At 69.4% G+C, this 114161-nt stretch carries 109 protein-coding genes (1 of these 109 running past the window's edge); 40 read left to right on the top strand and 69 right to left on the bottom strand.

The features are described from left to right. Both sufB and H7J89_RS24265 read right to left on the bottom strand, forming a co-directional pair. Positions 1 to 969: the 5' portion of a Fe-S cluster assembly protein SufB gene (gene sufB / locus H7J89_RS24270; protein ID WP_264047449.1), read on the bottom strand. The gene continues 480 nt to the left of window position 1, outside the view; 969 of the gene's 1449 nt are visible here — the first part of the coding sequence; its start codon is at positions 967 to 969; the stop codon falls past the left edge of the window. Next, entirely contained in the window at positions 966 to 1754 is a 789-nt protein-coding gene (locus tag H7J89_RS24265) for a helix-turn-helix transcriptional regulator (RefSeq protein ID WP_264047447.1), read from the bottom strand. The genes sufB and H7J89_RS24265 overlap by 4 nt, the downstream gene beginning before the upstream one ends. Before the next feature lie 126 nt (positions 1755 to 1880). Between H7J89_RS24265 and H7J89_RS24260 the strand changes: the two genes are divergently transcribed. After that, positions 1881 to 2171, top strand: coding sequence for a hypothetical protein (locus H7J89_RS24260; RefSeq protein ID WP_264047445.1), 291 nt, complete (start codon positions 1881 to 1883; stop codon positions 2169 to 2171). 43 nt (positions 2172 to 2214) lie between these two features. On the opposite strand, the gene H7J89_RS24255 is transcribed toward H7J89_RS24260, so the two are convergent. After that, positions 2215 to 3045 carry a HugZ family pyridoxamine 5'-phosphate oxidase gene (locus H7J89_RS24255; protein ID WP_264047443.1) on the bottom strand — a complete coding sequence of 277 codons (831 nt, stop codon included), beginning with the start codon at positions 3043 to 3045 and terminating at the stop codon, positions 2215 to 2217. A 160-nt stretch (positions 3046 to 3205) separates the two neighbouring features. Here H7J89_RS24255 and mptB point away from each other — a divergent pair, with 160 nt between their 5' ends. The 4 genes from mptB (at position 3206) to H7J89_RS24235 (ending at position 7711) form a co-directional block, all read left to right on the top strand. Further along, entirely contained in the window at positions 3206 to 4927 is a 1722-nt protein-coding gene (mptB, locus tag H7J89_RS24250; protein ID WP_264047441.1) for a polyprenol phosphomannose-dependent alpha 1,6 mannosyltransferase MptB, read from the top strand. Continuing rightward, positions 4924 to 5859, top strand: a complete 936-nt coding sequence (locus tag H7J89_RS24245; protein WP_264047439.1) for an ABC transporter ATP-binding protein — start codon at positions 4924 to 4926, stop codon at positions 5857 to 5859. The genes mptB and H7J89_RS24245 overlap by 4 nt, the downstream gene beginning before the upstream one ends. Then, positions 5856 to 6635 carry an ABC transporter permease gene (locus tag H7J89_RS24240; RefSeq protein WP_372513835.1) on the top strand — a complete coding sequence of 260 codons (780 nt, stop codon included), beginning with the start codon at positions 5856 to 5858 and terminating at the stop codon, positions 6633 to 6635. Before H7J89_RS24245 ends, H7J89_RS24240 begins: the two co-directional genes overlap by 4 nt. A gap of 140 nt (positions 6636 to 6775) precedes the next feature. Further along, positions 6776 to 7711 carry a COX15/CtaA family protein gene (locus tag H7J89_RS24235; protein WP_264047560.1) on the top strand — a complete coding sequence of 312 codons (936 nt, stop codon included), beginning with the start codon at positions 6776 to 6778 and terminating at the stop codon, positions 7709 to 7711. Here the strand turns inward: H7J89_RS24235 and H7J89_RS24230 are convergent. Beyond that, positions 7661 to 8323 carry a DcsG N-terminal domain-containing protein gene (locus H7J89_RS24230; protein ID WP_264047435.1) on the bottom strand — a complete coding sequence of 221 codons (663 nt, stop codon included), beginning with the start codon at positions 8321 to 8323 and terminating at the stop codon, positions 7661 to 7663. The two genes, H7J89_RS24235 and H7J89_RS24230, sit on opposite strands and share 51 nt — an antisense overlap. Before the next feature lie 19 nt (positions 8324 to 8342). Between H7J89_RS24230 and H7J89_RS24225 the strand changes: the two genes are divergently transcribed. Next, positions 8343 to 9317: a quinone oxidoreductase family protein gene (locus H7J89_RS24225; protein WP_264047433.1), complete on the top strand. Its 975-nt coding sequence runs from the start codon at positions 8343 to 8345 to the stop codon at positions 9315 to 9317. A gap of 9 nt (positions 9318 to 9326) precedes the next feature. On the opposite strand, the gene H7J89_RS24220 is transcribed toward H7J89_RS24225, so the two are convergent. Beyond that, positions 9327 to 10253, bottom strand: a complete 927-nt coding sequence (locus H7J89_RS24220; RefSeq protein ID WP_264047431.1) for a heme o synthase — start codon at positions 10251 to 10253, stop codon at positions 9327 to 9329. A gap of 256 nt (positions 10254 to 10509) precedes the next feature. On the opposite strand from H7J89_RS24220, the gene tkt reads away from it, so the two are divergent. Genes tkt through H7J89_RS24190 form a run of 6 tightly spaced genes read left to right on the top strand, consistent with a single transcriptional unit; the run spans position 10510 to position 17352 of the window. Beyond that, entirely contained in the window at positions 10510 to 12600 is a 2091-nt protein-coding gene (gene tkt / locus H7J89_RS24215; RefSeq protein WP_264047429.1) for a transketolase, read from the top strand. A gap of 15 nt (positions 12601 to 12615) precedes the next feature. Beyond that, complete coding sequence (gene tal, locus H7J89_RS24210) at positions 12616 to 13734, top strand: transaldolase (protein WP_264047427.1); 1119 nt, start codon at positions 12616 to 12618, stop codon at positions 13732 to 13734. Further along, positions 13731 to 15275: a glucose-6-phosphate dehydrogenase gene (zwf, locus tag H7J89_RS24205; protein WP_264047425.1), complete on the top strand. Its 1545-nt coding sequence runs from the start codon at positions 13731 to 13733 to the stop codon at positions 15273 to 15275. The genes tal and zwf overlap by 4 nt, the downstream gene beginning before the upstream one ends. Continuing rightward, positions 15272 to 16183, top strand: a complete 912-nt coding sequence (gene opcA / locus H7J89_RS24200; protein WP_264047559.1) for a glucose-6-phosphate dehydrogenase assembly protein OpcA — start codon at positions 15272 to 15274, stop codon at positions 16181 to 16183. Before zwf ends, opcA begins: the two co-directional genes overlap by 4 nt. Then, positions 16180 to 16935, top strand: coding sequence for a 6-phosphogluconolactonase (gene pgl, locus H7J89_RS24195; protein WP_264047423.1), 756 nt, complete (start codon positions 16180 to 16182; stop codon positions 16933 to 16935). Before opcA ends, pgl begins: the two co-directional genes overlap by 4 nt. Before the next feature lie 27 nt (positions 16936 to 16962). Next, positions 16963 to 17352, top strand: coding sequence for an ATPase (locus H7J89_RS24190; protein WP_264047421.1), 390 nt, complete (start codon positions 16963 to 16965; stop codon positions 17350 to 17352). A 12-nt stretch (positions 17353 to 17364) separates the two neighbouring features. Here H7J89_RS24190 and H7J89_RS24185 read toward each other — a convergent pair whose 3' ends face one another. The 9 genes from H7J89_RS24185 to H7J89_RS24145 all read right to left on the bottom strand — a co-directional run bounded on the left by H7J89_RS24185 (position 17365) and on the right by H7J89_RS24145 (position 28287). Then, the gene (locus H7J89_RS24185; RefSeq protein ID WP_264047419.1) at positions 17365 to 18177 is read right to left on the bottom strand and encodes a DUF1206 domain-containing protein; all 813 of its coding nucleotides are present in this window, start codon (positions 18175 to 18177) and stop codon (positions 17365 to 17367) included. 17 nt (positions 18178 to 18194) lie between these two features. Then, positions 18195 to 21002, bottom strand: coding sequence for a phosphoenolpyruvate carboxylase (gene ppc / locus H7J89_RS24180; protein ID WP_264047417.1), 2808 nt, complete (start codon positions 21000 to 21002; stop codon positions 18195 to 18197). A 45-nt stretch (positions 21003 to 21047) separates the two neighbouring features. Continuing rightward, a complete protein-coding gene (secG, locus tag H7J89_RS24175; protein WP_040624202.1) occupies positions 21048 to 21281 on the bottom strand; it encodes a preprotein translocase subunit SecG in 234 nt (77 codons plus the stop codon). 31 nt (positions 21282 to 21312) lie between these two features. After that, positions 21313 to 22098: a triose-phosphate isomerase gene (tpiA, locus tag H7J89_RS24170; protein WP_264047415.1), complete on the bottom strand. Its 786-nt coding sequence runs from the start codon at positions 22096 to 22098 to the stop codon at positions 21313 to 21315. Continuing rightward, complete coding sequence (locus H7J89_RS24165; protein ID WP_264047413.1) at positions 22095 to 23333, bottom strand: phosphoglycerate kinase; 1239 nt, start codon at positions 23331 to 23333, stop codon at positions 22095 to 22097. The genes tpiA and H7J89_RS24165 overlap by 4 nt, the downstream gene beginning before the upstream one ends. 2 nt (positions 23334 to 23335) lie before the next feature. After that, positions 23336 to 24355: a type I glyceraldehyde-3-phosphate dehydrogenase gene (gene gap, locus H7J89_RS24160; RefSeq protein WP_264047410.1), complete on the bottom strand. Its 1020-nt coding sequence runs from the start codon at positions 24353 to 24355 to the stop codon at positions 23336 to 23338. A 116-nt stretch (positions 24356 to 24471) separates the two neighbouring features. Next, positions 24472 to 25899, bottom strand: a complete 1428-nt coding sequence (locus H7J89_RS24155) for a phytoene desaturase family protein (protein WP_264047408.1) — start codon at positions 25897 to 25899, stop codon at positions 24472 to 24474. Then, positions 25896 to 27668, bottom strand: a complete 1773-nt coding sequence (locus H7J89_RS24150) for a DUF3556 domain-containing protein (RefSeq protein WP_264047406.1) — start codon at positions 27666 to 27668, stop codon at positions 25896 to 25898. Before H7J89_RS24150 ends, H7J89_RS24155 begins: the two co-directional genes overlap by 4 nt. Before the next feature lie 142 nt (positions 27669 to 27810). Further along, the gene (locus H7J89_RS24145; RefSeq protein ID WP_264047404.1) at positions 27811 to 28287 is read right to left on the bottom strand and encodes a hypothetical protein; all 477 of its coding nucleotides are present in this window, start codon (positions 28285 to 28287) and stop codon (positions 27811 to 27813) included. Positions 28288 to 28547: 260 nt separating this feature from the next. Between H7J89_RS24145 and H7J89_RS24140 the strand changes: the two genes are divergently transcribed. The 3 genes from H7J89_RS24140 to H7J89_RS24130 are packed head-to-tail and all read left to right on the top strand — an operon-like array spanning position 28548 to position 32173. After that, on the top strand, positions 28548 to 29288 hold the full coding sequence (locus H7J89_RS24140; RefSeq protein WP_264047558.1) for a lysophospholipid acyltransferase family protein: 741 nt from the start codon (positions 28548 to 28550) through the stop codon (positions 29286 to 29288). Positions 29289 to 29303: 15 nt separating this feature from the next. Beyond that, positions 29304 to 30911, top strand: coding sequence for an acyl-CoA ligase FadD12 (gene fadD12, locus H7J89_RS24135; RefSeq protein WP_264047557.1), 1608 nt, complete (start codon positions 29304 to 29306; stop codon positions 30909 to 30911). Further along, positions 30911 to 32173, top strand: a complete 1263-nt coding sequence (locus H7J89_RS24130; RefSeq protein ID WP_264047402.1) for an alpha/beta hydrolase — start codon at positions 30911 to 30913, stop codon at positions 32171 to 32173. Before fadD12 ends, H7J89_RS24130 begins: the two co-directional genes overlap by 1 nt. 31 nt (positions 32174 to 32204) lie before the next feature. Here the strand turns inward: H7J89_RS24130 and H7J89_RS24125 are convergent, their stop codons facing one another. From H7J89_RS24125 to uvrC, 5 genes are read right to left on the bottom strand one after another with little or no spacing between them, the layout of a single operon-like run. After that, entirely contained in the window at positions 32205 to 33596 is a 1392-nt protein-coding gene (locus H7J89_RS24125) for a WS/DGAT/MGAT family O-acyltransferase (protein WP_264047400.1), read from the bottom strand. 53 nt (positions 33597 to 33649) lie between these two features. Further along, positions 33650 to 34627 carry a DNA-binding protein WhiA gene (gene whiA, locus H7J89_RS24120; protein WP_040624208.1) on the bottom strand — a complete coding sequence of 326 codons (978 nt, stop codon included), beginning with the start codon at positions 34625 to 34627 and terminating at the stop codon, positions 33650 to 33652. Beyond that, positions 34624 to 35700 (bottom strand): uridine diphosphate-N-acetylglucosamine-binding protein YvcK, encoded by a 1077-nt coding sequence (gene yvcK, locus H7J89_RS24115; RefSeq protein WP_264047398.1) that lies wholly within the window; start codon positions 35698 to 35700, stop codon positions 34624 to 34626. Before yvcK ends, whiA begins: the two co-directional genes overlap by 4 nt. Beyond that, positions 35697 to 36611 (bottom strand): RNase adapter RapZ, encoded by a 915-nt coding sequence (gene rapZ / locus H7J89_RS24110; RefSeq protein ID WP_067207440.1) that lies wholly within the window; start codon positions 36609 to 36611, stop codon positions 35697 to 35699. Before rapZ ends, yvcK begins: the two co-directional genes overlap by 4 nt. Continuing rightward, entirely contained in the window at positions 36608 to 38551 is a 1944-nt protein-coding gene (gene uvrC / locus H7J89_RS24105) for an excinuclease ABC subunit UvrC (protein WP_264047397.1), read from the bottom strand. Before uvrC ends, rapZ begins: the two co-directional genes overlap by 4 nt. A 293-nt stretch (positions 38552 to 38844) precedes the next feature. Between uvrC and H7J89_RS24100 the strand changes: the two genes are divergently transcribed. Further along, on the top strand, positions 38845 to 39183 hold the full coding sequence (locus H7J89_RS24100) for a hemophore-related protein (RefSeq protein WP_066945085.1): 339 nt from the start codon (positions 38845 to 38847) through the stop codon (positions 39181 to 39183). A 44-nt stretch (positions 39184 to 39227) separates the two neighbouring features. Here the strand turns inward: H7J89_RS24100 and H7J89_RS24095 are convergent, their stop codons facing one another. The 3 genes from H7J89_RS24095 to H7J89_RS24085 are packed head-to-tail and all read right to left on the bottom strand — an operon-like array spanning position 39228 to position 41489. Next, positions 39228 to 39638: a PH domain-containing protein gene (locus H7J89_RS24095; protein ID WP_264047556.1), complete on the bottom strand. Its 411-nt coding sequence runs from the start codon at positions 39636 to 39638 to the stop codon at positions 39228 to 39230. A gap of 47 nt (positions 39639 to 39685) precedes the next feature. Beyond that, positions 39686 to 40165, bottom strand: a complete 480-nt coding sequence (gene ribH, locus H7J89_RS24090; RefSeq protein ID WP_264047396.1) for a 6,7-dimethyl-8-ribityllumazine synthase — start codon at positions 40163 to 40165, stop codon at positions 39686 to 39688. A gap of 46 nt (positions 40166 to 40211) precedes the next feature. Beyond that, positions 40212 to 41489, bottom strand: coding sequence for a bifunctional 3,4-dihydroxy-2-butanone-4-phosphate synthase/GTP cyclohydrolase II (locus tag H7J89_RS24085; RefSeq protein ID WP_067207427.1), 1278 nt, complete (start codon positions 41487 to 41489; stop codon positions 40212 to 40214). 237 nt (positions 41490 to 41726) lie between these two features. Between H7J89_RS24085 and H7J89_RS24080 the strand changes: the two genes are divergently transcribed. Further along, the gene (locus H7J89_RS24080; RefSeq protein ID WP_264047395.1) at positions 41727 to 42002 is read left to right on the top strand and encodes a hypothetical protein; all 276 of its coding nucleotides are present in this window, start codon (positions 41727 to 41729) and stop codon (positions 42000 to 42002) included. A 36-nt stretch (positions 42003 to 42038) separates the two neighbouring features. On the opposite strand, the gene H7J89_RS24075 is transcribed toward H7J89_RS24080, so the two are convergent. Beyond that, the gene (locus H7J89_RS24075) at positions 42039 to 42641 is read right to left on the bottom strand and encodes a riboflavin synthase (RefSeq protein WP_264047394.1); all 603 of its coding nucleotides are present in this window, start codon (positions 42639 to 42641) and stop codon (positions 42039 to 42041) included. A 129-nt stretch (positions 42642 to 42770) separates the two neighbouring features. Here H7J89_RS24075 and H7J89_RS24070 point away from each other — a divergent pair, with 129 nt between their 5' ends. From H7J89_RS24070 to H7J89_RS24060, 3 genes are read left to right on the top strand one after another with little or no spacing between them, the layout of a single operon-like run. Further along, positions 42771 to 43478, top strand: coding sequence for an LppX_LprAFG lipoprotein (locus H7J89_RS24070; protein ID WP_264047393.1), 708 nt, complete (start codon positions 42771 to 42773; stop codon positions 43476 to 43478). Further along, on the top strand, positions 43475 to 45031 hold the full coding sequence (locus tag H7J89_RS24065) for an MFS transporter (RefSeq protein ID WP_264047391.1): 1557 nt from the start codon (positions 43475 to 43477) through the stop codon (positions 45029 to 45031). Before H7J89_RS24070 ends, H7J89_RS24065 begins: the two co-directional genes overlap by 4 nt. A gap of 51 nt (positions 45032 to 45082) precedes the next feature. Next, entirely contained in the window at positions 45083 to 46069 is a 987-nt protein-coding gene (locus tag H7J89_RS24060) for a GGDEF domain-containing protein (protein WP_264047389.1), read from the top strand. Here H7J89_RS24060 and ribD read toward each other — a convergent pair. The 4 genes from ribD to fmt all read right to left on the bottom strand — a co-directional run bounded on the left by ribD (position 46066) and on the right by fmt (position 50158). Beyond that, positions 46066 to 47088 (bottom strand): bifunctional diaminohydroxyphosphoribosylaminopyrimidine deaminase/5-amino-6-(5-phosphoribosylamino)uracil reductase RibD, encoded by a 1023-nt coding sequence (gene ribD / locus H7J89_RS24055; protein ID WP_264047387.1) that lies wholly within the window; start codon positions 47086 to 47088, stop codon positions 46066 to 46068. The genes H7J89_RS24060 and ribD overlap by 4 nt on opposite strands. Further along, on the bottom strand, positions 47085 to 47774 hold the full coding sequence (gene rpe / locus H7J89_RS24050; RefSeq protein ID WP_276042531.1) for a ribulose-phosphate 3-epimerase: 690 nt from the start codon (positions 47772 to 47774) through the stop codon (positions 47085 to 47087). The genes ribD and rpe overlap by 4 nt, the downstream gene beginning before the upstream one ends. 66 nt (positions 47775 to 47840) lie before the next feature. After that, entirely contained in the window at positions 47841 to 49229 is a 1389-nt protein-coding gene (locus H7J89_RS24045) for an RsmB/NOP family class I SAM-dependent RNA methyltransferase (protein WP_264047383.1), read from the bottom strand. Next, a complete protein-coding gene (gene fmt, locus H7J89_RS24040) occupies positions 49226 to 50158 on the bottom strand; it encodes a methionyl-tRNA formyltransferase (RefSeq protein WP_264047381.1) in 933 nt (310 codons plus the stop codon). Before fmt ends, H7J89_RS24045 begins: the two co-directional genes overlap by 4 nt. Before the next feature lie 165 nt (positions 50159 to 50323). Between fmt and H7J89_RS24035 the strand changes: the two genes are divergently transcribed. Continuing rightward, the gene (locus H7J89_RS24035) at positions 50324 to 51136 is read left to right on the top strand and encodes a class I SAM-dependent methyltransferase (RefSeq protein WP_264047380.1); all 813 of its coding nucleotides are present in this window, start codon (positions 50324 to 50326) and stop codon (positions 51134 to 51136) included. On the opposite strand, the gene H7J89_RS24030 is transcribed toward H7J89_RS24035, so the two are convergent. The 3 genes from H7J89_RS24030 to H7J89_RS24020 form a co-directional block, all read right to left on the bottom strand. Beyond that, a complete protein-coding gene (locus H7J89_RS24030) occupies positions 51133 to 51621 on the bottom strand; it encodes a MarR family winged helix-turn-helix transcriptional regulator (protein WP_067207397.1) in 489 nt (162 codons plus the stop codon). The two genes, H7J89_RS24035 and H7J89_RS24030, sit on opposite strands and share 4 nt — an antisense overlap. A 128-nt stretch (positions 51622 to 51749) precedes the next feature. Further along, the gene (locus H7J89_RS24025) at positions 51750 to 53693 is read right to left on the bottom strand and encodes a primosomal protein N' (protein WP_276042548.1); all 1944 of its coding nucleotides are present in this window, start codon (positions 53691 to 53693) and stop codon (positions 51750 to 51752) included. A gap of 109 nt (positions 53694 to 53802) precedes the next feature. Continuing rightward, positions 53803 to 54537 carry a lysoplasmalogenase gene (locus H7J89_RS24020; protein WP_264047374.1) on the bottom strand — a complete coding sequence of 245 codons (735 nt, stop codon included), beginning with the start codon at positions 54535 to 54537 and terminating at the stop codon, positions 53803 to 53805. Between H7J89_RS24020 and lipI the strand changes: the two genes are divergently transcribed. The 3 genes from lipI to H7J89_RS24005 are packed head-to-tail and all read left to right on the top strand — an operon-like array spanning position 54536 to position 57993. Then, positions 54536 to 55510, top strand: coding sequence for an esterase LipI (gene lipI / locus H7J89_RS24015; RefSeq protein ID WP_264047372.1), 975 nt, complete (start codon positions 54536 to 54538; stop codon positions 55508 to 55510). The two genes, H7J89_RS24020 and lipI, sit on opposite strands and share 2 nt — an antisense overlap. A gap of 22 nt (positions 55511 to 55532) precedes the next feature. Then, positions 55533 to 56498 (top strand): alpha/beta hydrolase, encoded by a 966-nt coding sequence (locus tag H7J89_RS24010; protein ID WP_264047370.1) that lies wholly within the window; start codon positions 55533 to 55535, stop codon positions 56496 to 56498. A 10-nt stretch (positions 56499 to 56508) separates the two neighbouring features. Further along, entirely contained in the window at positions 56509 to 57993 is a 1485-nt protein-coding gene (locus tag H7J89_RS24005; protein WP_264047368.1) for a flavin-containing monooxygenase, read from the top strand. Positions 57994 to 58072: 79 nt separating this feature from the next. On the opposite strand, the gene metK is transcribed toward H7J89_RS24005, so the two are convergent. From metK to mihF, 5 genes are all read right to left on the bottom strand, one after another. Beyond that, positions 58073 to 59284: a methionine adenosyltransferase gene (metK, locus tag H7J89_RS24000; RefSeq protein ID WP_264047365.1), complete on the bottom strand. Its 1212-nt coding sequence runs from the start codon at positions 59282 to 59284 to the stop codon at positions 58073 to 58075. Between the two features lie 96 nt (positions 59285 to 59380). After that, complete coding sequence (coaBC, locus tag H7J89_RS23995) at positions 59381 to 60619, bottom strand: bifunctional phosphopantothenoylcysteine decarboxylase/phosphopantothenate--cysteine ligase CoaBC (protein ID WP_264047363.1); 1239 nt, start codon at positions 60617 to 60619, stop codon at positions 59381 to 59383. A 22-nt stretch (positions 60620 to 60641) separates the two neighbouring features. Then, complete coding sequence (gene rpoZ, locus H7J89_RS23990) at positions 60642 to 60968, bottom strand: DNA-directed RNA polymerase subunit omega (RefSeq protein WP_055403752.1); 327 nt, start codon at positions 60966 to 60968, stop codon at positions 60642 to 60644. 73 nt (positions 60969 to 61041) lie between these two features. Next, complete coding sequence (gmk, locus tag H7J89_RS23985) at positions 61042 to 61710, bottom strand: guanylate kinase (protein WP_264047360.1); 669 nt, start codon at positions 61708 to 61710, stop codon at positions 61042 to 61044. A gap of 49 nt (positions 61711 to 61759) precedes the next feature. Beyond that, the gene (mihF, locus tag H7J89_RS23980; protein ID WP_007171927.1) at positions 61760 to 62074 is read right to left on the bottom strand and encodes an integration host factor, actinobacterial type; all 315 of its coding nucleotides are present in this window, start codon (positions 62072 to 62074) and stop codon (positions 61760 to 61762) included. A gap of 467 nt (positions 62075 to 62541) precedes the next feature. On the opposite strand from mihF, the gene H7J89_RS23975 reads away from it, so the two are divergent. Beyond that, complete coding sequence (locus H7J89_RS23975) at positions 62542 to 62964, top strand: TOBE domain-containing protein (protein ID WP_066945151.1); 423 nt, start codon at positions 62542 to 62544, stop codon at positions 62962 to 62964. Positions 62965 to 63041: 77 nt separating this feature from the next. Here the strand turns inward: H7J89_RS23975 and pyrF are convergent, their stop codons facing one another. The 8 genes from pyrF to H7J89_RS23935 all read right to left on the bottom strand — a co-directional run bounded on the left by pyrF (position 63042) and on the right by H7J89_RS23935 (position 72338). Beyond that, a complete protein-coding gene (gene pyrF / locus H7J89_RS23970; protein WP_264047356.1) occupies positions 63042 to 63869 on the bottom strand; it encodes an orotidine-5'-phosphate decarboxylase in 828 nt (275 codons plus the stop codon). After that, positions 63866 to 67231 (bottom strand): carbamoyl-phosphate synthase large subunit, encoded by a 3366-nt coding sequence (gene carB / locus H7J89_RS23965; protein WP_264047353.1) that lies wholly within the window; start codon positions 67229 to 67231, stop codon positions 63866 to 63868. The genes pyrF and carB overlap by 4 nt, the downstream gene beginning before the upstream one ends. Further along, a complete protein-coding gene (carA, locus tag H7J89_RS23960) occupies positions 67231 to 68367 on the bottom strand; it encodes a glutamine-hydrolyzing carbamoyl-phosphate synthase small subunit (RefSeq protein WP_264047351.1) in 1137 nt (378 codons plus the stop codon). Before carA ends, carB begins: the two co-directional genes overlap by 1 nt. Beyond that, entirely contained in the window at positions 68364 to 68864 is a 501-nt protein-coding gene (locus tag H7J89_RS23955; RefSeq protein WP_264047349.1) for a PH-like domain-containing protein, read from the bottom strand. Before H7J89_RS23955 ends, carA begins: the two co-directional genes overlap by 4 nt. Then, a complete protein-coding gene (locus H7J89_RS23950; protein ID WP_264047347.1) occupies positions 68861 to 70153 on the bottom strand; it encodes a dihydroorotase in 1293 nt (430 codons plus the stop codon). The genes H7J89_RS23955 and H7J89_RS23950 overlap by 4 nt, the downstream gene beginning before the upstream one ends. Further along, on the bottom strand, positions 70150 to 71109 hold the full coding sequence (locus H7J89_RS23945; protein ID WP_264047345.1) for an aspartate carbamoyltransferase catalytic subunit: 960 nt from the start codon (positions 71107 to 71109) through the stop codon (positions 70150 to 70152). Before H7J89_RS23945 ends, H7J89_RS23950 begins: the two co-directional genes overlap by 4 nt. Then, positions 71106 to 71678, bottom strand: coding sequence for a bifunctional pyr operon transcriptional regulator/uracil phosphoribosyltransferase PyrR (gene pyrR / locus H7J89_RS23940; RefSeq protein ID WP_264047342.1), 573 nt, complete (start codon positions 71676 to 71678; stop codon positions 71106 to 71108). Before pyrR ends, H7J89_RS23945 begins: the two co-directional genes overlap by 4 nt. Before the next feature lie 231 nt (positions 71679 to 71909). After that, the gene (locus H7J89_RS23935) at positions 71910 to 72338 is read right to left on the bottom strand and encodes a cellulose-binding domain-containing protein (protein WP_264047340.1); all 429 of its coding nucleotides are present in this window, start codon (positions 72336 to 72338) and stop codon (positions 71910 to 71912) included. Positions 72339 to 72516: 178 nt separating this feature from the next. Here H7J89_RS23935 and H7J89_RS23930 point away from each other — a divergent pair, with 178 nt between their 5' ends. From H7J89_RS23930 to H7J89_RS23915, 4 genes are all read left to right on the top strand, one after another. After that, a complete protein-coding gene (locus tag H7J89_RS23930; protein ID WP_264047555.1) occupies positions 72517 to 73149 on the top strand; it encodes a class I SAM-dependent methyltransferase in 633 nt (210 codons plus the stop codon). A 68-nt stretch (positions 73150 to 73217) separates the two neighbouring features. Beyond that, the gene (locus H7J89_RS23925) at positions 73218 to 73586 is read left to right on the top strand and encodes an STAS domain-containing protein (RefSeq protein WP_264047338.1); all 369 of its coding nucleotides are present in this window, start codon (positions 73218 to 73220) and stop codon (positions 73584 to 73586) included. Between the two features lie 5 nt (positions 73587 to 73591). Next, a complete protein-coding gene (locus H7J89_RS23920) occupies positions 73592 to 74797 on the top strand; it encodes a serine hydrolase domain-containing protein (protein ID WP_264047336.1) in 1206 nt (401 codons plus the stop codon). A 4-nt stretch (positions 74798 to 74801) separates the two neighbouring features. After that, entirely contained in the window at positions 74802 to 75341 is a 540-nt protein-coding gene (locus tag H7J89_RS23915) for a GNAT family N-acetyltransferase (RefSeq protein WP_264047334.1), read from the top strand. 88 nt (positions 75342 to 75429) lie between these two features. On the opposite strand, the gene H7J89_RS23910 is transcribed toward H7J89_RS23915, so the two are convergent. Next, complete coding sequence (locus H7J89_RS23910; protein ID WP_264047332.1) at positions 75430 to 76695, bottom strand: MFS transporter; 1266 nt, start codon at positions 76693 to 76695, stop codon at positions 75430 to 75432. 287 nt (positions 76696 to 76982) lie between these two features. On the opposite strand from H7J89_RS23910, the gene H7J89_RS23905 reads away from it, so the two are divergent. Together H7J89_RS23905 and H7J89_RS23900 are read left to right on the top strand one after the other, a co-directional pair. Continuing rightward, a complete protein-coding gene (locus H7J89_RS23905) occupies positions 76983 to 77759 on the top strand; it encodes a COG4705 family protein (RefSeq protein WP_264047329.1) in 777 nt (258 codons plus the stop codon). Positions 77760 to 77763: 4 nt separating this feature from the next. After that, on the top strand, positions 77764 to 77892 hold the full coding sequence (locus tag H7J89_RS23900; protein ID WP_264047327.1) for a hypothetical protein: 129 nt from the start codon (positions 77764 to 77766) through the stop codon (positions 77890 to 77892). A 2-nt stretch (positions 77893 to 77894) separates the two neighbouring features. Here H7J89_RS23900 and H7J89_RS23895 read toward each other — a convergent pair whose 3' ends face one another. From H7J89_RS23895 to H7J89_RS23870, 6 genes are all read right to left on the bottom strand, one after another. Next, positions 77895 to 80747, bottom strand: a complete 2853-nt coding sequence (locus H7J89_RS23895) for an aminotransferase class I/II-fold pyridoxal phosphate-dependent enzyme (RefSeq protein WP_264047325.1) — start codon at positions 80745 to 80747, stop codon at positions 77895 to 77897. 78 nt (positions 80748 to 80825) lie between these two features. Beyond that, positions 80826 to 81224, bottom strand: coding sequence for an antitermination protein NusB (locus H7J89_RS23890; RefSeq protein ID WP_264047323.1), 399 nt, complete (start codon positions 81222 to 81224; stop codon positions 80826 to 80828). After that, complete coding sequence (gene nusB, locus H7J89_RS23885; RefSeq protein ID WP_264047321.1) at positions 81221 to 81718, bottom strand: transcription antitermination factor NusB; 498 nt, start codon at positions 81716 to 81718, stop codon at positions 81221 to 81223. The genes H7J89_RS23890 and nusB overlap by 4 nt, the downstream gene beginning before the upstream one ends. Beyond that, positions 81715 to 82278: an elongation factor P gene (efp, locus tag H7J89_RS23880; RefSeq protein ID WP_066945215.1), complete on the bottom strand. Its 564-nt coding sequence runs from the start codon at positions 82276 to 82278 to the stop codon at positions 81715 to 81717. The genes nusB and efp overlap by 4 nt, the downstream gene beginning before the upstream one ends. Positions 82279 to 82398: 120 nt before the next feature. Continuing rightward, positions 82399 to 82620, bottom strand: a complete 222-nt coding sequence (locus tag H7J89_RS23875; RefSeq protein ID WP_264047317.1) for a hypothetical protein — start codon at positions 82618 to 82620, stop codon at positions 82399 to 82401. Positions 82621 to 82668: 48 nt separating this feature from the next. Beyond that, positions 82669 to 83787: a M24 family metallopeptidase gene (locus H7J89_RS23870; protein ID WP_264047314.1), complete on the bottom strand. Its 1119-nt coding sequence runs from the start codon at positions 83785 to 83787 to the stop codon at positions 82669 to 82671. A gap of 33 nt (positions 83788 to 83820) precedes the next feature. Between H7J89_RS23870 and H7J89_RS23865 the strand changes: the two genes are divergently transcribed. Next, positions 83821 to 84552, top strand: a complete 732-nt coding sequence (locus H7J89_RS23865; protein ID WP_264047313.1) for a B-4DMT family transporter — start codon at positions 83821 to 83823, stop codon at positions 84550 to 84552. Here the strand turns inward: H7J89_RS23865 and aroQ are convergent. From aroQ to H7J89_RS23815, 10 genes are all read right to left on the bottom strand, one after another. After that, on the bottom strand, positions 84549 to 84989 hold the full coding sequence (aroQ, locus tag H7J89_RS23860; protein ID WP_264047311.1) for a type II 3-dehydroquinate dehydratase: 441 nt from the start codon (positions 84987 to 84989) through the stop codon (positions 84549 to 84551). The two genes, H7J89_RS23865 and aroQ, sit on opposite strands and share 4 nt — an antisense overlap. Next, positions 84989 to 86071 (bottom strand): 3-dehydroquinate synthase, encoded by a 1083-nt coding sequence (gene aroB, locus H7J89_RS23855; protein ID WP_264047309.1) that lies wholly within the window; start codon positions 86069 to 86071, stop codon positions 84989 to 84991. The genes aroQ and aroB overlap by 1 nt, the downstream gene beginning before the upstream one ends. Continuing rightward, complete coding sequence (locus H7J89_RS23850) at positions 86068 to 86604, bottom strand: shikimate kinase (RefSeq protein WP_264047307.1); 537 nt, start codon at positions 86602 to 86604, stop codon at positions 86068 to 86070. Before H7J89_RS23850 ends, aroB begins: the two co-directional genes overlap by 4 nt. Beyond that, positions 86604 to 87818: a chorismate synthase gene (gene aroC / locus H7J89_RS23845; protein ID WP_264047305.1), complete on the bottom strand. Its 1215-nt coding sequence runs from the start codon at positions 87816 to 87818 to the stop codon at positions 86604 to 86606. The genes H7J89_RS23850 and aroC overlap by 1 nt, the downstream gene beginning before the upstream one ends. A gap of 57 nt (positions 87819 to 87875) precedes the next feature. Next, a complete protein-coding gene (locus H7J89_RS23840) occupies positions 87876 to 88310 on the bottom strand; it encodes a prepilin peptidase (RefSeq protein WP_264047303.1) in 435 nt (144 codons plus the stop codon). Positions 88311 to 88321: 11 nt separating this feature from the next. Further along, the gene (locus tag H7J89_RS23835; RefSeq protein ID WP_264047301.1) at positions 88322 to 89140 is read right to left on the bottom strand and encodes a shikimate dehydrogenase; all 819 of its coding nucleotides are present in this window, start codon (positions 89138 to 89140) and stop codon (positions 88322 to 88324) included. Continuing rightward, positions 89118 to 90359 (bottom strand): endolytic transglycosylase MltG, encoded by a 1242-nt coding sequence (gene mltG / locus H7J89_RS23830; RefSeq protein ID WP_264047299.1) that lies wholly within the window; start codon positions 90357 to 90359, stop codon positions 89118 to 89120. The genes H7J89_RS23835 and mltG overlap by 23 nt, the downstream gene beginning before the upstream one ends. Continuing rightward, positions 90352 to 90861, bottom strand: coding sequence for a Holliday junction resolvase RuvX (gene ruvX / locus H7J89_RS23825; RefSeq protein WP_264047297.1), 510 nt, complete (start codon positions 90859 to 90861; stop codon positions 90352 to 90354). The genes mltG and ruvX overlap by 8 nt, the downstream gene beginning before the upstream one ends. Then, positions 90862 to 93555: an alanine--tRNA ligase gene (gene alaS, locus H7J89_RS23820; RefSeq protein WP_264047295.1), complete on the bottom strand. Its 2694-nt coding sequence runs from the start codon at positions 93553 to 93555 to the stop codon at positions 90862 to 90864. It abuts the gene before it with no gap. 83 nt (positions 93556 to 93638) lie between these two features. Continuing rightward, positions 93639 to 94028 carry a secondary thiamine-phosphate synthase enzyme YjbQ gene (locus H7J89_RS23815; RefSeq protein WP_264047554.1) on the bottom strand — a complete coding sequence of 130 codons (390 nt, stop codon included), beginning with the start codon at positions 94026 to 94028 and terminating at the stop codon, positions 93639 to 93641. Between the two features lie 169 nt (positions 94029 to 94197). Between H7J89_RS23815 and H7J89_RS23810 the strand changes: the two genes are divergently transcribed. Beyond that, positions 94198 to 94821, top strand: a complete 624-nt coding sequence (locus H7J89_RS23810) for a hypothetical protein (RefSeq protein WP_264047293.1) — start codon at positions 94198 to 94200, stop codon at positions 94819 to 94821. A 73-nt stretch (positions 94822 to 94894) separates the two neighbouring features. Here H7J89_RS23810 and H7J89_RS23805 read toward each other — a convergent pair whose 3' ends face one another. Next, entirely contained in the window at positions 94895 to 95230 is a 336-nt protein-coding gene (locus H7J89_RS23805; protein WP_264047291.1) for a hypothetical protein, read from the bottom strand. Further along, a complete protein-coding gene (locus H7J89_RS23800; protein ID WP_264047289.1) occupies positions 95230 to 96591 on the bottom strand; it encodes a replication-associated recombination protein A in 1362 nt (453 codons plus the stop codon). Before H7J89_RS23800 ends, H7J89_RS23805 begins: the two co-directional genes overlap by 1 nt. A 91-nt stretch (positions 96592 to 96682) precedes the next feature. Here H7J89_RS23800 and H7J89_RS23795 point away from each other — a divergent pair, with 91 nt between their 5' ends. The 3 genes from H7J89_RS23795 (at position 96683) to H7J89_RS23785 (ending at position 103756) form a co-directional block, all read left to right on the top strand. Next, positions 96683 to 97660 carry a hypothetical protein gene (locus tag H7J89_RS23795; RefSeq protein ID WP_264047287.1) on the top strand — a complete coding sequence of 326 codons (978 nt, stop codon included), beginning with the start codon at positions 96683 to 96685 and terminating at the stop codon, positions 97658 to 97660. Between the two features lie 100 nt (positions 97661 to 97760). Then, positions 97761 to 101093, top strand: a complete 3333-nt coding sequence (locus H7J89_RS23790) for a transglutaminase family protein (protein ID WP_264047286.1) — start codon at positions 97761 to 97763, stop codon at positions 101091 to 101093. Continuing rightward, positions 101093 to 103756, top strand: coding sequence for a circularly permuted type 2 ATP-grasp protein (locus tag H7J89_RS23785; protein WP_264047284.1), 2664 nt, complete (start codon positions 101093 to 101095; stop codon positions 103754 to 103756). Before H7J89_RS23790 ends, H7J89_RS23785 begins: the two co-directional genes overlap by 1 nt. A gap of 22 nt (positions 103757 to 103778) precedes the next feature. Here the strand turns inward: H7J89_RS23785 and H7J89_RS23780 are convergent, their stop codons facing one another. From H7J89_RS23780 to H7J89_RS23765, 4 genes are all read right to left on the bottom strand, one after another. After that, positions 103779 to 105143 carry an HNH endonuclease signature motif containing protein gene (locus tag H7J89_RS23780; RefSeq protein ID WP_264047282.1) on the bottom strand — a complete coding sequence of 455 codons (1365 nt, stop codon included), beginning with the start codon at positions 105141 to 105143 and terminating at the stop codon, positions 103779 to 103781. Between the two features lie 90 nt (positions 105144 to 105233). Beyond that, the gene (locus tag H7J89_RS23775; RefSeq protein ID WP_264047280.1) at positions 105234 to 105911 is read right to left on the bottom strand and encodes a DUF6629 family protein; all 678 of its coding nucleotides are present in this window, start codon (positions 105909 to 105911) and stop codon (positions 105234 to 105236) included. Between the two features lie 11 nt (positions 105912 to 105922). Beyond that, complete coding sequence (locus H7J89_RS23770) at positions 105923 to 106978, bottom strand: zinc-binding metallopeptidase family protein (RefSeq protein ID WP_264047279.1); 1056 nt, start codon at positions 106976 to 106978, stop codon at positions 105923 to 105925. After that, on the bottom strand, positions 106971 to 107912 hold the full coding sequence (locus H7J89_RS23765) for a transglutaminase family protein (RefSeq protein ID WP_264047277.1): 942 nt from the start codon (positions 107910 to 107912) through the stop codon (positions 106971 to 106973). Before H7J89_RS23765 ends, H7J89_RS23770 begins: the two co-directional genes overlap by 8 nt. Positions 107913 to 108001: 89 nt before the next feature. Here H7J89_RS23765 and H7J89_RS23760 point away from each other — a divergent pair, with 89 nt between their 5' ends. Beyond that, positions 108002 to 108391: an MmcQ/YjbR family DNA-binding protein gene (locus H7J89_RS23760; RefSeq protein ID WP_264047276.1), complete on the top strand. Its 390-nt coding sequence runs from the start codon at positions 108002 to 108004 to the stop codon at positions 108389 to 108391. Between the two features lie 3 nt (positions 108392 to 108394). Here H7J89_RS23760 and H7J89_RS23755 read toward each other — a convergent pair whose 3' ends face one another. The 3 genes from H7J89_RS23755 to aspS are packed head-to-tail and all read right to left on the bottom strand — an operon-like array spanning position 108395 to position 111676. Beyond that, positions 108395 to 109462 carry an FUSC family protein gene (locus H7J89_RS23755; RefSeq protein ID WP_264047274.1) on the bottom strand — a complete coding sequence of 356 codons (1068 nt, stop codon included), beginning with the start codon at positions 109460 to 109462 and terminating at the stop codon, positions 108395 to 108397. Between the two features lie 4 nt (positions 109463 to 109466). Next, complete coding sequence (locus H7J89_RS23750) at positions 109467 to 109898, bottom strand: nitroreductase family deazaflavin-dependent oxidoreductase (RefSeq protein ID WP_264047271.1); 432 nt, start codon at positions 109896 to 109898, stop codon at positions 109467 to 109469. Beyond that, a complete protein-coding gene (gene aspS / locus H7J89_RS23745) occupies positions 109895 to 111676 on the bottom strand; it encodes an aspartate--tRNA ligase (protein WP_264047269.1) in 1782 nt (593 codons plus the stop codon). The genes H7J89_RS23750 and aspS overlap by 4 nt, the downstream gene beginning before the upstream one ends. Before the next feature lie 57 nt (positions 111677 to 111733). Here aspS and H7J89_RS23740 point away from each other — a divergent pair, with 57 nt between their 5' ends. The 3 genes from H7J89_RS23740 to ypfJ are packed head-to-tail and all read left to right on the top strand — an operon-like array spanning position 111734 to position 114019. Then, on the top strand, positions 111734 to 112621 hold the full coding sequence (locus tag H7J89_RS23740) for an oxidoreductase (RefSeq protein WP_264047553.1): 888 nt from the start codon (positions 111734 to 111736) through the stop codon (positions 112619 to 112621). Between the two features lie 9 nt (positions 112622 to 112630). After that, positions 112631 to 113134 carry an SRPBCC family protein gene (locus tag H7J89_RS23735; protein ID WP_264047267.1) on the top strand — a complete coding sequence of 168 codons (504 nt, stop codon included), beginning with the start codon at positions 112631 to 112633 and terminating at the stop codon, positions 113132 to 113134. Positions 113135 to 113143: 9 nt separating this feature from the next. Beyond that, positions 113144 to 114019 (top strand): KPN_02809 family neutral zinc metallopeptidase, encoded by an 876-nt coding sequence (gene ypfJ / locus H7J89_RS23730; protein WP_067209729.1) that lies wholly within the window; start codon positions 113144 to 113146, stop codon positions 114017 to 114019. Positions 114020 to 114161 lie beyond the last annotated feature (142 nt).

The following is a 114161-nucleotide window of genomic DNA, read 5'->3' as shown; positions in this document are numbered from 1 at the left end:
CCCGGTCATCCACACCGCCGGGTATTTCATGGTCACCTTGGACCCGATGTTGCCGTCGACCCACTCCATGGTGGCGCCGGCCTCCGCGCGGGCGCGCTTGGTGACCAGGTTGTAGACGTTGTTCGACCAGTTCTGGATGGTGGTGTAACGGCAACGGCCACCGGGCTTCACGATGATTTCCACCACCGCGGAGTGCAGCGAGTCCGACGTGTAGATGGGCGCGGTGCAGCCCTCCACGTAATGCACGTAAGCGTTTTCGTCGACGATGATGAGCGTCCGCTCGAACTGGCCCATGTTCTCGGTGTTGATCCGGAAGTAGGCCTGCAGCGGGATGTCGACGTGCACGCCGGGCGGGACGTAGATGAATGATCCGCCGCTCCACACCGCGGCGTTGAGCGCGGAGAACTTGTTGTCCCCCGCCGGGATCACGGTGCCGAAGTACTGCTGGAACAGCTCGGGGTGTTCCCGCAGCCCGGTGTCGGTGTCGAGGAAGATGACGCCCTGGGCCTCCAGGTCCTCGCGGATCTGGTGGTAGACCACCTCGGACTCGTACTGGGCGGCCACACCGGCGACCAGGCGCTGCTTCTCGGCCTCCGGGATGCCCAGCCGGTCGTAGGTGTTCCGGATGTCCTCGGGCAGGTCATCCCAAGAGGCGGCCTGCTTTTCGGTGGAGCGCACGAAGTACTTGATGTTGTCGAAGTCGATGCCCCCGAGGTTCGAACCCCACGTCGGCATCGGCTTGCGCTCGAAGATGCGCAACGCCTTCAGCCGCGTCTGCAGCATCCATTCGGGCTCGTTCTTCTTCGACGAGATGTCGCGGACCACCGCCTCGGACAGCCCGCGCTGGGCGCTGGCCCCCGCGACGTCGGTGTCCGCCCAGCCGTAGCCGTAGCGGCCCAGCGAGGCGATCGCCTGCTCCTGGGTCAACGGCTCAGCAGTGACCTTTTGGGCCTCTGGCGTGAGGGTCATAACGACGCTCCTTCGATGCTCGTGGTGTCGCGACGCGGGCTGGGCGCCGGGGTCAGTGGTACGTGGGTGGTGCAGGCGCAGTCCCCGTTGACGATGGTCGCCAACCGCTGCACGTGGGTCCCGAGCACCTCGGCCATGGCCTGCTGCTCGGCCTCGCACAGCTCCGGGAATTCCTCGGCAACGTGGGACACCGGGCAGTGGTGCTGGCAGATCTGCACGCCGTGGATCGGGCCGCCGACCCGCGTCGTGGTGGCGACGTAGCCGGCCTTGGTCAGCGCGCCGGCCACCCGCTCGGCGGCCGCCTCGACTTCGGCGTCGTCGTCACTGCCCGCCGCGGGGACACCGGCCAGGATCGCGTCGATGCGGCGCCGGGCGAACGTGCGGACGGCGTCCTCCCCGCCGATCTCGCGCAGCTGCCGCATAGCGGCCGACGCGAGATCGTCGTAGGCGTGTTCGAGCTTGGCGCGGCCCGCCGCGGTGAGCCGGAAACGCTTGGCGGGGCGCCCGCGACCCGCCTGCTGCCAGGACGCGGCGGGCACCGCCTCGGCGTCGCCCGCCTCGATCAGGGCGTCGAGATGGCGTCGGACGCCGGCGGCCGTCAGCCCGAGCCGGTCGCCGATCTCGCCGGCGGTGATCGATCCGGACTCCACCAGCAGGCGCACGATGGCGCGCCGGGTGTGGCCGTCCCGCACCGCGGCGGCCGCTGCGCCCACGGCAGCGTCGTCGAGGTCGGTTCGGATTTTCACAACACCAGTGTGACGCAATTCCGGGGATCGGTCTACCAAGGGTGCCCTGAGCGGGCGTTGCGCTGGTCACACCCCGCCCATTTGGGACCTTCGCCCATAGTGGCCGGCCCGCCGCGCCGAATAGCGTCGGCGGTGGTATTGAAAACTCCAAAAGAAAGAATTGACATGTCTCAGACGACTGAATCGAAGTCCGTCGCATCGTATTCGACCGACCTGCTCGACGAGGTACGCGAATCGGCCAAAGCCGGCCAGCACGCCGCGGCGGAGGCGCTTCGGGCGTTCCACAAGACCCTCGACGAGGCGATCCCGGAGGCCGTGCAACCGCTGCGCACCAAGATTGTCGACGCCGCTATCGAACTGGCCGACAAGCTCGTCGCCGCCCAGTATCAGTTCAACCGCAGGCTGGTCTCGACCGCGGACCGGGCGCTGAGCAAGGCTGACGGCGAACGGAAGTAGCCGGGGCCGGGGGCTTTCACCGGCCCGTCATCAGCGATGCGCATCAACCGCCTTCGTGCGGGCCGTGTTCGTCGATAGCCGGGTCCGCGGCACGGGCTAATGCCGCTGTGGCCGAACGCAATTCGTTGGCGGATTCCAGCCTTGCGGGAAACCCGACCCGGGCGTAGGCCACGCCGCGGGGGGTGTGCACCCGCAGGTCCAGGCCGTAGCGGTCGACGCCGGTACACAGCGCGGTGTCGGTGTCGGGGTAGCCGCCGAAGATGCGGGCCATGGCCGCCAGGGAGTCGGCGTGGTCGGCGTTGAGATGCGCGAGGGCTCGGGCGGCCGCGGGCGCAACCGGATCCGGGGAGGCGGCGGCGTACTGATCGCCGGTGGCCGAGTCCATTCGACCGTATCCACCTACCCAGCGCACCCGCTGAACCCGTAGCACCCACAGGCTGAAGTCGCTGAAGTCCAGGTAGTGCCGCGCCGCGGGGACCGCCTCGAGGTATGCCGCCCGGGCGTCGCCGCGCTCGGAGCCGGTGGGCTTCGCGACCATCCCGGCCAGGGTGATTCGGCTGCCCGCCAGCGGGTCGATGTCGCCGCTCGCCGCCACGATCGACAGGCTGGCCCTTGGGTCTCGCGCGAGGTTGTGGCCGTGCTCGGCCAGGCTCGAGACGCACAGCACGGGCATCCCGTCCAGCAGTCCATAGGCCACCAACGACGCCCACGGGTCGCCGTCAGCGGTCAACGTGGCCAGCGTGCCGACGTTGGTGGCGGCGGCGATGCTGCGGGCCTGCTCCGCCGCGGACAGGCGGGCGTCGTTGGTCGGCGAGCGCAGGGGTGGCGGCACGGAGGGTGCATCCCCGGGGTCGCCATGGTCGCGAATCGCCACGAAGGCGAGGCTAGCGCGAAGGGCCTTGTCAACCGATGCAGTGCCGCGCCGCCGCGCCGATCTCCGTGACTCGGCTCAGCCGATCGGCCGCCGCGCAACGATTACCGCGTCCCGGTGGCGAGCCAACGGGCGCGGAGCCCCCGCCAGCTACGCTGCTCTGATGGCAGCCCGCCACCACGTGCTGAGCTCGTCGATCGCCAGCTTGCATGGCGACGAGCAGGCGGTGGGCACGCCGCTGAACGCTACCGAGCTCACCGCGCTGCAGCGCACCCGCCTGTTCGGGGCCACCGGCACCGTCCTGATGGCGATCGGCGCGCTGGGCGCCGGGGCGCGGCCCGTCGTGCAGGACCCCACCTTCGGGGTGCGGCTGCTCAACCTGCCGTCGCGGATCCAGACGGTGTCGTTGACGATGACGACGACGGGCGCGGTCATGATGGCGCTGGCCTGGCTGATGCTCGGCCGGTTCGCGTTGGGCAGCAGGCGCATGTCGCGTGGCGACCTGGACCGCACCCTGCTGCTGTGGACGCTGCCGCTGCTGATCGCGCCGCCCATGTACAGCAAGGACGTCTACTCCTATCTGGCCCAGAGCCAAATCTCCCTGGAAGGACTCGATCCCTACCGGGTGGGGCCGGCGTCCGGACTCGGCCTGTCCCACGTCTTCACGCTGTCGGTGCCCACGCTGTGGCGGGAGACGCCGGCGCCCTACGGCCCGCTCTTCCTGTGGATCGGGCGCGGCATCTCGGCGGTCACCGGGGAGAACATCGTCGCCGCCGTGCTGTGTCACCGGCTGGTGGAGCTGATCGGCGTGGGGTTGATCGTGTGGGCGACCCCGCGGCTGGCCCGGCGCTGCGGCGTCGCCGAGGTCAGCGCGCTGTGGCTGGGCGCGGCCAATCCGCTGCTGATCATGCATCTGGTCGCCGGCGTGCACAACGAGGCGCTGATGCTCGGGCTGATGCTGGCTGGGGCCGAGTTCGCGCTGCGGGGCCTGGACTCAACGCGCTCTCCGCGACTGTTGCCGGCCTCCTGGCGGCCCGGCCCCGATTGGGAACCGCTGGGCATGCTGGTGGCCGGCGCCGTCCTGATCACGCTGTCGTCGCAGGTGAAACTGCCGTCGCTGCTGGCGCTCGGGTTCGTCACGATGGCGCTGGCCTACCGCTGCGGGGGCAACCTGCGGGCGCTGCTGCTGGCCGGCGGCGCGATGACCACGCTGTCGCTGGCCGTGATGGCGGCGGTCGGCTGGGCCAGCGGCCTCGGGTTCGGCTGGATCTACACGCTCGGCACCGCCAACGTCGTCCGCAGCTGGATGTCGCCACCCACCCTGCTCGCCCTGGGCACCGGGCAGGTGGGGATCCTGCTGGGATTCGGCGATCACACCACCGCGGTGCTGGGGCTCACCCGCGCCATCGGCGTGCTGATCATCACGGTGATGGTGGGCTGGTTGCTGGTGGCCGTCTTCCGCGGCCGGTTGCACCCGATCGGCGGCCTGGGCGTCGCGCTGGGCGTCACCGTGCTGCTGTTTCCCGTCGTCCAGCCCTGGTACCTGCTGTGGGCGATCATTCCGCTGGCCGCCTGGGCGACCCGCAGCGGATTCCGGGCGGCGGTCATCGTCATCACCCTCGTCGTCGGCATCTTCGGCCCGACGGCCAACGGGGACCGCTTCGCGCTGTTCCAGATCGTGGACGCCACCTTGGCCAGCACCATCATCGTCGCGGGGCTCATCGCGCTGACGTACACCCGCTTGCCGTGGCGGCGGCTCCCACCCGAGGGCGCCGAAGCGGCGGAGGCGGCCGCCGAAACCGCGCCCGCGCCCGAGAACGCTCAGGCCCCCCTGGCCACCCCTCGTTCCCAGGCGGTGCCCGACGCCTACGCTGATTCCACGTGAGCTCGGACGTTCCTGAAACAGTCGTGCGACTGAGCGGGGTGAGCAAGCACTACGGATCCACCACGGCCGTCGCCGATCTCGACCTCGAGGTGCACGCCGCCGAAGTGCTCGCCCTGCTTGGCCCCAACGGCGCCGGCAAGACCACGACGGTCGAAATGTGCGAGGGCTTCGTGCGCCCGGATGCCGGCACCATCGAGGTGCTCGGGCTGGACCCGATCGCCGACAACGCCCGCCTGCGCACCCGCATCGGGGTGATGTTGCAGGGCGGTGGCGGCTATCCCAGCGCCCGCGCGGGCGAGATGCTCAACCTGGTCGCCTCCTACGCCGCCGACCCGCTGGACCCGGCGTGGCTGCTGGACACCCTGGGCCTCACCGATGCCGCCCGCACCACCTACCGACGGCTCTCCGGCGGGCAGCAGCAGCGGCTCGCGCTCGCGTGCGCGCTGGTCGGCCGCCCCGAACTGGTCTTCCTCGACGAACCCACCGCGGGCATGGATGCGCACGCCCGGCTCCTGGTGTGGGAACTGATCGACGCGCTGCGTCGCGACGGTGTGACGGTGCTGTTGACCACCCACCAGCTCAAGGAGGCCGAGGAGCTCGCCGATCGGCTGGTCATCATCGACCACGGGAAGACGGTGGCCGCCGGAACACCGGCGGAGCTGATGCGTACCGGCGCCAAGGACGAGCTGCGGTTCACCGCGCCGCCGCGGCTCGACCTGTCGCTGCTGACCGCCGCCCTGCCGGAGGACTACCGCGCCAGCGAGGTGACGCCGGGCGAGTATCTGGTCGAGGGCCCGGTCGACCCGCAGGTGCTGGCCACCGTGACGGCGTGGTGCGCGCGGATCGACGTGCTCGCCACCGACATGCGCGTCGAGCAGCGCAGCCTCGAGGACGTGTTCCTCGACCTCACCGGCAGGAAGTTGCGGCAGTGACCAACTCGAACGTCTTTCCCGCGGGCACCTTCACCCCCGACCCCCGGCCCAACGCCGTGCCCCGGATGCTGGCCGCGCAGTTCGGCCTCGAGCTCAAGCTGCTGCTGCGCAACGGCGAGCAGCTCCTGCTGACCATGTTCATCCCGATCACGCTTTTGATCGGCCTCACGTTGCTGCCGTTCGGCTCCTTCGGGCACAACCGCGCCGCGACCTTCGTGCCGGCCATCATGGCCCTCGCGGTCATCTCGACCGCCTTCACCGGGCAGGCCATCGCGATCGCCTTCGACCGCCGCTACGGCGCGCTCAAGCGGTTGGGCGCGACCCCGCTGCCGGTCTGGGGCATCATCGCCGGCAAGTCGCTGGCCGTGGTCACCGTGGTGTTCCTGCAGGCAATCCTGTTGGGCGCCATCGGGTTTGTGCTGGGCTGGCGGCCCGCCCTGGCCGCGTTGGCACTGGGTGCGGCGGTCATCGCCCTGGGCACCGCCGGCTTCACCGCCCTCGGGCTGTTGCTCGGGGGGACGCTGCGGGCCGAGATCGTGCTTGCGGTCGCCAACCTGCTGTGGTTCGTCTTCGCCGGGCTCGGCGCGCTGACGGTGGAATCCGGGATGATCCCGACGGGCGTCAAGTGGGCGGCCCGGCTCACCCCGTCGGGCGCGCTGACCGAGGCCCTGTCGCGGGCGATGGTCCTGTCGGTGGACTGGTTCGGCGTCGTCGTCCTGGCGGTGTGGGGGGCGCTGGCGGCGCTGGCCGCGCTGCGCTGGTTCCGGTTCACCTAGACGGGGCGTCGAGATTGCCGCCATGGTCGTGGTCGGCACGCCAGAACAGCCGTCACGGCAATCTCGATCGCGCGAGGGCTTACTACAGGACGTAGTTTTCGTTGGCCTACCATCGGGCCATGCCCGTGGGACGAACGCTGATGCGGTTGGTGGACCTCCTCCCCAACCCGAGCGTGCGTGTCCAGCGCCTCATCGCCGCGGCCGTCATCCTCACCCAGGGGGGCATCGCCGTCACCGGAGCGATCGTCCGGGTCACCGCGTCGGGGCTGGGTTGTCCCACCTGGCCGCAGTGCTTTCCGGGCAGCTTCGTCCCGGTCGCGCACGCCGAGGTGCCGCGCGTCCACCAGGCGGTCGAGTTCGGCAATCGCATGATCACCTTCGCGGTGGTCGTCGCGGCGGCGCTGGCCGTGCTGGCCGTGACCCGGGCCCGCCGACGCCGGGAAGTCCTCGTGTACGCGTGGCTGATGCCGGTGTCGACGGTGGTGCAGGCGGTCATCGGCGGCGTCACCGTGCGCACCGGGCTGCTGTGGTGGACGGTGGCCATCCACCTGCTCACCTCGATGACCATGGTGTGGCTGTCGGTGTTGCTCTACGTCAAGATCGGCGAGCCCGACGACGGAGTGGTGCACCGGCGCGTGGCCCGGCCGTTGCGCGCCCTGACGGCGCTGATCGGCCTGGACCTAGCCGTGGTGCTGGTCACCGGCACGCTGGTGACGGCCGCCGGCCCGCACGCGGGTGACCGCAGCCCCACCCGCACGGTGCCGCGGCTCGAGGTCGCCGTCGACACCCTGGTCCACGCCCACTCCTCGCTGCTGGTCGCCTACCTCGCCCTGCTGGTCGGGCTGGGCTTCGGCCTGCTGGCGGTCCGCGCTGCGCGGCCCATCCTGCGGCGCCTGATCGTGCTGCTCGCCCTGGTGTGCGCGCAGGCCGCGGTCGGGACCGCCCAGTACTTCACCGGGGTGCCCGCCGCGCTGGTCGCCCTGCACGTGGCCGGGGCCGCGGCGTGCACCGCGGCGACCGCGGCGCTATGGGCGTCGATGCGAGAACGGGCCGAGCCCGAGCCGCTCGCAGCCTGATTCCACGGCCAGCGCGAACTCGCGCTGGGCGCGCTCGCGGGTGGCGGCGTCCAAGTGCCGCCAACCCAGCGAGGGCGCGACGAGGTCGAGCCGCACCAGCCGGTCCCCGCTCACGTCGGCCCGCGCATACAGCAACTCGCGCGCGGCGATGCCCACGCGGTCGGCGGCCGCCGCGAGCGCGGCGTAGCCGAGGTCCCACGCTTCGAACTCCGGCTCGTCCGGCCAGGCGTGCGATTGCTTGCCGCCGAGAAAGATCAACGCCGACCGCGCCGTCGCGCCCGCGAGCGTCGGCACCCCGTCGTTCTCCAGATCGCGCAGATACCGCGCATCGAGGTTCCAAGCGACCGCGCCGGGCGGGTTGAGCAGGTGGCGCACCCGCCGCGTCCAGGCCAAGAATTCGTCGCGTCGGTCCGGATCGTCCGCGGTCGCACGCAGGATGACCAGGTCAGCGCGCGCGGTCTCCGGGTCGTCCCAGGACCGCCAGCGGGCGTGTAGTCCGCGAGTTCGCAACGCGGGCACCAGCCCGGTGTCGTCAGGGTCGCCGCCCATGCGCCCGGAAGGACCCGCCAGCACGATGCGGGGATGGAAGATGTCCGGACGGGCGAGTTTCATGCCCGGGCATGATAAGCACATGCACGCAATCGAAGTCAGCGAAACCGGCGGCCCCGAGGTGCTGCGCTACATCGACGCGCCCCAACCCACGCCGGGATCCGGCGAGGTGTTGATCAAGGCCGAGGCGATCGGCGTCAACTACATCGACACCTACTTCCGCTCGGGCCAGTACCCGCGCGAGCTGCCATTCATCCTCGGTTCCGAACTGTGCGGCACCGTCGCCGCGGCGGGTGACGGCGTCGACGGTTTCCGTGTCGGCGACCGGGTGGTCAGCGCGTCGGCGTCGGGCGGCTACGCCGAGTACGCCACCGCCCCAGCGACTTTGACGGCACACGTGCCGGACGGCGTGAGTTCCGACGTGGCGGCGTCCGTGCTGCTGAAAGGCCTGACCGCGCACTACCTGCTCAAGTCGGTGTACCCGGTGCAGGCCGGCGACACCATCCTGGTACACGCCGGCGCGGGCGGGGTCGGGCTGATCCTGACGCAGTGGGCTCATCTGCTCGGCGCCCGGGTCATCACCACTGTCTCCACGCCGGAGAAGGCCCGGCTGTCCAGGCAGGCCGGCGCCGACGAGGTGCTGTCCTACCCCGACGACGCGGACGAGTTCGGCCGGCAGATTCGCGGGCTCACCGACGGCGCCGGCGTCGAGGCCGTGTACGACGGCGTGGGCGCCACGACGTTCGACGCCAGCCTGGCCAGCCTGGCCGTGCGGGGGACCCTGGCGCTGTTCGGTGCGGCCAGCGGACCCGTTCCGCTGTTCGACCCGCAGCGCCTCAACGCCGCCGGCTCGGTGTTCCTGACCCGGCCGTCGCTGGCGCACTTCATCCGCACCGGCCAGGAATTCAGCTGGCGGGCCGAGGAACTGTTCGACGCGATCGCCGGCGGGGCCATCACCGTCGAAGTCGGTGGGCGCTATCCGCTCCCGGAAGCCACACGCGCGCATCAGGACCTGCAGGGCCGCAAGACCGCCGGTTCCATCGTGCTGCTGCCCTGAGGCGCGGCGTCAGAACAAATGCGGCAGTGCGATCACCGAGTCGACCGCCAATGCGCAGAACACCACCGCGAGGTAGTTGTTCGATTGCAGGAACAACCGCAGCGGCTTGACGGGCTCGCCGGCGCGAACCCCCGCGTACAGCTGGTGGGCCATCGCCAGGAACCACACCCCGGCGACCACGGCGACCGCCGCGTAGAGCCAGCCGGTGGCCAACGCCAGCGCCAGCGTCGCCGCCACCGTCAGCCAGGTGTAGATCAGGATCTGCTTGGTGACCTGACGCTCGGTCGCCACGGCGGGCAGCATCGGGACGCCGGCCGCTTTGTAGTCGTCCTTGTAACGCATCGCCAGCGCCCAGGTGTGCGGCGGCGTCCAGAAGAAGATGATCGCGAACATCACCAGCGCCGGCCAGCCGATGGTGCCGGTGACGGCCGACCAGCCGATCATCACCGGCATGCAGCCGGCGGCGCCGCCCCACACGACGTTCTGCGACGTGCGCCGCTTGAGCAGCAGCGTGTAAACCAGCACGTAGAAGGCGATGGTGGCGCCGGCCAGATGTGCCGACAGCATGTTCGTCGTCCACCACAGCCAGAAGAACGACCCCACCGACAGCGCCAACCCGAACACCAGCGCGTGGCTGCGCGGGACCGCGGCCCTGGCCAGCGGCCGGCGCGCCGTGCGCTTCATCACCTTGTCGATGTCGGCGTCGGCCACGCAGTTGAGCGTGTTGGCTCCCCCGGCGGCCAGCATTCCACCGACCAACGTGTTGAGGATCAGCAGCGGGTCCACGGTGCCCCGGTGGGCGAGCAGCATGGCCGGAATGGTGGTGACGAGCAGTAGCTCGACGACCCGCGGCTTGGTCAGTGCCAGATACGCAAGCACCGTGCCAAGCGCTCGGCTCGGTACTCGGCTTGGGGCGACGCGCCCGCGAACGCTCACGCAATAACTCCTTGGGGTCGCAGCAGCGCGCAGCATCTACTACACACGATGGTAGACCGCGGGCCGCTAACAACCTGCCCGCAGGGTCCGTTCACCCAGACTTCTCCCAGATTTCCGAACTGAATGTTACGGGTCGACGGCCACCGCGTAATTTTCACACCAGCCGGCTGCGGGTACCCAAAACCTGCACTGCAAGAGCCGGCCCTCCCGCACTAGGGTGGGATTGATCAGCTTGATGACCCCAAGGACTGAGTCTGTGACCACACTCGAAGAGATCTCGACGCTGACCCAACCGCACCTCCCCGACGACTGGTCCGAGCTCGACTCGGCCGCCGTCGACACCATTCGGGTGCTGGCCGCCGACGCGGTCCAAAAGGTCGGCAACGGACATCCCGGAACGGCCATGAGCCTGGCTCCCCTGGCCTACACCCTGTTCCAGCGCACGATGAAACACGATCCCAGCGACACCTACTGGCTGGGTCGGGACCGGTTCGTGTTGTCCTGCGGGCACAGCAGCCTGACGCTGTACATCCAGCTCTACCTGGGTGGGTTCGGCCTGGAGCTGTCTGACATCGAGTCGTTGCGCACCTGGGGATCCAAGACGCCCGGGCACCCGGAGTTCCGGCACACCAAGGGCGTTGAGATCACCACCGGTCCGCTCGGCCAGGGCCTGGCCTCGGCGGTGGGCATGGCGATGGCGTCGCGCTACGAGCGCGGGCTGTTCGACCCCGACGCCGCCCCGGGCACCAGCCCGTTCGATCACTTCATCTACGTGATCGCCTCCGACGGCGACATCGAGGAAGGCGTCACCTCCGAAGCCTCGTCGCTGGCCGCGGTGCAGCAGCTGGGCAACCTCATCGTGTTCTACGACCACAACGAGATCTCGATCGAGGACGACACCGACATCGCGCTGTGCGAGGACACGGCCGCGCGCTACCGCGCCTACGGCTGGCACGTGCAAGAGATCGAGGGCGGCGAGAACGTCGTCGCGATCGAGGAGGCCATCGCCAACGCCAAGGCGACCACCGACCGGCCGTCGTTCATCTCGCTGCGCACCATCATCGGCTTCCCGGCACCGAAGTTGATGAACACCGGCAAGGCGCACGGTGCGGCGCTGGGCGACGAGGAAGTCGCAGCCGTCAAGGAGATCCTGGGCTTCGATCCCGAGAAGAAATTCGAGGTGCGCGACGAGGTCATCGCCCACACCCGCAGGCTGGTGGACCGGGGCAAGGAAGCACACGAGAAGTGGCAGGCGGACTTCGACGCCTGGGCGGAGCGCGAACCCGAGCGCAAGGCACTGCTGGACCGGCTGACCGCCGAGCAATTGCCCGACGGCTGGGACGCCGACATCCCGCGCTGGGAACCCGGCGACAAGGCGCTGGCGACCCGCGCGGCGTCCGGCAAGGTGCTCAATGCGGTGGGTCCGAAGCTTCCCGAATTGTGGGGCGGCTCGGCCGACCTGGCGGGCAGCAACAACACCACCATGGACAACGTCAAATCCTTTGGTCCGCCGTCGATTTCGACCAAGGACTACACGGCGGACTGGTACGGGCGCACGCTGCACTTCGGTGTGCGCGAGCATGCGATGGGCGCCATCCTGTCCGGCATCGTGCTGCACGGGCCGACGAGGGCCTACGGGGGCACCTTCCTGCAGTTCTCGGACTACATGCGCCCGGCGGTGCGGCTGGCCGCGCTGATGGACATCGACACCGTCTACGTGTGGACGCACGACTCGATCGGGCTCGGCGAGGACGGCCCGACCCACCAGCCGATCGAGCACCTCGCGGCGCTGCGCGCCATCCCCAAGCTGTCGGTGGTGCGTCCGGCCGACGCCAACGAGACGGCATACGCCTGGCGCACAATCCTGGCCCGCGGCAACGGCAGCGGTCCGGTCGGGCTGATCCTGACCCGCCAGGGCGTGCCGATACTGGAAGGCACCAACGTCGAGGGCGTGGCCAAGGGCGGGTACGTCCTCGGCGATCCCGGCGGCGACGAGCCGGACGTCGTCTTGATCGCGACCGGCTCGGAGGTTCAGCTCGCGGTCGAGGCCCAGAAGCTGTTGGCGGACAAGGACATTGTCGCGCAGGTGGTGTCCATGCCGTGCGTGGAATGGTTCGAATCTCAGCCCGAGGACTACCGCGACAGCGTGCTGCCCCCGTCGGTGTCGGCCCGGGTGGCCGTCGAGGCGGGCGTCGCGCAGTCCTGGCACAAGCTCGTCGGCGACACGGGCAAGATCGTGTCGATCGAGCACTACGGCGAATCCGCCGACTACGAGACTTTGTTCCGTGAATTCGGTTTCACCGCAGAAGCCGTCGCGGCCGCCGCGGAACAGGTAGTGGATAACTGAGAAAGGGTGATTCACATGACTCAGAACCCAAACCTTGCGGCGCTGTCCGCCGCGGGCGTATCCGTTTGGCTGGATGACCTGTCGCGCCAGCGGCTGCAGTCGGGCAATCTGCAGGAGCTTATCGACACCAAAAGCGTTGTCGGAGTGACCACGAACCCGTCGATCTTCCAGAAGGCGTTCGCCGAGGGCGACACTTACGACGATCAGATCGGCGAGCTCGCCGAGCGTGGCGCCGACGTCGACGCCACTGTCCGCACCGTCACCACCGACGACGTGCGCAGCGCGTGCGACGTGCTGCGGCCGCAGTGGGAAGCCTCCGACGGCGTCGACGGCCGGGTATCCATCGAGGTCGACCCGCGCCTGGCGGCCGAGACCGACAAGACCATCGCGCAGGCCGTCGAGCTGTGGAAGATCGTCGACCGGCCAAACGCTTACATCAAGATCCCGGCGACCAAGGCCGGCATTCCGGCCATCACCGCCGTACTGGCGGAAGGCATTTCGGTCAACGTCACGCTCATCTTCTCGGTCGAGCGGCACCGTCAGGTGATGGACGCCTACCTGGCCGGTCTGGAGAAGGCCCGCGAGGCGGGACACGACGTGTCCAAGATCCACTCCGTGGCATCGTTTTTCGTGTCGCGGGTGGACACGGAGGTCGACAAGCGGCTGGAGAAGATCGGTTCCGAGGAGGCGCTCGCGTTGCGCGGCCAGGCCGGGGTCGCCAACGCCCGGCTGGCCTACGCCGCCTACCAGGAGGTGTTCGAGGGCGGCGATCGCTACGAGGCGCTCAAGGGCGACGGCGCCCGCGTGCAGCGCCCGCTGTGGGCATCCACCGGGGTCAAGAACCCCGACTACTCCGACACCCTTTACGTCACCGAGCTGGTCGCGCCGAACACGGTGAACACCATGCCGGAGAAGACAATTGACGCCGTGGCCGACCACGGCGAGATAAAGGGTGACACCGTCACCGGCACCGCTTCCGCCGCCCAGGAGGTGTTCGACAAGCTGGCCGGGGTCGGGATCGACTTGACCGACGTGTTCGTGGTGCTGGAAAACGAGGGTGTGGAGAAGTTCGTGGACTCGTGGACCGAGCTGCTGGAGGAGACGCAGAAGCAGCTGGATTCCGCCTCGAAATGAGCCCGGCTCGCACCGCTGCACAATGGCATAACCCGTTACGGGACAAGCGCGACAAGCGGCTGCCGAGGATCGCCGGCCCCTGCGGCATGGTGATCTTCGGCGTCACCGGCGACCTCGCCCGCAAGAAGGTGATGCCGGCCATCTACGACCTGGCCAACCGCGGGCTGCTGCCGCCGAGCTTCTCCCTGGTGGGCTTCGCCCGCCGGGACTGGGAGACCCAGGATTTCCGCAAGGTGGTCTACCAGGCCGTCAAGGATCACTGCCGGACGCCCTTCCGAGAGGAGAACTGGGAGCGGCTGGCCGAGGGATTTCGTTTTGTGCCAGGTTCTTTCGATGACGACGCGTCGTTCGGCCGACTGGCCGAGACCCTGGACAAGCTCGACGCCGAGCGCGGCACCGGCGGCAACCACGCCTTCTACCTCGCCATCCCGCCGAAGTCCTTCCCGGTGGTGTGCGAACAGCTGCACAAGTCCGGATTGGCCCGCCCACAGGGTGATCGCTGGAGCCGGGTGGTCATCGAGAAGCCGTTCGGGCACGACCTGGAGAGCGCGCAGGCCCTCAACCATGCGGTCAACGCCGTCTTCCCCGAGGAGGCGGTGTTCCGCATCGACCACTATCTGGGCAAGGAGACGGTCCGCAACATCTTGGCGTTGCGGTTCGCCAATCAGTTGTTCGACCCGATCTGGAACGCGCACTACGTCGATCACGTGCAGATCACCATGGCCGAAGACATCGGATTAGGTGGGCGCGCAGGCTATTACGACGGTATCGGTGCTGCCCGCGATGTCATCCAGAACCATCTGATGCAGCTGCTGGCGCTCACCGCGATGGAAGAGCCGGTCAGCTTCAATCCCGCGGCATTGCAGACCGAGAAGATCAAGGTGCTCTCGGCGACCCAGCTGGCCGAGCCGCTCGACGAGACCACCAGCCGCGGCCAGTACACCGCCGGCTGGCAGGGCGGCGAGAAGGTCGTCGGGCTGCTCGACGAGGAAGGGTTCGCCCAGGACTCCACCACCGAGACGTTCGCCGCCATCACACTGGAGGTCGACACCCGCCGCTGGGCCGGTGTGCCGTTCTATCTGCGGACCGGAAAACGCCTGGGCCGCAGGGTGACCGAGATCGCGCTCGTCTTCAAACGCGCGCCGCATCTGCCGTTCGACGCCACCATGACCGACGAGCTGGGCGCCAACGCCATGGTCATCCGGGTGCAGCCCGACGAGGGCATCACGCTGCGGTTCGGCTCCAAAGTGCCGGGAACCGCGATGGAGGTCCGCGATGTCAACATGGACTTCTCCTACGGCTCGGCGTTCGCCGAGGAGTCGCCGGAAGCCTACGAACAGCTGATCCTCGACGTGCTGCTGGGCGAGCCGTCCCTGTTTCCAGTCAACGAAGAGGTCGAATTGGCTTGGCAGATATTGGATCCCGTCCTGGATAACTGGGCGGCCAACGGCAAACCGGAGCCGTACGAGGCGGGCACCTGGGGTCCGGAGTCGGCGTTCGAGATGCTGCGCCGGACCGGCCGGGAATGGCGGCGGCCGTGATCATCGACATGCCGGACACCACCACCACCGCGGTCAACAAGAAGCTCGAGGAACTGCGGGAGAAGGTCGGCGCCGTGACGATGGGCCGGGTGCTGACGCTTCTGATCGCGCCCGACAGCGACGCCATCCTCGAAGAGTCGCTCGAGGCGGCCAACAACGCCAGCCACGAGCACCCCAGCCGGGTCATCGTCACGATGCGGGGTGACCCGTACGCCGACGAGCCACGCCTGGACGCGCAGCTGCGTGCGGGCGGAGACACCGGGGCCACCGAGGTGGTGATCCTGAATCTGTCCGGGGCGCTCGCCGGGCACGCCGCCAGCGTGGTCACCCCGTTCCTGCTCCCCGACATCCCCGTGGTCGCGTGGTGGCCCGACGTCGCGCCGGCCGTTCCGGCGCAGGATCCGTTGGGCAAGTTGGCGATCAGACGCATCACCGACGCCACCAACGGGACCGATCCGCTGTCGGCCATCAAGAGTCGACTGCCCGGGTACACGGCCGGCGACACCGATCTGGCCTGGGCCCGCATCACCTACTGGCGGGCACTGTTGACCTCCGCGGTCGACCTGGCGCCCCACGAACCGATCGAGTCGGCCCTGGTGTCCGGTTTGAAAACCGAGCCGGCGCTTGACATCCTCGCGGGCTGGCTGGCCAGTTGCATCGATGGCCCGGTGCGCCGCGCGGTCGGCGAACTCAAAGTGGAACTCGTACGCAAGAGCGAGACGATCGTCCTGAGCCGGCCCCAGGAGGGCAGGACGGCGACACTGAGTCGCACCGCCAAGCCGGAGGCTCTGCTTCCCTTGGCCCGCAGGGAAACCGGCGAGTGCCTCGCCGAAGACCTGCGGCGGCTCGACCCCGATGAGATTTACCAGTTAGCGCTAGAGGGCATTGAGAAAGTGCAGTACGTGTGAGCACCGTCATCGAAGTTTTCCCGGAAGGTCAGGCGCTGGTCGAGGCCGCGGCCAACCGATTGGCCGATAACATCCGCAAGGCCGTGGCGGCCCGGGACCGAGCGCTCGTCGTCCTGACCGGCGGTGGGAACGGCATCGGGTTGCTCAAGTCCCTCGCGGGGCACGAGATCGCCTGGCCCAAGGTGCACCTGTTCTGGGGCGACGAGCGCTACGTCCCCGAGAACGACGACGAGCGCAACGACAAGCAGGCGCGGGAGGCGTTGCTGGACCGGATCGACATTCCGTCCAGCCATGTGCACACGATGCCGGCCAGCGACGGCGAATTCGGCACCGACCTCGCCGCCGCCGCGCTGGCCTACGAACAGCTGCTGGCGGCCAACGCCGAACCCGGCCGGCCCATTCCGAATTTCGACGTGCACCTGTTGGGCATGGGGCCGGAGGGCCATATCAACTCGCTGTTCCCCGACACCCCCGCCGTGCTGGAAACGAGCCACATGGTGGTCCCGGTGGAGGACTCCCCCAAGCCGCCTCCCCAACGAATCACCCTGACGCTGCCCGCGATCCAGCGTTCGCGCGAGGTCTGGCTGATGGTGTCCGGGGCGTCCAAGGCCGACGCGGTGGCCGCGGCCATCGGCGGCGCCCCGCCGGTATCGGTGCCGGCCGCCGGGGCGATCGGGCAGGAGACCACGCTGTGGCTGCTCGACGAGGAGGCCGCAGCCAAACTGCCCGCTCGTCCGGGTCAGCCAAGCTAGCCCCCGCCCGGTTTGATCCGGGTGATAATGACGGTCATGGCAGACAGAACCGTGCGCGGTGGGCAAGAGCGAAGCCGGATTAAGACCCTCACCCAGGCTGCGTTGAACGCCGACAAGACGGTGGAGCAGGTCGAAGACGTCCTCGACGGCCTGAGTACGACCATGAAAGAGCTCAACACCTCCCTTTCCAACCTCAACGCCACGGTCGAGCGCATGGAAAGCGGCCTGGACCACCTGGACGGCACCCTGTCACGGCTGGACGATCTGGCCAGGCGACTAATCGTTTTGGTCGAGCCCGTGGAGGCGATCGTCGGGCGGATCGACGGCATGGTGAAAGTGGGCGAGACGGTGATGACGCCGCTCGCGATGACGGAGCATGCCGTGCGCGGGGCTCTGGACCGACTGCGGAACCGCTGAGACCTCGCAGGCCTACATCTTCGTCGACCGGGCCATCACGAAGCTGTACAGCCCGTAGGTGATGAGTCCGAGGCCGGCGGCGATCAACAGCGCCGCCCCATAGTGCTGAGCGCCGAGTGCCTTCAGGGCCCCGTCGAGCCCCGTGGCCTTCTTCGGTTCCGAGCGACACGCGGCGATGATCACCAGCGCGCCCGTCAGGGTGATCACGGCGCCCTTGCCGATGTACCCGGCCACGCCGAGCCGGCGCACCCAGTCACCCGACTTGCCCCGCAGGTCGTCGACGAAGTTGCGGCTGGCGCCCTTGTAGATGTGGTAACACCCGACCACGACGATGACCAGCCCGCCCGCGACCAGCGCGATGGTGCCGCCGGTCGTTTCCATGAGGCGCGCGCTGATGCTCGAATTCTGTTGATCCGCCGCCCTTCCGGCGCCCCGGGCGAACCCGAATGCGGAGTAGGCAAAAGCGAGGTAGACCGCCGCCAGCCCAAGGGCCTTCGCCCGCGAGGACGCATCCGACGACGGGCCCTCCGACTTCCGGTCGCACGATCGGCCGAGGGCGGTTTCGACGAGCCGCCACAGGCCCATCGCCAGCAGGGCGGCCGTGGCGATCCAGAGTGCGAGCGGGCCACCCGGCTTGGCCGCCAGCGTCGCCAGGGCGCCGGTTTGGTCAGCGGTTCCGCCGTCGCCAAGCGCAACCCGGATCGCGAGATAGCCGACGATCAGGTGCAGCACCCCGTTGACGACGAACCCGACGCGCGCCAGTCGTTCGAAGACGGTGTTCTGGGCCAGCTCAGCCGCGGTGACCGGCGACGCGATGTCAGACATGGCTTAACGAATGCCCATCACCCGCTGTTACGTAACGCGCTGGCCAATCCGTTCATCGTCAGCAGGATGCCGCGCTGCACCAGTTCGTCGTCATCACCGGAGCGGTAGCGGCGCAGCAACTCCACCTGCAGGTGGTTCAGCGGCTCCAGGTAGGGGAAGCGGTTGAACACCGAGCGGGCCAGCGCGGGGTTGTCGGCGAGCAGGTCGTCGTGACCGGTGATCAGCTTGTGCATCGCGATGGTCCGCCGGTGCTCGTCCACGATCTTGTCGAACACCCGGTCCCGCAGTTCCTCGTCCTCGACCAGCTCCGAGTAGTGCGCCGCCAGGCCGAGGTCGCTCTTGGCGAGCACCTGGGCCATGTTGGAGAGCGCGCCGCGGAAGAACGGCCACCGCTCGTACAGCTCGTGCAGGATCGCCACCCGCTCGGTCTCGCTTTCGGGCCCGGCCGCGATCCACTGCTCGAACGCCGACCCGGTGCCGTACCAGCCCGGAAGCATCACCCGGGACTGGCTCCACGCCAGCACCCAGGGGATGGCGCGCAGGTCCGATATCGACGACGTGGGTTTGCGTGATGTCGGGCGGCTGCCGATGTTCAGCGAACCGATCTCGCTGACCGGCGTCGAGGCCATGAAGTAGTCGACGAAACCCGGTGTTTCATGCACCAATTCGGCATAGGCGCGGTGCGCAAGGGTGGCCACTTCGTCGAGCACCGCGTAGGCCGGCTCCGCGGCATCGCCCAGGCCCTCGACGTCGAGCAGCGTCGACTCCAGCGTCGCCGCCACCAAGCTCTCCAGGTTGCGCCGAGCCGCCTGCGGTTCGGCGTACTTGGCGGCGATCACCTCGCCTTGCTCGGTGAGCCGCAGCGAGCCGTTCACCGCGCCCGGGGGTTGCGCCAGGATGGCCTGATAGCTCGGCCCACCCCCGCGGCCGACGGTACCGCCGCGACCGTGGAAGAGCCGCAAGCGAATTCCGGCGTTGCGGGCCACCTCGACCAGCGCCAGCTCGGCTCGGTAGACCGCCCAGCTGGAGGCGAGGTAACCGCCGTCCTTATTCGAGTCGGAGTAGCCGAGCATCACCTCCTGACGCCCACCCTGCGCGTCGACGACCGCCCGGTACAGCGGAAGCTCCAGCATCGCGTCCAGAATGGCCGCGCCGTTGTGCAGATCGTCGATCGTCTCGAACAGCGGAGAGATGGCAACCGGGCAATACGGTTCCGGCCTCGAGGCATCCAGCAGCCCGCCCTCTTTCAGCAGGATCGCCACCTCCAAGACGTCGGAGACCGAGCGGCACATGGAGATGACGTAGGTGGGTACCGCGGCCGGGCCGTAGCGCCCGACGGCATACGCCGCCGCGCCGATGACGTCGAGTTCCTTGCGGGCCAGGTCGGACAGGCCCCCGCGGTCGCCGACCAGCGGGCGGCGGGTGCCCAGCTCGCCGGCGAGCAGCTCGACCCGCTCGTCCTCGGGCAGCGAAGCGTAGTCCGGGTGCACCCCGGCCCACGCCAACAGCTCCCCCACCACCTCTTCGTGGACGTCGGAGTTTTGCCGCATGTCCAGCCCGGACAAGTGAAACCCGAAGACGCTCACGCCTTCTCGTAGCAGGGCGAGGCGGTCGTCGGCCAGCAGCGCACCGCCGTGTGCACGCAGCGACTCGTCGATGGTGTCCAAGTCCGCCTGCAGCTCGGCCGGGGCGGAATACGGTGTCAGGCTGAGGTCCAGCTCGTGCTGCGGTCGGCTGTCCAGGATCTCGGCGCCCGTCGCGGTGAGCCGGGCGCGGATCACCCGCACCGCCCGCCGGTACGGCTCGTCGGCGCGGGCCTTCTCCCCGCAGCCCTCCGCCAGTTCCGCCAGCCCCGGGGTGACGGGGACGAGTCGCGCCGACATCGACAGATCCTGCTCGAGGGCGGTGAGCTCGGCCAGGTAATGCGACAGCGCGGTGAACGCCGCGCTGCCGGTGGCCTGGCGTACCACGTCGCCTGTCACGTTCGGATTGCCGTCGCGGTCGCCGCCGATCCAGGAGCCGGGCCGCAGGATCGGCGCGGCGAGCAGGTCGGTGTCGGGCCACCGCGCCCGCAACGCGTCCCGGACCTCGGCGTTGACCTGCGGAATGACCTGGAAGAAGGCCGCGGCGTAATAGCGCAGCCCGACCTCGATCTCGTCGGTGATCTGCAAGCGGGACAACCGGATCAGCGCGGTCTGCCACAGCGTGAGGACCTGGCGGCGCAACTCGCGCTCGATGTTGCGTCCGTCATCGGTTTCGGTGTGCCCCTCGGCGTGCAACCGCATCAGCTGGGTGATCCGGTGCTGGGTGACGAAGACGGTGCGCCGCCGGGTCTCGGTGGGGTGGGCGGTGATCACCGGGGAGATCAGGGCGCCTCGTAGCGCGTCGGTCACCGTAGCCGAATCAAGTTCGGCCCCATCGAGTTTCGCGTAGGTCGCGGCTAGGCTGCTATCCTGCGGCGGCTCGCCGGCGGACACGTGGATGGCGCGGCGACGCTCCCGGTGGATGTCCTCGGCCACGTTGGCCAGCAGCGCGAAGTGGCTGAACGCCCGGATGACCGGGATCGCCCGGTGAATGTCGATGCCGTCGAACATGCGCGCCAGGTCGACCCGCTCGATCTCGGAGCGGCGCACCCGAAACGACTCCACCCGGGCGCGCTCCACGAGGTCGAAAACCTCATCCCCGCTCTGCTCGCGCACGGTGTCGCCGAGGATGGCGCCCAGCAGCCGGATGTCGGCGCGCATCGGCTCTGTCGCCTCGCGACCGACGAGCGTGCGTTGCACGGCGCCGATGGGTTCGAGCGCGATGTCGGAAACGTCAACCATGCGTCCCAGTATCGGTGCGGATCACGCGCTCCGCCCGCCGACGGGTCACCGGTACTTGATCAGCAGGGCCACCCCGATGATGGAGACCAGCCAGATGCCGGTGATGAACAGCGTCAACCGGTCCAGGTTCTTCTCCACCACCGTCGAACCGGACAGGCTGGACTGCACACCGCCGCCGAACAGCGTCGACAGGCCGCCACCCTTGGCGCGGTGCAGCAGCACCAGCAACACCACGAGCACGCTTGTCACCACCAGGGTGATCTGCAGGGCCAGCTCCATGACGCTGAATCCTACCGGCGGGGCCGCGGCGTCACGGCAGGGGCCCGCCGGCGGCGATCGCCGCCAGCGTCGCGAACTGCTCACCGTCCAGGGACGCGCCGCCGACCAGGGCCCCGTCGATGTCGTCGCGGGAGATGATGTCACCGATGTTCTTGGCGTTCACCGAGCCGCCGTAGAGCACCCGAACGGTGTCGGCGACCTTGGACGAGGCGAGGGTCGCCAACGTCGCCCGGATCGCGGCGCACACCTCCTGGGCGTCGGCGGCGCTGGCCACCCGTCCGGTACCGATGGCCCACACCGGCTCGTAGGCGACCACGACCTTGTCGATCTGCTCGGCGGACAGCCCGGCCAGCGAGCCGCGCAGCTGCTCCTCGCAGTGGCTGACGTGCCCACCGGCCTCGCGGACGTCGAGGTGCTCACCGATGCACACGATCGGGGTCAGCTCGTGTTTGAGGGCCGCGGCGGCCTTGGCGGCCACCAGCGCGTCGTCCTCGTTGTGGTACGTACGCCGTTCGGAGTGGCCGACCACGACGAAGCTGCAGCCCAGCTTGGCCAGGAAGGCCCCGCTGATGTCACCGGTGTAGGCGCCCGAGTCGTGCTGAGACAGATCCTGGCCGCCGTAGGTCAGCCGCAGCTTGTCGCCGTCGACCAGGGTTTGCACGCTGCGCAGGTCGGTGAACGGCGGCAAGACCGTGACGTCGACCTTGTCGTAGTACTTGTCCGGGAGCGCGAACGCGATCTTTTGCACCAGCGCGATCGCCTCGAAGTGGTTGAGATTCATCTTCCAGTTGCCGGCGATCAGCGGCTTGCGGCTCACGCGTCTCCTCCACTTGGTTGCGGCTGCCCGAGAACCTCGATGCCCGGCAGCGTCTTGCCCTCAAGGTATTCCAGCGACGCGCCACCGCCGGTGGAAATGTGCGAGAAGTCGCCCTCCGGGATGCCCAGGGCGCGCACCGCGGCCGCGGAGTCACCGCCGCCCACCACACTGAACGCGCCCTTGCCGGTCGCCGCGGCGATGGCCTCGGCCACGCCCCTGGTGCCCGTGGCGAACGCCGGGAACTCGAACACCCCCATGGGGCCGTTCCAGAAGACCGTCCGGGCGTTGGACAGCAGGGCCGCAAAGCGCTTCACCGATTCCGGGCCGATGTCCAGCCCGATCTTGTCGTCCGGGATGGCGTCGGCGGCCACCGTCTGCGGCGGCGAGTCGGCGGCGAACTGCTCGGCCACCACGACGTCCCTGGGCAGCCGCAGCACGTCGACGTAGGTGTCCAGCAGCCGGCGGCAGGTGTCGATCATCTCCTCTTCCAGCAGCGACTTTCCCACCGGAAAGCCTTGTGCGGCAAGGAAGGTGAAGCACATCCCGCCGCCGATCACGATGCTGTCGGCCTTGGTCGCCAGCGACTCGATGACGCCGAGCTTGTCGGACACCTTCGACCCGCCGAGCACCACCGCGTAGGGCCGGGTGGTCGAGCTGGTCAACTGCTCCAGCACCCGGATCTCGTCGGCCACCAGCGTGCCGGCGTAGTGCGGCAGCAGCGTGGCCACGTCGTACACGGAGGCCTGCTTGCGGTGCACCACACCGAATCCGTCGGAGACGAAAGCCCCTCCGGGCGAGACTAATTCGGCGAGTTCGCGGGCGAGCGCGAGCCGCTCGCCGTCGTCCTTGCTGGTTTCGCGGGGATCGAAGCGGACGTTCTCCAGCAGCAGGACGTCGCCGTCCGTGAGCCCCTCGGCCCGGGCCAGCGCGTCCCCGCCGACGACGTCACCGGCCAACTGCACGTGCCGGCCGAGGTGCTCGCCGAGCGCCGCTGCCACCGGCGCCAGCGACAACTTCGGGTCGGGTCCGTTTTTCGGCCGACCCAGGTGCGCGGTGACCACCACCTTGGCGCCGGCGTCGACGAGCGCCTGCAACGTCGGCACCGATGCGGTGATCCGGCCCGGGTCGGTGATGGCGCCTTCGTCGTCGAGCGGGACGTTCAGGTCGGAACGCACCAGCACGCCCCGACCCGAAACACCTTCGGCCAGTAGGTCTTCGAGTGTCGGAACGGCCATGCTTACAGCGACTTGCCGACCAGTGCGACCAGGTCGATGAGGCGGTTGGAGTAGCCCCACTCGTTGTCGTACCAGGACACCACCTTGGCTTGGTTGCCGATCACCTTGGTCAGGCCGGAGTCGAAGATCGAGCTGTGCGGGTCGGTGACGATGTCGCTGGAGACGATCGGGGCGTCGTAGTACTTCAGGATGCCCTTCAGCTTGCCCTCCGCTGCGGCCTTGAAGGCGGCGTTGATGTCTTCGGCGCTGGCGGATTTGGACAGTTCGGCGGTGAGGTCGGTCACCGAGCCGGTGGGGATGGGCACCCGCAACGCGTAACCGTCGAGCTTGCCCTTCAGCTCCGGCAGCACCAGGCCGATGGCCTTGGCCGCGCCGGTGGAGGTCGGCACGATGTTCAGCGCCGCGGCGCGCGCCCGGCGCAGGTCCTTGTGCGGCCCGTCCTGCAGGTTCTGGTCCTGGGTGTAGGCGTGGATGGTGGTCATCAGCCCCTTGACGATGCCGAACTCGTCGTTGAGGACCTTGGCCAGCGGCCCGAGGCAGTTCGTGGTGCACGACGCGTTGGAGATGATGTTCTGGCTGCCGTCGTACTTGTCGTCGTTGACGCCCAGGACGATGGTGATGTCCTCGTCGGTGGCGGGCGCCGAGATGATCACCTTCTTGGCGCCGGCGTCCAGATGCCCCTTGGCCTTGGCGGCGTTGGTGAACAGGCCGGTGGATTCCACGACGACGTCGACGCCCAGGTCGCCCCACGGCAACGCTGCCGGACCCTCCCTGACCTCGAGTGCCTTGATCTTGTGCGGACCCACCACGATGGTGTCCTGGCCTTCCAGGCTGACGTCGTAGGGCAGCCGGCCCAGGATCGAGTCGAATTTGAGCAGATGCGCCAGTGTGTGGTTGTCGGTGATGTCGTTGACCGCCACCACCTCGATGTCGGCGGTGCCCTGCTCCTGCTGGGCCAGCAGGGCCCGGTAGAAATTGCGTCCGATTCGACCGAAGCCGTTGATGCCTACTCGGACCGTCACTTGATCTCTCCCTGTCTTGGCGATGTCTTTACTGAGTCCGCTGAATACGCGCTCGTGGTCAGCCTAGATGAGCAACATGCGCGGTTGCCGCCCCGGTTCCCGGGGACGATGTGACCTCAGTCGCGGCGGGTCTTCTTCAGCCACTTCAGCGCCGACTCGGCGGCGTGGTAACCGCACAGCCCATGGATGCCGGCCCCCGGAGGCGTGGACTGTGAACACAGGTAGACGCCGGGCACGCCGGTGGCGTAGGGATCGACGGCGATGCGGGGGCGGAAGATCACCTGCAGCCCGTCGTTGGCGCCGCCGATGATGTCGCCGCCGATGAAGTTCGCGTTGTAGGCCTGTAGTTCCGCCGGCCCCTTGCTGACCGTCGCCAGGACGCGGTCGGAGAAACCCGGCGCGAACCGCTCGATCTGGCCGACGACGGCGGCCGTGGCGTCGCCGTCGTACCCGAACGGCACGTGCGCGTACGCCCAGATCGGATTGACGTTGCCCGCCGAGCGGGACGGGTCGCTCAGGTACTGCTGCCCGAGGAGCACAAACGGCCGGTCGGCCATCTTTCCCTGCGCGCGTTGACGTTCGGTGTCCGCCATCTCGGCGAACGTGCCGCCCAGGTGCACGGTGCCGGCCCGGGCGCAGTCGGGATTGGTCCACGGGATGTCGCCCTCGATGGCGAAGTCGACCTTGAACGCCGACGAGCCCTCGCGATAACGCCGGTAGGACCGCCTGATCCGGTCCGGCATTGCGTCGCCGTAGACGGCGAGCGCCGCGGCCGGGCTGAGGTCGAGCATGACGATGTCTGCGTCCGGGATGTCTTTGCGACTGCTGACGGTCACCCCGGTCGCCACCGAGCCGCCGTACTCCTGCAGGGCCGCGGAAAGCGCCCGGCTGATCGACCCGGACCCCCCCTGCGCGACGGGCCAGCCGTAGCGGTGCCCGCTGGCCAGGATCATCAACCCCAGAGACGCGGTGAGCGGCCGGTCGAGCCGGGTGTAGACGTGCGCGGCCGCGCCGCCGAACAGCGCGCGCGCCTGCTCGGTGCGAAACCAGCGGGCCATGGTGGTGGCCGGCAGCAGCGCCCGCGGGCCGAAGCCGGCCAGCCGGAGCGGGTGACGCGGGACGCCTAGCACCGGGCCCATGAGATCCTCGGCCAGCTCATCGAACCCCGCAGCCAGGTCCCCTATCGCCCGCCGCCACCGGGCGCCGTCGGCCCCCATCCGGGCCACCGTCTCATCGAGCGACTGGTAGAGCACGCCGGCGGTGCCGTCGTCGAGCGGGTGCGCGCAGTCGACCTCCGGCCACTTCCACCGCAGCCCGTAGCGCTGCAGGTCGATCTCCTTCCAGAACGGCGAGCCGAAGCCCACCGGGTGGAACGCCGAGCAGTGGTCGTGGATGACGCCGGGCATCGTCAGTTCGCCGGAGCGGGCTCCCCCGCCGACGGTGTCGCACGCCTCGAGCACCTGGACTTCGACGCCGTGACGGGCGAGGTGGATCGCCGCGGCCAGGCCGTTGGGGCCCGCGCCGACCACCACCGCCCTGGTCATCGAGCGCCGCGCCGCGTCGTCCGCGGCGGCTCGGCGCCGGTGATGACATGCACGGGCAACTCGTCACCGGGCTCCGGCCACGGCTGGCGGGCGAGCATGTCCTCGACGTTGACATAGCCTTCCTCGATCAGTCCGGCCTTGGCGTCGAGGATGCGGTACCACTGCTTCTGGATGTGGATGGGCTGTCCCTCGAGGACGATCACCCGCACGTCGCCGTCCTCGAAGTGGCAACGGCGCTGCACGGCTTGGAGCAGCTGCTCGTTGTGCAGGTGGCCCTCGCCGAAGTTCCAGCCGACGAGCGGCCCGGCGACGATTTCGCCCTCGCGGATCTTGTAGTTGGCTTCGTCGTCGATGGCGCGAGGCACCAGGGCGTTGAGCGCGCGGCCGTGCACATGCATGGCCCGGAAGGCCGCGGTCTTGTCCGCCATGATCTCCGCGGTCTCGGGGTCGTAAAGCCGGGCCAGCTGGTTGATGACCAGGGCGGAGCTCTTGACGATCTCGGCGTCGATCTTTTCCTCGGCGCCGGCGCGGAAGCACCACACGCTCGACGCCCAGTTGCCGGCGTAATACCTCATCGCGGGGAGGAACGAAATCTTCTCAGGGAACATGTTTCCCGCGATCACGATTGCCACCGTGGCGATGACGAGGACCCACAGCAGCGGCGAACGCAGGTCGGTGGCCTGGATCGAGGCGTAGTGCCCGAACAGATAGAACAGCGAGAAGATGAAGAAGACGTTCCACTCCAACGGAACTCCCATCGGGAGGTTGGAAATGATGTTGAGGTGGAAGATCACCATGAATCCGATCAGGAACCACCGCCACGGGTGATCGCCGGCGAAAAAGACCAGCACCGTCGGAACCACGAATTCGGCTGTGGTGCCGCCGACGTGGGCCATCATCTTCGGCAACCAGGTGGGACGCAGATCGTTGATGCGGTCGCGGTAGAGCATGTGCTTGATCGGGGTGAACAATTTGGGCCGCAGCAGCGCGTTGTTGCTCGTCATCACCGACACCACATACGGGAAGTGGTGGTTGAGCTTGGATGTTGCGGCGCCCCACCACAACAACAGCATGATGAGCTTGTATGCCGCGATCTGATCGGTGAACGGGAAGAAGAACACGAACAGCTTGAGCCAATAGTGCTCGCCGCGCGCGGCCAGGAAAATGGTCTTGTCGCGCAGGCCCAGTACCGCCAGCGCGACGATCGTCGGGATGACGCGGACGGGGTCGATCAGGCCGACGTCGCCGACCGCGGTGACCGGCCCGCCGTGGCCGGGCGACAGCAGCGCCCACACCCCGCCGGCCAAAACGATCGCGTACAGCGCGACGTCGACGACGGTGCGGCGGTCACCGGCGGTGAACGGCACCTTTCCAGGCCACGCCGGCAGCCGAATCGTGTTGGGCCGCAGCCAGTACAAGATTCCGCCGATGGGCGGCATGAACCGTCCGGTCAGCGGGCCGGACCCACAACCCAGGCCCATCACCTCGAACAGCAGCGTGAAGACGATGACTTTCTGGTAGACGATCGGCTGCGTCCACCAGTCGACGATGCGGCCAAGCCCGCCGAGGCCCGGGGTCAGCGAGATGATCGCGGCGGGAACGGCGATGTACAAGGCGATCTTGATCAGGTACAGCAGATACACGGCATAGGGTGTCCCGAAGCCGTGTTCCGCCCAGTGCCGCGTCACGACCTGCAGCCGGGTGGCCCGGGGCAGTGTGGGCCAGGTCTTGCGATCGACGTCGGGAAGGTCCGGGGTCATGAATCCCATGGGCGGCCTCGTTCGGTGTCGGAAGAAACCAGCTGGCCCGTCAAATGTATCGGCACCGCGATGCGGGCGTGGCCGATTGGGGCCGCCGCATCCCTACGCCGGTCGCCCGAGCAACGAAAATCGCTGCGCGATAGGCGAATTGCTACCGGACCGCGGAGCGTGTGCGCGCGGGGAGGGCTTGCGGGTCTCCCGGCGTGCGGCGGGCGAATCTGCGGCGCAACTTCTCGAGCATGCCGTCGAGATTGTCCCGGTCCTGTTCCTCGATCCGCGCCATGCGGCGAAGGTTGCAGACGGCGTCGACGTCACCGTTGGCTTGCGCGGCGACGATCGCCTTCTGATAGTCGTCGAGCCGGTGTTCGATAAGCCTGCGGTTCTGCGAGAGCAGTCGCACGAAGTAGTCGGCCTGGCTGTGGTCCGCCGCGTCCGGGGTGGGCGGATCGATGTCACCGGCCGGGCGCTCAATGGCCGGTGCGGACGGCGAGGACCCCTGACTGCGACGGGCCGGTTCGGTGCGGACGACGCTGGCGTGGGGGCGCCGGGAGCGCCGGTCGTTGGGGCTACTCCTGCGCGCGCCACCCGAGCGGGCGTTGCGCTCGGGCGACAAACCGGCAACGTCCATCGGGTCCCGTTTCTGCGAGATTTCACTGAGGGCGTCGTAACAATAGCGCCGGGAACCGGCGGGCACCATATCCACAGACGCGGAAAGAGATAAACACCATGACGGCCGCCGCGCCCCGGTCGCTACCATCGAGGAACTCGACGCGGCCCCTCATACCTAGAGCGGCCTCGCGGGAGCGTCAAGGGAGGAACGTGACCGACAACGATCACTCCGATGTCGGCGACATCGGCAAATTCGACCCCGTCCTGACCCAGCGCCTGATGAGCGTGATGCGCCCGGCCCTCAAGACATACTTCCGCTCGGAGGTGCACGGCCTGGGTTCGTTCCCGCCCGGCGGGGCGCTGGTCGTCGGCAACCACTCCGGCGGCATGTTCCCGATGGACGTCCCCATCTTCAGCATCCACTTCTACGAGAAGTTCGGCTACGACCGGCCGATCTACACCCTGAGCCACGACATCCTCATGACAGGCCCCACGGGCGAGTTCTTCCGCCGCACCGGATACATCCGGGCCAACCGGGAGAACGCGGCCAAGGCCCTGCGGTCCGGCGGGGTGGTCATCGTCTTCCCCGGCGGTGACTACGACGCATACCGGCCCACGCTCTCGGAGAACGTCATCGACTTCGACGGCCGCAAGGGATACGTCAGGACGGCCATCGAGGCCGGGGTCCCCATCGTGCCCGCGGTGTCCATCGGCGGACAGGAGACGCAGCTCTACCTGTCGCGCGGCACCTGGCTGGCCGAGCGGTTGGGGGTTAAGCGCTTGCTGCGCAGCGCCATCCTGCCGCTGTCGTTCGGCTTCCCCTTCGGCTTCAGCGCGGTGATCCCGCCCAACCTGCCGCTGCCGACCAAGATCGTCACACAGGTGCTGAAGCCGATCGACATCACCGCGCAATTCGGCGACGACCCGGACGTCGACGAGGTAGACGAGCATGTGCGGTCGGTGATGCAGCAGGCCCTCAAGGACCTGGCCGCCAAGCGACGTTTCCCGATCCTGGGCTGAACCGTGGCCTCTCCGATCAATCAAGCCCTCGGGCTCATCACCACGCTGCGGCGCGCCGGCATGATCGCGCCGATGCGGCCCGACCGCTACCTGAAGATCGCCGCCGCCATGCGCCGCGAGGGCATGGGGATGACCGTGGGCTTCGCCGGCGCGGCGCAACGCTGCCCGGACCGGCCGGGCCTGGTCGACGAGCTCGGTACGCTGACCTGGCGCCAGCTCGACGAGCGGATCAACGCGCTCGGCGCGGCGCTGCAGGGCCTGCCCTCAGGGCAACCCAAGGTCGTCGGGATCATGTGCCGCAACCATCGCGGCTTCGTCGAGGCGGTGGTGGCCGCCAACCGGATCGGCGCCGACGTCGTGTTGCTCAACACGTCGTTCGCCGGACCGGCGCTCGCCGAGGTGGTCAACCGCGAAGGCGTCGACGCCGTCATCTACGACGAGGAGTTCACCGAAACGGTGGACCGCGCGGTGGCCGACAAACCGGATGCCACCCGCATCGTGGCCTGGACCGACGGGCACCACGAGCTGACGGTCGAGAAGCTCATCACCGATCACACCGGCCAACAGCCCGAGCGCACCGGCCGCAAGGGCAGGATGATCCTGCTGACCTCCGGCACCACCGGAACTCCCAAGGGCGCCAATCAAACCGGCGGCAATGCCGGCATCGGCACGCTCAAGGCCATCCTGGACCGCACGCCGTGGCGGGCCGAGGAGACGGTCGTGGTCGTGGCGCCGATGTTCCACGCGTGGGGCTTTTCGCAGTTGATCTTCGCGGCGTCGATGGCATGCACGGTGGTCACCCGGCGCAAGTTCGACCCGGAGGCGACGCTGGACCTCATCGACCGGCACAAGGCGACCGGCCTGGCGGTGGTGCCGGTGATGTTCGACCGCATCATGGAGCTGCCGCCCGAGGTGCGAAAGCGGTACAGCTGCAAGTCATTGCGCTTCGCGGCGGCATCCGGCTCGCGGATGCGGCCCGATGTCGTGACCGCGTTCATGGACGAGTTCGGCGACGTGATCTACAACAACTACAACGCCACCGAAGCGGGCATGATCGCCACCGCCACCCCGCAGGACCTGCGGGCGGCACCCGACACCGCGGGCCGGCCGGCGGGCGGGACCGAAATCCGGATCCTGGACAGCGATTTCAACGAACTGCCCACCGGCGAGGTCGGCACCATCTACGTCCGCAACGACACCCAGTTCGAGGGCTACACCTCCGGCGCCACCAAGGATTTTCACGCGGGGTTCATGTCGTCGGGCGACGTCGGCTACCTCGACGAGGCCGGCCGGTTGTTCGTGGTCGGCCGCGACGACGAGATGATCGTCTCCGGCGGCGAGAACGTCTATCCGATCGAGGTGGAGAAGACGCTGGCGGCGCACCCCGACGTGGCCGAGGCCGCGGTCATCGGCGTCGACGACGAACAGTACGGCCAGCGCCTGGCGGCGTTCGTGGTTTTGAGCGCGGGCTCCCAGGCCACGCCCGAGACGCTCAAACAGCATGTCCGGGAAAACCTGGCCAACTACAAAGTCCCCCGCGAGATCGCCGTGCTCGACGAACTCCCGCGCGGCAGCACCGGCAAGATCCAGCGCAACGAACTGCACTCTCGGGTCAACGGCTGATGCGCCGCCTGGTCCGCCCCCGGCCGCTGGCGCGCGCCGCACTGGAACTGGCCAACGCCGCCAACGGATTACGGCCGCTGGCCCGCAAGGGCTACAGCACCGTGCTGGTCTTCTGGTTCGGCTGGCCGACGTCGGAGGTGCCCGGCGTCTATTTCTCCGTCTCGCTGCTCGACGCGCTGCGGCGCGCGCGGCGCGGCCACTTCGCGGGACGGCGCGGCAAGGCTGCGCTGGCGATGACGGCCGCGTCGTGGGCGATCCTGGGGGTGATCCGCTACCGCGCCATCACCACCCCCGGCCCGGTGCTCGAGGCGGGCCTGCGCGAGCAGCTCGGGCACGACTACGACGAGGCGCTGAGCAAGCTGCCACACGCCAAGCCCACGCGCAGCGGGCGGCGCAGCCTGCCGCTGGGCAACACGGTGGCCCGCCGGCGGTACGTCGAGAAGACGAATGTGGTGTCCTACGGCCCGAACGGCCGCGCCAACCTCGCCGACATCTGGCGCCGGCGCGACCTGCCGCGGGACGCCAAGGCGCCCGTGCTGCTGCAAGTGCCCGGCGGGGCCTGGATGATCGGGATGCGCAGGCCGCAGGCCTACCCGCTGATGAGCCACCTGGCCGCCCGCGGCTGGGTGTGTGTCTCGATCGGCTATCGCGTCTCCCCGCGCCACACGTGGCCCGACCACATCGTCGATGTCAAACGGGCGCTGGCGTGGGTCAAGGAGAACATCGCCGACTACGGCGGTGACCCCGACTTCGTCGCGGTCACCGGCGGCTCCGCGGGTGGACACCTGTGCGCACTGGCGGCGCTGACCCCCAACGACCCGCAATTCCAGCCGGGCTTCGAAGACGCCGACACCTCGGTGGCGGCCGCCGTCCCGATCTACGGCCGCTACGACTGGTTTTCCACCGAGGGCGAGGGCCGCCCCGAATTCGTCTCCCTGCTCGAAAAGTTCGTGGTGAAGCGGGAATACGACGCGCACCGCGATGTCTACGTCGACGCCTCGCCGATCCGGCGGCTGCGGGCCGACGCGCCGCCGTTCTTCGTCCTGCACGGCTCCGACGATTCGCTGATCCCCGTCGGGGAGGCCCAGGAATTCATCGAGGAGCTGCGCGCGGTGTCGAAGTCCCCCGTCGCCTACGCCGAATTACCAAGCGCGCAGCACGCTTTCGACATCTTCAGTTCGCCCCGGGCGCATCGATCCGCCGAGGCCGTCGCGCGGTTCCTGTCCTGGGTCTACGCCACGAACCCACCCGATCGCGACTAGCGCCAGCGGCGGCACACCCCACCGCGGCCGCTCACTCCCGCGCGGCCGCCTTCTCCAGCTCGGTGAGCGCCGGCTCGATGCGGTCGGCCATGTCGTCGATGTCGTTGGCCACCTCGGGCGTGGTCACGAAACCGAAGTCCAGATAGTCGGTGTAGGAGAAGCAGGTGATGTTCAGGGCGACGTCCATAACGGGCGGCCCGAGCGGCACCAGCGAATCCAGCCTGGCGCCGGCCATGTACAACGGGAAAGGCGGACCCGGCACATTGGAGACAACGAGGTTGATGGGGGCCAGGTTTCGCGACAGCCCGCTGGCCGTGTAGGCGCGCGCGGCCAACTGCAACAACCCCGGCGGTGTGGTCTCGGTCAGCCCCATGATCTGATGCGCCGACAGCGCCTTGGCCATCAACTTGGCGTTCTGAGTGCTTTCGTGGATGGCCCGCAGCCGCTCGGCGGGATCGTCGACGTCGGTCGCGAGCGAGACGGTCATCGAGCTCACCTTATTGCCGACGTCGTCCTTGTCGTCGTCGGTGCGGGTGGAGACGGGGATCTGCGCGATGAGCGGCTTGGCCGGCAGCTCGCCGCGCTTCTGCAAGTACTCCCGGGCCGCGCCGGCCACCAGCGCCAGCACCACGTCGTTGAGCTTGACGCCGTAGGCGTCTTTGACGGCCTTGGCCCGGGCCAGCTCGACGCGGCACCCGGTGATCCGCCGGTGCGGCGTCACGGGCGCATTGAACCGCGTCTTGGGCGCCTCGAAGTAGCGCGGGGGCCGGCCGCTGCTCACACCCAGCGCGGCGATCTGCTGGCGCACGGTCTGCTCCATCAGCCGGGCGATGCGGAAGGGCGTCTTGACACCGAGGTTGATGAGCGCGCCCACCGCGCGCCGCTCGATGCCCGGAATCCGGTTGCCCACCAGGGATCCCACCGTTTCCTGTTGCGGCGGCCGCGGTTCCGGCGTGACATCCAAAAGAATCTCACCCAGGCCGGCACCCGAGACGCCGTCGACGATGGCGTGGTGCATCTTGGTCAGCGACGCGATCCGGCCGCCCTCGACGCCCTCGATCACCCACATCTCCCACAGCGGCCGGGCGCGGTCCAGCTTGTAGGACATCAACCGGCCCACCAGCTCCTCGAGCTCGCGACGGCCGCCGGGCGCCGGAACGGCGATGTGCCGGATGTGGAAGTCAGGATCCAGGTCCTCGTCTTCGACGAACCACGGCCGGTCCAGCCCGAGCGGCGCGCCGGTGACCCGCCACCGCAGCTGCGGCAGCTCGGGCAGCCGCTCGATGATCAGTTCGCGTAGCCGCTGGAAGCTGTATTCGGGTGCTTCCTTCGGGTCGCAAATCGCCAGTGCGCCCACATGCATGTGCCAGCCCGCAGTTTCGGCCGACCAAAACGCCGCATCAACGCTCGAAAGCCGCTTCATCCCCCGACCGTAGCCCCCGCCTACTCGTTGCGAACAGCAAATGCCGCGACCGGTTACGCGTCTTCCAGCAAATCCGGCGTCACCGCCGACTCGGTGTCCGGAATGCCCTCGATCTTGGCCTTGCGGTCGGCCATCGACAGCAGCCGGCGAATGCGGCCCGCCACAGCGTCTTTCGTCATCGGGGGGTCGGCGAGCCGACCGAGTTCCTCCAGCGAGGCCTGCCGGTGCTCGACGCGCAGCTTGCCGGCCGAGGCCAGGTGGTCGGGCACGGTGTCACCGAGGATCTCCAGCGCGCGCTCCACCCGGGCGGCGGCCGCGACCGCGGCCCGCGCCGAGCGGCGCAGGTTGGCGTCGTCGAAGTTGGCGAGCCGGTTGGCCGTCGCCCGCACTTCACGGCGCATCCGGCGCTCCTCCCAGATCAGCCGGGTGTCCTGGGCGCCCATCCGGGTCAGCAACGCGCCGATCGCCTCGCCGTCGCGCACCACCACCCGATCGGCGCCACGCACCTCGCGGGCCTTGGCACTGACCCCGAGCCGCCGCGCCGCGCCCACCAACGCCAGCGCGGCCTCCGGGCCGGGGCAGCTGACCTCCAGAGCCGACGACCGTCCCGGCTCGGTCAGCGACCCGTGCGCGAGGAAGGCCCCGCGCCAGGCGGCTTCGGCGTCGCCGACGCTGCCGCCCACCACTTGGGCGGGCAGACCACGCACGGGCCGGCCGCGGTTGTCGAGCAGCCCGGTCTGGCGTGCCAGCGCCTCGCCGTCGTTGGCCACCCGCAGCACGTAGCGGGTGGTCTTGCGAATCCCGCTGGCCGACAACACATGCACGACCGCGTTATAGCCGTAGAGCTCGAAGATGTCCTTGCGCAGTCGCCGCGCGACGTTGCCGAGGTCCACCTCGGCCTCCACGACCACCCGACCGCCGACGATGTGCAATCCGCCGGCGAACCTCAGCAGGGACGTGACTTCCGCGCGACGCGCACTGACCGATTTCACGACCAGGCGGCTGAGCTCGTCCTTGACTTCGGTCGTCATCGCCACGCGTCGTCACTCCTCGGTCCGCTGCCGCCCGGTCCATCTCCACCGGCCTGTGGACTTGCACCGTCGACCCGAATATCCGCGGTGGCCGTGACCGGAGGCGCTCCCGGACCCTTGTGGGCCGCCCGGACCCCGTCCAGGGCCGCCGCGAGTTTGCCTGGATCATGTAAAGGTGTACCAGGTCGGGCCACGTCGGCGAAGTGGACCTCGGCGGAAAGCAGCGTCGCGGTGCGGCGCAGGTGCTCCCGCTCCCGCTCACTGGGCACCCGCTCGGCGTCGATGATGATGTCGTGCACGGTGAACCCCGGTGCGTGCTGGGCCAACACGTGCAGATGACGCTCGACGGAGAAGCCGGCCGTCTCCCCCGGCTCGGCCATCAGGTTGAGCACCAGCGCCCGCCGGGCGGTGGTGGCCCGCAGCGCCGCCGCCAGACCCGGCACCAGCACGTGCGGGATCACGCTGGTGAACCACGAGCCGGGACCCAGCACCACCAGGTCGGCGGCCATGATGGCGTCGACGGCCTGCCGGGTCGCCGGCGGATCCGACGGCAGCAGGCGCACCCGCCGGACCTTGCCCGGTGTGGTGGCGATCGCCACCTGACCGCGAATCAGCCGGAATATCCGCGGATCGGTCTCCAGGCCGGACACGTCCGCCTCGATCTGCAGCGCGATCGGACACATCGGCAGCACGCGGCCCTTGACGCCGAGGATGCGGCCCAGCTCGTCGAGGGCGGCCACCGGATCGGCCAGCACCTCCGACAGCCCGGCGAGCAGCAGATTGCCGATCGGGTGCCCGGCCAGCGCCCCATTGCCGCCGAAGCGGTGCTGCAGGATGGTCGCCCAGAGCCGCCCGTGTGGGCTGTCGGATGCCAAGGCCGCCAGTGCCATTCGCAGATCACCCGGCGGCACCACATCCAATTCGCTGCGCAGCCGCCCGGAGGAGCCACCGTCGTCGGCGACGGTCACCACGGCGGTGACGTGCGGCGTCAGCCGGCGGGCCGCGGACAGCGTCGCGTACAGGCCGTGCCCGCCGCCCAGCGCGACGATGCCCTGATTCGTCGGCGCGTTCATTCGCGACCCAGATCCCGGTGCAACACCCGCACCGAGAGTTGGGCTTCGCCCGGATGGGCCTTGAGGACCTGCATCAGCGCCTCGGCGATCGCAACGCTGCGGTGCTTACCACCGGTGCAACCGATGGCGACGGTCATGTAACGCTTGCCCTCCCGGCGATAACCGTCGACGACCAGAGACAGCAACCGATGGTAGGCGTCGAGAAACTCGGCGGCCCCGGGCTGACTCAACACGTATTCACTGACGGCCGGGTCCTGTCCGGTGAGCGGGCGCAACTCGTCGACCCAGTGCGGGTTCGGCAGGAACCGCACGTCCATCACCATGTCGGCGTCCATCGGCAGGCCGTACTTGAAGCCGAACGATTCGACGGTGACGCTGATCGACGTGCTGGCTTCGCCACCGAACGCGCGCTCGATGCTCTCCCGCAAGCCCCGCACCGACAGCGTCGACGTGTCGATGATCAGGTCCGCGGTGGCGCGCACCGGGGCCAGCATCCGGCGCTCGGCGGCGATGCCCTCGGCCAGGGTCTGGTCGCCCTGCAGCGGGTGGCTGCGGCGGTTCTGCTCGTAGCGGCGCACCAGCATGTCGTCGGATGCCTCCATGAACACCACCCGGGGCCTGATGTTGCGGGTGGCCAGCTCGTTGCGCACCTCATCGAGGTCACCGGTGAAGCCGCGCGAGCGCACGTCCATCACCACCGCCAGCCGGGTGATCCGCGACCCCGCATCCATGCCGAAATCCACCATCCGCGTGATCAGCTGGGGCGGCAGATTGTCGGCCACATACCAGCCCAGGTCCTCGAGCACCTTGGCCGCAGTACCCCGCCCGGCACCCGATAACCCGGTCACCAGAACGACATCGATGCCGGCCGGGGCATCTCTGGTGTGGCCCTCCGCCAATTCACCCGTCATTCGGCTTCTCCTGGCGGGTCAGGTCGCAACGCCTCCAGGACGGCGGTGGCGGTGGCCACACCGATACCGGGAACGGCCGTGATCTGGTCGACGGTGGCCTCCTTGAGGCGGGCTATCGATCCGAAATGGGTTACCAGCGCCTTTCGGCGATGCTCCCCCAATCCTGGCACCGAATCCAGCGCCGAGGCGGTCATTCGCTTGGATCGCTTGCTGCGATGGTAGGTGATCGCGAACCGATGCGCCTCGTCGCGAATCCGTTGCAACAGATAAAGCCCTTCGCTGTTGCGCGGCATGATGACGGGATCCGGTTCGGACGGCACCCATATCTCTTCCAGCCGCTTGGCCAGACCGATCACCGCGACGTCGGTGATGCCGAGGTCTTCGAGCACGGCGCTGGCCGCGTTGACCTGAGGTGCGCCGCCGTCGACGACGTAGAGGTTGGGCGGATAGGCGAATCGGCGCGACTTTCCTTCGGGCGAAAGCATATTCGGGTCGTTTTGTTCACTCAAGTGTCGTGCGAACCGGCGTCGCGTCACCTCTGCGATGGAGGCAACGTCGTCGGAGCGCCCCTGCCCGGCGGCTTCGCGGATCCCGAAGTGGCGGTAGTCGGACTTGCGCGGCAGGCCGTCCTCGAACACCACCAACGAGCCCACCACGTCGGTGCCCTGCACGTGGCTGATGTCGACGCATTCGATGCGCAGCGGCGCATCGGCCAGCCCGAGGGCTTCCTGAATGTTCTGCAGCGCGGCCGATCTGGCGTTGAAGTCACCGGCCCTTTTCAGCTTGTGTTGCTGCAGCGCGTCTTTGGCGTTGCGCTGCACGGTTTCGGCGAGCGCCCGCTTGTCGCCGCGGCGCGGCACCCGCAGCGCGACCCGAGAACCGCGCAGGCCGGACAGCCAGCTGGCCAATTCGTCGGAGTTGGACGGCAGGCAGGGCACCAGCACCTCGCGCGGCACCGGGTTGGCGGCTTCGTCGGCGGCGCCGCCCAGTTCGGCCTGCTCGCCGTAGAACTGCGTCAGGAACTGCTCGACCAACTGCTCCTCGCCGGAATCACCTGCCTCCGCTGACTTTTCGACGATCCAGCCGCGCTGACCGCGCACCCGGCCGCCGCGGACGTGGAACACCTGGACCGCCGCCTCCAGCTCGTCGTCGGCGAAGGCGACCACGTCGGCGTCGGTCCCGTCGCCGAACACCACGGCCTGCTTCTCCATCGCGCGCTTGAGCGCGGACAGGTCGTCACGCAGGCGCGCGGCCCGCTCGAAGTCGAGTCGCTCGGAGGCGGCGTTCATCTGCTGTTCCAGTTCGCGGGCGAAGCGGTCGGTCTTGCCGGACAGAAAGTCGCAGAAATCGTCGACGATCTGGCGGTGCTGCTCGGCGCTGACCCGGCCGATGCAGGGCGCCGAGCATTTGTCGATGTAGCCGAGCAGGCACGGACGGTCGATCTGCTTGTGCCGCTTGAACACACCGGCCGAACAGGTCCGGGCCGGGAACACGCGGGTGAGCAGGTCCAGCGTCTCCCGGATCGCCCACGCGTGGGAGTAGGGCCCGAAATAGCGCACGCCCTTGCGGCGCGGGCCGCGGTAGACCATCAGCCGGGGGAATTCTTCGTTGAGGGTGACGGCCAGCACCGGGTAGGACTTGTCGTCGCGGTAGCGGACGTTGAAGCGCGGGTCGAACTCCTTGATCCAGTTGTATTCGAGCTGCAACGCCTCGACTTCGGTGTTGACCACCGTCCACTCGACCTTGGCGGCGGTGGTCACCATCTGGCGGGTTCGCGGATGCAGGCCGGCGACGTCGGCGAAGTATGACGTCAGCCTGCTCCGCAGGCTCTTGGCCTTCCCGACGTAGATGACTCTCCCGTACGTGTCCCGGAATCGGTAGACGCCCGGCTCGACCGGGATGGACCCGGGCGGGGGGCGATACGTGGCGGGATCTGGCACCCATCCAGGCTAGTAGCCGCGAGGGGGGTGCCGGCCGGTCGGGAGCACCGCTGGGCACGCCGCGATCGGCTCCCCCGGTTCGCGCGCCGCACCCATGCCACCCGTAACGCATTCGAGCGCTTGTTCGATATACGGGTCGGCCGCCGAGGGATCCGCCATCTCCCAAAAGGGCCGACGACCTCGGGTTACGACGACCAACCGACGGTGCGGACGGTTTGGGCGGCCCTTGTTCTGGTTACCAAGGGGGTAGCTGGACGTTACAGTGGGTGGCAAGCAATGGAGGGAGTCCACAGATGTTCAAGCGCTCGTTGACCAGGCTCGCGATCGGGGTTGGCGGCCTGGCCTTGGCGTCGACCGCCGCCGCCGGGGTCGCATCGGCTGCCCCCGATTACGGCCCGATGATCAATACGACCTGCAGCTACGACCAGGCGATGCGGGCGGTGCACGCGGAGAATCCGATGGCCGCCCAGTACCTCGACCAGTCGCCGCCGAACCAGCAGTTCTTGCAGCAGTACCTGGCGTCATCGCCGGATCAGCGCGTGAACCTACTGCACGCCATCGAGCACAACCAGGGTGCGCAGCAGGCTTTGCCGATCTTCCAGCAGATGATGACCGACTGTAAGAACTTCTGACCCATCCACCTGACGGGCTATCCGTGCGAGCACGGATAGCCCGTTCAGTGGGTTGGCAGGTCGGGCCGATACCGCGCCAATAGCGACCGCACGGTGTCCATGGCATCGACCGCGCGCTCCTTGTCGACGGCCTGGATGGCCATCACGGGGATGTACTCGTCGTCGGGCAGGTCGATGCGCGCCCAGCGGTTGCCCACCGGGAACGAGACACCGGCGACGTCCGGCCACTCGACCAATTTGTCGCCCAGCAGGTTACGCACCGATATGCCGGCCGCCCCGACGCGCAGCCGGGGCCGGGCGAACAGCAGCACCACGCCCGCGAGCACCAAGCCGAGCAGCGCCATCGCCACCTGGTCGCTGGTCTGGAATACCACCCCGGTGGATCCGACCTTGAGCAAAAAGCCGATCGCGATGTGCACCGCGGCGATGGTGAACGCTGCGCCGTAGACGAACATCGGTGTGCGGTGGGGACGCAACACGACGTCCCACCCGTCGCGCTCAGTCACGACCGAGCGCGCAGGTCGCGCAGCGTCAGCGCCGCGGTCAGGGCCGCCCCCGCCGCCTGGGCGCCCTTGTCCTCGACCGACTCGGGAAGCCCGGCGCGATCGAGCGCCTGCTGTTCGGTGTTGGTGGTCAGCACCCCGTTGGCAACCGGCGTCGACGCATCCAGCGCCACCCGGGTCAAACCCTGGGTCACCGCATCGCAGACATACTCGAAATGTGGCGTTCCGCCGCGTATTACGACGCCCAGGGCGATGACCGCGTCGTGGTTGCGGGCCAATTCCTGCGCCACCACCGGGATCTCGATCGCGCCGAGCACGCGCACCACCGTCGGGTTGTCGATGCCCGACTCGGCAGCCACCTTGCGGGCGCCAGCGAGCAGGGCATCGCAGATTCTGCTGTGCCAGGTGCTCGCCACGATGCCGAGCCGGAGACCGGACGCGTCGAGCGCCGGGATGTCCGGCTCCCCGCTACCGCTCACCTGCGCCGCTCCTCCTCATCGCTTCACTCTGCATCGTCGCCGGCGGTCACAGAGCGCCGCCGAATTCGCCTGGCAGATGAACCGATTCGTGAAAGTCGTCGAGGCCGGCCAGGTCGTGGCCCATCCTGTCGCGCTTGGTCATCAGGTAACGGATGTTCTCCGCGTTGGCGCGTACCGGCAGCGGCACCCGCTCGATGATGTGCAGACCGTACCCGTCCAGCCCGACCCGCTTGGCCGGGTTGTTGGTCAGCAGCCGCATCGAGCGGACGCCAAGGTCGACCAGGATCTGCGCCCCGATTCCGTAATCCCTTGCGTCGGCCGGCAATCCGAGTTTGAGGTTCGCGTCGACGGTGTCCTCGCCGGCGTCCTGCAGCTGGTAGGCCTGCAGTTTGTGCATCAGGCCGATGCCGCGGCCCTCGTGGCCGCGCATGTAGAGCACGATGCCGCGGCCCTCCCGCGCGACCATCGCCATCGCGGCGTCGAGTTGGGGCCCGCAATCGCAGCGGCGGGAACCGAACACGTCACCGGTCAGGCACTCGGAGTGCACCCGGACCAGCACGTCGTCGCCGTCGGCGTTGGGCCCGGCGATCTCGCCGCGCACCAGCGCCACGTGTTCGACGTCCTCATAGATGCTGGCGTAGCCGATGGCGCGAAACTCTCCGTGCCGGGTCGGTATGCGGGCCTCGGCGATCCGCTCGATGTGCTTCTCGTGCTTGCGCCGCCACTCGATCAGATCGGCGATGGTGATCATCGCGAGGTCGTGCTCGTCGGCGAAGACCCGCAGCTCGTCGGTCTGCGCCATCGAGCCTTCGTCCTTCTGGCTGACGATCTCGCAAATCGCGCCCGCGGGTTGCAGTCCCGCCATCCGGGCCAGGTCGACGGCGGCCTCGGTGTGGCCGGGGCGGCGCAGCACGCCACCGTCCTTGGCGCGCAACGGAACCACGTGGCCGGGGCGCGTGAAATCGTTGGCGATGCTGGCGGGATCGGCCAGCAGGCGCATGGTGGTGGCGCGATCGGAGGCCGAAATGCCGGTGCCCACACCGTTCTTCGCGTCAACCGTGACGGTGTAGGCCGTCCCGTGCTTGTCCTGGTTGACCGCGTACATCGGCAGCAGCCCCAGCCGGTCGCAGATCGCGCCGTCCAGCGGGACGCACAGGTACCCCGAGGTGTAGCGGACCATGAACGCCACCAGCTCCGGCGTCGCCTTTTCGGCGGCAAAGATCAGATCGCCTTCGTTCTCGCGATCCTCGTCGTCGATGACGACCACGGCCTTTCCGGCCGCAATGTCGGCAACCGCCCTCTCGACGGAGTCCAACCTCGTCATCGTCGCTACCTTGCTGTCTCAGGGGTCCGCAGGAAGAGCCCAAGTGTTGCATTCAGTATGAACCACCGCGCGGACCGCGTTATTGCCGCGGCAGTTTCCCCACGGCCGGCGACTGGCGGGCAAGTTGATCATGCGGCCGGGGCAGCCGTCCTGGGCTGCCTGCCCACCTTTGCAGCACAGCGGATGGGCTCGGCGAAACGGCTCCCGATCCGGCGCCAGCAATCTACGCTGAGCGGCATGAGAATCGCAGTGAGACTGGCGGTACCGGTCGTGACCTCGATATTCGCGGCCGGACTTGCAGCGGGTATCGCCTGCCCGCAACGTGCCACGGCCGACGCGTGCGCTGACGTCGGCGGTCGGCATGTGAGCGTCGGCGGGTGCACGGATCCGGGGCGCTGGGGCAACTGGGTCCTTCCGGCCGGTGCGATGACGGTCCCGCCACCCGACGCACCCCCGCCGTGCTACACCCCGTCCGGCGAGCCGTACTGGACGCCGCCGGGCGAGCCCTGCTGACCGAACCGGCATGCGGCGCACTTCCCCGAACGCGGCCTAACGCGGGGTGAGCAGCCGCTCAACGTATTTCGCAATCACGTCGACTTCGAGGTTGACCTGCGTTCCGACCGGGGCGCGGCCCAGCGTGGTCAGCTCGCGGGTGGTGGGGATCAGCGACACCTCGAACCAGTCCCCCGGTCCGGCGCCGAGCCCGGAGACCGTCAATGAGATGCCGTCGACGGTGATCGACCCCTTCTCGACCACGTAGCGGGCCACCTCCGCGGGGATCTCGATCCGCACCACTTCCCAGTGCTCGGACGGCGCCCGGCTGACCACCTGGCCCGTCCCGTCCACGTGCCCCTGCACGATGTGCCCGCCGAGCCGGCTGTTGACCGCCGCGGCGCGCTCCAGGTTGACCGGGCTGCCGACCTGCAGGGAGCCCAGATTGGAGCGGTTGAGGGTTTCGGCCATCACGTCGGCGGTGAACTGGCCGTCCGGCAGCAGCTCGGCGACCGTCAGGCAGACGCCGTTGACGGCGATCGAGTCGCCGTGCCCGGCGTCGGAGGTCACGACCGGGCCGCGGATGGTGAGCCGGGCGGCGTCGGCGAGCACATCGCGGCCGGTCACCTCCCCGAGCTCCTCGACAATTCCGGTGAACATTCCATCAGGTTAATCGGCCGCCCAGATGCCGCAGCCGCACTGGTGAGCAGGCCAAAGCGTCAGCGCCGGGCCGACACCGCGGCCCCACGTCTCCCAAGCCGGTCATGGGCACCCTCTACGATGCAAGGTATGCAGACCCGCCGCCGTCTATCGGCCGTCCTCGCATCCCTGACCCTCGCCACCGCCTTGATCGCCGGCTGCTCGTCCGGCTCAAAGCAGAGCGGCGCCCCGCTGCCCGACGCCACGACCCTGGTCAAGCAGTCGGCCGACGCCACCAAGAATGTGAAGAGCGTGCACCTCGTGCTGAGCATTCAGGGCAAGATCCAGGGGCTGCCCATCAAAACGCTGACCGGTGACCTCACCACGGCGCCGGCCACCGCCGCGTCGGGCAACGCCACGATCACCCTCGGCGGATCCGACATCGACGCCAACTTCGTGGTCGTCGACGGCAACCTGTACGCCACCCTGACGCCCAACAAATGGAGCGACTTCGGCAAGGCGTCCGACATCTACGACGTTTCGGTGCTGCTGAACCCGGACACCGGGCTGGCCAACGCGTTGGTGAACTTCACCAACGCCAAGGCCGAGGGCCGCGACACCATCAACGGCCAGAGCACGATTCGCGTCAGCGGGAACGTCTCGGCGGATGCGGTGAACAAGATCATGCCGCAGTTCAACGCGACACAGCCGGTACCGAGCACGGTGTGGATCCAGGAGACCGGTGACCACCAGCTGGTCCAGGCCAACATGCAGAAGAGCTCCGGCAATTCCGTCCAGGTCACGCTGTCCAACTGGGGCGAGCAGGTTCAGGTCACCAAGCCACCGGTGAGTTCATGAGTTCGCAGACCGGCCGCCGCGTCGCGATCAGCGCCGGCAGTCTGGCCGTCCTGCTCGGCGCGCTGGACGCCTATGTCGTCGTGACGATCATGCGCGACATCATGAGCGACGTTCACATCCCCATCAACCAGCTGCAACGCATCACCTGGATCATCACGATGTACCTGCTCGGGTACATCGCCGCCATGCCGCTGCTGGGGCGCGCGTCCGACCGGTTCGGCCGCAAGCTGGTGTTGCAGGTCAGCCTCACGCTGTTCATGGTCGGGTCGGTGGTGACCGCGCTGGCCGGACACTGGGGCGATTTCCACCTGCTGATCGGTGGGCGCACCATCCAGGGCGTGGCCAGTGGCGCGCTGCTGCCGGTCACCCTCGCCCTGGGCGCCGACCTGTGGGCGCAGCGCAACCGCGCCGGCGTGCTGGGCGGCATCGGTGCCGCGCAGGAACTCGGCAGCGTGCTGGGCCCGCTGTACGGGATCTTCATCGTGTACTTGTTCCACGACTGGCGCTACGTGTTCTGGATCAACGTCCCGCTGACCCTGATCGCGATGGTGATGATCCAGTTCAGCCTGCCGTCGCACGAAAAGGTCGAGAACCCGGAGAGGGTCGACCTCGTCGGCGGTGTACTGCTCGCGGTCGCCCTGGGCCTCGCGGTCATCGGCCTGTACAACCCGCAGCCCGACGGCAAACAGATCCTGCCGAGCTACGGCCTGCCACTGGTCATCGGGGCGGTCGTGGTCGCGGTGCTGTTTTTGCTGTGGGAACGGTTCTCCCGCACCCGGCTGATCGAGCCGGCGGGCGTGCACTTCCGCCCGTTCCTGGCCGCGCTGGGCGCGTCGCTGGCCGCGGGTGCGGCGCTGATGGTGACGCTGGTCGACGTGGAGCTGTTCGGCCAGGGCGTGCTGCAGATGGATCAGACGCAGGCCGCCGGGCTGCTGTTGTGGTTCCTGATCGCGCTGCCGATCGGGGCGGTGCTGGGCGGCTGGATCGCCACCCGCGTGGGTGACCGCGCGATGACCTTCGTGGGGCTGATGATCGCGGCCTACGGGTACTGGCTGATCCACTACTGGCGTCAGGACGTGTTGAGCCAGAAGCACGACATCTTCGGGATCGTCCAACTGCCCGTTTTGCACGCCGACCTGTTGGTCGCCGGTGTGGGCCTCGGCCTGGTGATCGGGCCGCTGACCTCCGCGGCGTTGCGCGTGGTTCCGTCGGCGCAGCACGGCATCGCCTCGGCGGCGGTGGTGGTGGCCCGGATGACGGGCATGCTCATCGGTGTGGCCGCGCTGAGCGCGTGGGGCCTGTACCGGTTCAACCAGATCGTGGCGGGGTTGACGGCGGCGATACCGCCCAACGCCTCCCTGCTGGAGCGGATCGCCGCTCAGGGGACGATGTACCTCAAGGCGTTCGCCATGATGTACGGCGACATCTTCAGCGCCACCGTCGTCATCTGCATCGTGGGAGCGCTGCTGGGCCTGCTGATCGGTGGCCGCAAGGAACACGCCGAGGAGCCCGAAGTTGCTGAGCCGCAAGCGGTTTCATTGGGCGAGCGTTAGCCGCTAGTCGGCAGGTGAACCGGCGACCGATGCCGGGCTTATCCTGACTGCGTGCCGTGGCGCGTCGATCCTCAACCGTCTGCCGAACGGTTGCACGCCATCGGCTTGACGGCCTTCCTGGCGCTGCTCGGCCTGTATGCCGCGGCCGGCGTGCACGCCGGAATCACGGGCCGCCACGCCGCGCTGAACTGGCTGCTCGGCGCGGCCGCGGTCCTGGCGGTGTCGGTCGCGCTGATAGGCCGGCTCCGCGGTTGGCAGGGGCGGCGCGGCCTGCTCGTCGGATGGCCCGTGGCCTCGCTGGTCGTCATCCTCCTCGCCGGAGCCATCGAACCGGCCGCCACGCGCGACTTCCCCGGCACGATCACCATCACATTCGCCTACCTCGGCCTCACCGGCCGGCGGTGGCGCTCACTCGCCCTGCTCCCGCTCGGCGCCGCGGCGTTTGTCGTGGCCTGCGCGAAACCACTACCCGGCTCGGCACTCGCCGTGGTGTTGGCCGCGACGATGTGGGTCCTCGTCGCCGAGGTGCCGGCATGGCTCATCGCCCGGCTCGTCCAGCAAGGTCTGATGCTGCGCGACATCGCCCAGACCGACCCGCTGACCCAACTGCTGAATCGGACCACCCTGGCGCACCGGCTGTCACAGCACGCCGGGCGGTGCGCGGTGGTGCTCGCCGATCTCGACAACTTCAAGCGCTACAACGATCGTCACGGCCACCAGGCCGGCGACGAAGTTCTCGTCGCCTTCGCCGACGCACTGCGCCGATCGGCCCGCAAGGACGACATCGTGTTCCGCATCGGCGGCGACGAGTTTCTGCTCTTGCTGGTGGGTGCCGATCCGCCCGAGGCCGCGCGGATCCTTGATGGGCTGCGCCGCCGCTGGGCCGAGGCGGGCGCTCCGGTCGACTTCAGCGCCGGCATCGCCGCCGGCGACCACGACGTCATGCGCCTGGCGGACGAGGACATGTACGCGGACAAGCGTGGGCGCGGCCTGGCCGGCCACGACCCGAAGCACGGCGATTCGACCGCGTTCCCCTAATCGCCGCGCGGCACCAGGCTGAGCAGCAGGTCCGGCCCGACCCGCTCTACTCCGTCGAAGTGCCAGCGCAGGGCCCGCGAGATGGTGGGCACCCCGACGTCGTGGACCGCGGAGATCGGGCCCCCCAACAGCATCGGCGCGACGTAGGCCAGGATGCGGTTGACCGCCCCGGCGCGCAGGAAGGCGCCGGCGAGGGTGGGACCGCCCTCCAGCAGGACGTCGGTGCGGTCCGAGAGCGCCTTGATCACCTCCATCGGGTCGTGCGTGCGAATGACCATGGTTCGCGAATCGTCGTTGAGAACCTTTGCCTCCGGCGGTATTTCGCGCATGCCCACCACCACGCGCAGTGGTTGCCGGTCGGCCAGCGAGCCGTCGGGCAACCGGGCGGTCAGCGCGGGATCGTCGGCCAGCACGGTGCCGGTACCCACCACGATCGCGTCGGCGATCGCCCGGCGGCGATGCAGGTCCAGGCGCGAGCTCTCGCTCGAGATCCATTGGCTGGTGCCGTCGGCCGCGGCGCTGCGGCCGTCGACGCTGCTGGCGTATTTCCAGGTCACGTGCGGCAACCCGGTCCGCTGCTTGTGCAGCCACTCCCGCAGCGGCCCGCCGGCCACTTCGTCGGCGAGGACGCCGGGCGTCACCCGCACGCCCGCCTCGGTCAGCCGGGCCGCGCCGCCGGCGGCGGTCGGGTTCGGGTCGGCGACGCCGTACACCACGGCACCGACTTTCGCGTCCAGCAAAGCGTCTACGCAGGGCGGGGTCCTGCCGTAGTGGTTGCACGGCTCGAGGGTGACCACCGCCGTCCCACCGGCCGCCAGGTCACCGGCCCGCCGCAACGCCAGCACCTCGGCGTGGTCGCCGCCGGTGGGTTCGGTGCCGCCGACGCCGACGACCACGCCGTCGGCGTCCAGGATCACCGCACCGACCGGCGGGTTCGGGTAGGTGGTGCCCTTGACCTGGTTGGACTGCCCGATCGCCAGGCGCATGGCGGCGTCGAGGCTGTCCACGGGCTGAGTCATCGGCGCAGGTGCGGTGACGCGGCGGCGGCCTGCCGCCGCAGCGCCTCGACGGCGGCCTGCGGGTCCTGCGCGCCGTAGACGGCCGACCCGGCGACGAAGCAGTCGACGCCGGCCTCGGCGGCCTGCTCGATGGTCTCGTCGTTGATGCCGCCGTCGATCTCGACCAGGATCGTCAGCTCCCCCGCATCGATCAGCTTGCGCGCGGTGCGGACCTTGCTCAGCACCTCGGGGATGAAGCTCTGCCCGCCGAAGCCGGGTTCGACCGACATGATCAGCAGGGTGTCGAATTGGGGCAGGATCTCCAGGTACGGCTCCAGCGGGGTTCCCGGCTTGACGCTGATGCCCGCCTTGGCGCCCGCGGCCCGGATGTCGCGCGACACCCCGACCGGGTTGTCGGTGGCCTCGGCGTGAAAGGTGACGTTGTAGGCGCCGGCTTCGGCGTAGCCGGGCGCCCAACGGTCGGGGTCTTCGATCATCAGATGGCAGTCCATCGGGATGCTCGTGGTGGCCAGCAGGCTCTCGACCACCGGCAGGCCGATGGTGAGGTTCGGCACGAAGTGGTTGTCCATCACGTCGACGTGCAGCCAGTCCGCGCCGACCACCGCGGCCGCCTCGTCGGCGAGCCGCGCGAAATCGGCGGACAGGATGGACGGCGCGATCAGGGGCCTACCGGTGTTGTCAGGCATGTGCGCCACACTACTGAGCCTTGGCGGCGGCTTCACGCGGGCAAGCGGCGCGTCACCGCGCAGCCCCTACCCCGCTTCGCGGCGCAGCGCCGCGGCGAACATCGCGTCGGTGCCGTGCCGGTGCGGCCACAGCTGCACGTGTGGCCCGTCCCCCAGCCCGGTGACGGGATCGAACAGCGGCCGGGTATCCAGCGCGCTCACCGGGTGCCGGCGCAGGGCGTCGGCGACCACCCCGACGGTTTCGGCCAGGTGGGGCGAACAGGTCGCGTAGAGCACCACACCGCCCGGGCGGGTCAGCGCGATCGCGGCGCCAAGCAGCTCGCGCTGCAGCTTGGTGAGCGCCGGGACATCGGCTGGCTGGCGCCGCCAGCGCGCCTCGGGGCGGCGCCGCAGCGCGCCCAGCCCGGTGCAGGGCGCGTCGACGAGCACCCGGTCGAACGTCGGCTCGAGCCCGCTCTGCCGCCCGTCGACCCGCAGCACGTCGACCGGCAGCCCCCGGGTGTTCTCGGCCACCAGATCGGCGCGGCGCGCGGCCGGTTCCACCGCCGTGACGCGCGCACCGGACCCGGCCCCGAGCGCGGCCAGCAGCGCCGTCTTGCCGCCCGGCCCGGCGCACAGGTCCAGCCACCGCCCGGCGTCATCCTCGACCGCCGCCAGGGTCAGCGCCCGCGCCACCAACTGGCTGCCCTCGTCCTGGACCAGGGCGGCGCCGTCGCGCACCGGCGCCAGCCGGCCCGGGTCACCGCCCGGCAGGTAGACCGCATAGGGCGAATACCGGCCAACCGTGCCCTCGACGGCATCGGCCAAGTCCTTCGCGGTGAGCACCCCGGGCCGGGCGGCCAGGTGCACGAGGGGCCGTTCGTCGTCGCTGGCCAGGACCGCGTCGAGCTCTGCCGCGTCCGCCCCCAGCGCATCGGCGAAGGCCTGGGCGATCCAGCGCGGGTGGGCGTGCACGAAGGCGGCATGCCCGACCGGATCCCGCGACGGGTCGGGCGCCAGCTCCGCGACCCAGGACTCCTCGTCGCGGGCGGCGATGGCGCGCAGCACCCCGTTGACGAAACCCGCTCGCGCCGAATCGAATTCGATCCCGGCCTGTTCGACCGTGGTGAACACCGCCGCGTATGTGTCCACCCGGGTGCGCAGCAGTTGGTAGGAGCCGAGCCGTAACAGGTCGAGCAGCACCGGGTCGATGGTGTCCGGGGAGCGGCCCGCGGCGGCGCCGATGATCGCGTCGAGCAGGCCGCGGGTGCGGCAGGTTCCGTAGGTCAGCTCGGTGGCGAACGCGGCGTCCCGGCCGCTGATTCCCCGTTCGCGCAGCAGCGCGGGCAGCGCCAGGTTCGCGTACGCGTCGCGCTCGCTGACCGCACGCAGCACGCCGAACGCGGCGGCGCGCGCGGGGTCGAGCGGCCGGCGCCGCTTGCCGCGCCCGCGGTCCGGTGGCCGGGGCCGGCTCATGTCGCCCGCGTCGCGGGGTCGAGCCGCGCGCCGCGGGCCCAGTCGACGGCGTTCATCGGTTTCTTTCCGGGCGGCTGTATCTGGCCCAGCCGCACGGCTTGCGAACCGGTGCCAATCCACACGTTTTTGCGATCGACGTGAATTGCTCCGGGCGCCAGCGACTCTGGAGCATCTGCGTCGATGAGCACCGGGCCGAGCTTGATGCGCAGATCACCGATCAGCGTCCAGGCCCCGGGATTGGGTGTGACCGAGCGGACCCGGCGCTCCACGACGTGCGCCGGCAAGTCCCACTGCACCCGGGCCTGCTCGACGGTGATCTTCGGCGCGATGCTGACCCCGTCGGCGGGTTGCGGTCGCGGCGTCAACGTTCCGTCGGCGATGCCGTCCAGGGTCGTCGACAGCAACACCGCACCTGAAACGGCCAGGCGCTCAAGCAATTCGCCAGCGGTGTCGGTCGGTCGAACGGTCTCGGTGACCACCCCGTAGACCGGGCCGGAGTCCAGGCTGGGCTCGATCCGGAACGTCGTCGCCCCGGTGATGGTGTCCCCGGCCGCGATCGCCGCCTGCACCGGCGCCGCGCCGCGCCAGGCGGGCAGCAGCGAGAAGTGCAGGTTGATCCACCCGTGCGGGGGCACGCCGAGCAGGCCGTCGCGCAGCAACGCGCCGTAGGCCACCACCGCGCAGCAGTCCGGTGCCAACTCCGACAGCTCGGCGAAGAACTCTGGCGCGTTCGGCCGCGCCGGTCGCAGCAGCGGGATGCCACGGTCGAGCGCCTCGCGGGCCACCGGCGAGGGCTGCGGCTTGCCGTGCCGGCCGACTGCCGCGTCGGGCCGGGTCAGCACGGCGATCACCTCATGACGCGACGAGTCGATGAGGCGGCGCAGCGCGGGCAGCGCGGGTTCGGGGGTGCCGGCGAAGACAAGGCGCACCGGCACAGTCTAGAAAGCCAGGACGGCCGTCCCGCCCGAAGTTGCGCGTGTACATTGTTTCTAACAGATACTATTGCTACAGGTCACTATCTATCCGGGTGACCGCACTGCCGTGCTAGGGACAACGAGGTCGAGTGGGCAGTCCTTACCTTTCAAGGAGGTCTGATGACTCTCGACACCACGATCAGCGACGCCGCTCCCCATCGCGCGGTATGGGCGCTCGGCGACTACGCCCTGATGGCGGAGGAAGTGATGGCCCCGCTGGGTCCGGTCCTGGTCAAGGCCACCGGTATCGGCCCGGGCATGCGGGTGCTCGACGTCGCGGCCGGCTCGGGCAACATCTCGCTTCCGGCCGCCGCGACGGGCGCCGCCGTGGTTTCCAGTGACCTGACCCCCGAGCTGTTGCAGCGGTCGCGGGCCCGCGCCGCGGCCCAGGGCCTGACGATCGACTACCGGGAGGCGAACGCGCACGCGCTGCCGTTCGGCGACGGCGAGTTCGACGTCGTCATCTCCGCGATCGGCGTGCAGTTCGCGCCAAACCAGCAGCGGGCCGCCGACGAACTGGTCCGGGTCTGCCGGCCGGGCGGGACGATCGGCGTGATCAGCTGGACGCCCGACGGGTTCTTCGGCCGCATGCTTGCCACCATTCGGCCGTACCGGCCCAGCCTGTCGCAGGCCGTGCCGCCGGCCGCGCTGTGGGGGCGTGCGGGCTACGTCACCGGATTGCTCGGCGAGCGCGTCGGCCGGATGAACGCGGTGCGGGGAATGCTGGAAGTGAACCGGTTCGACGGCGCCGACGCGGTGCACGCGTACTTCAAGAACCACTACGGTCCGACGATCGAGGCCTACGCGAACATCGGCCACAACCGGGTGCTGGCCGCCGAGCTGGACGCCCAACTCGTCGAGCTCGCGCAGCACTACCTCGCCAACGGCACCATGGCCTGGGAGTACCTGCTGGTCACCGCGGAGAAGCGCTAGAGATCGAGCTCGGCATCCAGGTGCACGTCCGGCTCGCCGCCGGCGGCGGTGAACGCGGTCAAGGCCCGCACCAGCCCGTGGCGTTCCGGCGGCGGCATCTTCTCCACGATGACGGCGATTTCGTTGCGCCGGTACGCGGTGACCTGACGAACGACCTCCCGCCCCCGCTTGGTCAGCGCGGCCAACAGCTCGCGCCGCGACGTCGGGTGCGGTAGGCGATCGATCAGCCCTGCCGCGACCAGTCGGTCGACCATCCGCCCGGTTGCGGACGGCTGCACCCCGAGCAGACCGGCCAGGGTGGCCAAGTTGACCGGGCCCCGATTGGACAGGATCACCAGCGTCCGGAATTGCGGGATCGTGATCGTCTCGTCCACCTGACCGATCGAGCGCGCCGAAATGGCAACCAGCAAGCGGGAAGCCGTCAGCAAAGCGTCAGTGATGACGTCCAGCGACTCGTCCGCCGTCGTCGCGTTGTCCGCTGCCATGTCGCCCCTTCTCCGGACCGTCTCCGGCATATCGGCGGCTAAAGATCAGGAAGTGTAACAACCTTCCAATGTCGTAGTCAGGCATTATTTCCGACGCATACTATCCCCTCGGGCAGGATTTGGCGAGGTCACCCGATGTGCAGGGGGTCGATCTGCACCCGGACCGGCTCGTGGGTCTGACGGGCGGACAGCACGCCCACACCGCGGCGCAGCGCCGCGGCCAGCGCCAGGCCCTGCTCCCGCCGGGCGCGCACCAGCATCCTCGTCACCGGCACTCCGGCGGGCGTCCCCGCCGGGCGGCGCACGCCCGCCGGCAAATCCACCGGCCCCAGCACGTCGGCCCCGTCTGGCAGCCCGGCCTCGTCGAGCAGTGCCGCCACCGCATCGGCCGCGCCGTCGAGCGCCGCCATGTGCACGCTCGGTGGCAAGCCCACCTCGGCCCGAGCCGCCAGGTCGGCGTCCGCGTGGCCCACCGGATCCCAGCGGATCAGCGATTGGACTGTGGGGATTGATGATTCGGCCACCACCAACACCACCCCACCGTCACCGCGGGGACGCACCAGCGCGGCGGCGGTCATCCAGCGCCACAGCGCGTCCTCGGTGGCACGCAGGTCTTGTCGGCCCAGCAGCGCCCAGGTATCCAGCAGCAGTGCCGCGCCATAGCCGCCCGCCGCGGCGGGTTCGGCCCCCGGGGTTGCCACCACCAGGGCCGGACCGGCGGCGACCTCCGGCACGACACCGTCCCCCGACGAGGTGACCACCGCGGTACCGGGAAACGCGCGCCCAAGCTCCTCGGCGGTGCGGCGGGCCCCGACGACCACGGCGCGCACCGCGTCCGAACCGCAGCGCGCGCACCGCCGCGTCGGGTCGACGCGCCCGCACCACCGGCAGATCAGCGCCTGGCCGCCCTCCTGCAACGACAAGGGTCCCGTGCAGTGCCGGCACCGGGCGATCGTGCGGCAGCGTGCGCAGGCCAGCGACGGGACGTACCCGCGCCGCGGCACCTGCACCAGCACCGGCGCCCCGGCCTCGAGCGACGAGCGGGCGGCGCGCAGCGCGATCGACGGGATGCGCGCGGTGCGCGCGGCCGGGTCGCGTTCGTCGGCGTAGCCCGTGTCGTCGAGGGCGACCACCCGCGGCGTGCGGGCGCGCACCACCGCCCGGGTCGCGACGATGTCGTGCGCCCACCCGCTGCGCACCAGCGCCTGTGCTTCCGCGGTGCGCGCGTAGCCACCGATCAGCGCCGCACAGCGCGCCTGATGCGCCCGCAGCATCGCCACCTCGCGGGCGTGCGGGTAGGGCGCCCGCGGCTCGGCCAGCGAGTCGTCGGCGTCGGCCCACACCATGACGAGCCCCAGGTCGCCAAGGGGCGCGAAAACCGCGCTGCGGGTGCCGATCACCAGCCGCGCCTGACCGCGCAGCGCCGCGAGCCAGCGCCGGTAGCGGGCGGCCGGGCCGAGCCCCGCCGACAGCGCCACCACGCCGCTCTCGTCGATCCGCGCGGTCGCGGCCCGCCACAGCACATCCAGATCCCGCTGATCGGGCACGATCCCCAGCACCGCCCGCCCGGCGCGGATGGTTTGCGCGGCGGCCTCGGCGAACCGGTCCGCCCATGATTCCCCCGGCAGCGCCTGCCAGACGGCCCGCGCGGCCCGGGACTCGGCCAGGGCGGCCAGGAACTGGGCGCCCCAGGCGTACCCCTCCCACGCCGACGGGTCGACGGGCGCGGGCACCGGCAGCCGGTGGGGCGCCGTCGGTTCCCGCTCCACCCGGGCGTGCCGGGCCGGCACCGCCAGGCGCAGCACATCGGGCCGGGTCCCGGCGTAACGTGCCGCCACCGCGTCGACCAACCGCCGGATCTCCGGCGTCAGCACGGGTTCGGCCGACACGACACGGTCCAGATAGCCGAGCTTGCCCTGGTGGTCGGTGTCATTGCGGCGCTCCAGCACGAACGCGTCGACCAGGCGGCCGTGAAACCGCACCCGTACCCGCGCCCCGGGCTGGGCGTCGTCGGACTGCTCGGCCGACACCAGGTAGTCGAACTCACGGTCCAGATGCGGCACCGAGAGCATCGGCAGCACCCGGGCAATCGGTTCCACCTGCACGGGTGTGCGCGCGGCGCCGCTCACGGCACCCCCGCGCGCCGAAACAGGCAGGTGCTCAACGCCTTTACCGTCCGAGTCAGCTTTCGGCCGGTTCCGGGGTGCCGGCGTCGGCCGGTGCCTCACGACCGAAGAAGAACCCGGCCGTCATCAGGATCAGCGCGGCGGCGTACGACCACCAGATCGGCACCGCCAGTGCCTCGTTGCCCAGGATGAAGCGGCCGATGGCGATCAGCGAATCGGACGCCGCGAAACAAACCGCCCCCACCGCCGTCCAGATCGTCGGCAGCTGGGCCACCAGCGCGGCGCACACCATCGCGGTCAGCACCAGGATGTAGGCCGTCACCGGAAGCTTCAATTTGTCCAGATGCGGCCAGAACCACGCCAGCAGCGCGATGGTGGTCAGGCACATGGCCACCACGGCGGCGATGCGCGGTTTCGACGGGCGCCTCGCCGCCAGGGGCAGGAGCGCGCCCAGGAAGCACAAGTGCGCCAACAGGAATGCGGCCAGGCCCACCACGAAGGACTGCTCCCACCAGGGGATCGCCAACGCCCAGTCACCGATAGCCGACAGCAGCAGCGCCGGCATCAGCCACCGCCGCTCGCGGACGACGGCGTGGCCGACTGCGGCGGCGGTCAGCAACAACGCCATCGACGCCTTGAACAGCGGCTGGAGCACCCAGTGCCCGGTCAGCTCGGTTCCCGGCGGCGAACCCAACGCCAACACCGTCAAATAGACGCCATAGCCGAGGGCCGCCCAGCCGGCCACCACCCAGCCGCCGAACACCAGACGCGGTGCGTACGGTACGTCCATGCCAAGCTTGGATAACACAGCCGACGAAAAGCCCGCGATCGACCCCATCCTGCAGAAGGTACTGGATGCGGTTCCCTTCCGGCTATCCACCGACGACGGTGTTGAAGCGGCGCGGCAGCGGTTCCGCGACCTGCCCCGCCGGCCACTGCATCCCGAGCTGCGCGTCGAAGACCGCGCCATTCCCGGGCCGGCGGGACCGATCGGCATCCGGATCTATTGGCCGACAATCGATTCGGATGTGAGCACCGGGAGTACCGCGCCGCCCGTCGTGCTGTACTTCCACGGCGGCGGTTTCGTCGTGGGTGACCTCGACAGCTACGACGGCACGGCCCGCCAGCACGCGGTGGGCGCCGACGCGATCGTGGTGTCCGTCGACTACCGGTTGGCGCCCGAGCATCCCTACCCCGCCGCCATCGAAGACGCTTGGGCCGCAATGCTTTGGACCGCCGAGCACGCCGGCGAGCTGGGGGGTGACCCGAATCGGTTGGCCCTGGCCGGGGATTCAGCCGGCGGAACCATCACGGCCGTGATGGCACAGCGGGCGCGCGATAGCGGCGCACCGCTCATCGCGTTCCAGCTGCTCTGGTATCCCTCCACGATGTGGGACGCTTCGCTGCCGTCCTTCACCGAAAACGCCACCGCGCCGATCCTGGACGTCAAGGCCGTCGCCGAGTTTTCGCGTTGGTACGCGGGCGAAGTCGACTTGTCCGTCCCGCCACCGGGTATGGCGCCGGGACGCGCCGCCGATGTGTCCGACCTGCCGCCCGCCTACATCGCCGTCGCGGGCCACGACCCGCTGCGCGACGACGGCATTCGGTACGGCGAGCTGCTGGCCGAAGCGGGCGTCTTGGTCGAGGTGCACAACGCCGAGACCCTGGTGCACGGCTACCTCGGTTATGGCGGTGTGGTGCCCGCGGCCACCGCCGCGATGGAACGCGGCCTCAGGGCCCTGCGAACCGGGCTGCGGGGGTGAATGTGGGGCGTACGGTGAATCCATGACGGAGCCCACCTTCGCCCGACCCGGCATCGATCCGACGTTCAAGACGTTGCTCGACGCCTTCCCGATGACCTTCAGCGCGGCCGACGGCGTGGAGGTCGCGCGCTCGCGCCTGCGGCTGCTGCAGGTGCCGCCCGAAATGCTGCCGGACCTGCGCATCGAGGACCGCACGATCGGTCACGGGGAGCTCACCGACATCCCCGTGCGCATCTACTGGCCGCCCCTGGAGCCCGAGGAGGCGTTGCCGGTCGTCGTCTTCTACCACGGCGGCGGCTTCTGCCTCGGCGGCCTGGACACCCACGACCCCCTGGCCCGCGCCCACGCCGTCGGCGCCGAGGCCATCGTGGTGTCCGTCGACTACCGGCTGGCCCCCGAGCATCCGTTCCCGGCCGGGGTCAACGACTCCTGGGCGGCGTTGCAGTGGGTCGCCGAGCACGCCGCCGAGCTGGGCGGCGACCCCACCCGCATCGCCGTCGCCGGCGACTCGGCCGGCGGCAACCTGGCCGCCGTGATGGCGCATCTGGCCAACGAGAACGCGGGACCCGAGCTCAGCTTCCAGCTGCTGTGGTACCCGGTCGTCACCGCGGACCTGTCGCTGCCGTCGTACACCGAGAACGCCAACGCGCCCATCCTGGACCGCGACGTGATCGACGCCTTCCTGTCCTGGTATCTGCCCGACCTCGACATCAGCGACCCGACGGCGCTGCCCGTCACCCTCGCCCCGGCGAACGCGACGGACCTGTCCGGGTTGCCGCCCGCCTACATCGGGACCGCCGAACACGATCCGCTGCGCGACGACGGGGCCCGCTACGCGGAGCTGCTGGACGGCGCCGGTGTGCCCGCGGAATTGAGCAACGAGCCTGACCTGGTGCACGGCTACGCCAGCTTCGCTTTGGTGATACCCGCGGCCGGCGACGCCACCGAGCGGGGGCTGGCCGCACTGAAGAAGGCACTACACCCCTAGGCGGACACCGATGAGCAGCACTCCCGACTACCACACGCTGATCGTGGGCGCCGGTTTCTCCGGAATCGGTGCCGCCATCAAGCTCGACAACGCCGGACTGTCGAACTATCTCGTCGTCGAGGCCGGCGACGGGGTCGGCGGGACGTGGCACTGGAACACCTATCCCGGTATCGCCGTGGACATTCCGTCGTTCTCCTACCAGTTCTCCTTCGAGCAGAGCCCGGACTGGTCGCGAACCTACGCGCGCGGGCGGGAGCTCAAGGCGTATGCCGACCACTGCGTCGATAAGTACGGGCTCCGATCCCGAATCCGGTTGAACACCAAGGTGCAAGCCGCCGAGTTCGACGACGAGCATTGCCTGTGGCGGGTGCAGACCGACCCCGGCGGCACGGTGACCGCCCGATTCCTGATCAGCGCCTGCGGGGTACTCACCGTCCCCAACCTGCCCGACATCGACGGCGTGGACACCTTCGGCGGCGTCACGATGCACACCGCGCGCTGGGATCACGACCAGGACCTGAGCGGCAAGCGCGTCGCGATCATCGGCACCGGCGCCTCGGCCGTCCAGGTCATTCCCGAAATCGCGCCGATTGTCGAGCAGCTCACCGTTTTTCAACGCACCCCGATCTGGTGCTTCCCCAAGCTGGACGTCGCGTTGCCCGCGCCGGCCCGCTGGGCGATGCGGATCCCCGGCGGAAAGGTCGTGCAGCGGTTACTGAGCCAGGCCTTCGTCGAAGTCACCTTCCCGATCTCCGCGCACTATTTCACGGTCATCCCGCTGGCCAAGAGGATGGAGTCGGCGGGGCTGGCCTATCTACGCAAACAGGTTCACGACCCGACGGTGCGCGATCAACTCACCCCGCGCTACGCGGTCGGCTGCAAGCGCCCCGGTTTCCACAACGAGTACCTGGCCACGTTCAACCGGGACAACGTGCGGCTGGTCACCGAGCCGATCGACAAGATCACCCCGTCGGCGGTGGCCACCACCGACGGCGAGAACCACGAAGTCGACGTGCTGATCCTGGCCACCGGCTTCAAAGTGATGGACCCCGACGACGTCCCGACGTTCGCGGTCACCGGAAGCGGCGGCAAATCCCTGAGCCGGTTCTGGGACGAACACCGGCTGCAGGCCTACGAGGGCGTCAGCGTCCCCGATTTCCCCAACCTGTTCACGGTGTTCGGCCCCTACGGCTATGTCGGCTCTTCATATTTCGCGCTCATCGAGACGCAGACCCACCACATCGTGCGGTGTCTGAAACGGGCCGAGCGTGAGCGCGCGAGGCGCGTCGAGGTCACCGAGGAAGCCAATGACCGGTACTTCGACGAGATGATGCGCCGACGGCACCGGCAGATCTTCTGGCAGGACAGCTGCCGGCTGGCCAACAGCTACTACTTCGACAAGAACGGCGACGTGCCGCTGCGCCCCACCACCACGGTGGAGGCCTATTGGCGCAGCCGGCGGTTCGACCTCGACGACTACCGATTCACCGGCTGACGCCGACGGCCGCGAACAGACGCAAAATCACCTTCCGCCTTGGTGATTCATGCGATTTCGCGTCTTCTCGTCGAGTCCCCTAGACGGCGCGCTTGAGGTCGTCGACCTTGTTCAGCTGCTCCCACGGCAGCTCGATGTCGGTGCGGCCGAAGTGGCCGTAGGCGGCGGTCTGCGCGTAGATCGGGCGCAGCAGGTCCAGGTCGCGGATGATGGCGCCGGGCCGCAGGTCGAACACCTCCGGGACGATCTTCTCGATCTTGACCGGGTCGACCGTGGCGGTGCCGAAGGTCTCGACGAACAAGCCGACGGGGGCGGCTTTGCCGATGGCGTAGGCCACCTGCACCTCGACCCGCTCCGCCAGGCCGGCGGCGACGATGTTCTTGGCCACCCAGCGCATCGCGTAGGCCGCCGAGCGGTCCACCTTGGACGGATCCTTGCCGGAGAAGGCGCCGCCACCGTGGCGGGCCCACCCGCCGTAGGTGTCGACGATGATCTTGCGGCCGGTCAGCCCCGCGTCGCCCATCGGGCCGCCCAGGACGAACTTGCCGGTCGGGTTGAAAAGCAACCGCGTCGACGAGGTGTCCAGCGTGTCGTGGGCCAGGTCGTCGAGCACGGTGTTGACCACCTTTTCCCGGAGGTCGGGGGTCAGGGTGTGCTCCAGGTCGATGTCGGCCGCGTGCTGGGTGGAGATCACCACGGTGTCGAGCCGGACCGGGACGTTGTCCTCGTATTCGATGGTGACCTGCGTCTTGCCATCGGGCCGGAGGTAGGGCAGGACGCCGTTCTTGCGCACCTCGGTCAGCCGCCGGGACAGGCGGTGGGCCAGCGCGATGGGCAACGGCATCAGTTCGGGGGTGTCGGCGATCGCGTAGCCGAACATCAGGCCCTGGTCACCGGCGCCCTGCGCGTCCAGCGGGTCGCGCTCACCCTCGACCCGGGCCTCGTAGGCGGTGTCGACGCCCTGGGCGATGTCGGGCGACTGCGCGCCGATGCCGATGTTCACCCCGCAGGACGCCCCGTCGAAACCCTTGTCCGACGAGTCGTAGCCGATCTCGAGGATGCGCTCGCGGACCGTGTTGGTGATGTCGGCGAACGCCTCCTTCGCCGTCGTCGTGACCTCGCCGACGACGTGCACCTGGCCGGTGGTCACCAGCGTCTCGACCGCGACACGTGAGCGGGGGTCCTGCGCCAGCAGGGCGTCGAGGACCGAGTCGCTGATCGCGTCACAGATCTTGTCGGGATGTCCCTCAGTCACCGACTCACTGGTAAACAGGCGACCATTTTCGCTCACAATCTCAATCCTTCCGAATAATTAGTTAACCGAATTATATCGGCGGGCGTCTTCCGGCCAGCACCTGGCCTGGCGCCACAGGAGAACCGAACCCGATTACCCGCCGCCGTGCAGGAACGTGGCGATCGCATCCACGATACGACTGGCCATCAGCGTCTTGGAGCCATGCTGCAGTGCGGACTCGGTGCCGTCGGACGCGAGCAGCCACCCGTCGTTGCTGTCCACCTCGAACGCCCTACCGTCGCCGACCGCGTTGACCACCAACAGGTCGCAGCCCTTGCGCCGCAGCTTGGCGCGGGCGTGAAACAGCACATCGCCGTTGGCGTCGCCCGTCTCCGCGGCGAACCCGACGATGGCCCGCATGTTCGGCAGTTCGCCGCTGGCGCGCGCCCGCACCGCGCCGGCCAGGACATCGTCGTTTCGCACCAGCTCGATCGCCGGTGGGCCTTCGTCACCCTTTTTGATCTTGGCGGCGGAAACCTGCGCGGGCCGGAAGTCGGCGACGGCCGCCGCCATCACCAGCACGTCGGCCGCGGGGGCGTGCTTGGCCACCGCGTCACCGAGCTGTTCCGCGGAGCTGACGTGGACCACCTCAACCCCGGCGGGGTCGATCAGTCCGGCGGTGTGACCGGCGATCAGCGTGACCTCGGCGCCGCGCTGGGCGGCGACACGGGCCACCGCGTAGCCCTGCTTGCCCGAGCTGCGGTTGCCGATGAAGCGCACCGGGTCGATCGGTTCGCGGGTGCCGCCGGCGGTCACCAGCACCTTGCACCCGGCGAGGTCGTAGGGAAGCGCGTCGTGGCGTTCCAGCAGCAGCTGGGCCAGCGTGGTGATCTCCTCCGCTTCGGGCAGCCGGCCCGACCCGCTGTCGGCGCCGGTGAGCCGGCCGAACGCGGGTTCCAGCACCACCGCACCGCGGCGCCGCAGCGTCGCCACGTTGTCGATGGTGGCCGGGTGCAGCCACATCTCGGTGTGCATCGCCGGCGCGAACAGCACGGGGCAGCGCGCCGTGAGCAGGGTTGCGGTCAGCAGGTCGTCGGCGCGGCCGTGCACCGCTCGCGCCAGCAGGTCCGCGGTGGCCGGCGCCACCAGAACCAGGTCGGCCTTCTGGCCGAGCTGGACGTGCGGCACCTCCGGGACGTTCTCGAAAACCCCGGTGTGCACCGGCTGGCCGGAGAGCGCCTCGAAGGTGGCGGCCCCGACGAACCGCAACGCGGATTCGGTGGGGATGACCCGGACCAGGTGGCCGGCCTCGGAGAGCTGACGAACGACCGTGCACGCCTTGTAGGCGGCGATGCCACCGGAGACGCCGACGACGATCCGTTTACGGTCCACAGCCTGCCCGGCCCTGCCCTAGTTACTCGCCCTCGGTGTGCTCGAGCAGGTCGGCGTGGATCTCGCGCAGGGCGATCGACAGCGGCTTCTCCTGAAGCCCCGGCTCGACCAGCGGCCCAACGTATTCGAGGATGCCCTCGCCGAGCTGGTTGTAGTAATCGTTGATCTGGCGGGCCCGCTTGGCGGCGTAGATCACCAGGGCGTACTTGCTCGACACGCGGTCCAGCAGCTCGTCGATGGGCGGGTTGGTGATGCCCAGCGGGGTGTCGTAGGCGCCCTGCCCTCCCGCCGAGGGGTCAAACCGATCGGGGACGGCGGCCAACGCGGCGTCGGACTGCGGAATGGTCACTTAGGTCAATCTCCTCAACGTTCGAAGCGGTCAGAGCCCCGAAACGGCTTAACTACCGCTGGCAATTCGATGCTCAGTCTCGATTGGATCTGGTCTGACTGGTCTGGCCGGGCGCCTCATGCCGAGCCGGCGCAGTTTCCACCAGCAAGGATACCAATTCTGCGCACGCAGACTCCAATTGACTGTTGACCACGACCTCGTCGAAGTCGTCCTTGGCCGCCATTTCGATGCGGGCGGTCTCGAGGCGGCGCTGCATGGCTTCCGGTGTTTCGGTGCCGCGGCCGACGAGTCTGGCCTCCAGGTCTTCCCAGCTGGGTGGGGCCAGGAAAACGGTGATGGCCTCGGGCATCGCCTTCTTGACCGCCCTGGCGCCGGCCAGGTCGACCTCGATGAGCACCGGGATCCCGGCGGCGGTGGCGGTCCGCACCGGCTCGGCGAGGGTGCCCGATCGGTGCAGTCCGCCGTGGATGTCGGCCCACTCCAGCAGCGCGCCGTCGTCGATGAGCTGCTGGAAGCGGGCGGGGCTGACGAAGTGGTAGTCGACGCCGTCGACCTCGCCCGGCCGCGGCGCCCGCGTCGTGGCAGAGACGCTGAAATGCAGGTCCGGTATCCGCTCGCGCAGGCACCGGACCACTGTCGACTTGCCGACCGCGGAGGGACCGGACAGCACGACCACGCGTCCCTTGCCAGGTGGTGTGGGACGCGTCCCGTGCTCGACGTCCGGTCCCCCGCCGGCGCTCACTGGCGCTCCTGGGCCGGTGCGCCCACAGGGCGGGTTGGCCGAGGCCGGGTTAGGAGCCGAACTTTTCCAGCAGGGCCTTGCGCTGCCGATCGCCCAATCCCCGCAGGCGGCGGGTGGGGGCGATCTCCAGCTCGGTCATGATTTCCTGTGCTTTGACCTTGCCCACCTTGGGCAACGCCTCAAGCAGCGCGGAAACCTTCATCTTGCCCAGGACTTCGTCGGTCTCGGCGTCCTTGAGCACCTGCGTGAGGTTGGTGCCGCCGCGCTTCAGCCGGTCCTTGAGCTCTGCTCTAGCTCGACGTGCGGCAGCCGCCTTCTCCAACGCGGCCGCGCGCTGCTCGTCGGTCAACTGGGGAAGGGCCACGATTCCTCCGTATCTGATCAATCAATCTCAATCGATCGCTTTTTGTCTCCGCCGGCACTTCAGCCAGCGCAGACGACCGTACTCAGGCCTCCTGACGAAATCTAACCCGACCCCCTGGTTCGGGGGGCAAACTCCCAGCAAGAGCCCCGCACGCGGCCCGAAAATCCGGTTCGCCGAACGTCGCCGACGACGTCCGCGACCGGTGCCGTCCGGGCGGCCGCATCGCCTGGTTGAGCGCCGAAATCAGCGCTCTGACCAGCGACTTTAGCGCATCGGGGTGGCGGGATCGCCGTCGCCGGGGCGGCGGCGAAGGGCGGTCTCGACGGCCGGAAACCCCTCGTGCCGGGGATCACGCATTTTTCGTCGCGTGTCGCGCGTGTCGCGTTGCTGCCGCCCCGGCGCGGTTCGACCGGGTGACGATTGCTGGTAGCAGCCCCAGCTAATACCGGCCGGGTTACCATCTAGCGGTGTCGAACCTGCGGATCCGTCAGGCCGCTGAGCTGCTCGGAGTCAGCGACGACACCGTCCGGCGATGGATCAACCAAGGATCGTTGTCGGTAAGTCACGACGCGGCGGGCCGCAAGGTCATCGCCAGCGAGGACCTGGCCCGGTTTTCCCGGACCAACGCGCCCGCCCCGCCGCCGGACCCGCTCAGCATCGGCAGCTCGGCCCGCAACCGCTTTGTCGGCCTGGTCACCAAGGTCACCAGCGACAAGGTGATGGCCCAGGTGGAGATGCAGTGCGGCCCGTTCACCGTCGTCTCGCTGATGAGCACCGAGGCCGCCGAGGAATTGCAGCTGCGGCCCGGCAGCGTCGCCGTGGCGGTCGTCAAGGCCACCACGGTGATCGTGGAGACCGCCCGGCCCAGCACGTCGATCGCGTCGGACTGACGCGCTCCTGGGGCCTCGGACGCGGCCCCGGGGCGTTTCCGGTGCGTAGCGGCCACACTCGGCGCCCAGCGGGGCGTCTAGAGGGCTCCCAGATAGGCCACCGCGTCCAGCATCCGCTCGCCGGCCGCCCGCAGCTCGGGGACTCCCGGCCCGGCGCGCAGCACCTCGCGGGCCACCGCGGGCAGCAGCTGGCCGGGACGCGCCCCGCCCAGCCCGGCGAGCGCCTCCGGCCGGCCGCCCTGCACGCCCAGCCCCGGCACCAGGACCGGTCCGCCCAGCGCGCTGAGGTCGGGGGCCTCGAGGACCGTCGCACCCACCACCACGCCGACGTATCCGGGCCCGGAGGGCGTGGCGGACTTGTTCACCACCGCCGCCTGGTCGACGACCAGCTGGGCGACCGTGCGGCCGTCGAACGCGGCGCGCTGGACGGTCGCCCCCTCGGGGTTGGAGGTGGCGGCCAGCACGAACACGCCCCGATCGTGCGCGGCGGCGGCCTCCAGCAGCGGCCGCAGCGAGCCGAACCCCAGGTACGGCGAGGCCGTCACGGCGTCGGCGGCCAGCGGCGAGTCCCCCGCCCAGGCGGCGGCGTACGCCGCCATCGTGGTGCCGATGTCGCCGCGCTTCGCGTCGGCCAGCACCAGCACGCCCACCGACCGCAGGGCGGCGATGGTGCGTTCCAGCACGGCGAACCCGGCGGCGCCGTGGGACTCGAAGAACGCCACCTGGGGCTTGACGACGGCGAACCCGGCGAACGCCTCGACGCAGATGTCGCAGAACGCGGCCAGCCCGTCGGCGGTGGTCGGCAAATCCCACGCGCGTAGCAGCTCGGGGTGCGGGTCGATGCCCACGCACAACGGGCCGCGTTGCGCCTTGGCCTCGGCCAGCCGGAGGCCAAACCCGGTCACCGGGTGCCTTCCCCGGGCGCGGCGCCCTGCCCCATGAGGCTGTGCAGTTCCTGCAGGGACCGCACGCCGATGTCGCCGCGGATGCCGGCCTCGATGCCCTGGATGGCGGCCGACGCGCCCTGCACCGTCGTGACGCAGGGGATGTTGACCGAAACCGCGGCCGAACGGATCTCGTAGCCGTCGATGCGGGGGCCGGAATTGCCGTAGGGCGTGTTGATCACCATGTCGATTTCGCCGGCCTTGATCGCGTCGACGGCGGACACGGCCGGGCGGCCCGGCTGCGCCGGCTCGAAGTGCTTGCGAACCTCGTCGCAGGGAATCCCGTTGCGGCGCAACATCTCCGCCGTGCCCTCGGTGGCCAGCACGCGGAAGCCCAGGTCGGCAAGGCGCTTGACCGGGAACACCAGCGACCGCTTGTCCCGGTTGGCGACCGAGACGAAGATGGTGCCCTCCGCCGGCAGCGACCCGTACGCGGCGGTCTGGCTCTTGGCGAAGGCGCTGCCGAAGTCGCGGTCGATGCCCATCACCTCGCCGGTCGATTTCATCTCGGGGCCCAGCAGCGAGTCGATGGCGGCCCCGTCGGCGCGGCGGAAGCGGTGGAATGGCAGCACCGCCTCCTTGACAGCGATCGGGGCGTTCTGGGCCGCGTGGGCGCCGTCCCCGCAAGCCGCCAGCATGCCTTCGGCGCGGAGCTGGGGGATGGTGGCGCCCAACATGACCCGGGCGCACGCCTTGGCCAGCGGGACGGCGGTGGCCTTGGATACGAAAGGAACGGTACGGCTCGCTCTCGGGTTGGCCTCCAGGACGTAGAGCACGTCGTCCTTGAGGGCGTACTGCACGTTGAGCAGGCCGATCACCCCGATGCCGTGCGCGATCGCCTCCGTCGCGCGGCGCACCTTCTCGATGTCGCTGCGGCCCAACGTGACCGGCGGCAGCGCGCACGCCGAGTCGCCGGAGTGGATGCCGGCCTCCTCGATGTGCTCCATGATCCCGCCGATGTAGACCTCGCTGCCGTCGCACAGCGCGTCGACGTCGATCTCCACCGCGTCCTCGAGGAAGCGGTCGACCAGCACCGGGTGCTCGGGTGAGAGCTCGGTGGCGCGGGTGATGTAGCCCTCCAGCGTCTCCTCGTCGTAGACGATCTCCATCCCGCGCCCGCCCAGCACGTACGACGGCCGCACCAGCACCGGATAACCGATCTCGTCGGCGATCCGGCGGGCCTGCGCGAAAGTCGTTGCCATGCCGTATTTCGGCGCCGGCAAGCCGGCGCCCAGCAGCACGTCGCCGAAGGCGCCGCGGTCCTCGGCCAAATCGATCGCCTCGGGCGGGGTGCCCACGATCGGGACCCCGGCGTCGGCGAGGCGCTGCGCCAGCCCGAGCGGGGTCTGGCCGCCCAATTGCACGATGACGCCCGCCACCCCGGGACCCGCGCCGGCCGACTGCTGCTCGGCGCGGAACACCTCCAGCACGTCCTCGAAGGTCAGCGGCTCGAAGTACAGCCGGTCGGCGGTGTCGTAGTCGGTGGACACCGTCTCCGGGTTGCAGTTGACCATCACGGTCTCAAAACCGGCCTGGCTCAACGTGGTTGCCGCGTGCACGCAGCTGTAGTCGAATTCGATGCCCTGGCCGATGCGGTTGGGTCCGGACCCGAGGATCAGCACCTTGGGGCGCTCGGTCTGCGGGGCCACCTCCGTCTCGGCCGCCGGGTCGAGTTCGTAACTGCTGTAGTGGTAGGGCGTCTTGGCCTCGAACTCCGCCGCGCAGGTGTCCACTGTCTTGTACACCGGGTGGATGCCGAGCCGCGACCGCAGCGAGCGCACCCCGTTCTCCCCCGCCAACTCGGGCCGCAGCGCGGCGATTTGGCGGTCCGACAGCCCGTTGTGCTTGGCGCGGCGCAGTAGGTCGGTGTCGAGCACCGGGGCGTCCAGCAGTTCGGTGCGCAGCTTGCCCAGCTCGCCGATCTGAGCGACGAACCACGGGTCGACGCCGCTGGCCTCGGCGACCTGCTCGACCGAGGTGCCCAGCCGCAGCGCCAGTTCGATGTCGTAGAGCCGGCCCTCGGTCGCGGTGCGGAGCCGGTCGAGCACCTCGTGGACGTCCCCGTCGGGGTCCGGCTTGGTCCAGAAACCCGCGCGGGTGGTCTCCAGCGATCGCATCACCTTGCCGAGCGCCTCGATGAAGTTGCGGCCCAACGACATTGCCTCGCCAACGGACTTCATCGTGGTGGTCAGGGTGGGGTCCGCCCCGGGGAACTTCTCGAACGCGAACCTCGGCGCCTTGACGACGACGTAGTCGAGGGTGGGTTCGAAGCAGGCCGGCGTTTCCTTGGTGATGTCGTTGACGATCTCGTCGAGGCTGTACCCGATGGCCAGCTTGGCCGCGATCTTGGCGATCGGGAAGCCGGTGGCCTTGGAGGCCAGCGCGCTGGACCGCGACACCCGGGGGTTCATCTCGATGACGATCAGCCGGCCGTCGGTCGGGTTGATCGCGAACTGGATGTTGCAGCCGCCGGTGTCCACCCCGACCTCGCGCAGGATTGCGATGCCCAGGTCGCGCATCCGCTGGTATTCCCGGTCGGTCAGCGTCATGGCCGGCGCGACGGTGACCGAGTCACCGGTGTGCACGCCCATCGGGTCGACGTTCTCGATCGAGCACACCACGACCACGTTGTCGTTGCCGTCGCGCATGAGCTCGAGTTCGAATTCCTTCCAGCCGTAGATCGATTCCTCGATCAGCACGTTGGCGCTGGGGCTTTCGGCCAGGCCGGCGCCGGCCATCCGGTCGACCTCCTCGACGGATCGCGCCATGCCCGAGCCGAGGCCGCCCATGGTGAAGCTGGGCCGCACCACGACCGGCAGGCCGAGTTCGGAGACCGTCTCGCGAACCTCTTCCATGGTGAAACACACTCGGCTGCGGGCGGATTCACCGCCGACCTTGGCGACGATGTCCTTGAACATCTGCCGGTCCTCGCCGCGCTGGATGGCATCGATGTCGGCCCCGATGAGCTCGACACCGTGCCGCTCCAGCGCCCCGTTCTCGTGCAGCGCGACCGCGGTGTTGAGTGCGGTCTGCCCGCCCAGCGTGGCCAGCAGGGCGTCGATCTTGTTGCCGCGCTCGGCCTGCTGGGCGATCACCCGCTCCACGAACGCCGGGGTGATGGGCTCGACGTAGGTGTGGTCGGCGTACTCCGGATCGGTCATGATGGTGGCCGGGTTGGAGTTGATCAGGCTGACCTGCAGCCCCTCCGCTCGCAGCACCCGGCAGGCCTGGGTGCCGGAGTAATCGAATTCGGCCGCCTGGCCGATGACGATCGGCCCCGAGCCGATCACCAGCACGTGACGCAAGTCGGTGCGACGCGGCACTAGCGCCCCCTTTCGCTCTGTTGGGCGGCCATCAGCTCGATGAATTGGTCGAACAGGTATTCCGCGTCGTGTGGACCGGCGGCGGCCTCGGGGTGGTACTGCACCGAGAATGCCCGCCCGTCAGCGAGTTTGACGCCCTCGACCACCCCGTCGTTGGCGCAGGTGTGGCTGACCACGGCCTGCCCGAACGGCGTGTCGAAGGATTGGCCCGCCTCGCCTTCCAGCGCGAAGCCGTGATTTTGTGCGGTCACCGCCACCCGCCCGGTGGCGTGGTCCATGACCGGGATGTTGATGCCGCGGTGGCCGAAGACCATCTTGTAGGTGGACAGGCCCAGCGCCCGGCCCAGGATCTGGTTGCCGAAACAGATGCCGAACAACGGGATCCCGGCGCCCAGCACCTCGCGGGTGAGCGCCACGACATGGTCGGCGGTCGCGGGGTCGCCGGGGCCGTTGGACAAGAACACGCCGTCGGGTGCGATGTCGGCGATCTGCTCGAAGCTCGTCGACGACGGCAGCACGTGGCTGCGGACGCCGCGGCGCGCGAAATTGCGTGGGGTGTTGGTCTTGATGCCCAGGTCCAGCGCGACCACCGTGAAGCGTTGCGGCCCTTCGGCTTCCACGATGTAGCGCTCCGGGGTGCTGACCTCGCCGGCGAGGTCGGCACCCAGCATGGAGTGCTGCCCCCGCACCCGCTCCACCAACTCGGCCGTGTCGGCGAGTGCCGCACCGGAGAACACCCCCGCCTTCATCGATCCGCGGGTGCGCAGGTGGCGCACCACCGCCCGGGTGTCGATGCCGGCGATCCCGACGATGTGCTGGCGCACCAGCTCGTCCTCCAGGGTGCCGGTGGCGCGCCAGTTCGACGCGCGCGGCGACGGGTCGCGCACCGCGTAGCCGGCGACCCAGATCTTGTCACCCCGGCTCTCACCGTCCTCGGCGTTCCAGCCGGTGTTGCCGATCTGGGGCGCGGTGGCCACCACGATCTGCCGGTGATAGCTGGGATCGGTCAGCGTCTCCTGGTAGCCGGACATGCCGGTGGAAAACACCGCCTCGCCCAGCGTTTCGCCGACCTTGCCGAACGGCGTGCCGGTGAAGACGCGCCCGTCCTCGAGTACCAGTAGGGCCGTGTTCGTCACGCTGCTTCCTCTTCCAGCCACTCGGCGTAGTCTTCGCGGTGGTTTGCGCGAAAGCCGGTGTCGATCTCGACTCCTGATGGCAGCCGCCACCGAATCGCCAAGATCCCGATCCGGGCCGGCGCCCTGCCTCCCATGCTGCGCTCCATGCGGATAGCGCTGATCGAGTCCTTCGGAATCCAAATCGGTTGGGCCCGCAGCCGTTCCACCATGATTCCGCCGGAATATCGGGTCAGGACCCCTTTGCTCCGGTAACCCAGATCGCCGGCCGCGATCCGCTCGTGCCAATCCGGCGCCATCATGGAACCGCAATAGTGGCCGCGGGTGGTGACGATCGCCGCGCCCACCTGGTCGGGCACGTCGGGCAGGTCGCCGATCAGCTCCGCCTGCCGCAGCGAGCGGCGCCGCCAGCTGCGCATCATCACCTGGATCACCACCGCGATCACCACCACCAGCACAGCCGCGAAGATCAGCGACCCCACCAGCGTGCCTGAATTCATGCCGGGCACTTCCCGTCTCGCGCGGTGACCTTGCCGCGCAACAGGGTCGCCGTCACGGTGGCGGGCAGGGCCATCGACTCGAACGGCGTGTTGGCCGACCGGCTGGCCAGATCCGATCCGGCGACCGTCCAGGTGGCGTCGGGATCGACCACCGTCAGGTTGGCCGGCTCCCCCACCTCCAGCGGGCGGCCGTGATCGGGCAGCCCGACGATGCGGGCGGGGTTCTCACTCATCACCCGCGCGACGTCACGCCAGGTCAGCAGCCCGGGCGTCACCATCGTCTGCACCACGACCGACAGCGCGGTCTGCAGACCCAGCATGCCGGGACGGGCCGCGGCGAACTCCACGCACTTCTCGTGCTCGGCGTGCGGGGCATGGTCGGTGGCCACGCAGTCGATGACCCCGTCGGCCAGGGCTTGGCGCAACGCCACCGCGTCGGCGGCCTCGCGAAGCGGCGGGTTGACGCGATTCACCCCGTCGTAGCTGGCCAGTCTGCCGTCGTCGAGCATCAGGTGATGCGGGGTGACCTCGGCGGTGATCGAAATCCCTTGCTCCTTGGCCCATCTCACGATCTCGACGGTGCCCGCGGTGGACGCGTGGCAGATGTGGACGCGGGCTCCGGCGTCGCGCGCCAGCAGCGCGTCGCGGGCCACGATCGATTCCTCGGCGGCCCGCGGCCATCCCGAAAGCCCCAACCGGGCGGCGGTCGGTCCCTCGTGGGCGACGGCGCCGACGGTCAGCCTGGGTTCCTCGGCGTGCTGGGCGATGAGCGCCCCCAGGCCGGCGGCGTACTCGAGGGCGCGGCGCATCACCAGCGGGTCGTGCACGCAGATGCCGTCGTCGGAGAACATCCGGACCTGCCCGGCCCCGGCCGCCATCATGCCCATCTCGGTGAGCTCCGCGCCGGCCAGTCCGACGGTGACGGCGCCGACGGGGTGCACGTCGACCAGGCCGACCTGTTGGCCGCGGTGCCACACGTGGTCGGTGACCACCGGGCTGTCGGCGACCGGGTTGGTGTTGGCCATCGCGAACACCGCGGTGTAGCCGCCCAACGCCGCTGCGGCCGAACCGGTTTCGATGTCCTCGGCGTACTCCCGGCCCGGTTCGCGCAGATGGGTGTGCAGGTCGACCAGTCCCGGCAGCAGCACGTGGCCGGTGGCGTCGATGACGTCGGCGGTGTCGCGGATCCCCAACTTGGCACCGATGTCGGCGATCTGGCCGTCATCGACCAGCACGTCGACCCGATCGCCCTCGCCGTACAACCGGACCCCGCGGATCAGCACGCTCATGCCACGCCCTCTTTTCCGGCGGATTCCGCTCCCACCAGTACATGGAACAGCACCGCCATCCGCACGTGCACGCCGTTGGAAACCTGTTGCAGCACCGCCGATTGCGACGAGTCTGCCACCGACGATGCGATCTCCATGCCGCGCAGCATCGGCCCGGGGTGCAGCACCACGGCATGGCCGGGCAGCATGGCCTGGCGGCGATCGGAAAGCCCGTAGCGGGAGGAGTATTCGCGCACCGACGGGAAGAAGCCGCCGTTCATCCGCTCGGCCTGCACCCGCAGCATCAACACGGCGTCGGCGGCGGGCAGCTCGGCGTCGAAGTCGTTGGTCACGGTGACCGGCCACCCGTCGACGCCGACCGGCAACAGCGTCGGCGGCGCCACCAGCACCACCTCGGCGCCCAGGGTGTTCAGCAGCATGACGTTGGAGCGGGCGACCCGGCTGTGCAGGATGTCGCCGACGATCACGATGCGCCGGCCCTCGATGCCGCCCAGGCGCTGGCGGATGGTGAGCGCGTCCAGCAGCGCCTGCGTCGGGTGCTCGTGGGTGCCGTCCCCGGCGTTGATCACCGAGGGCCCAGAGTCGTTGCCGGCGCACGTCCAGTCGGCGAGCAGGTGCGCCGCCCCGGACGCCGGGTGGCGGATGATCAGCGCGTCGGCGCCGGCCGCCCGCAGCGTCAACGCCGTGTCGCGCAGCGACTCCCCCTTGCCCACCGACGATCCGGCCGCGCTGACGTTGATCACGTCGGCGCTCATCCACTTGCCCGCCACCTCGAACGACACCCGGGTGCGGGTGGAGTTCTCGTAGAACATCGTGATCACGGTGCGGCCGCGCAGCGTCGGCAGCTTCTTGATCTCGCGGCCCACCAGCGCCTCGGCGAACCGGTCCGCGTCGTCGAGGATGGCGGTGGCCTCGTCACGGCTCAGGTCGCCGGCGGCCAGCAGGTGACGCGTCATCGCGAGATCACCACCCCGTCGCGACCGTCCTGCTCGGAGAGCAGCACGTGCACGCTCTCGCTGCGGGAGGTGGGGACGTTCTTGCCGACGTAGTCGGCGCGCAGCGGCAGCTCGCGGTGGCCGCGGTCGACCAGCACCGCAAGCTGCACCACGCGCGGGCGGCCGACGTCGCGCAGCGCGTCCAGCGCGGAGCGCACCGAGCGCCCGGAGTACAGCACGTCGTCGATGAGGATCACCAGCGCGTCGTCGATGCCGCCGGCGGGGATCGAGGTGGCCTCGAGCGGGCGCGGCGGCTTCTGCATCAGGTCGTCGCGGTAGAGGGTGATGTCGAGCCCGCCGTGGCCGACCTGAACACCGCTGTACTCGGCGATGTTGGTGGCCAGGCGGTTGGCCAGGATCACGCCGCGGGTCGGGATGCCCAACAGCACCACCCGCGGCGCATCGGGATTATCCAGCGCGGTCTTTTCGATGATTTGGTGTGCGATACGGGAAATGGTGCGACCCACGTCGGCCGCCGACATCAATTCCCGGGATTCGCGGCCCACGCCACTCTCACCCAAAGCACCCATACGAGACTTGACCTCCTTCTCCGCCTCGCCGGACGGATCGTTAAAGGATGTCGACTGCACGGCAGCGTAGCACTTGTTCGAACGCGCGCCGGCGCGAGGCACGGGTGGCGCCGACTCTGAAGGCACGCTGCGCCCCACCCGTCCCAGGTGTCCCGCCGGGCCCGGGCTTCTCCCGCTGCAGCGAAGGGGCTTCGACGCGCTCTATCGCGCGTCCTCAGTGCGCAGTCGCCGCTAGCTGCAGGGGTATTGCCCGTTGAGCAGACAATTCGACGGTGGGGAGAAGGAACCGCTCACCACGCCCCTCATGCCACCCGTGGCTGAACCACCCGGGGCGATGCTGCGATTCCAGTTCGCGGGGGTGAGAACGAAGTGGGTGCCCGATTGGGTGACGGTGCTGTTCCACGTGTGCAAGACGGATTGTCCCGCCGGCATGTCGAAGTCGAGCCGCCAATCGGTTAGCGGCGCCATGCTCAAGTTGGTCACGGTGAAGTTGGCGATGAAACCGGTCTGCCACGCATGTTCCACCGACAACGTCGCCGAGGCCGCTGCCGCATGAGCTACCGGGGTGCCGGCGAGTCCGAGGATGGCGACCATCAATGCCGACACGGATACGTGAAGCGCTGCGCGCCAGCGCTTCACGCGAGTGTTCAGTTCGGCCATGCCCCCAACACTAGAGCCAAGCAGGCGGTACCGGCCCTTGCATCGCGGGCACGCCGCTGTACCTTTGCGCAACCGAAACCGTGATGAAATTTGGCCGCGATACGTCGCGATGTGCGCCCGCCCGGCGACACCCCGCCACGCTACCCTGGCGAAGATGACGGGCTCGGGCTTCTCCAGATTGCAGCACATGGATTTCGACGCGCTCTACCGCGGCGAGAGTCCGGGCGAAGGCATCCCGCCGATGCCCACACCCCCGTGGGACACCAAGGCGCCCAAGGACAACGTCATCGCGTGGCACGCCGGCGGCTGGGTCCACGGTGAGGTCCTGGACATCGGCTGCGGGCTCGGCGACAACGCCATCTACCTCGCGCAGAACGGGTTCCGGGTCACCGGGCTGGACATCTCGCCCACCGCGCTGGTCACCGCCCAGCGCCGGGCCCATGACGCCGGGGTCGACGTGACGTTCGCGGTGGCTGACTCCACCAAGCTGGAGGGCTATACCGATGCGTTCGACACCGTTATCGACAGCGGGATGTTCCACTGCCTCGACGACGACGGCAAGCGCAACTACGCCGCCGCGGTGCACCGCGCGACCAGGCCGGGCGCCACGCTGCTGATCAGCTGCTTCTCCGACGCCAACGCCCCGGACGAGCGGTGGCCCCGACCCGCGGTCCCGGAGTCCACGGTGCGCGACGTCCTTGGCGGCGCGGGCTGGGACATCGCGTCGCTGGAGGCCGCCACGATGCGCCGCGAGGTCGAGGGCGCGCAGGTCGAAATGGCGTTCTGGTACGTCCGCGCCCAGCGGCGCTGACCGAACCCTCCCGGCGGAGAGTCGGCCCGGGTGATGGCCCGTTGCGGGGAAGACAGTACGTTCGGCTGGTGAGGAGCGAGGAGTTCTGGGTCAGCCGCCGCGATGCCGGTGACGCGGTGGTGCTGCAGGTCAGTGGCGTGGTGGACATCATCACCGCGCCCTCGCTCGCCACGCATATCGACATTGCCCTGGCCGACACGCCCGCGGTGCTGGTCATCGACCTCACCGAGGTCGATTTCTTGTCCTCTGCCGGCATCACCGTGCTGGTCGAGGTGCATCGCCTGACCGAGAACAGCCCGACGTCACTGCGGGTGGCCGCCGACGGCTCGGCCACCAGCCGGCCGCTGCGCATCGTGGGCCTCGACGAGTTCATCGACCTCTACCCGACCGTGGATGAAGCCTTGGCCGCGGCTCCCCCGGGCCCGACGCTAACCTGATTCGGGTGAATCTCGACGCCAATGCGGCCTCCATCCGCGAAGTGTGCGATGCGGGACTGCTCGCGGGTGCCCTGACGCTGGTGTGGCAGCGCGGAGAAGTGCTGCAGGTCAACGAAATCGGTCATCGCGATGTGGACGCGGGCCTGCCGATGCAGCGCGACACGCTGTTCCGGATCGCGTCGATGACCAAGCCGGTCACCGTCGCGGCGGTGATGAGCCTGGTCGACGAGGGCAAGCTGAGGCTGAAAGACCCGATCGTGCGCTGGGCGCCCGAGCTGGCCGACGTGCGGGTGCTCGACGACCCGCACGGCCCCCTGGACCGGACGCATCCGGCGCGGCGCGCCATCCTCATCGAGGATCTGCTCACCCACACCAGCGGCATGGCCTACGGATTCTCGGTGTCCGGGCCGATCGCCAAGGCCTACGTGCGGCTGCCGTTCAACCAGGGCCCGGACGCCTGGCTGGCCGAGCTGGCCAAGCTGCCGCTGGTGCATCAGCCGGGCGACCGACTTACCTACAGCCACTCCATCGACCTGCTGGGCGTCATCGCGGCACGCATCGAGGACAAGCCGTTCCACCAGGTTCTCGACGAACGGGTGCTGGGCCCGGTGGGCATGCCCGACACCGGGTTCTTCGTGTCCCCCGAGGCGCGCCGCCGCGCCGCGACCATGTACCGGCTCGACGGGCAGGGCCAACTGCACCACGACGCGATGGGGCCGCCGCACATCACGCCACCGTCCTTCCCCAACGCCGGTGGCGGCCTGTGGTCGACCGCCGACGACTACCTGCGGTTCGTGCGGATGCTGCTGGACGAAGGAACGATCGACGGCGTGCGGGTGCTGTCACCCGAATCCGCCCGCCTGATGCGCACCGACCGGCTCACCGACGAACAGAAGCGGCACAACTTCCTCGGGGCGCCGTACTGGGTGGGTCGCGGCTTCGGCCTGAACCTGTCGGTGGTGACCGACCCCGCCAAGAGCGCGCCGCTGTTCGGGCCGGGCGGCCTCGGGACGTTCAGCTGGCCGGGCGCCTACGGGACGTGGTGGCAGGCCGATCCGAGCGCCGACCTGGTCTTGATCTATCTGGTGCAGAACCTGCCCGACATGTCCGCGGACGTGGCGGCGGCGATAGCCGGTAACACCTCGCTGGCGAAGCTCCAATCGGCACAGCCGAAATTCGTCCGGCGCACCTATCAAGCGCTCGGCCTCTAGCGCCGTGGCCGATTACCCACCCGACCGCATCACCGGGCCCCGGCTGGTGCTGCGCCGGCCCGTGCTCGACGACGCCGGGGCACTGTTCCAGCGGGTGGCCCGCGACCGCGAAGTCACCAAGTACCTGATGTGGACGCCGCATCCCGACGTGGCGGCGACGCGGCGGGTGATCACCGAAAAGCTCAACGCCACGGCCGAGGAGCGGACCTGGGCGATCGAGTTGCGGCACAGCGGCGAGGTCGTCGGGCTGACCAGCTGCAGGCGCCCGGTGCCGCACTCCGTCGAAATCGGTTATTGCCTGGGTCGACGGTGGTGGGGCAAGGGTTTGATGGCCGAGGTGATCGACATGCTGTTGACCGCGCTCGACAGCGACCGGGCGGTGTATCGGGTGTGGGCCACCTGCAATGTGGAGAACGCGCGTTCGGCGCGGTTGCTGGAGCGGGCCGGTTTCGTGTTGGAGGGCCGACTGGCGCGCCACGCCGTCTACCCCAACTTGGGGCCCGAGCCGCAAGACAGCCTGCTCTACGCGAGGATTCTGCGCTGAGCCCAGTGTGCGTCCAGGGCGGGAGTCACCGGAGTGTCGCCGCCGTGAACGCACAGTGAAAGCCGTCAGCCGGCTTCGTCCAGCGCCATCACTTAGCGGCAGTCACCTCCCGATCCAGCGTAAATCGTAATGGCGCAGCACCTTTCGGGTTCTCCGGTCCCGACGGTCGCAGCCGGGTGGGCACCAGCGGGACGGCCGCCAACGGGAACAGCGCACAAAGCGCCCAGGCAGGCGGGTATTCGGCGGCGACGATCAGCGCGCCGAAGAGGGGCGGCCCGGCGGCCGCCATCAGCCGCTGAGTGGTGTTCTGCACGCCCAGGGCGCGCCCGCTCCAGAAGGGGCCGGCGAACTCGGTGATGGCGGTGGCCTCGAGCCCATTGTCGAGCATCGCGATCACCGCGATGGCGACCATGAGCAACACGTCGTAGCCCGACCCGGTGCCGTCGGTGAGGGCGAGCAGGAACAGCGCCAGCGCGGCGGCGACGGCGATGGCGCGGACCGGCCGCATCCGCGAGCCGAGGCGATCCGACCAACGCCCGACCGCGATTCGGCCCACCGCACCCAGCACCTGACACAGGGTGACCAGACCGCCGGCGGCCGCGACCGACCAGCCATGGCGATTCATCAGCCACACGAGCATGAACGTCACGGTCACCGTTTGCGGCATCATCAGCAGGGCGCCTATCGCGTGAATCCGCCACAGCACGAACGACCCGCGATATGGACTCGCCAGTTCCGTGTCGGTGGCCGCCCGGCGTGATTTCCGCGGCGGATCGACGATTCCCAGCGCGCTGGCCGCTGCCGCCACCGTGCACATGAGCGCGAGGAACATCAGCCCCGAACGGGGACCGCGCTCGGCCAGCTCCGGAATCACCAACGCGCCCAACGCGATACCCAACGGCTGTGCGGCCTGGCGGATGCCCATCGCCAGGCCCCGTTGGTGTGCCGGGAACCACGCGGACACCAGCCGCCCGCCGGCGGTGTTACAGCTGGCCGCGGCCATCCCACCGAGAAAGAGGAAAACACCGATGGCCACCATCGAATGGGCAGACGCCGCGGCGTAGGCGGCTGCCGCCGTGAGCGCAGAGCCCGCCGTCAGCACCAGCCGCTCGCCGACGCGGTCCAGCACCCAGCCCCAGAGCACCAGCGTCACCACCATCCCCCAGCTCGGCATGGACGACACCAGGCCGGCTTCGGTCAACGGGATGCCGCGGCGCGCCTGCAGTGACGGGATCAGGAACGCGACGCCGTTGATGAACAGGAACGACGTTGCCGTCACCCCCAAGGACACGATCAGGACCGACCAGCGCGCACCCGCGCCCAGTTGGCTCGCGCTGCCGGCGTCGGAGAGCATGCAAACCATCGTGGCACGACGTTCACCCGGCGCCTGGCGTCAAGAACGCTGTAACTTATTGAACGCTAAGGTAATTGACATAAAAAGCTCAGCGTCCATGCAGCCGCCCCCGTCGCCCGAACTGCGAACCGCATTGTGCACCAGGCCGTTTGGGTCCCGGGCGGCACGGCCATCCGAGACCGCGATTCACAGTGTGGACACAGCGGTTTCTTATCCGCGCACTCAGCGTCTTCTCAGCGCGACTACCCTAGGAATGCATCAACGACGACACCGGAAGATGACAGTGGATGAGTGACGTTTCGCGGCAGGCTCTGACCAAAGTGCCGGCGGTCACCCTGGGCTTCTGGATCGTCAAGATCTTGGCGACCACGTTGGGTGAGACGGGCGGCGACACCGTCACGATGACGCTGAACTGGGGCTACGCGGCCGGGGTCGCCCTTTTCGGCGTCGCGCTGGTGGTGCTGGTCGGCGCTCAGATCGTCGCCAAACGCTTCCACGCGAGCCTGTACTGGGCGACGATCGTGGCGTCGACGACGTTCGGCACGACGCTGGCCGATTTCGCCGACCGATCGCTCGGCATCGGCTACACCGGCGGGTCGCTCCTGCTCCTGGGTTGCCTCCTGGCCACCTTGGGCCTGTGGCGGTGGTCGGAGGGCACCGTGTCGGTCACCACCGTCTCGACGCCGAAAGTCGAGGCCTTCTACTGGGCAACCATCACGTTCTCGCAGACCCTGGGCACCGCGCTGGGCGACTGGCTCGCCGACACTCGCGGATTCGGTTACGAGCGTGGGGCGTTGGTGTTCGCCGCCGGCCTTGCCGTCGTCATCGCGCTCTACTATTGGACCGCCGTGTCGCGGGTCGCGTTGTTCTGGGTTGCGTTCATCCTGACCCGCCCATTGGGCGCGACGATCGGCGACTTCATCGACAAGCCGGTCGCCGACGGCGGCCTGAACCTGAGCCGCCCGCTGGCCTCGGCCGTGATCGCGGCGATCATCGTGGCGCTGATCGTCGTCCTGCCGCAGCGTCCGGGACACCACCCCGGCGCGGCCCACGAAGAGGCGTGATGGCATGAGAGTCCTTCCGGAGCCCGCGCCCGCCGGCGGCCCGGCCCGCGGCGAGGAGATCACCCGAGGGATCCGGGCGGGCGAGCTCGGCCGGGCGCAGCCAGCCCGCAACTCGGCGCCGTCGCGTCCCTAGCCTCAGGCGCCTTCGCTGACGGCGCGCGCGGCACGATCACCATTGCCGGCGCCGTTCATGCCCGAAGCATCCGACGGCAACTCGAACGAGGGATACGCCGTACCCACCGCCGCCAGCGCCGCGTTCCGCTGGGCCTCCATCCGCGCCAGCGCCGCCTCGGTGAACACCGACAGCCCCAGGTCGGGGTTGTAGCCGTGGATCTCTTTGACGTCGAGCTGGGCCAGGAAGTAGATGATCTCCTTGGACACCACCTGACCGGGGACCAACACCGGGAAGCCGGGCGGGTAGGGCACCACGAACGTGGTGGACACCAGCGTCTTGCCCTCCGCCAAACGCCGGCCCGCCATGCCGATCAGGACGTGCTCGCGATCGGACTCCTCGTATCCGGCGTAGAACGCCGACCGCATGTCGCCGAAGATGCACGCGTCCACCGGCCGGAAGGCGACGTCGAACTCGCTGAAGTCGGGCAGGTGCGGCAGGTCCTGCGTGATCTCCTCGACGTGACGCTCCTGCAACGCCCGGTCGGCGACGCTGGCGGCGCTCTCGGCGCGGTCGAAATCGATTGCCACCCTGCGCAATACATCGAGCAGATAATGCACGCTCGACCACGTCACACCGATGGTGAAGATCAACAGCACGCTGTTGATCGACGTTTTGTTGATCTGGATGCCGAATCGGTCCATCAGGATCTTTTCGCGGAAGTCGTACCCGTTCATCCCCGTCCTGCCGACGAACAAGGTCACCCGCGTCGCGTCCAGGACGAACTGATCGGACCGCCACGCCTCGTTCCACTCGGCCAGCGCCCCCTGCCGGACCTCGCGGTAGGAACTCACCGACGACGCCCGGAACTCCTCGGGCACCAGATCGGACTCGTCGAGTATGCGAAACCACTTGCTGATCAACCGGTCTCGGCGCACCCGGTGGCGGAATACCAGCGCCATGTCGTAGGTCTGCCGGACCAGCTGGAAGCCCTCGATGTCGACCTGCCGGCGCGCCAGGTCCAGCGAGGCCAGGAGTTGCTGGTTCGGCGAGGTGGAGGTGTGCGTCAGGAACGCCTCACCGAAGGCATCGCGGGCCAGCGCGTTGAAATCCTGGTCGCGGACGTGGATCATCGACGCTTGCCGCAGCGCCGACAGCGACTTGTGCGTCGAATGTGTCGCGTACACGCGGACCCGCGCGCGGGCGGGGTCGGGCAACAACGGGCGGTCGACCCACTCCGACCGGTCGACATCTTCCATTTTGGCCGCCCAATCCCGATACTGGGCAGCGTATTCCGGCGACGCGAGCATCTGCTCGACGCGCTCGGCCGACACCATCGCCGTCCGCTGCCGGGCCCAGGGCACGGCGGTGGCGAACGCGTACCACGCCTCGTCCCACAAGAAGCAGATGTCCGGCTTGATGGCCAGCACCTCCAGCATGACCTGCAGCGGGTTGTAGACCACGCCGTCGAAGGTGCAGTTGGTCAGCAGCAGCATGCGCACCCGGTCCAGCTGACCGGCGGCCTCGAGATCCAGCAGCGTCTGCTTGATCGTGCGCAGCGACACCGCCCCGTAGATCGCGAACTGCGGCAACGGATAAGCATCCAGGTACAGCGGGTACGCGCCGGCCAGCACCAGCCCGTAGTGATGCGACTTGTGGCAGTTGCGGTCGATCAACACGATGTCGCCCGGCCGGGTCAGGGACTGGACGACGATCTTGTTGGCGGTGGACGTCCCGTTGGTGACGAAGTACGTGTGGTCGGAATTCCACGTGTGCGCGGCCTTGTCCATCGCCTTCTTGATGTTGCCGTGCGGGTCGAGCAACGAGTCCAGGCCGCCGGACGTGGTCGAGGTCTCGGCCATGAAGATGTTGCGGCCGTAGAACTCGCCCATGTCCTGCAACGACTTCGAGTTGAAGATGCTGGCACCGCGCGCGACGGGCAGGGCGTGGAATTGGCCGACCGGTGCCGCCGCATACGCCCGCAACGCATCGAAAAATGGTGTGGCGTAACGGTTCCGAAGCCCGGCGAGGACGGTGCTGTGCAGGTCGGTGACATCGTTGAGCCGGTAGAACGTCCGGTCGTAGACGTCGGGCTCGGCGTCATCGCCCGCCGCGATGGACTCGTCGGTCAGCAGATACAGGTCGATGTGGGGCCGTAACTCCCGGATCCACTCGCCGCACTCCACCCAGTCGTTGGCGCGGTCGGGAATGACCCCGTCCGCATCCTCGTTGGGCCCGAGCAGGGTGTTCATCAGCGGCAGCCGGTCCCGGGAGCGCAGCGGCAGGTCGTCGCGGATGATGGCGGCCTGGATCTCCCCGTTCAGGGCGACCGCGGTGATGGCGTCCTCGACGCTGGGCACCACCAGGATCTCGAACTGCACGTCGTCGGACGGGTTGCGCAGGTCCCGCAGGCATTCGGCCAGGCAGTCCGGGGCCGTCGCGGGCGCGTCGTCGGCGAGCAAGACGGTGTAGAACTGCTGCTGTTTGGCCTGGGCCACCAGCTCCTGGTCGGCCAGCGGCGCCGAGGTGTCGAAAAGCCCAGCGCGGTCGCCGTATTCGCTCAGCAGCCGGACGGCCATGGAAACCTCTTCGGTGAGCCGCACCGTGGACAGGCTCTCGAGGTGCGCGCGGAAGGTCGCCAGGTTCGCCGCCCCCGGATACAGCCAGTACCGCTCGTAGGCGGCGATGCGGTCCATCAGGCGCTTCACCCGGGCCACGTCGTGGGTCTTGTCGAGCCCGGCCAGGTCGACCTCGGCGAGGTGGCGGCACGCGTCGTCGAGCAGGTTCCACGTGTCGACGCGGGCGTAGGACGGGTTGGCCACCGCCGCCAGCGCGGAGACGCGGAGTCGTCGCGGCTGGGTGGTGTATCGAGTCATGACCTCACCTGTTTTTCTGAGCGACTTGTATTCTCACCCCGCCGCGCGGCCCACGTGATCGTTTCGCATGAGCTCTCCTCAGCTGTTCAGCTCGTCGTCATCCTCGTCAGCGTCCACGATGCGCCGGTTGACGCGCGTGCCGTCCACCCAGCGCAGTACCGGAAGGTCCCAGCGGCGAGCCGGCAACTCGGTGACGTCGGACAGCGATCGCACCACGGCCTGGGTCAGGCCCATGATCGCGGCCATCACGGGCAGCAGTGGCTGCAGCGGCCGCGCGGCGCTGCGAACCGTGCTGATGCGGCGGGCCACGATCAGCCGCTCAACGCAGTGGTACAGCCAGGCGCCCACCGCGAGCGCGTAGATCGACAGCGCCGACGCGACGATGGTCCAGCCGAAGGCGGCGCAGACCACGGCACCCAGCACCACCGTCGCGGCTAGCAACCCCGCGATGACGGCGCGCAGCTCCAGCCGGGTCACGCCTGGCGTTCCTCGGTTTCCGGCGCGGCCGCCGCACTCGAACGCACCGCCGCGGCGGCCGCCCGGATCTGCGGCGTCACCAGCATGACCTGGCCCAGCACGCCGTTGACGAAGGCCGGCGAGTCGTCGGTGGACAGCTCCTTGGCCAGCTGCACGGCCTCGTCCACGGCGACCGGCTCCGGCACGTCGTCGGCGTAGAGCAGCTCCCACACCGCGACCCGCAGGATGGCGCGGTCGACGGCGGGCAGCCGGTCCAGCGTCCAGCCCTGCAGATGCGAGCTGATCAGGTCGTCGATGTGGGCGGCGTGTTCCCCGACCCCCCGGGCCGCCGCGACCGTGTACGGCTGCAACGGCGCCACCTCCGAGTTCGCCGCGGCCAGCGCGGCGCGCACGTCGACGACCTCGGCCGGGCCCAGCCCGCGGGCCTCGGCCTCGAACAACAGGTCGACGGCACGCTTGCGGGCCTGATGGCGCCCCCTGACGGGCCTGCTCACGCGTTGACGCGCCCCAAATAGCTGCCGTCGCGCGTGTCCACCTTCAGCTTGTCGCCGGTGTTGATGAACAGCGGCACCTGAATCTCCGCCCCGGTCTCCACGGTGGCGGGTTTGGTGCCGGCGCTGGACCGGTCGCCCTGCAGGCCCGGCTCGGTGTGGGTGACCTCCATCTCGACCGACACCGGCAGCTCGAGGTAGAGCGGTGCCCCGTTGTGGAACGCAACCTGCACCGGCAGGCCCTCGAGCAGGAACCGGGCGGCGTCGCCAACCAGCGACTCCGGCAGCGGGTGCTGCTCGTAGTCCTGGCTGTCCATGAACACGAAGTCCGAGCCGTCGCGGTACAGGTAGGTGGCGTCGCGCCGGTCGACGGTGGCCGTCTCCACCTTCACGCCGGCGTTGTACGTCTTGTCGACGACCTTGCCGGAAAGCACGTTCTTCAGCTTGGTGCGCACGAAGGCCGGGCCCTTGCCGGGTTTGACGTGCTGGAACTCGACGATCTGCCAGAGCTGGCCGTCGATCACCAGCACCAGTCCGTTCTTGAAGTCGGCGGTGCTTGCCACGGTTCGGTGTATCTCCTAGAGGATGGACAGTCGTTCGTGAACTGTCTGCAATTTGTCGGTCAGTCTAAAGCGCGACGCGGCCGACGCCCGCGCGTCGGGTGGCCGCGGGAAGCTCCCGCGTTAGGGGCCGGCCTCGGCCGGCTCGCTCGGCGAAGACCGCAGCCGCTTGATCATCGTCAAGAAGGGGACGTTGAGCTTTCTCCCGCCGGAAAACGGCACCGGGACGGGGAAATACACGATGTCGATCTCCAGCCGCAGCTCCCGCAGGGGCTGGGCGCTCAGCTCCCACCGAAAGTCCCGCAGGCGCGCCAGCCCACGCTCGATTGGCTCCACCCCATTCACGCCACCCGACTTTACCCCCGGCCGCCTGCCCCGGACCGCGCGGTTCGCCTAGGCCAGAACCGCCAACTCCTTGGGAAACCGGGTGAGCAACTCCGGCGCCTGCCCGCGGGTCGCCGCCGCCTCGCCGGGCACGACCAGGGTGTCCTCGATGCGCACGCCGCCGCGGCCCGGCAGGTAGACGCCCGGCTCGACGGTCACCACCGAACCGGCCAGCAACGTGCCGGTGGACGTGGCGCCGATCCCCGGCGCCTCGTGGATCTGCAACCCCACGCCGTGCCCCAGCCCGTGGCCGAACTGATCGCCGTAGCCGGCGTCGACGATCAGCTGGCGCGCCGCGCCGTCGACGTCGCGCAGGTTGGCGCCCGCCCGCAGCGCCTCCCGCCCGGCCCGCTGGGCGTCGGCGACCAGCTGATAGATCTCCAGCTGCCAGTCGGCGGCCTTGCCGAGCACGAAGGTGCGGGTCATGTCGGAGTGATAGCCGGCCACTAGCGCGCCGAAGTCGATCTTCACGAAGTCCCCGGCCGCCAGCGCGGCGTCGGTGGGGCGGTGATGCGGGATCGCCGAATTCGCCCCGGCGGCCACAATGGTCTCGAACGAGATCGCGTCGGCGCCGTGGTCGAGCATCAGCGCCTCGAGCTCCCGGCTCACCTCGCGCTCCGTTCGCCCGGGCCGCAGGCCGCCGCGCTCCACCAGGGCGGCCAGCGCGGCGTCGGCCGCCTCGCAGGCCAGCCGCAGCAGCGCCACCTCGCCGTCGTCCTTGACCTCACGCAGCGCCTCGACGGTCCCGGCGGCCCGCACCAGCTCGGTGGCCGCCTTGCGCTCGCCGAGCTCGCTGGTCAGGACGTCGAAGGCGTCGACGGTCACCACGTTGCTTTCGAAGCCCAGCTTCTCGACGCCGTCCTCGGCGGCCCGGCCGACCAGGTAGCGCCCGAGGGCGCGTTCGATGGCGATCTCGAGTCCGGGCGCCTGCTCGGCGGCCTGGGTGCGGTACCGGCCGTCGGTGGCCAGCACCGGGCCGCGATCGTCGGCGAAAACCAGCAACGCGCCGTTCGACCCGGTGAAACCGGATAGGTAGCGCACGTTGTTCAGGTCGCTGACCAGCAGCGCGTCCAGTCCGCCGGCTCGAATTTGCGCCTTGAGGTTCTCCCGGCGCTGAGAATGTGTCACGACCCTTGACGGTACTCGCTACGCTGATTGCCCATGAGGTCCTGGATGCTGCGCGGATTGGTCTACGCCGCGGCGATGGTAATCGTTCGCTTGTTCCAAGGCGCGTTGATAAACGCATGGCAGACGCAGGCCGGGCTCTTCAGCGTGGTGCTGCTGCTTTTGTTCATCATCGGCGTGGCCGTTTGGGGGGTATTCGACGGCCGGGCCGACGCCCACGCGAACCCGGACCCGGACCGGCGCCGCGATCTGGCGATGACCTGGCTGCTGGCCGGCCTGGTGGCCGGCGTGCTGTCCGGGGCCGTCTCCTGGCTCATCGCGCTGGTGTACAAGGGTCTCTACACCGGTGGCCTGATCAACGAGCTGACCACGTTCGCGGCGTTCACCGCGCTGTGCGTGTTCCTGCCCGGGATCATCGGCGTCACCATCGGCCGCTGGCGCGTCGACCGGCAGTACGAGAAGGAGCCGGAGAGGCGCCACGGCCTTGGCGACAAGGAACGGCGGGACAGCGACACTGACGTGTTCTCCGCGGTGCGCGGTGACGACGCGCCGACCGGGGAGATCCCGACGGCCGGAGCGCAGCACGAGGAGCGGACCGCGGCGGTCGCCACGGCCGAGCGTGAGGCGCCCACCGAAACGGTGGGCACCACTGAACGTGAGGCGCCCACCGAAACGATCGCCAAGACCGAGGCCGAGCCCAAAACCGAGGTGATCCGCAAGCCCGGCGACGAGCCCACCACGCCGGGCAACGCGCCCGGCAGGGGCTAATCCTTGGCGGCTTCGGCCAGGTAGCGCAGGGCGAGCAGGTAGCCCTGGATTCCCAGCCCGACGATCACCCCCGTCGCGACCGGGCTGAGGTACGAGTGCCGCCGAAAGTCTTCGCGGGCATGCACATTGGAGATGTGCACCTCGATTAGGGGCGCGCGCAACTCGGCGCACGCGTCGCGCAGCGCCACCGAGGTGTGGGTCAGCCCGCCGGCGTTGAGGATCACCGGTTCGCCCGCGTCGGCGGCCGAATGGATCCAGTCCAGCAGTTGGGCTTCGTTGTCGCTCTGGCGCACAACGGCTTTCAGGCCGAGCGCGGCGGCCTCCCGCTCGATGAGCTCGGCCAGTTGGTCGTGCGTGGTGTCCCCGTACACCTCGGGCTCGCGGCGGCCCAGCCGGCCGAGGTTCGGCCCGTTGATCACGGCGACAGTGGTGGTCATCAGGCGTCCTCTCCGTCGGACAGCCCCGCGTACGCCGCCGCCAGCAGCGACGGGTCGGGGCCGGCCAGCCGTCCCGGCTTGGCCAGCCCGTCGAGCACCACGAACCTCAGCACCCCGGCGCGCGACTTCTTATCCTGGGCCATGTATTCCAGCAGTTGCGGCAACGCGTCGGCGTCGTAGCCGACCGGCAGGCCGAGCGCCGACAGGACGGTGCGATGGCGCTGCGCGGTCGCGTCGTCGAGCCGGCCGGCCAGCCTGGCCAGCTCCGCGGCGAACACCAGGCCCACCGACACCGCGGCGCCGTGCCGCCATTCGTAGCGCTCCCTGCGCTCGATCGCATGCGCCAATGTGTGGCCATAGTTCAGGATTTCGCGCAGCTCCGACTCCTTCTCGTCGGCGGCGACGACCTCCGCCTTGACGGCGATCGAGCGCCGGATCAGCTCCGGAAGCACGTCACCTGCGGGGTCCACGGCGGCCCGCGGGTCGGCCTCGATGAGATCGAGGATCACCGGGTCGGCGATGAAGCCGGCCTTGACCACCTCGGCCATCCCGGCGACGAGTTCGTTGTGCGGCAACGTTTCCAGGGTCGCCAGGTCGACCAGCACCGCCAGCGGCTGATGGAACGCGCCCACCAGGTTCTTGCCCGCGTCGGTGTTGATGCCCGTCTTGCCGCCGACGGCCGCGTCGACCATGCCGAGCAATGTGGTGGGAATGTGGACGATGTCGACGCCGCGCAGCCAAGTGGCCGCCGCGAACCCGGCGACGTCGGTGGCGGCGCCGCCGCCGAGGCTGACCAACGCGTCTTTGCGGTCAATCCCGATGCGGCCCAAGACTTCCCAGAGGAAACCCACGACGGGCAGATCCTTACCGGCCTCGGCGTCCGGGATTTCGATGCGGTGCGCGTCAACGCCCTTGTCCGCCAGGCGGCTTCGGATCGCTTCGGCGGTTTGCGCGAGCGCCGGTTGGTGCACGATGGCCACCCGGTGCCGGTCGCAGAGCAGTTCGACCAGCTGGTCGCCCAGGTCGGTGCCGATGATCACCGGGTAGGGCGGGTCGACGGCCACCTGCACGGTGTGGGTCATGTCGCCGCCTCCGCGTGGGCGTTCTCGGGGGTCTGCAACCGGGACACGATGTAGCGCACGACCGCCCCGGGATTGCGGCGGTTGGTGTCGACGCGGATCGTCGACACGCGCCGGTACAGCGGCACCCGCTCGGCCATCAGCGCTTTGTACCTCTCGGCGCGGTCCGGGCCGGCGAGCAGCGGCCGCACGGCGCTGCCGCCGGTGCGCCGCACGCCCTCGTTGGCGCTGATCTCCAGGTAGATGACCGTGTGGCCGGCGAGCGCCGCGCAGACCCCCGGGCTGGTGACGGCCCCGCCGCCGAGCGACACCACGCCGTCATGATCGGCCAGCGCGGCGCGCACCGCACCCTCCTCGATGCGGCGGAACCCCTGCTCCCCGTCCTCGGCGAAGATGTCGGCGATGCTGCGCCCGGTCTGCTGCTCGATCGCCGCGTCGGTGTCGAGGAACCCGACCCCGAGCGCCTTGGCCAGGCGCCGCCCGATGGTGGACTTGCCCGAACCCGGCAACCCGACCAGTACCGCCCTGGGTGCCATCACGCGGTACCCCGGGCGGCCGGCGCTTCCCGGTCGGCGACCGCGCGCTGATACGCCTCGATGTTGCGGCGGGTTTCGGTGAGCGAATCGCCGCCGAACTTCTCCAGCGCCGCCCGGGCCAGCACCAACGCCACCATGGCCTCGACCACGACGCCGGCGGCCGGCACCGCGCACACGTCCGAGCGCTGGTGGATGGCGACGGCCTCGTCACCGGTCGCCAGGTCGACGGTGGCCAGCGCCCGCGGCACGGTGGAGATGGGTTTCATCGCGGCGCGCACCCGCAGCGGCTGCCCGTTGGTCATGCCGCCCTCGAGCCCGCCCGCGCGGTTGGTCGAGCGAACCACGCCGTCGGGTCCGGGATACATCTCGTCGTGGGCGCGGCTACCGCGGCGGCGGGCCGTTTCGAACCCGTCGCCGATCTCCACGCCCTTGATCGCCTGGATGCCCATCACCGCGGCGGCGAGCTGGCTGTCGAGCCGGTTGTCGCCGCTGGTGAACGAGCCCAGCCCGACCGGCAGGCCCAGGGCCACCACCTCGACCACGCCGCCGAGGGTGTCGCCGTCCTTCTTGGCCGCCTCGATCTCGGCGATCATGGACTCCTCAGCGTCCTTGTCGAAGGCGCGCACCGGGCTGTCGTCGATCGCGGGCAGGTCTTCCGGGCGCGGCGGCGGGCCGTCGTAGGGAGCCGACGGACCGATCGCGATCACGTGCGAAAGCACCTCGACGCCCAGGGCCTGGCGCAGGAAGGACCGCGCGACGGTGCCCACCGCGACGCGCGCGGCGGTCTCCCGGGCGCTGGCCCGCTCCAGCACCGGCCGGGCGTCGTCGAAGCCGTACTTGAGCATGCCCGCGTAGTCGGCATGGCCGGGCCGCGGCCGGGTGAGCGGTTCGTTGCGCGCGGAGTTTTCCAGGTCGGCGGCTCGCGCCGGGTCGACCGGGTCGGCGGCCATCACGGTCTCCCACTTGGGCCACTCGGTGTTGCCGATCTCGATGGCGATGGGGCCGCCCAGCGTGATGCCGTGGCGCACCCCGGAGAGCACGGTCACCGCGTCGCGCTCGAACTTCATCCGCGCGCCGCGGCCGTAACCGAGCCGGCGGCGGGCCAACTGGTCGCCGATATCGGTCGAGTTGACCTCGACGCCGGCGACCATGCCCTCGAGCATGGCCACCAGCGCGCGGCCATGGGACTCCCCGGCGGTGATCCAACGCAACACCCGATCATCTTCCCATGTGCGCCCGGGTGGGCTTAAATCCGCGCGTGGCCGTCGGGCTCACACCAGCACCAGGCCGATCGCGGCGACGGTGGCCGCGCACATCGAGGGGCCGTGCGGCACCGACGCGGCGCCCGCGCCGCCGAGAAGCCGGCCGAGCAGGCCCCACGACACGGTCAGCAGCGGCGCCGTCAGCGCCGCCAGGAACCACACCCCGACGCCGAAACCGCCGGCCAGCGCCCCCAGGCCGATCGCGAGCTTGACGTCTCCCGCCCCCATCCCCGCCGGGGCCACCGCATGCACCAGCAGATAGACCGCGGTCAGCCCCGTCGCGCCCGCGAGGGCGGGCCAGCCGCGCCCGGCCAGGGCGGCCGCCAGCAGGATCATCCCGGCGCCGGGCAGCGTCAGCAGGTTGGGCAACCGGCGCTCGCGGATGTCGTAGCCGCTCAACACCGCAAGCCAGACCAGCACCGCGACCGCCGCCGTCACCCGCATGCCGCGGGACGCTAGCCCAAGGCGGCGGCCATGGCCTCTCGCGGCGCCGGCAAGCCTGTGAATAGCTCGACCTGGGTGAAGGCCTGATGCAGCAGCATCTGCAGGCCGCTGATCACGCGGCCGCCGGCGGCGGCCACCGCGGCGGCCAGCGGCGTGGGCCAGGGGTCGTACACGGCGTCGAGCAGCACCGGGATCGGGGCGAACGTGTCCGCATACCGCGCCCCGACGTCGGCGGGGATCGTGCTGACCAGCACCTCCGCGCCGGCCACCGCGGCGGCCAGCCCGCCGCTGTCCAAACCCACGAATCGCGTCGGCACCCCGATGCCCGTGCCGAGCTCCACCAGCCGGGCGGCCTTGTCCGGATTGCGCGCCACGACGGTGATGGCGGTGACGCCCAGCTGGGCCAGCCCCAGCACGGCCGCCGGCGCGGTCCCACCCGACCCGCACACCAGCGCCGGTCCGGCCGCTGACCCCAGCGCGCCGCTCACGCCGTCGATGTCGGTGTTGTCCGCCCGCCAGCCAGCCGCCGTGCGGACCAGGGTGTTGGCCGACCCCACCCGCTCGGCGCGTTCGGTGCGCTCGTCGGCGAACCGCAAGGCGGCGAATTTGCCCGGCATGGTCACCGACACCCCGACCCACTCGGGCCCGAACCCGCCCACCAGCGCGGGCAGCTGCTCGGCGTCGCACTCGATGCGCTCATAGGTCCAGTCGTGCAGCCCCAGCGCCCGGTAGGCGGCCAGGTGCAGTTGCGGGGACTTCGAGTGGGCGATCGGCTTGCCGAGCACCGCCGCTTTTCGGGCTGCGCCGTCAGCGCGCGCTGTCGAGGACACCGTTGCGCTTAGCCAGCTCGATGTTGGCCAGATGCTGCTGATAATCCTTGGTGAACAGCGTGGTGCCCTGGGCATCGATGGTGACGAAGTACAACCAGTCACCGGGCTCGGGATGCTCGGCCGCGTGCAGGGCGTCCACCCCGGGCGAACAGATCGCGGTCGCCGGCAACCCCTGCGACACGTAGGTGTTCCACGGCGTCTTCTGGGCGCGGTCGGCGTCGGTGGTGGCCACTTCCCGGCGGTCCAGCGGGTAGTTGACCGTCGAGTCGAATTCCAGCGTGTGGTGAGCGTGCAGGCGGTTGTAGATGACCTGCGCGACCTTCGCGAAGTCCTGCGACTTGGATTCCTGCTCCACCAGCGACGCCACCACGAGGATGTCGTAGGGCGACAGGCTCATGGCCTGGGCGGTGTCCACCAACCCCGACTTCATGTACTCCACGGCGCCGACGCTGATCAGGCCCGACAGGATCGTCTCGGCCGAGGTCGAGGGGTCGACGTTGAAGGTGCCCGGCGCGATCAGCCCCTCGATCCGGCGATGGTCCTTGCCGAGCTCGGTGAACGGCTCGAGCGCCCACGGCGGCACCGCCAGCGCCGCGGGCGTGCTGTTGGTCGCCGCCGCCCGCAGTTCCTCCACCGCGACGCAGTGCTGGTTGCCGTCCAGCGTCACGCAGGTGGCACGGGAGATCAGCGTCAGGATGCCCGGGGTCACCTTGTTGGTCTTCATGTCGGTGGTGTCGTCGAGTTGGCGGCCTTCCGGGATGACCAGCCGGCCCACCCGGCTGTTCGGGTCGGCCAGCCGTTCGACGGCGTTGGCCGCCGGGATCTCGGTGCGCATCCGGTAGAAGCCGGGCTGGATCGAAGAGATCTTGGTGTTGCCATGCGCGGCGTTGACGAACGCCCGGACGGTCTTGGTCACCTGCTCGTGCTGCAGGGTCTCCCCGACCATGGTGGTCGAGTCACCGTCCTTGATCTGAATCACGATGTCGCGCTTGCCGTTTCCGGTGTAGTCGTCGCCGGACCCGAAGACCGTGTGCCACAGCTTGGCGCCGACGAAAACTCCCACCAGCACGACGACGGCGACGACCGCGAGCACGATCTTGCCGGCGAACCGCCGCCGGCGATGCCCCCGCTCGGCCCGGTTCCGGGCAACGCGGCTCCCTTTGCGCGACGGACCGACCGCTTCTGGGTCGGCCCGTTCGCGCCGTGCGCTGTCAACCATCGGTGGGCTCCCCCGCCGTCAGGGTGGCTCGGCGTTGGTCGAGCCAGCTCTGCAGGATGGCCACCGCGGCCGCCTGGTCGATCACCGCCCGCTGCTCCCTGGCGCGGACACCGGCCGCGCGCAGCGATCGCTGCGCGCTGACGGTGGTCAGGCGCTCGTCGGCCAGCCGCACCGGCGTAGGGGCGATGCGCTGGGCCAGTTGGCTGGCCAGCTCCATCGCGTCGACCGCCGACGGGCCGGTGCGGTCGGCCAGTGTCCGCGGCAACCCGACGACCACCTCGACCGCCCCGAGCTCGGCGGCCAGCTCGGCCAGCCGCCGCAGGTGTTTGCCGGAGCGGTCGCGGCGCACGGTTTCCTTGGGCGTGGCCAGGATGCCGTCGGGGTCGCTGCAGGCGACGCCGATGCGCACGCTGCCGACGTCGATACCGAGCCGCGGTCCCCGGCCGGGATCCTGCTCAGGGTCGCCGGGCCGGTCGGGCAAGCGATGCTCTGTGACAACCACTCAGCCGACCCGCGCTATCTCAGAGCGGACGGCCTCGAGCGCGGCGTCGATGCGGGTCGGGTCCTTTCCGGAACCCTGCGCCAGGTCCGGCTTGCCCCCGCCGCGGCCGTCGACGGTCGCGGCCAGCCGCTTGATCAGGTCGTTGGCGCGGATCCCGAGGTCTTGGGCGGCCGGATTCGCGGCGATCGCGTACGGCACGGTCCCGCCCTCCCCTTCCGCGATCAGCGCCACCACGGCGGGGTCGCTGCCCAGCTTGCCGCGGATGTCGCCCACCAGGGAACGCAGGTCGCCTGCCGTCATCCCCGCCGACATCCGTTGCGCCACCACACGGACGTTACCGATACGCTCCGCGCCGGCCGCGGCGTTGGTCGCGGCGGCGCGCGCCCCGGCCAGCCGCGCGCGTTCGAGCTCCTTCTCGGCGGCCTTGAGCCGCTCCACCAGGCCGGCCACCCGCTTCGGCACCTCGTCGGACGGCACCTTCAGCGACGACGCCAGCCCCGCCATCAGGGCGCGCTCCTTGGCCAGGTGGCGGAACGAGTCCAACCCGACGTAGGCCTCCACCCGGCGGACCCCGGACCCGACCGAGGATTCGCCCAGGATGGTCACCGGCCCGATCTGCGCCGAGTTGTGCACATGGGTTCCACCGCAGAGTTCCAGCGAGAACGGGCCGCCGATCTCCACCACCCGCACCTGCTCCGGATAGCTCTCGCCGAACAGCGCGACCGCCCCCATGGCCTTGGCCTTCTCGAGTTGCTCGGTGAAGGTGTGCACCTCGAAGTCCGCCTGGACGGCCTCGTTGGTGACCTCTTCGATCTGGGTGCGCTGCCCGTCGGACAGCGAACCCTGCCAGTTGAAGTCGAACCGCAGGTAGCCCGGGCGGTTCAGCGACCCGGCCTGAACAGCGTTGGGGCCGAGCACCTGTCGCAGCGCGGCGTGCACCATGTGGGTGCCCGAGTGGCCCTGGGTGGCACCCCGGCGCCATTCCGGGTCGACCGCCGCCACCACGGTGTCGCCCTCCACGAATTCCCCGGACTCGACGTTGACCCGGTGCACCCACAGGGTTTTGGCGATCTTCTGCACGTCGGTGACGGCCGCGCGGGCGCACTCTGAGGCGCCCGTCCCGCTGATGGTGCCCTCGTCGGCGATCTGGCCCCCGGATTCGGCGTAGAGCGGAGTGCGGTCCAGCACGAGTTCGACCTGGTGCGCGCCGTCGGTCCCGTGAGTCACCACCGGCACCCGCTTCCCGTCGACGAAGATGCCCAGAATTCTTGCCTCGGAAGCCAGTTCGTCGAAGCCGGTGAATTCGGTGGGGCCGGCGTCGACCAGCTCGCGGTAGGCGCTCAGGTCGGCGTGCGCGTGCTTGCGGGCGGCGGCGTCCGCCTTCGCCCGGCGGCGCTGTTCGGCCATCAGTTCGCGGAAGCCGATCTCGTCGACCTGCAGGCCGGCCTCGGAGGCCATCTCCAAGGTCAGGTCGATCGGGAAGCCATAGGTGTCGTGCAGCGTAAAGGCGTCCGAACCGGAAATCGCTTTGGCTCCAGCGGCTTTGGTGGTGCCGGCCACCTCGTCGAACAGCTTGGAGCCGGCCACCAGCGTGCGGTTGAACGCGGTCTCCTCGGCGACGGCGATCCGCCTGATTCGGTCGAAGTCGGCGACCAGTTCGGGATACGACGGCCCCATCGCGTCGCGCACGGTGGCCATCAGCTCGCCGACGATGGGGCCTTCGATGTCGAGCAGCTTGGCCGAACGGATCACCCGGCGCAGCAGGCGGCGCAGCACGTACCCGCGCCCGTCGTTGCCGGGAGTGACGCCGTCGCCGATCAGGATTGCCGCGGTGCGGCTGTGGTCGGCGATGACCCGGTAGCGCACGTCGTCGGAGTGGTTGCCGGCGTCGTACCCGCGCGGCGCACGCGCGGCCACGGCATCGATGACGGGCCTCAGCAGGTCGGTCTCGTAGACGTTGTGCACGCCCTGCAGGATGAACGCGACGCGCTCGACGCCCATGCCGGTGTCAATGTTCTTGCGCGGCAGGGGCCCCAGGATTTCGAAGTCGGTTTTGCCGGTGCCCTCGCCGCGTTCGTTCTGCATGAACACGAGGTTCCAGATCTCGATGTAGCGGTCTTCGTTGGCCACCGGGCCGCCGCCGACGCCGAACTCCTCGCCGCGGTCGTAGTAGATCTCCGACGACGGGCCGCACGGACCGGGGATGCCCATGGACCAGTAGTTGTCTTCCATGCCGCGGCGCTGGATCCGCTCGGCCGGCAGTCCGGCGACCTCCTGCCACAGCTGCACGGCCTCGTCGTCGTCGAAATATACCGTCGTCCATATTCTTTCGGGGTCCAGGCCGTAGCCGCCCTCGGACACGCCGTTGGTCAAAAGGGTCCACGCCAGCTCGATGGCGCGACGCTTGAAGTAGTCACCGAACGAGAAGTTGCCGGCCATCTGGAAGAAGGTGTTGTGCCGGGTGGTGATGCCCACCTCGTCGATGTCGGGCGTGCGGATGCACTTCTGAATGCTGGTGGCCGTCAAGTACGGCGGTGTGCGCGCGCCCAGGAAGTACGGCACAAACTGGACCATGCCCGCGTTGACGAACAGCAGGTTGGGGTCGTCGAGGATCACCGATGCGCTGGGCACCTCGGTGTGACCCGCCTTCACGAAGTGATCAAGAAACCTCTTCCTGATCTCGTGTGTCTGCACTTCTGGTCCGCTTCTTCCTGTTCGCTTTTTCTGCGTGGACGTCTATTCCAGCGTATTCGCCGGAATAGCTGGCTACCGGGCCGCTAACCCTCCAGAAAGCTCAACCGCACCGAGCGGCGCGGGTTGTCCTTGTTCAGGTCGACCAACACGATGCTTTGCCAGGTGCCCAGCATCGGCTCGCCGGCGGAGACCGGCACCGTCACCGACGGCGCCACCAGCGCCGGCATCACGTGATCGGCGCCGTGGCCCGGCGAGCCGTGCGAGTGCCGGTACCGGTCGTCGCGCGGCAACAGCCGTTCCAGCGTGTCGAGGAGGTCGTCGTCGGAGCCGGCGCCGGTCTCGATGATGGCGACGCCCGCCGTCGCGTGCGGGACGAACACATTGCACAAGCCGTCGCCCCGCGACCAGCAGAAGCCCCGCACCGCCTCGGTCAGATCGACGATGCGGCGCCGTGTGGTGTCCACGTCGAGCACATCGGTATGCATCCGAACCAGCCTACGGCGCACCTGTTGCGACCAGCCAATCGTTTGTGAGCGCGACCACATCAAGGCATTGCGGCGCGCACCGGGCAGGAGGAAGGTAACTGATGGGCCGGTCGCCCACCGGGCCCTTCGGTACAAGCCCCAACAGAGGAGGTCGGCCGTGTACGCACGCTCCACCACCATCCAGGCGCAACCCTTATCGGTAGACATCGGTATCGCGCACATTCGCGACATCGTCATGCCGGCCCTCATGGAGATCGACGGGTGTGTCGGACTGTCCCTGTTGGTCGACCGGCAGTCCGGAACCTGCATCGCCACCAGCTCGTGGGACAGCATCGACGCAATGCGCGCCAGCGCCGGACGGGTCGCGCCGATTCGCGATCAGGCCGCGCTGATGTTCGACGGCAGCGCGCAGGTCGAGGAGTGGGACATCGCTTTGCTACACCGCGACCACCCGTCCCGTCCGGGGGCCTGCGTGCGGGCCACCTGGCTCAAGGTGGTGCCTGATCAGCTCAGCCGATCCCTGGACTTCTACCGGTCCTCGGTGCTGCCGGAGATGGAGGATCTCGACGGGTTCTGCAGCGCCAGCCTGCTGGTCGACCATCCCGCGTGCCGGCGGGCGGTGTCCTGCTCGACGTTCGACTCGATGGACGCCATGGCCCGCAACCGCGACCGGGCCACCGAATTGCGCAGCAGGCGCGTCCGGGAGCTGGGCGCCGAGGTCGTTGACGTGGCCGAGTTTGAGCTGGCGATCGCTCACCTGCGGGTGCCCGAGCTGGTCTAGCGCGGACTTTGTCGCCCAGCTGGGGGCACCGCCCGCTTGCGGGGGACACGCCAACGTGGCGCAGGGCGGGCGGCTAGGGCAGCGCGTCGCCCGGGAATCCGCGGCAGGGGTGCACCTCGAAGGTGAAGACGCCGCTCGCCACACCCGGGTCGTCGGCCATGATCGCGGCGGCGTCGTCGACCGTGGCCGCGAACACCGCGATCCCGCAGACCTCGGAGCCGTCGGTGACCGGCAACACGATGGCCATGACGCCGTCGTCGCGCAGCCCGAAATTGCGGCGCCCGTGCTCCCAGACGATTCCCGGGGTGGTGTCCTCGCCGAAGCGCGGCCCCCGCTTGAGGATGACGACGCTGTAGGGCTTGGTGGTGGCCAGCAGCCGGCCCATCTCCTCGTCAGTGAAGGTTTTCATCACCGTCCCCGCTTCCTGCGGATGATCGCCCGCAACCGTTCCAGCCGCCCGGCCATCTCCCGCTCGCCGCCGCGGCCGGTCGGCCGGTAGTAGTCCACGCCCACCAGCTCGTCCGGCGGATACTGCTGGGCGACGACGCCGTCGGGATCGTCGTGCGAGTACCGGTAGCCCTGCGCGTGTCCCAGCGCCGCCGCGCCGGAGTAGTGCCCGTCGCGCAGATGGGTTGGCACCAGGCCCGCCTTGCCCGCCTTGATGTCGTCCATCGCGGCGGCCAGAGCGGTGGTGACGGAGTTCGACTTGGGCGCGGTGGCCAGGTGGATGGTGGCGTGCGCCAGCGTCAGCTGCGCCTCGGGCATGCCGATCAGCGCCACGGTCTGGGCGGCGGCCACCGCGATCTGCAGCGCGCTCGGGTCGGCCATGCCGATGTCCTCGCTGGCCAGGATCATCAGCCGGCGCGCGAGGAACCGTGGGTCCTCCCCCGCGACGAGCATGCGGGCCAGGTAGTGCAGCGCCGCGTCGACGTCCGAGCCGCGCACCGACTTGATGAAGGCGCTGATGACGTCGTAGTGCTGGTCGCCGTCGCGGTCGTAGCGCACCGCGGCCTTGTCCAGCGACTGCTCGACGGTCTCGACGGTGACGGACTCGCCGGCCCCCTGAGCCGATTCGGCCGCGACCTCCAGCGCGGTCAGGGCGCGTCGGGCGTCGCCGGCGGCCAGCTGCACCAGCAGGTCGACGGCATCGGGCGCCACGGCGACCTTCCCGCCCAGCCCGCGCGGGTCGTCGATCGCGCGCTGGACGACGGCGCGGATGTCGCCGGCGCCGAGCGGGCGCAACTGCAGGATCAGCGACCGGGACAGCAGGGGCGCCACCACGGAGAACGACGGGTTCTCGGTGGTCGCCGCGACCAGCAGCACCACCCGGTTCTCCACGGCGGACAGCAGGGCGTCCTGCTGGGTCTTGGAGAAGCGGTGCACCTCGTCGATGAACAGCACCGTCTGCTCGCCGTTGAGGAGCGCGTGCCGCGCCTTCTCGATGACCGACCGGACGTCCTTGACCCCGGCCGACAGCGCCGACAGCGCCTCGAAGCGGCGACCGGTCGCCTGGGAGATCAGCGCGGCCAGGGTGGTCTTGCCGCTGCCGGGCGGGCCGTAGAGGATGGCCGACGCCACGCCCGATCCCTCGACCAGACGGCGCAGCGGCGACCCGGGCGCCAGCAGGTGCTCCTGGCCGACCACCTCGTCCAGCGAGGCCGGCCGCATGCGCACCGCCAGCGGTGCACCGGCCGACACGCCCAGGGCGTGATCGCTTGTCGGCGGCGCGCCGGGCAGGTCAAAAAGACCGTCGGACACGGCTTCAGGCATACCACGAAAACGAATCCGGGCGCCGAGCACTCATCTTTGCTAAGTTCCCGTGTGCGCGTGCCCACAGGTTGAGTCAACAGCTAGGACGGACATGAGCCAGCCTCCCGAGTATCCAGGCACCCCGGCCGATCCCCACGGCAGCGAGCACAACCCTCCGGGCTACCCACCGCCCCCCAATTACGGGGCCCCGCCACCCAATTACGGCGCGCCGCCACCACCGCCCGGCTACGGCCCGCCGCCCGGCTACGGCGCGCCGCCACCACCGCCCGGCTACGGGCCGCCGCCGGGTTACGGTGCGCCGCCACCACCGCCCGGCTATGGCCCGCCGCCCGGCTATGGGGCACCGCCCAAGACCCCGATCATCCTGGGCGAGGCGTTCAACTGGGCGTGGAGCACCTTCACCAAGAACGCCGTGGCGTTGATCGTGCCCACGCTGGTCTATGGGCTGCTGATCGGGGTGGCAGTCGCGCTGATCACGCTGAGCCAGAACATGAACACGGGAACGATTTCCGACGATTACGACTTCACCTTCACGACCAACCTCACCGGCCCCGGGTACGGGTTGCTCGTCCTCGGCTACCTGGTGGCCTACGCGGTGAGCGCGTTCGCGCAATCGGCGTACTTGTCCGGCTGCCTCGACCTCGCCGACGGACGGGCGGTCACCATCGGCTCGTTCTTCAAGCCGCGCAACCTCGGCATGGTGTTTCTGGCCGTGCTGATCGTCGAGGTCCTCACCTCGATCGCATCGGCTCTCTGCTTCGTCCCGGGCCTCGTGCTCGGCATCTTCACCCAGTTCACCGTCGCGTTCGTGATCGATCGTTCGGAGTCGGCGATCAAGGGCTTCACTTCCAGCTTCTCGCTCGCCGGGTCGAATTTCGTCAACGCGCTGGTGCTTTGGCTGGTCGTGTTCGTGTCCGCCATCATCGGGGCACTGTTGTGCGGTGTCGGCCTGCTGGTGGTCGCGCCCGTGGCGTCGCTGCTGATCATCTACGCCTACCGCAGGCTGAGCGGCGGCCAGGTGGTCCCCGTGCCGGCGCCGGGTTACCAGCCGGGTCCGCCGCCGGCGTAACAGGCGCCCCAAGCGCCGGCCGCGCCCGAAGTTACGGCGTTGTAAGCCGCAGCCGCGGTGCGCTGCGGCCTTGTGCCGCTTGTGATGAGATCACCATGTCATGAGCATCAAAGTCGCGCTGGAGCACCGGACCAGCTACACCTTTGACCGCCTGGTCCGGGTGTATCCGCACGTCGTGCGGCTGCGTCCCGCGCCCCATTGCCGCACGCCCGTCGAGGCCTACTCGCTGCGCATCGAGCCGGACGAGCACTTCATCAACTGGCAACAGGACGCGGTGGGCAATTTCCTTGCGCGCCTTGTGTTTCCGAACCCCACACGGCGGCTGACCATCACCGTCGGGCTGATCGCCGACCTCAAGGTGATCAACCCGTTCGACTTCTTCATAGAGGACTGGGCCGAGACCTGGCCGGCACAGGGGCTGACGTACCCCAAGGAGCTCGCCGACGACCTGGAGCCATACCTGCGGCCGGTCGACGAAAACGGTGACGGGTCGGGGCCCGGTGAGCTGACGCGGGCCTGGGTGCGCAACTTCTCGGTGCCGGCCGGCACGCGCACCATCGACCTGCTGGTCGCGCTCAACCACGCCGTCAACGCCGATGTCGCCTACAGCGTGCGAATGGAGGCCGGCGTGCAGACACCGGACCACACGCTGCGGACCGGGGTCGGCTCGTGCCGCGATTCGGCGTGGCTGCTGGTGTCGATCCTGCGCCAGCTGGGGCTGGCCGCCCGTTTCGTCTCCGGCTACCTGGTGCAGCTGGCTTCCGACGTGGAGGCGCTCGACGGGCCGTCGGGCCCCGCCGCCGACTTCACCGACCTGCACGCCTGGACCGAGGTGTACATCCCGGGTGCGGGCTGGATCGGACTGGACCCGACGTCGGGATTGTTCGCCGGCGAGGGCCACATCCCGTTGGCGGCCACCCCGCAGCCGGCGTCGGCGGCGCCCATCAGCGGCGGCACCGAACCATGCGAATCGGTGCTGGAGTTCTCCAACACCGTCACCCGGGTCCACGAGGACCCGCGCGTCACCCTGCCCTACACCGACGACGCGTGGGAGACGATCCGTGCGGTCGGCCGGCGCGTCGACGAGCGGCTGGCCGCCGCCGACGTGCGGCTGACCATCGGGGGCGAGCCGACGTTCGTATCGGTGGACGATCAGGTCGCCGAGGAATGGACCACGGCCGCCGACGGCCCGCACAAGCGGCAGCGCGCCTCCGACCTGGCCGCGCGCCTGAGAGAAGTGTGGGCGCCGAACGGCCTGGTGCAGCGCGGACAGGGCCGGTGGTATCCGGGAGAACCGTTGCCGCGCTGGCAGATCGCGTTGTATTGGCGCACCGACGGGCGACCGCTGTGGAGCGACGGCGCGCTGCTGGCCGACCCGTGGCTGGGCAACTCGGCCCCGGTCGATAGCGACGCGGGCCACCGGCTGCTCGCCGCGATCGCCGACGGCCTGGAGCTGCCGCCCTCGCAAGTGCGGGCCGCCTACGAGGACCCGCTGCACCGGCTGGCGACCAAGGTGCGGCAACCCGAGGGCGACCCGGTGGACCCGGCCGACGACCTCGACCCCCAAGACGGCGCAGACTCCCCCGCCGGGCGCGCCGCGCTGCTGGCCCGCCTCGACGAATCCGTCACGGCCCCGGCGGCTTTCGTGTTGCCGCTGCACCGTCGCGACGACGGCCAGGGCTGGGCCAGCGCCGACTGGCGGCTGCGGCGCGGCCGAATCGTGTTGCTGCACGGCGATTCTCCCGCGGGCCTTCGGCTGCCGCTGGATTCCATCAGCTGGCGTCCACCGCGCCCGTCGTTCGACGCCGATCCCCTTACCGTCGGAAGCGAGCTGTCGACGGAGTCGGGCACCGCGGTGGTGGAGGACTCCGACACCGCGCCGCCCACCGCGATGGTCGCCGAGGTCCGCGATGGGCTGCTCTACGTCTTCATGCCGCCCACCGAGGCCCTGGAGCATTTCGTCGACCTGGTCGCCCGCGTCGAGGCCGCGGCGGCCAAGATCGACTGCCCGGTGGTGATCGAGGGCTACGAACCCCCGCCGGACCCGCGGCTGCGCTCGACCACGATCACCCCGGACCCCGGCGTCATCGAGGTCAACATCGCGCCCACCGCGAGCTTCGCCGAGCAGAGCCGGCAGCTCGAAACGCTTTATGAGCAGGCCCGATTGGCTCGCCTGTCCACCGAGTCCTTCGACGTGGACGGCACCCACGGCGGCACCGGCGGCGGCAACCACATCACCCTCGGCGGCGTCACGCCCGCCGACTCGCCGCTGCTGCGGCGGCCGGACCTGTTGGTCTCGCTGCTGACGTACTGGCAACGGCACCCGTCGCTGTCGTACTTGTTCGCCGGCCGGTTCGTCGGCACCACCTCGCAGGCCCCCCGGGTCGACGAGGGCCGCGCCGAGGCGCTCTACGAACTCGAGATCGCGTTCGCCGAGATCGCCCGGCTGGGAGGCGGTGGCCCTAAGAGTGATGCGAAACCGTGGGTGATCGACCGCGCGCTGCGGCACCTGCTGACCGACATCACCGGCAACACCCACCGTGCCGAGTTCTGCATCGACAAGCTCTACAGTCCCGACAGCGCCCGCGGCCGGCTCGGCCTGCTGGAGTTGCGCGGGTTCGAGATGCCGCCGCATCTGCGCATGGCGATGGTGCAGTCGCTGCTGGTGCGCTCGCTGGTGGCGTGGTTTTGGGACGAGCCGCTGCGTGCCCCGTTGATCCGACACGGCGCCAATCTGCACGGCCGATACCTGTTGCCGCACTTCCTGATTCACGACATCGCCGACGTTGCCGCGGACCTGCGCGCGCACGGCATCGCGTTCGAGACCAGCTGGCTGGACCCGTTCACCGAATTCCGCTTTCCCCGCATCGGCACGGCCGTGTTCGACGGGGTGGAGATCGAGTTGCGCGGGGCGATCGAGCCGTGGAACACCCTCGGCGAGGAGGCCACCGCGGCCGGCACCGCCCGCTACGTCGACTCGTCGATCGAGCGCATCCAGATCCGCATCATCGGCGCCGACCGGCACCGCTACGTGGTGACGGTCAACGGCTACCCGGTGCCGCTGCTGGCCACCGACAACCCCGACATCCACGTGGGCGGGGTGCGGTTCAAGGCCTGGCAACCGCCGAGCGCGCTGCACCCCACCATCAGCACCGACGTGCCGCTGCAGTTCGAGCTGGTCGACCTGACGACGGGCACGTCGCGCGGCGGTTGCACCTATCACGTCGCGCATCCCGGTGGGCGGGCCTACGACGAGCCGCCCGTCAACGCCGTCGAGGCCGAGGCGCGCCGCGCCCGCCGCTTCGAGGCGACCGGCTTCACCCCCGGCAAGCTCGATCTGTCCGACATTCGGGAGAAACAGGCCCGGATCTTCACCGATATCGGCGCGCCGGGCATCCTCGACCTGCGCCGCGTGCGTACCGTGCAGCGGTAATGGCGTTTGCGGACATGACATTCGGCATCGGTACGGGGTCGGCGCCCCCGGCCGACCGCTACGACGCCGACCGCCTGCTGGCCGGGTACCGGGCCGCGCGCGCCCAGGAGGCGCTCTTCGATCTCCGGCACGGCCCGGCCGCCGGCTACGACGAATTCGTCGACCGGGACGGGCAGGTGCGGCCGGCCTGGACGGAGCTGGCCGACACCATCGCGGAGCGCGGCCGGGCGGGGCTCGACCGGCTGCGCTCGGTGGTGCGCGGCCTGATCGACAGCGACGGCATCACCTACACCGATGTCGATCCCGCCGGGCACGGCCTCGAGCCGCGGCCGTGGATTCTGGACACGCTGCCGCTCGTGCTCTCCGCCGCGGAGTGGGAGGCGCTGGAGGCCGGGCTGGTGCAGCGATCCCGGCTGCTCGACGCCGTGCTCGCCGACCTGTACGGGTCGCGCAGCCTGCTCACCGAGGGGCTGCTACCGCCGGAGCTGCTCTTCGCCCATCCCGGTTACGTGCGCGCGGCCAACGGCATCGAAGTGCCCGGGCATCACCAGCTTTTCCTGCACGCCTGCGACGTCAGCCGGCTCCCGGACGGCACCTTCCAGGTCAATGCCGATCGGACGCAGGCGCCGTCGGGCGCCGGCTACGCGCTGGCCGACCGGCGCGTCGTCGCGCACTCCGTGCCCGATCTCTACGAACGGATCGCGCCGCGCCCGACCACACCGTTCGCTCAGGCGTTGCGGCTGGCGCTGATCGACGCCGCACCCGACGACGCGCAGGATCCGGTGGTGGTGGTCCTCAGCCCGGGTATCTTTTCCGAGACCGCCTTCGACCAGGCGTATCTCGCGACGCTGCTGGGTTTTCCCATGGTGGAGAGCGCGGACTTGGTGGTGCGCGACGGCAAGTTGTGGATGCGCTCGCTGGGCACCTTGAAACGGGTCGACGTCGTCCTGCGCCGGGTCGACGCCGAATACGCCGACCCGCTGGATCTGCGCGCCGACTCCCGGCTCGGCGTCGCCGGTCTGGTGGAGGCGTCGCACCGCGGGACGGTGACCGTCGTCAACACGCTGGGCAGCGGCATCCTGGAAAACCCCGGGCTGCTTCGGTTTTTACCCGAGCTATCCGAGCGCCTCCTCTCCGAAGCGCCGCTGCTGCAGTCCGCGCCGGTCTACTGGGGCGGCATCGCGGGCGAATGCTCACACCTGCTGGCGAATCTGTCTTCGCTTCTGGTGAAGTCGACCGTCGGCGGGAAAACCCTTGTCGGCCCTACCCTTTCGTCATATCAGCTGACACAGTTGGCGGCCGCGATCGAGAAGATGCCGTGGCAGTGGATCGGCCAGGAGCTGCCGCAGTTCTCGTCGGCGCCCACCGACCATGCCGGGGTGCTGTCGTCGGCCGGCGTCGGCATCCGGTTGTTCAACGTGGCCCAGCGCAGCGGGTACGCCCCGATGATCGGCGGCGTCGGCTACGTGCTGGCGCCCGGGCCAGGCGCGTACACGCTGCAAACCGTTGCCGCGAAGGATGTTTGGGTGCGCCCGACGGAACGTGCGCGGGCCGAGACGGTGACGCTGCCGTCGCCCGTACCGCCGGCGAAGACGGCCGCGGGCACCTGGGGCGTCAGCTCGCCGCGTGTGCTGTCCGATCTGTTCTGGATCGGCCGCTACGGCGAGCGCGCGGAGAGCATGGCGCGGCTGCTGCTCGTCGCCCGGGACAGGTTCCACGTCTACCGGCATCAGCAGCACACCGAGGAAAGCGAATGCGTGCCGGTGCTGATGGCCGCGCTGGGCCGAATCACCGGGGCCGATACCGGGGCAGACGACGATCGTGCCAGCGACGGGGCCGAGATGATCGCCGTCGCCCCCTCGACGCTGTGGTCGCTGACCGTGGATCCCGAGCAGCCCGGGTCCCTGGTGCAGTCGGTGGAAGGGTTGGCGCTGGCCGCCAGGGCGGTGCGCGACCAAATGTCCAACGACACCTGGATGGTGCTGGCCGGGGTGGAGCGCGCGCTGGCTCAGCGGCGAGAGCCGCCGGATTCCCTCGCCGAGGCCGACGCGCTGCTCGCGTCGGCCCAGATGCAGACGCTGTCCGGGATGCTCACCCTGTCGGGGGTCGCCGGTGAGTCGATGGTGCGCGACGTGGGCTGGACCATGATGGACATCGGCAAGCGCATCGAACGCGGCCTCTGGCTGACCGCGCTGCTGAAAGCCACGTTGACCGCCGTCCGCGCGCTCGCGGCCGAACAGACGATCATCGAGGCGACGCTGGTGGCGTGCGAGTCCTCGGTCATCTACCGGCGCCGCACCGTGGGCCAGGTCAGCGTCGCCGCCGTGGCCGAGCTGATGCTCTTCGACGCGCAGAACCCGAGGTCGCTGCTGTACCAAGTGGAGCGGCTGCGGGCCAACCTCAAGGACCTGCCCGGGGCGTCGGGTTCGTCGCGCCCAGAACGGCTGGTGGACGAGATCGCCACCCTGCTGCGCCGCTCGCATCCCGCCGAGCTGGAAGTCGTCAGCGCCGACGGGCAGCGGGCCGCGCTGGCCGACCTGCTCGGTTCGGTGCACGCCGGGTTGCGCGAGCTGGCCGAGGTCATCACCACCACGCAGTTGGCGCTGCCCGGCGGCATGCAGCCGCTGTGGGGCCCCGACGTGCGCCGGGTGATGCCGGCCTAGCGGCGCAGATGAGCGCATTGCGTCAAACGGGTTCGTCGTCGTCACCGTCGCGCAGGAATCTTTCGGGGTGGTGATATTTGTTGGTTCTGGGTTGGCCGCGATCGAGGTGCGGTGGTGGTAGCCATTCGGTTTCGCCTCGGGCGTTGGTTCGGGTGGTCCAGCCTTTTTCGGCGAGCCGGTTGTCGGGGCCGCAGGCCAGGGTCAGGTCGTCGATGTCGGTGCGGCGGGTGGCTCGCCAGCCGCGGATGTGGTGGACCTGACTGTGGTAGGCGGGGGCGTCGCAGCCCGGGTTGGTGCAGCCGCGATCCTTGGCGTACAACATGATTCGTTGTGCGGGGGACGCGAATCGTTTGGTGTGATGCAGCGCCAGGGACCTGCCGTTGTGGAAGATCGCCAGGTAGTGGTGGGCGTGGCCGGCCCAGCGGATCACATCCGACATGGGCACCAGGGTGCCGCCGGCGGTCAGGGCCTTGCCGGCGGCGGCCTCCAAGTCCGTCAGCGTGGTGGTGACCACGATCGACACGGGCAAGCCGTTGTGCTGGCCCAGCTTTCCGGAGGCCAGCAGTCCGCGCAGCCCGGCCAGCAAGGCGTCATGGTGGCGCTGGGCCTGGCTGCGGGTGTCACGGCGCACCGCGTCCTCATCGGGTGTCGCATCGACCACCGGGGTTTCGTCGTCGGGGTTGCACGCCCCGGGCGCGGCCAGCTTGGCCAACATGGCCTCGATCGCGGCCCGCAGCTCCGGGGTCACCAAGCCGCCGATGCGTGACATGCCGTCGAACTCCTGCGCGCCCAGCGTAATTCCGCGTTTGCGGGCCCGCTCGGCGTCGCTGAATTCCCCGTCGGGGTGCAGCCAATCCATCACCCGCTGGGCGTATTTGGCCAACTCGTCGGGCCGATACCCGGCGGCCTTGCCGGCCAGGTCGGCCTCGGCGGCCTGGCGGGTCAAGATGTCCACCGCGGCGGGCAGCTGGGCCAAGAAGCTGCGGATCACCTTCACGTGGCCCTGTCCGATGAGCCCGGCGCGTTGGCCGGCCGCGGTCGCGCTCAACTGCGGCGCCAACGGCTCACCGGTCAACGCCCGGCGCTGCCCGAGGTCTTGGGCTTCGGCGATGCGCCGGGCGGCCTCGCCCTTGGTGATGCGCAACCGGTCGGCCAACCCCAAGCGCAGCGGGCCGCCCAACTCCTCGGGACTGGCCTGGGCGTCGAGCTGGTTGATCAACGCGTGCTGCGGGGTGCGCAACTTGCGGGCCACGCGTTCCACCCGCTCCAAGGCACGCAGCCGCTCCGGGGTGGTGAGCACGTCAAAGGACAACTCGCACAGCCGGTCCGCATCGTCGTCGAGCGCGTCGATGACCTCGACGATCTCCTCACGACCACTGACACCCATGCCTCAGACCCTACGAACACCCACCGACAAAATAGACCGCGTTGTGACGCCTGAAGCCAAAGTGACACAGGGGATTACAGCGTCCACACATCATGCGTTCGATGTCGCCGACTCCTCGACGCCACCGTAGCGGTGGGGGTCGGGCAGCCGCCGCCGGCGCCGCATGTGCACCAACACCAGAACCGACGCCACGGCGGCGTAAATGCACCAGAATGACGCGAACGCTTCAAAATAGAGGATCCCGGCCGCAATCAGCCCCACCAGGTTCGCCAATCCGAACGCCACAATGGAGCGATAACCCGACAACAACGCCGGGCCGATGACGGCGATGATGTAAAGCGCCGCCCAGAGGTAGCTTTCGCGGGCAGCGGTCTGGTATTCCAGGGCGTGTGGGCACCTCGTCACCCCGATCGGCTTGGTGGTCACGACGAACGCCAGGTAGGCCGAAACCACGATGCCCAGCACCGCGAACGGCGCCACGCGCAGTCGGGCACCGCGCGGTTCGAGCATCAAGATCGCCCCCGGAACCAACACGGGAAGCAACGGCAGTGCGATGAAGATGTACGCCCGCGCTGACAACTCCGCCATTCCGGCGGGGACAACGTCGTTGGGCCACACTGCCGCCTCGAGGAACTGGTGGACCGCAAACACGGCAGGCAGCAAAGCAAATGGCAATTCGCGCCAGTGTTTCACCTCGCGCAGGGTCGCGACCGCGACCGGTACCAGGGTGGTGCCCACCACCAGATCCGCCGTGATCGAAAAGCACATCGCCGCGGGGCCTAACCCGCGATGGCGGCGGGCCCCCGCGACTCGGAGGTCACCTCATCGATCACGGTGTAGATGAACTTCATCTTCTCCAGCACCGCGACCGGCAGCACGAACGGGTACAGGTCGTCGTGACCCATCGACCGGTTCACCATGTTCAGCGACCACGACAACGGCAGCCACATGTCGATGATCGTCTGAAAAGCGCTGGGGCCCAAGGCCGGTCGGTCGAAGGTGGCCGACGCCGACGCGAAGCCGCACCACGCCGACGTGTCCAGCGTGTCGCGGATGTGCAGGTAGTGGGCGAACGTTTCGGCCCAGTCCTCGGCGGGATGCATGGTGGCGTACGACGACACGAAGTCTTCCTGCCAGTCCTCGGGCGGGCCCTCGCTGTAGTGCCGGTCCAGCGCCTCCTGGTAGTCGGCGTCGGGATCACCGAACAGCTCGTTGAACCGCGCCAGGTACTCGCTGGACGGGGCGATCAGCCGGTAGAAGTAGTAGTGCCCGATCTCATGCCGGAAGTGACCCAGCAGGGTGCGGTAGGGCTCCTCCATCTCCACCCGCAGCTGCTCGCGGTGTACGTCGTCGCCCTCGGCCAGATCCAGTGTGATGACGCCGTTGTCGTGCCCGGTCAGCACCTTCTCGTGCGCGCTGGACAGCAGATGGAAGGCCAGTCCCTGCTCGGAATCGTGATCGCGCCCGATGATCGGCAGCTTCAGCTCGTGCAGCTCGGCGATCAGCCGTCGTTTGGCCGCCTCGGCCCGGGCGAACTCGGCCAGGCCGGCGGTGTCGGCGTCGTTGGGCCGCACGGTGGTCAGCGCGCAGGACGCGCACAGCAGCCGCGGATTGTTGACCGGTACCAGCCAATTGCATTCGGCCAGCATAAGATTGGCGCACAGCTGATACTCGGCGGCGTCCACGAAACCGGCGTGCTCGCCGGCGTTCTCCTCGGCGATCACCAGCAGCGCCATCTGTTCGAGCGAAAAGCCCAGCGCGCTGCCGCAGTTCAGGCAGGTGGAGTTCTCGAACGTCAGGCGCTGGCCGCAGTTGGGGCAGTTGAAGTCACGCATGGAGCACATCCCCCTCGAAGGGCACCACGTCGACGGCAACGTCGATCACGCTGCGTTCGGAATCGGTGTAGATGATGCCCCGCAGCGGCGGCACGTCCGCGTAGTCGCGGCCGCGTCCGACGATGATGTAGCGCTCGTCGACCAGCTGGTCGTTCGTGGGGTCCAAACCCAGCCATTCGAACTGGCCGGGCTCCTGCGGTGTCCACACCGCCGCCCAGGCGTGGGTGGCGTCAATACCGATCATTCGATCCTTCCCCGGTGGCGGGTCGGTGGCCAGGTAGCCGGACACGTAGCTGGCTGCAAGACCGTTGGCGCGCAGGCAGGCGATCGCCAGCCGTGCAAAGTCCTGACATACCCCTTCCCGGGCCGCCAGAACCTCATTGACCCCGGTGGAAATCGTCGTCGACCCCGAGCGGTAGGTGAAGTCCGCGAAAATCCGCGACGCGAGGTCGCGCAGCACGTCGACCAGCGGGCGCCCCGGGGTGAAACTGGGCGCCGCGTAGTCGCGGACCTCGTCGGTGATCTCGGGCGGGTTCAGGTCGAGGGTGAACTCCGCGGCGAGCGCTCCCCTGCCCCCGGTCGGGCGGGCCGCCTCCCACGGTTGCACCGCCGGGCCGCTGGTGTAGCGCCCGGGAGCCGGTGGATACACGTCCACGATGGAGTCGCTGGTGACGGTCAGGGTGTGGTGCGGCTCGGTGACGTGGAAGTACGAGCTGATGTTGCCGTAGACGTCGCTGCTGGTGGAGACGTCGGCGGGGGCGGGATCGATGGTCAGCTCGTGCACGATGCAACGCTGCCGCACCGAATCCCGCGGGGTGAGGAAGCCGCGGCCATACGAGCTGGTCACGACGTCGGAGTACCGGTACTCGGTGCGGTGGGTGACTCGATGCCGGCGGGCAACCCCGGCGTCAGCTTCAGGCACAACGCTGATCACATCACACCGGACCGTTGCGTGCCGTCCGCGGCGCGAAACCGTTTGCCAATACGGCGGCACGCGGGCGAAACCGGGAGCACAATCGAGATGTGGCCACGTGGTACGACGTCGCCCGCATGGTTCGTGAGCTGGCACTCACCTCGGAGCCGTCACCGCATGAGTGGCGGGTCGGCAAGAAGTTGCTGGCCTGGGAGCGGCCGTTGCGCCCCTCCGAACGCGAGGCGCTGGCCCGCGAAGGCCTGAAACCGCCCGACGGCGACATCCTCGGCGTGCGGGTGTCCGACGAGGGGGTCAAGTTCGGGTTGATCGCCGACGAGCCGGACGTGTACTTCACCACCCCGCATTTCGACGGCTACCCGGTGGTCCTGGTCAAGCTCGCCGAGATCGCGATCCGCGACCTCGAGGATCTGGTCACCGAAGCGTGGTTGACGCAGGCCCCGAGGAAGTTGGTCCAGGAGTTCTTGGCAGACTCGCGCTGATTCTCATACGTGCCGAAGGTCGATGACCCGTTGCAGATCGTCGACACAGGCGCTGACGACGTCGGCCAGGATTAACTGGGTCTTTTCGCGCGCGGCTGACTGCAATTCCGCCGCATGATGACGCGCGGACGCGGCGTACGCGCACGCGCCGGCGGGGTCGCGGTCCGCGAGAGCGGTTCCGGCTGCCAGCACCACCAGCACCGTGTGCACGGGCCTCGGAAGCCCCTCGCGGCCGCCCTCGGCGTTGTTGGCCACGACGCGGGCGAGTTGCAGCACCGAACCGGCCAGCAGGGCCACGTGCACGGCCTGGTGGTCGGCGGCCTGGATGGTATCCCGCAGGCCCCAGCGTCGCGGGGCGATGGTGACGACGTGGCGGGCGGTGGTGCGCGCCTCGAGCAGTCCGCTGAGCTGCTCGTGCACGCGGTCGACGGCCGTCAGCGGCCAGTCGGACGGGGGCGCCTTGCGCCCGGCGGCGATGTCCGCGGCTCGCGACAAGACGTCGTGCAGCACGCTCAGCACGCCGGCGCGCGCGGTGCGCAGCAGCTGCAGCGGGTCGGCTGGGAACAGCAATACGGCGAAAACGATGGCCACCGCACCGCCGATCAGCGCGTCGAAGATGCGTTCCAGGCCGACGCCGCCGCGGTACAGGGCCAGCACCAGGATCGCCGACACCACGGTCTGGTTGGCGAACATCATCCCGTGCCCGATGAAGCCGCCCCCGATGAATACCGCGGCGCCCAGCGCGACCAGCGCGGCCACCGCGATGGGGACCGCGCCGGGGCCGAGCAGGCTTTGCACCACCGAGCCGACCCCGATCCCCAGGGTTACCCCGACCATCATCTGGATGGCGCGTTGCGCGCGGAGGACGTTGCTCGTCGACAACGAGACCGCGGCGGCGATCGGCGCGAAGAACGGCTGCGGGTGCTCGAGGACATCGTGCGCGAGGTACCACGACAGGCCCGCCGCGAAGGCGGTCTGTACCAGGTTGAACCAGACCACCCGCAGCCGTTTGCTGCCGGCACGCGCGGCGGCGAGAACCGAAGCTGGCCTCGCCCGCCGCGAAGTGCGCACGGTCCTAGCTGCGCTGCAGCTCGAACAACGGAATGACCCGGCTGGTCTTGGACTGGTAGTCGGCGAACACCGGCGCCGCGGCGGTGATCTCCGGCAGGATGTCGTCGCGCTCGTCGGATGGCAACTCGCGCGCCGTGACGGCGAATTCGTCGTCGCCGATCTCGACCCGCGCCCGCGGGTCGGCCCGCAGATTGTGGACCCACGCCGGGCTGACGGGGGAACCGGCGAAGGAGCCGACGATGATCAGCTTGCCGCCGACTCGGAAATAGGCCAGCGGCGAGATCCGCGGCTGGCCGGACTTCGCGCCGGTCGTATGCAGCAGCAGCAGGTTTGCGCCCGCGAACTGGCCGCCCACCTTGCCGCCGTTGGCGCGGAACTCGTCGATGATGGCGTTGTTGAAGTTGTTGATCGTCGCGGTGTCGGGCATTTCGGTCATGCCCGGTCAACCTTTTCCGGCTTGGCGTCTATTCCGGACTCCTTGCGCTGCTGGGCGGTGATCGGCGCCGGCGCGTCGGTGAGCGGGTCGACGCCGCCGCCGGTCTTCGGGAACGCGATCACCTCGCGGATCGAGTCGACCCGGGACAGCAGCGCGTTGATGCGGTCCCAGCCGAAGGCGATCCCGCCGTGTGGCGGCGCGCCAAAGGTGAACGCCTCCAACAGGAATCCGAACTTTTCTTCCGCCTCGGCCTGGTCCAGGCCCATCACGGCGAACACCCGTTCCTGGATGTCGCGGCGGTGAATACGGATCGAGCCGCCGCCGATCTCGTTGCCGTTGCAGACGATGTCGTAGGCGTCGGCCAGCACGCTGCCGGGATCGGTGTCGACCACGTCGGAGTATTCGGGTTTGGGCGAGGTGAACGCGTGATGCACCGCGGTCCAGGCGCCCGAGCCGACGGCCACGTCACCGGCGGCCGTCGCCTCGTCGGCGGGCTCGAACAGCGGCGGGTCCACCACCCAGACGAACGCCCACGCGTCCGGGTCGATCATGTCGAGCCGGCTGGCGATCTCCCCGCGCGCGGCACCCAATAAGGCGCGCGACGACTTCGGCGGGCCCGCCGAGAAGAAGATGCAGTCCCCCGGCTTCGCCCCGACGTGGGCGGCCAGGCCGGCGCGCTCGGCGTCGGTGAGGTTCTTGGCGACCGGACCGGCGAGCGTGCCGTCATCGCCGACCAGCACGTAGGCCAGCCCGCGGTGCCCGCGCTGCTTGGCCCACTCCTGCCAGCCGTCCAGCGTGCGCCGCGGCTGCGACGCCCCGCCCGGCATCACCACCGCACCGACGTACGGTGCCTGGAAAACGCGAAATGTCGTGTCGGAGAAGAACTCGGTGCACTCGACGAGCTCCAGCCCGAACCGCATGTCCGGCTTGTCGGAGCCGAACCGTCGCATCGCGTCCGCATAGGTGATCCGCGGGATCGGCGTTGGGACCTGATATCCGATCAACGCCCACAATGCGGTCAGGATCTCCTCGGAGATCGCGATGATGTCCTCGGCGTCGACGAAGCTCATCTCCATGTCGAGCTGGGTGAACTCGGGCTGACGGTCGGCGCGGAAATCCTCGTCGCGGTAGCAGCGGGCGATCTGGTAGTAGCGCTCCATCCCGGCCACCATCAGCAACTGCTTGAACAGCTGCGGGCTCTGCGGCAGCGCGTAGAACGAGCCGGGGTGCAGCCGGGCCGGCACCAGGAAGTCGCGCGCACCTTCGGGCGTGGAGCGGGTGATCGTCGGCGTCTCGATCTCGACGAAATCGTGGCCCGCCAGCACCGCCCGGGCGGCGGCATTCACGTTGGAGCGCAGGCGAAGTGCCGCGGCGGGGCCGTCGCGGCGCAGGTCGAGGTAGCGGTACTTCAGCCGCAGCTCCTCGCCGGCGGGTTCGTCGAGCTGGAACGGCAGCGGCGCGCTGTCGCCGAGCACGGTCAGGGAGGCGACGTTGACCTCGATGTCGCCGGTGGCGATTTCGGGGTTGGCATTGCCTTCCGGGCGGATCTCGACGACGCCGGTCACCGCGACGCAGAACTCGGCGCGCAACCGGTGCGCCTGGGCCAGCACATCTTCATTGCGGAACACCACCTGCGCGATACCGGAGGCGTCGCGCAGGTCGATGAAGATGACGCCACCGTGGTCCCGGCGGCGAGCCACCCAGCCCGCGAGCGTCACCTGCTGCCCGGCGTCGCTGCTTCTCAGCGAACCGGCGGCGTGGCTGCGCAGCACAAACACTCCTTTTTCAGCGGGCTTTGGACGAGTGACCAGTCTAGAGGAGGTACTTTCGGACCTATTGCCACCACCATCGCACTAGTCGGTCCCGGCGCTGTCGGCACGACGGTCGCCGCGTTGCTGCACAAGGCCGGTCACGCGGTTCAGGTGTGCGGCCGCACGACCCGGGAACGCATCGAATTGCGGCCCGACGGAGCGGATCCGATCGTGGTGCCCGGCCCGGTGCACACCAATCCCGGCCAGGTCACCGGCCCCGTCGACGTGGTGGTGCTGGCGGTCAAGGCCACCCAGAACGACGCCGCCGCCGGATGGCTGGCTCGCCTTTGCGGCCCGCACACGATCGTCGCCGTGTTGCAGAACGGCGTGGAGCAGGTCGAACAGGTGCAGCCGCATTGCCCGTCGTCGCCGGTGGTCCCCGGGATCGTCTGGTATTCGGCCGAGACCCAGCCCGAGGGATGGGTCCGGCTGCGCACCGAGGCCGCCCTGGTGCTGCCCAGCGGGCCGTCGGCGCAGACGCTCGCCGAGCTGCTGCGCGGCGCCGGCTGCCGCGTCGAGTGCGACCCCGACTTCATCACAGCGGCCTGGCGCAAACTGCTGACCAACGCGCTGGCCGGGTTCATGGCGCTGTCCGGGCGGCGGTCCGGCATGTTTCGCCGCGAAGACGTGACCGAACTGTCCCGACGCTATGTCGCCGAATGCCTGGCGGTGGCCCGCGCCGAGGGCGCCCGGCTGCCCGACGGCATCGTCGACGAGTTGGCCGGAATGTTCCGCCACGTTCCCGAGGACATGGGCACCTCGATCCTGGCCGACCGGGAGAACCGTCGGCGGATGGAATGGGACATCCGCAACGGGGTGATCATCCGCAAAGCCCGCGCCCACAACCTGGCTACGCCGATCAGCGACGTCGTTGTGCCGTTGCTGGCCGCGGCAAGCGACGGCCCCGGCTAGATTAATTCCATGTTCCCCTGCGAGCGCGTCGACCTGGGCTTCATCGACAGCGCGCCTTTCGTGTTCCGCAACAGCGTCGATCTCGCCATCACGCCCGAGCAGCTGTTCGAGGTGCTCGCCGATGCCCAGTCGTGGCCACGCTGGGCGAGCGTGATCACCAAGGTGACCTGGACCAGCCCCGAGCCGCGCGGCGTCGGCACCACCCGCGTCGTCGAGATGCGCGGCGGGATGGTCGGCAACGAGGAGTTCCTGGCCTGGGAACCGTTCAGCCACATGGCTTTTCGTTTCAACGAATGCTCCACCCAGGCCGTCGCCGCGTTCGCCGAAGACTACCGGGTCGAGGTCATCCCGGGTGGTTGCCGGTTGACGTGGACCATGGCGCAAAAGCCCGCGGGCCCAGCCAGGCTGGCGATGTACGTGGTGGGGCCGCTGCTCAATCTGGGCCTTCGCCGATTCCTGCGCAACCTGCGCAGCTACACCGACGCCCGCTACTCCGCGACCCAGCAACATTAGGAGCGTGCCATGAGCTTCAACGAGGGAATGCAGATCGACACCAGCACCGCGTCCTCCTCGGGCGGGGGCGGCATGGGGATGGCCATCGGGGGCGGCGGCCTCGGGCTGCTCATCCTCATCGGCGCCCTGTTGCTGGGCGTCGATCCGGGCCGGGTGCTCAACCAGCAGGGAAACACCAGCGGCTACTCGGCGCCCGGGTTCGACCTGAGCCAGTGCAAGACCGGGGCCGACGCCAACAAGTACGTGCAGTGCCGCGTGGTCGCGACCGGCAACTCGGTGGACGCGGTGTGGCATCAGCTGATGCCGCGCTACACCCGGCCGCACGTGCGGCTGTTCACCGGTTCGGTGGACACCGGCTGCGGCCCGGCCACCACCGCGGTGGGGCCGTTCTACTGCCCGGTGGACCAGACCGCCTACTTCGACACCGACTTCTTCCAGGAGCTCGTCGACAAATTCGGTTCCAGCGGTGGGCCGTTCGCGCAGGAGTACGTCGTCGCCCACGAATACGGCCATCACGTGCAGCAACTGCAGGGCGTCCTGGGCCGCTCCCAGCAGGGGGCGAAGGGCGCAGGCGGCAACGGTGTCCGCACGGAACTACAGGCCGACTGCTACGCGGGCATCTGGGCCCACTACGCGTCGACCGTCAAACAGGAGAGCACCGGCGTCCCCTACCTGCAGCCCTTGAGCGACCAGGACATCCAGGACGCCCTCTCGGCCGCGGCGTCGGTGGGCGACGACCGCATCCAGAAGGAATCGACCGGACGGGTCAATCCCGAGTCGTGGACGCACGGTTCGTCGGAGCAGCGGCAGCATTGGTTCACCGTCGGCTACCAGACGGGCGACCCGAAGCAGTGCGACACCTTTTCCGCCCCGAGTTTGGGCTAGTCCCTATGGCGGCGGCCCGCTAGGAGCCTGCTGAATTAATCCCGCGTGGCGGGGTGGGTTGTGCTGGGGTTTTCGGGATGATCAGTGGGTGCAGGGTCGTTCTGATGATCAGCGTGAGTTGTTGGATGCCGAGTCGGTGGCC

It is taken from the genome of Mycobacterium paraffinicum (genome assembly GCF_025822865.1).
In the GTDB taxonomy this organism is placed as follows: Bacteria; Actinomycetota; Actinomycetes; order Mycobacteriales; family Mycobacteriaceae; genus Mycobacterium; species Mycobacterium paraffinicum.
This window is presented reverse-complemented; position numbering and strand designations above follow the sequence as displayed.

Excerpts from the sequence above, each read along its gene's own strand:
- H7J89_RS24260 (WP_264047445.1), top strand. The coding sequence starts at position 1,881 with ATGTCTCAGACGACTGAATCGAAGTCCGTCGCATCGTATTCGACCGAC.
- mptB (WP_264047441.1), top strand. The coding sequence starts at position 3,206 with ATGGCAGCCCGCCACCACGTGCTGAGCTCGTCGATCGCCAGCTTGCAT.
- H7J89_RS24235 (WP_264047560.1), top strand. The coding sequence starts at position 6,776 with ATGCGGTTGGTGGACCTCCTCCCCAACCCGAGCGTGCGTGTCCAGCGC.
- H7J89_RS24230 (WP_264047435.1), bottom strand. The coding sequence starts at position 8,323 with ATGAAACTCGCCCGTCCGGACATCTTCCATCCCCGCATCGTGCTGGCG.
- H7J89_RS24225 (WP_264047433.1), top strand. The coding sequence starts at position 8,343 with ATGCACGCAATCGAAGTCAGCGAAACCGGCGGCCCCGAGGTGCTGCGC.
- tal (WP_264047427.1), top strand. The coding sequence starts at position 12,616 with ATGACTCAGAACCCAAACCTTGCGGCGCTGTCCGCCGCGGGCGTATCC.
- zwf (WP_264047425.1), top strand. The coding sequence starts at position 13,731 with ATGAGCCCGGCTCGCACCGCTGCACAATGGCATAACCCGTTACGGGAC.
- H7J89_RS24190 (WP_264047421.1), top strand. The coding sequence starts at position 16,963 with ATGACGGTCATGGCAGACAGAACCGTGCGCGGTGGGCAAGAGCGAAGC.
- H7J89_RS24185 (WP_264047419.1), bottom strand. The coding sequence starts at position 18,177 with ATGTCTGACATCGCGTCGCCGGTCACCGCGGCTGAGCTGGCCCAGAAC.
- ppc (WP_264047417.1), bottom strand. The coding sequence starts at position 21,002 with ATGGTTGACGTTTCCGACATCGCGCTCGAACCCATCGGCGCCGTGCAA.
- secG (WP_040624202.1), bottom strand. The coding sequence starts at position 21,281 with ATGGAGCTGGCCCTGCAGATCACCCTGGTGGTGACAAGCGTGCTCGTG.
- H7J89_RS24165 (WP_264047413.1), bottom strand. The coding sequence starts at position 23,333 with ATGGCCGTTCCGACACTCGAAGACCTACTGGCCGAAGGTGTTTCGGGT.
- H7J89_RS24155 (WP_264047408.1), bottom strand. The coding sequence starts at position 25,899 with ATGACCAGGGCGGTGGTGGTCGGCGCGGGCCCCAACGGCCTGGCCGCG.
- H7J89_RS24150 (WP_264047406.1), bottom strand. The coding sequence starts at position 27,668 with ATGGGATTCATGACCCCGGACCTTCCCGACGTCGATCGCAAGACCTGG.
- H7J89_RS24145 (WP_264047404.1), bottom strand. The coding sequence starts at position 28,287 with ATGGACGTTGCCGGTTTGTCGCCCGAGCGCAACGCCCGCTCGGGTGGC.
- H7J89_RS24140 (WP_264047558.1), top strand. The coding sequence starts at position 28,548 with ATGAGCGTGATGCGCCCGGCCCTCAAGACATACTTCCGCTCGGAGGTG.
- H7J89_RS24130 (WP_264047402.1), top strand. The coding sequence starts at position 30,911 with ATGCGCCGCCTGGTCCGCCCCCGGCCGCTGGCGCGCGCCGCACTGGAA.
- H7J89_RS24125 (WP_264047400.1), bottom strand. The coding sequence starts at position 33,596 with ATGAAGCGGCTTTCGAGCGTTGATGCGGCGTTTTGGTCGGCCGAAACT.
- whiA (WP_040624208.1), bottom strand. The coding sequence starts at position 34,627 with ATGACGACCGAAGTCAAGGACGAGCTCAGCCGCCTGGTCGTGAAATCG.
- yvcK (WP_264047398.1), bottom strand. The coding sequence starts at position 35,700 with ATGAACGCGCCGACGAATCAGGGCATCGTCGCGCTGGGCGGCGGGCAC.
- rapZ (WP_067207440.1), bottom strand. The coding sequence starts at position 36,611 with ATGACGGGTGAATTGGCGGAGGGCCACACCAGAGATGCCCCGGCCGGC.
- H7J89_RS24100 (WP_066945085.1), top strand. The coding sequence starts at position 38,845 with ATGTTCAAGCGCTCGTTGACCAGGCTCGCGATCGGGGTTGGCGGCCTG.
- H7J89_RS24095 (WP_264047556.1), bottom strand. The coding sequence starts at position 39,638 with ATGTTCGTCTACGGCGCAGCGTTCACCATCGCCGCGGTGCACATCGCG.
- H7J89_RS24085 (WP_067207427.1), bottom strand. The coding sequence starts at position 41,489 with ATGACGAGGTTGGACTCCGTCGAGAGGGCGGTTGCCGACATTGCGGCC.
- H7J89_RS24080 (WP_264047395.1), top strand. The coding sequence starts at position 41,727 with ATGAGAATCGCAGTGAGACTGGCGGTACCGGTCGTGACCTCGATATTC.
- H7J89_RS24075 (WP_264047394.1), bottom strand. The coding sequence starts at position 42,641 with ATGTTCACCGGAATTGTCGAGGAGCTCGGGGAGGTGACCGGCCGCGAT.
- H7J89_RS24070 (WP_264047393.1), top strand. The coding sequence starts at position 42,771 with ATGCAGACCCGCCGCCGTCTATCGGCCGTCCTCGCATCCCTGACCCTC.
- H7J89_RS24065 (WP_264047391.1), top strand. The coding sequence starts at position 43,475 with ATGAGTTCGCAGACCGGCCGCCGCGTCGCGATCAGCGCCGGCAGTCTG.
- ribD (WP_264047387.1), bottom strand. The coding sequence starts at position 47,088 with ATGACTCAGCCCGTGGACAGCCTCGACGCCGCCATGCGCCTGGCGATC.
- rpe (WP_276042531.1), bottom strand. The coding sequence starts at position 47,774 with ATGCCTGACAACACCGGTAGGCCCCTGATCGCGCCGTCCATCCTGTCC.
- H7J89_RS24045 (WP_264047383.1), bottom strand. The coding sequence starts at position 49,229 with ATGAGCCGGCCCCGGCCACCGGACCGCGGGCGCGGCAAGCGGCGCCGG.
- H7J89_RS24035 (WP_264047380.1), top strand. The coding sequence starts at position 50,324 with ATGACTCTCGACACCACGATCAGCGACGCCGCTCCCCATCGCGCGGTA.
- H7J89_RS24030 (WP_067207397.1), bottom strand. The coding sequence starts at position 51,621 with ATGGCAGCGGACAACGCGACGACGGCGGACGAGTCGCTGGACGTCATC.
- H7J89_RS24025 (WP_276042548.1), bottom strand. The coding sequence starts at position 53,693 with ATGCTCTCGGTGCCGCATCTGGACCGTGAGTTCGACTACCTGGTGTCG.
- lipI (WP_264047372.1), top strand. The coding sequence starts at position 54,536 with ATGCCAAGCTTGGATAACACAGCCGACGAAAAGCCCGCGATCGACCCC.
- H7J89_RS24020 (WP_264047374.1), bottom strand. The coding sequence starts at position 54,537 with ATGGACGTACCGTACGCACCGCGTCTGGTGTTCGGCGGCTGGGTGGTG.
- H7J89_RS24010 (WP_264047370.1), top strand. The coding sequence starts at position 55,533 with ATGACGGAGCCCACCTTCGCCCGACCCGGCATCGATCCGACGTTCAAG.
- H7J89_RS24005 (WP_264047368.1), top strand. The coding sequence starts at position 56,509 with ATGAGCAGCACTCCCGACTACCACACGCTGATCGTGGGCGCCGGTTTC.
- H7J89_RS23955 (WP_264047349.1), bottom strand. The coding sequence starts at position 68,864 with ATGAATTCAGGCACGCTGGTGGGGTCGCTGATCTTCGCGGCTGTGCTG.
- H7J89_RS23950 (WP_264047347.1), bottom strand. The coding sequence starts at position 70,153 with ATGAGCGTGCTGATCCGCGGGGTCCGGTTGTACGGCGAGGGCGATCGG.
- H7J89_RS23945 (WP_264047345.1), bottom strand. The coding sequence starts at position 71,109 with ATGACGCGTCACCTGCTGGCCGCCGGCGACCTGAGCCGTGACGAGGCC.
- pyrR (WP_264047342.1), bottom strand. The coding sequence starts at position 71,678 with ATGGGTGCTTTGGGTGAGAGTGGCGTGGGCCGCGAATCCCGGGAATTG.
- H7J89_RS23935 (WP_264047340.1), bottom strand. The coding sequence starts at position 72,338 with ATGGCCGAACTGAACACTCGCGTGAAGCGCTGGCGCGCAGCGCTTCAC.
- H7J89_RS23910 (WP_264047332.1), bottom strand. The coding sequence starts at position 76,695 with ATGCTCTCCGACGCCGGCAGCGCGAGCCAACTGGGCGCGGGTGCGCGC.
- H7J89_RS23905 (WP_264047329.1), top strand. The coding sequence starts at position 76,983 with ATGAGTGACGTTTCGCGGCAGGCTCTGACCAAAGTGCCGGCGGTCACC.
- H7J89_RS23900 (WP_264047327.1), top strand. The coding sequence starts at position 77,764 with ATGAGAGTCCTTCCGGAGCCCGCGCCCGCCGGCGGCCCGGCCCGCGGC.
- H7J89_RS23895 (WP_264047325.1), bottom strand. The coding sequence starts at position 80,747 with ATGACTCGATACACCACCCAGCCGCGACGACTCCGCGTCTCCGCGCTG.
- H7J89_RS23865 (WP_264047313.1), top strand. The coding sequence starts at position 83,821 with ATGAGGTCCTGGATGCTGCGCGGATTGGTCTACGCCGCGGCGATGGTA.
- aroQ (WP_264047311.1), bottom strand. The coding sequence starts at position 84,989 with ATGACCACCACTGTCGCCGTGATCAACGGGCCGAACCTCGGCCGGCTG.
- aroB (WP_264047309.1), bottom strand. The coding sequence starts at position 86,071 with ATGACCCACACCGTGCAGGTGGCCGTCGACCCGCCCTACCCGGTGATC.
- H7J89_RS23850 (WP_264047307.1), bottom strand. The coding sequence starts at position 86,604 with ATGGCACCCAGGGCGGTACTGGTCGGGTTGCCGGGTTCGGGCAAGTCC.
- H7J89_RS23840 (WP_264047303.1), bottom strand. The coding sequence starts at position 88,310 with ATGCGGGTGACGGCGGCGGTCGCGGTGCTGGTCTGGCTTGCGGTGTTG.
- mltG (WP_264047299.1), bottom strand. The coding sequence starts at position 90,359 with ATGGTTGACAGCGCACGGCGCGAACGGGCCGACCCAGAAGCGGTCGGT.
- H7J89_RS23805 (WP_264047291.1), bottom strand. The coding sequence starts at position 95,230 with ATGAAAACCTTCACTGACGAGGAGATGGGCCGGCTGCTGGCCACCACC.
- H7J89_RS23800 (WP_264047289.1), bottom strand. The coding sequence starts at position 96,591 with ATGCCTGAAGCCGTGTCCGACGGTCTTTTTGACCTGCCCGGCGCGCCG.
- H7J89_RS23795 (WP_264047287.1), top strand. The coding sequence starts at position 96,683 with ATGAGCCAGCCTCCCGAGTATCCAGGCACCCCGGCCGATCCCCACGGC.
- H7J89_RS23790 (WP_264047286.1), top strand. The coding sequence starts at position 97,761 with ATGAGCATCAAAGTCGCGCTGGAGCACCGGACCAGCTACACCTTTGAC.
- H7J89_RS23785 (WP_264047284.1), top strand. The coding sequence starts at position 101,093 with ATGGCGTTTGCGGACATGACATTCGGCATCGGTACGGGGTCGGCGCCC.
- H7J89_RS23780 (WP_264047282.1), bottom strand. The coding sequence starts at position 105,143 with ATGGGTGTCAGTGGTCGTGAGGAGATCGTCGAGGTCATCGACGCGCTC.
- H7J89_RS23775 (WP_264047280.1), bottom strand. The coding sequence starts at position 105,911 with ATGTGCTTTTCGATCACGGCGGATCTGGTGGTGGGCACCACCCTGGTA.
- H7J89_RS23770 (WP_264047279.1), bottom strand. The coding sequence starts at position 106,978 with ATGCGTGACTTCAACTGCCCCAACTGCGGCCAGCGCCTGACGTTCGAG.
- H7J89_RS23750 (WP_264047271.1), bottom strand. The coding sequence starts at position 109,898 with ATGACCGAAATGCCCGACACCGCGACGATCAACAACTTCAACAACGCC.
- H7J89_RS23735 (WP_264047267.1), top strand. The coding sequence starts at position 112,631 with ATGTTCCCCTGCGAGCGCGTCGACCTGGGCTTCATCGACAGCGCGCCT.
- ypfJ (WP_067209729.1), top strand. The coding sequence starts at position 113,144 with ATGAGCTTCAACGAGGGAATGCAGATCGACACCAGCACCGCGTCCTCC.